Source organism: Bacillus sp. FDAARGOS_527, assembly GCF_003812125.1.
In the GTDB taxonomy this organism is placed as follows: Bacteria; Bacillota; Bacilli; order Bacillales; family Bacillaceae_G; genus Bacillus_A; species Bacillus_A paranthracis.
Genome location: NZ_CP033795.1, coordinates 849,903 through 965,245 on the forward strand (window position 1 = coordinate 849,903; position 115,343 = coordinate 965,245).

Annotated in this window: 120 protein-coding genes, 1 pseudogene and 1 riboswitch (2 of these 122 cut by a window edge); of the genes and pseudogenes, 89 read left to right on the forward strand and 32 right to left on the reverse strand. The window is 34.9% G+C overall.

The window, feature by feature from the left end; translation table 11 throughout:
* Positions 1-11,113 carry the 5' portion of a DUF7507 domain-containing protein gene (locus EGX95_RS06770; RefSeq protein ID WP_123805475.1) on the reverse strand. 3,920 nt of this gene lie to the left of the window's left edge, so 11,113 of the gene's 15,033 nt are visible here — the first part of the coding sequence; it begins with the start codon at positions 11,111-11,113; its stop codon lies beyond the left edge, outside the window.
* Positions 11,114-11,224: 111 nt separating this feature from the next.
* Between EGX95_RS06770 and EGX95_RS06775 the strand changes: the two genes are divergently transcribed.
* A complete protein-coding gene (locus EGX95_RS06775; protein WP_000570996.1) occupies positions 11,225-12,085 on the forward strand; it encodes a GNAT family N-acetyltransferase in 861 nt (286 codons plus the stop codon).
* 34 nt (positions 12,086-12,119) lie between these two features.
* On the opposite strand, the gene EGX95_RS06780 is transcribed toward EGX95_RS06775, so the two are convergent.
* On the reverse strand, positions 12,120-12,680 hold the full coding sequence (locus EGX95_RS06780) for a cysteine hydrolase family protein (RefSeq protein WP_000806353.1): 561 nt from the start codon (positions 12,678-12,680) through the stop codon (positions 12,120-12,122).
* 181 nt (positions 12,681-12,861) lie between these two features.
* Here EGX95_RS06780 and EGX95_RS06785 point away from each other — a divergent pair, with 181 nt between their 5' ends.
* Positions 12,862-13,122: a DUF6123 family protein gene (locus tag EGX95_RS06785; protein ID WP_001195212.1), complete on the forward strand. Its 261-nt coding sequence runs from the start codon at positions 12,862-12,864 to the stop codon at positions 13,120-13,122.
* A gap of 2 nt (positions 13,123-13,124) precedes the next feature.
* On the opposite strand, the gene EGX95_RS06790 is transcribed toward EGX95_RS06785, so the two are convergent.
* From EGX95_RS06790 to EGX95_RS06800, 3 genes are all read right to left on the reverse strand, one after another.
* Positions 13,125-14,030: a DMT family transporter gene (locus EGX95_RS06790; protein ID WP_000711147.1), complete on the reverse strand. Its 906-nt coding sequence runs from the start codon at positions 14,028-14,030 to the stop codon at positions 13,125-13,127.
* Between the two features lie 13 nt (positions 14,031-14,043).
* On the reverse strand, positions 14,044-14,430 hold the full coding sequence (locus EGX95_RS06795; protein ID WP_000573873.1) for a reverse transcriptase-like protein: 387 nt from the start codon (positions 14,428-14,430) through the stop codon (positions 14,044-14,046).
* A gap of 70 nt (positions 14,431-14,500) precedes the next feature.
* Positions 14,501-15,373 (reverse strand): aldose 1-epimerase family protein, encoded by an 873-nt coding sequence (locus EGX95_RS06800; RefSeq protein WP_000127427.1) that lies wholly within the window; start codon positions 15,371-15,373, stop codon positions 14,501-14,503.
* A gap of 132 nt (positions 15,374-15,505) precedes the next feature.
* Positions 15,506-15,550: riboswitch (PreQ1 riboswitch) on the forward strand.
* 6 nt (positions 15,551-15,556) lie between these two features.
* Here EGX95_RS06800 and EGX95_RS06805 point away from each other — a divergent pair.
* From EGX95_RS06805 to EGX95_RS06815, 3 genes are all read left to right on the forward strand, one after another.
* On the forward strand, positions 15,557-16,042 hold the full coding sequence (locus EGX95_RS06805) for a QueT transporter family protein (protein ID WP_063246581.1): 486 nt from the start codon (positions 15,557-15,559) through the stop codon (positions 16,040-16,042).
* A gap of 151 nt (positions 16,043-16,193) precedes the next feature.
* On the forward strand, positions 16,194-16,853 hold the full coding sequence (locus EGX95_RS06810; RefSeq protein WP_000875518.1) for a ribonuclease H family protein: 660 nt from the start codon (positions 16,194-16,196) through the stop codon (positions 16,851-16,853).
* 12 nt (positions 16,854-16,865) lie between these two features.
* Complete coding sequence (locus EGX95_RS06815; protein ID WP_000358801.1) at positions 16,866-17,042, forward strand: zinc-finger domain-containing protein; 177 nt, start codon at positions 16,866-16,868, stop codon at positions 17,040-17,042.
* Between the two features lie 33 nt (positions 17,043-17,075).
* On the opposite strand, the gene EGX95_RS06820 is transcribed toward EGX95_RS06815, so the two are convergent.
* Together EGX95_RS06820 and cspB are read right to left on the reverse strand one after the other, a co-directional pair.
* Positions 17,076-17,324, reverse strand: coding sequence for a DUF2564 family protein (locus EGX95_RS06820; protein ID WP_000534391.1), 249 nt, complete (start codon positions 17,322-17,324; stop codon positions 17,076-17,078).
* 119 nt (positions 17,325-17,443) lie between these two features.
* Positions 17,444-17,641: a cold shock-like protein CspB gene (gene cspB / locus EGX95_RS06825; RefSeq protein WP_001161727.1), complete on the reverse strand. Its 198-nt coding sequence runs from the start codon at positions 17,639-17,641 to the stop codon at positions 17,444-17,446.
* Positions 17,642-17,904: 263 nt separating this feature from the next.
* Here cspB and EGX95_RS06830 point away from each other — a divergent pair, with 263 nt between their 5' ends.
* The 8 genes from EGX95_RS06830 (at position 17,905) to EGX95_RS06865 (ending at position 24,422) form a co-directional block, all read left to right on the forward strand.
* Positions 17,905-18,633, forward strand: a complete 729-nt coding sequence (locus EGX95_RS06830; RefSeq protein WP_001005939.1) for a YqcI/YcgG family protein — start codon at positions 17,905-17,907, stop codon at positions 18,631-18,633.
* Positions 18,634-18,771: 138 nt separating this feature from the next.
* A complete protein-coding gene (locus EGX95_RS06835) occupies positions 18,772-19,404 on the forward strand; it encodes a LysE family transporter (RefSeq protein WP_000466558.1) in 633 nt (210 codons plus the stop codon).
* Positions 19,405-19,423: 19 nt separating this feature from the next.
* Positions 19,424-19,717, forward strand: coding sequence for a hypothetical protein (locus tag EGX95_RS06840; protein ID WP_000286381.1), 294 nt, complete (start codon positions 19,424-19,426; stop codon positions 19,715-19,717).
* Positions 19,718-19,796: 79 nt separating this feature from the next.
* Positions 19,797-20,426, forward strand: a complete 630-nt coding sequence (locus EGX95_RS06845) for a sterol desaturase family protein (protein WP_000832150.1) — start codon at positions 19,797-19,799, stop codon at positions 20,424-20,426.
* A gap of 223 nt (positions 20,427-20,649) precedes the next feature.
* Entirely contained in the window at positions 20,650-20,991 is a 342-nt protein-coding gene (locus EGX95_RS06850) for a DUF485 domain-containing protein (protein ID WP_000817360.1), read from the forward strand.
* Between the two features lie 2 nt (positions 20,992-20,993).
* A complete protein-coding gene (locus EGX95_RS06855; RefSeq protein WP_001098246.1) occupies positions 20,994-22,544 on the forward strand; it encodes a solute symporter family protein in 1,551 nt (516 codons plus the stop codon).
* Positions 22,545-22,734: 190 nt separating this feature from the next.
* The gene (locus EGX95_RS06860; RefSeq protein WP_000850955.1) at positions 22,735-24,084 is read left to right on the forward strand and encodes an aspartate aminotransferase family protein; all 1,350 of its coding nucleotides are present in this window, start codon (positions 22,735-22,737) and stop codon (positions 24,082-24,084) included.
* The gene (locus EGX95_RS06865) at positions 24,084-24,422 is read left to right on the forward strand and encodes a DUF3986 family protein (RefSeq protein WP_001001118.1); all 339 of its coding nucleotides are present in this window, start codon (positions 24,084-24,086) and stop codon (positions 24,420-24,422) included. Before EGX95_RS06860 ends, EGX95_RS06865 begins: the two co-directional genes overlap by 1 nt.
* 84 nt (positions 24,423-24,506) lie before the next feature.
* Here the strand turns inward: EGX95_RS06865 and EGX95_RS06870 are convergent, their stop codons facing one another.
* Entirely contained in the window at positions 24,507-25,670 is a 1,164-nt protein-coding gene (locus EGX95_RS06870) for a cation:proton antiporter (RefSeq protein WP_000393891.1), read from the reverse strand.
* 331 nt (positions 25,671-26,001) lie between these two features.
* On the opposite strand from EGX95_RS06870, the gene EGX95_RS06875 reads away from it, so the two are divergent.
* The 3 genes from EGX95_RS06875 to EGX95_RS06885 all read left to right on the forward strand — a co-directional run bounded on the left by EGX95_RS06875 (position 26,002) and on the right by EGX95_RS06885 (position 30,104).
* Complete coding sequence (locus tag EGX95_RS06875; protein WP_000838582.1) at positions 26,002-27,675, forward strand: ribonuclease J; 1,674 nt, start codon at positions 26,002-26,004, stop codon at positions 27,673-27,675.
* A gap of 96 nt (positions 27,676-27,771) precedes the next feature.
* Entirely contained in the window at positions 27,772-28,602 is an 831-nt protein-coding gene (locus EGX95_RS06880) for a MerR family transcriptional regulator (protein ID WP_000925953.1), read from the forward strand.
* A 146-nt stretch (positions 28,603-28,748) separates the two neighbouring features.
* A complete protein-coding gene (locus EGX95_RS06885; RefSeq protein ID WP_000388380.1) occupies positions 28,749-30,104 on the forward strand; it encodes an MATE family efflux transporter in 1,356 nt (451 codons plus the stop codon).
* A gap of 61 nt (positions 30,105-30,165) precedes the next feature.
* Here EGX95_RS06885 and EGX95_RS06890 read toward each other — a convergent pair.
* A protein-coding gene (locus EGX95_RS06890) for an IS3 family transposase (RefSeq protein ID WP_085962608.1) occupies positions 30,166-31,322 on the reverse strand; the annotation gives its coding sequence in 2 pieces (ribosomal slippage) (positions 30,166-31,070 and positions 31,070-31,322; 1,158 coding nt in all).
* Between the two features lie 103 nt (positions 31,323-31,425).
* Positions 31,426-32,091, reverse strand: coding sequence for a DUF421 domain-containing protein (locus EGX95_RS06895; RefSeq protein WP_000923929.1), 666 nt, complete (start codon positions 32,089-32,091; stop codon positions 31,426-31,428).
* Between the two features lie 187 nt (positions 32,092-32,278).
* Between EGX95_RS06895 and EGX95_RS06900 the strand changes: the two genes are divergently transcribed.
* From EGX95_RS06900 to EGX95_RS06925, 6 genes are all read left to right on the forward strand, one after another.
* On the forward strand, positions 32,279-32,830 hold the full coding sequence (locus EGX95_RS06900; RefSeq protein ID WP_306447215.1) for a YdcF family protein: 552 nt from the start codon (positions 32,279-32,281) through the stop codon (positions 32,828-32,830).
* Between the two features lie 146 nt (positions 32,831-32,976).
* The gene (locus EGX95_RS06905) at positions 32,977-33,294 is read left to right on the forward strand and encodes a magnetosome magnetite crystal formation protein family (protein WP_000678037.1); all 318 of its coding nucleotides are present in this window, start codon (positions 32,977-32,979) and stop codon (positions 33,292-33,294) included.
* A gap of 273 nt (positions 33,295-33,567) precedes the next feature.
* Positions 33,568-34,302 (forward strand): oxygen-insensitive NADPH nitroreductase, encoded by a 735-nt coding sequence (nfsA, locus tag EGX95_RS06910; RefSeq protein WP_001004532.1) that lies wholly within the window; start codon positions 33,568-33,570, stop codon positions 34,300-34,302.
* 96 nt (positions 34,303-34,398) lie between these two features.
* Positions 34,399-34,983: a type 1 glutamine amidotransferase family protein gene (locus EGX95_RS06915; RefSeq protein ID WP_000709449.1), complete on the forward strand. Its 585-nt coding sequence runs from the start codon at positions 34,399-34,401 to the stop codon at positions 34,981-34,983.
* A 186-nt stretch (positions 34,984-35,169) separates the two neighbouring features.
* A complete protein-coding gene (locus tag EGX95_RS06920) occupies positions 35,170-35,715 on the forward strand; it encodes a sigma-70 family RNA polymerase sigma factor (RefSeq protein ID WP_002027402.1) in 546 nt (181 codons plus the stop codon).
* 1 nt (position 35,716) lies between these two features.
* The gene (locus tag EGX95_RS06925; RefSeq protein ID WP_000361355.1) at positions 35,717-36,328 is read left to right on the forward strand and encodes a flagellar motor switch protein FliG; all 612 of its coding nucleotides are present in this window, start codon (positions 35,717-35,719) and stop codon (positions 36,326-36,328) included.
* 94 nt (positions 36,329-36,422) lie between these two features.
* Here the strand turns inward: EGX95_RS06925 and EGX95_RS06930 are convergent.
* The 6 genes and pseudogenes from EGX95_RS06930 to EGX95_RS06955 all read right to left on the reverse strand — a co-directional run bounded on the left by EGX95_RS06930 (position 36,423) and on the right by EGX95_RS06955 (position 41,066).
* Positions 36,423-37,147: pseudogene (locus tag EGX95_RS06930) on the reverse strand (sulfite exporter TauE/SafE family protein).
* Between the two features lie 126 nt (positions 37,148-37,273).
* Positions 37,274-38,494: an MFS transporter gene (locus EGX95_RS06935; protein ID WP_000791690.1), complete on the reverse strand. Its 1,221-nt coding sequence runs from the start codon at positions 38,492-38,494 to the stop codon at positions 37,274-37,276.
* Positions 38,495-38,513: 19 nt separating this feature from the next.
* On the reverse strand, positions 38,514-38,963 hold the full coding sequence (locus EGX95_RS06940; protein ID WP_000459093.1) for an ArsR/SmtB family transcription factor: 450 nt from the start codon (positions 38,961-38,963) through the stop codon (positions 38,514-38,516).
* A 128-nt stretch (positions 38,964-39,091) separates the two neighbouring features.
* Positions 39,092-40,306, reverse strand: a complete 1,215-nt coding sequence (locus EGX95_RS06945) for an MFS transporter (protein ID WP_000117070.1) — start codon at positions 40,304-40,306, stop codon at positions 39,092-39,094.
* Positions 40,307-40,312: 6 nt separating this feature from the next.
* Entirely contained in the window at positions 40,313-40,780 is a 468-nt protein-coding gene (locus EGX95_RS06950) for a VOC family protein (protein ID WP_000589707.1), read from the reverse strand.
* Positions 40,781-40,946: 166 nt separating this feature from the next.
* Entirely contained in the window at positions 40,947-41,066 is a 120-nt protein-coding gene (locus EGX95_RS06955; RefSeq protein WP_000120179.1) for a YjcZ family sporulation protein, read from the reverse strand.
* Positions 41,067-41,293: 227 nt separating this feature from the next.
* On the opposite strand from EGX95_RS06955, the gene EGX95_RS06960 reads away from it, so the two are divergent.
* Together EGX95_RS06960 and hfq are read left to right on the forward strand one after the other, a co-directional pair.
* Complete coding sequence (locus EGX95_RS06960) at positions 41,294-41,512, forward strand: aspartyl-phosphate phosphatase Spo0E family protein (protein WP_002080856.1); 219 nt, start codon at positions 41,294-41,296, stop codon at positions 41,510-41,512.
* Between the two features lie 55 nt (positions 41,513-41,567).
* The gene (gene hfq, locus EGX95_RS06965) at positions 41,568-41,756 is read left to right on the forward strand and encodes an RNA chaperone Hfq (protein WP_000400660.1); all 189 of its coding nucleotides are present in this window, start codon (positions 41,568-41,570) and stop codon (positions 41,754-41,756) included.
* 27 nt (positions 41,757-41,783) lie between these two features.
* Here hfq and EGX95_RS06970 read toward each other — a convergent pair whose 3' ends face one another.
* Positions 41,784-42,386, reverse strand: a complete 603-nt coding sequence (locus tag EGX95_RS06970) for an HD domain-containing protein (RefSeq protein WP_000400760.1) — start codon at positions 42,384-42,386, stop codon at positions 41,784-41,786.
* A gap of 172 nt (positions 42,387-42,558) precedes the next feature.
* Between EGX95_RS06970 and EGX95_RS06975 the strand changes: the two genes are divergently transcribed.
* From EGX95_RS06975 to EGX95_RS07005, 7 genes are all read left to right on the forward strand, one after another.
* Positions 42,559-43,392 carry a flagellar motor protein MotP gene (locus EGX95_RS06975; protein WP_000502135.1) on the forward strand — a complete coding sequence of 278 codons (834 nt, stop codon included), beginning with the start codon at positions 42,559-42,561 and terminating at the stop codon, positions 43,390-43,392.
* 22 nt (positions 43,393-43,414) lie between these two features.
* The gene (locus EGX95_RS06980) at positions 43,415-44,092 is read left to right on the forward strand and encodes an OmpA family protein (RefSeq protein ID WP_000596047.1); all 678 of its coding nucleotides are present in this window, start codon (positions 43,415-43,417) and stop codon (positions 44,090-44,092) included.
* A gap of 149 nt (positions 44,093-44,241) precedes the next feature.
* Positions 44,242-44,610 carry a response regulator gene (locus EGX95_RS06985; protein WP_000940577.1) on the forward strand — a complete coding sequence of 123 codons (369 nt, stop codon included), beginning with the start codon at positions 44,242-44,244 and terminating at the stop codon, positions 44,608-44,610.
* A 128-nt stretch (positions 44,611-44,738) separates the two neighbouring features.
* Positions 44,739-46,751: a chemotaxis protein CheA gene (locus EGX95_RS06990; RefSeq protein ID WP_001192578.1), complete on the forward strand. Its 2,013-nt coding sequence runs from the start codon at positions 44,739-44,741 to the stop codon at positions 46,749-46,751.
* A gap of 173 nt (positions 46,752-46,924) precedes the next feature.
* Entirely contained in the window at positions 46,925-48,565 is a 1,641-nt protein-coding gene (locus EGX95_RS06995; protein ID WP_001114996.1) for a flagellar motor switch protein, read from the forward strand.
* Positions 48,566-48,581: 16 nt separating this feature from the next.
* On the forward strand, positions 48,582-49,940 hold the full coding sequence (locus EGX95_RS07000; RefSeq protein ID WP_033669815.1) for an Ig-like domain-containing protein: 1,359 nt from the start codon (positions 48,582-48,584) through the stop codon (positions 49,938-49,940).
* Between the two features lie 27 nt (positions 49,941-49,967).
* Positions 49,968-50,684, forward strand: a complete 717-nt coding sequence (locus tag EGX95_RS07005) for a hypothetical protein (RefSeq protein ID WP_063246794.1) — start codon at positions 49,968-49,970, stop codon at positions 50,682-50,684.
* 83 nt (positions 50,685-50,767) lie between these two features.
* On the opposite strand, the gene EGX95_RS07010 is transcribed toward EGX95_RS07005, so the two are convergent.
* Positions 50,768-51,550: a CheR family methyltransferase gene (locus EGX95_RS07010; protein WP_000582906.1), complete on the reverse strand. Its 783-nt coding sequence runs from the start codon at positions 51,548-51,550 to the stop codon at positions 50,768-50,770.
* Positions 51,551-51,589: 39 nt separating this feature from the next.
* A complete protein-coding gene (locus tag EGX95_RS07015; RefSeq protein ID WP_001020115.1) occupies positions 51,590-52,087 on the reverse strand; it encodes a flagellar motor switch protein FliG in 498 nt (165 codons plus the stop codon).
* Positions 52,088-52,230: 143 nt separating this feature from the next.
* Here EGX95_RS07015 and EGX95_RS07020 point away from each other — a divergent pair, with 143 nt between their 5' ends.
* The 22 genes from EGX95_RS07020 (at position 52,231) to EGX95_RS07130 (ending at position 71,136) form a co-directional block, all read left to right on the forward strand.
* Positions 52,231-52,695 (forward strand): YaaR family protein, encoded by a 465-nt coding sequence (locus tag EGX95_RS07020; protein ID WP_000946323.1) that lies wholly within the window; start codon positions 52,231-52,233, stop codon positions 52,693-52,695.
* A gap of 16 nt (positions 52,696-52,711) precedes the next feature.
* Entirely contained in the window at positions 52,712-53,164 is a 453-nt protein-coding gene (locus EGX95_RS07025; protein WP_000275906.1) for a hypothetical protein, read from the forward strand.
* A gap of 17 nt (positions 53,165-53,181) precedes the next feature.
* Positions 53,182-54,480, forward strand: coding sequence for a flagellar hook-associated protein FlgK (gene flgK, locus EGX95_RS07030; protein WP_001239727.1), 1,299 nt, complete (start codon positions 53,182-53,184; stop codon positions 54,478-54,480).
* A 38-nt stretch (positions 54,481-54,518) separates the two neighbouring features.
* On the forward strand, positions 54,519-55,382 hold the full coding sequence (locus EGX95_RS07035; RefSeq protein WP_001266395.1) for a flagellar hook-associated protein 3: 864 nt from the start codon (positions 54,519-54,521) through the stop codon (positions 55,380-55,382).
* 19 nt (positions 55,383-55,401) lie between these two features.
* Positions 55,402-56,811, forward strand: a complete 1,410-nt coding sequence (locus EGX95_RS07040; protein WP_000929227.1) for a flagellar hook-associated protein 2 — start codon at positions 55,402-55,404, stop codon at positions 56,809-56,811.
* Between the two features lie 22 nt (positions 56,812-56,833).
* Positions 56,834-57,202 carry a flagellar export chaperone FliS gene (gene fliS, locus EGX95_RS07045; protein WP_001149522.1) on the forward strand — a complete coding sequence of 123 codons (369 nt, stop codon included), beginning with the start codon at positions 56,834-56,836 and terminating at the stop codon, positions 57,200-57,202.
* Positions 57,192-57,464 carry a hypothetical protein gene (locus EGX95_RS07050; RefSeq protein ID WP_001058068.1) on the forward strand — a complete coding sequence of 91 codons (273 nt, stop codon included), beginning with the start codon at positions 57,192-57,194 and terminating at the stop codon, positions 57,462-57,464. Before fliS ends, EGX95_RS07050 begins: the two co-directional genes overlap by 11 nt.
* 381 nt (positions 57,465-57,845) lie before the next feature.
* A complete protein-coding gene (gene flgB / locus EGX95_RS07055; protein ID WP_002027413.1) occupies positions 57,846-58,253 on the forward strand; it encodes a flagellar basal body rod protein FlgB in 408 nt (135 codons plus the stop codon).
* 20 nt (positions 58,254-58,273) lie between these two features.
* Complete coding sequence (gene flgC / locus EGX95_RS07060; RefSeq protein WP_000484679.1) at positions 58,274-58,687, forward strand: flagellar basal body rod protein FlgC; 414 nt, start codon at positions 58,274-58,276, stop codon at positions 58,685-58,687.
* A gap of 17 nt (positions 58,688-58,704) precedes the next feature.
* Positions 58,705-59,004 (forward strand): flagellar hook-basal body complex protein FliE, encoded by a 300-nt coding sequence (gene fliE, locus EGX95_RS07065; RefSeq protein ID WP_000701676.1) that lies wholly within the window; start codon positions 58,705-58,707, stop codon positions 59,002-59,004.
* 22 nt (positions 59,005-59,026) lie between these two features.
* The gene (gene fliF, locus EGX95_RS07070; protein ID WP_000413187.1) at positions 59,027-60,601 is read left to right on the forward strand and encodes a flagellar basal-body MS-ring/collar protein FliF; all 1,575 of its coding nucleotides are present in this window, start codon (positions 59,027-59,029) and stop codon (positions 60,599-60,601) included.
* 13 nt (positions 60,602-60,614) lie between these two features.
* The gene (fliG, locus tag EGX95_RS07075) at positions 60,615-61,619 is read left to right on the forward strand and encodes a flagellar motor switch protein FliG (protein WP_000883353.1); all 1,005 of its coding nucleotides are present in this window, start codon (positions 60,615-60,617) and stop codon (positions 61,617-61,619) included.
* Positions 61,606-62,289, forward strand: coding sequence for a FliH/SctL family protein (locus tag EGX95_RS07080; protein ID WP_000051729.1), 684 nt, complete (start codon positions 61,606-61,608; stop codon positions 62,287-62,289). Before fliG ends, EGX95_RS07080 begins: the two co-directional genes overlap by 14 nt.
* On the forward strand, positions 62,286-63,590 hold the full coding sequence (locus EGX95_RS07085) for a flagellar protein export ATPase FliI (RefSeq protein WP_001080959.1): 1,305 nt from the start codon (positions 62,286-62,288) through the stop codon (positions 63,588-63,590). Before EGX95_RS07080 ends, EGX95_RS07085 begins: the two co-directional genes overlap by 4 nt.
* 117 nt (positions 63,591-63,707) lie before the next feature.
* Entirely contained in the window at positions 63,708-64,118 is a 411-nt protein-coding gene (locus EGX95_RS07090; protein ID WP_000360868.1) for a hypothetical protein, read from the forward strand.
* Complete coding sequence (locus EGX95_RS07095) at positions 64,111-65,241, forward strand: flagellar hook-length control protein FliK (protein WP_000344727.1); 1,131 nt, start codon at positions 64,111-64,113, stop codon at positions 65,239-65,241. The genes EGX95_RS07090 and EGX95_RS07095 overlap by 8 nt, the downstream gene beginning before the upstream one ends.
* Positions 65,242-65,244: 3 nt before the next feature.
* Positions 65,245-65,823: a flagellar hook assembly protein FlgD gene (locus EGX95_RS07100; protein WP_001143471.1), complete on the forward strand. Its 579-nt coding sequence runs from the start codon at positions 65,245-65,247 to the stop codon at positions 65,821-65,823.
* Between the two features lie 16 nt (positions 65,824-65,839).
* Entirely contained in the window at positions 65,840-67,063 is a 1,224-nt protein-coding gene (locus EGX95_RS07105) for a flagellar hook protein FlgE (protein ID WP_000588319.1), read from the forward strand.
* A 49-nt stretch (positions 67,064-67,112) separates the two neighbouring features.
* Positions 67,113-67,448, forward strand: coding sequence for a DUF3964 family protein (locus tag EGX95_RS07110; RefSeq protein WP_000198181.1), 336 nt, complete (start codon positions 67,113-67,115; stop codon positions 67,446-67,448).
* A 352-nt stretch (positions 67,449-67,800) separates the two neighbouring features.
* Positions 67,801-68,286 (forward strand): hypothetical protein, encoded by a 486-nt coding sequence (locus EGX95_RS07115; protein WP_063263809.1) that lies wholly within the window; start codon positions 67,801-67,803, stop codon positions 68,284-68,286.
* A gap of 128 nt (positions 68,287-68,414) precedes the next feature.
* A complete protein-coding gene (locus EGX95_RS07120; RefSeq protein WP_000075951.1) occupies positions 68,415-69,323 on the forward strand; it encodes a chemotaxis protein in 909 nt (302 codons plus the stop codon).
* An 865-nt stretch (positions 69,324-70,188) separates the two neighbouring features.
* Positions 70,189-71,136, forward strand: a complete 948-nt coding sequence (locus tag EGX95_RS07130; RefSeq protein ID WP_000274730.1) for a DNA-binding domain-containing protein — start codon at positions 70,189-70,191, stop codon at positions 71,134-71,136.
* A gap of 93 nt (positions 71,137-71,229) precedes the next feature.
* Here the strand turns inward: EGX95_RS07130 and EGX95_RS07135 are convergent, their stop codons facing one another.
* Entirely contained in the window at positions 71,230-72,030 is an 801-nt protein-coding gene (locus EGX95_RS07135; protein ID WP_001219682.1) for a flagellin N-terminal helical domain-containing protein, read from the reverse strand.
* A gap of 240 nt (positions 72,031-72,270) precedes the next feature.
* The gene (locus tag EGX95_RS07140) at positions 72,271-73,392 is read right to left on the reverse strand and encodes a flagellin N-terminal helical domain-containing protein (RefSeq protein WP_001222359.1); all 1,122 of its coding nucleotides are present in this window, start codon (positions 73,390-73,392) and stop codon (positions 72,271-72,273) included.
* 257 nt (positions 73,393-73,649) lie between these two features.
* Here EGX95_RS07140 and EGX95_RS07145 point away from each other — a divergent pair, with 257 nt between their 5' ends.
* From EGX95_RS07145 to EGX95_RS07225, 17 genes are all read left to right on the forward strand, one after another.
* On the forward strand, positions 73,650-74,429 hold the full coding sequence (locus EGX95_RS07145; RefSeq protein WP_000260229.1) for a lytic transglycosylase domain-containing protein: 780 nt from the start codon (positions 73,650-73,652) through the stop codon (positions 74,427-74,429).
* Positions 74,430-74,492: 63 nt separating this feature from the next.
* Positions 74,493-74,717 (forward strand): flagellar motor switch protein FliN, encoded by a 225-nt coding sequence (locus tag EGX95_RS07150; RefSeq protein WP_000775712.1) that lies wholly within the window; start codon positions 74,493-74,495, stop codon positions 74,715-74,717.
* 14 nt (positions 74,718-74,731) lie between these two features.
* The gene (fliM, locus tag EGX95_RS07155) at positions 74,732-75,718 is read left to right on the forward strand and encodes a flagellar motor switch protein FliM (protein ID WP_000012187.1); all 987 of its coding nucleotides are present in this window, start codon (positions 74,732-74,734) and stop codon (positions 75,716-75,718) included.
* Positions 75,719-75,728: 10 nt separating this feature from the next.
* Positions 75,729-76,088 carry a flagellar motor switch protein FliN gene (fliN, locus tag EGX95_RS07160; RefSeq protein ID WP_000680025.1) on the forward strand — a complete coding sequence of 120 codons (360 nt, stop codon included), beginning with the start codon at positions 75,729-75,731 and terminating at the stop codon, positions 76,086-76,088.
* A 12-nt stretch (positions 76,089-76,100) separates the two neighbouring features.
* Complete coding sequence (locus tag EGX95_RS07165; protein WP_000121176.1) at positions 76,101-76,421, forward strand: hypothetical protein; 321 nt, start codon at positions 76,101-76,103, stop codon at positions 76,419-76,421.
* On the forward strand, positions 76,418-77,176 hold the full coding sequence (locus EGX95_RS07170; protein ID WP_001220586.1) for a flagellar type III secretion system pore protein FliP: 759 nt from the start codon (positions 76,418-76,420) through the stop codon (positions 77,174-77,176). Before EGX95_RS07165 ends, EGX95_RS07170 begins: the two co-directional genes overlap by 4 nt.
* A 33-nt stretch (positions 77,177-77,209) precedes the next feature.
* A complete protein-coding gene (locus tag EGX95_RS07175; protein ID WP_001098085.1) occupies positions 77,210-77,485 on the forward strand; it encodes a flagellar biosynthetic protein FliQ in 276 nt (91 codons plus the stop codon).
* A gap of 15 nt (positions 77,486-77,500) precedes the next feature.
* Positions 77,501-78,262 carry a flagellar biosynthetic protein FliR gene (locus tag EGX95_RS07180; RefSeq protein ID WP_001055694.1) on the forward strand — a complete coding sequence of 254 codons (762 nt, stop codon included), beginning with the start codon at positions 77,501-77,503 and terminating at the stop codon, positions 78,260-78,262.
* 10 nt (positions 78,263-78,272) lie between these two features.
* Positions 78,273-79,319 (forward strand): flagellar type III secretion system protein FlhB, encoded by a 1,047-nt coding sequence (flhB, locus tag EGX95_RS07185; protein WP_001030101.1) that lies wholly within the window; start codon positions 78,273-78,275, stop codon positions 79,317-79,319.
* A 23-nt stretch (positions 79,320-79,342) separates the two neighbouring features.
* The gene (gene flhA, locus EGX95_RS07190; RefSeq protein WP_000472546.1) at positions 79,343-81,409 is read left to right on the forward strand and encodes a flagellar biosynthesis protein FlhA; all 2,067 of its coding nucleotides are present in this window, start codon (positions 79,343-79,345) and stop codon (positions 81,407-81,409) included.
* 14 nt (positions 81,410-81,423) lie between these two features.
* Positions 81,424-82,734, forward strand: coding sequence for a flagellar biosynthesis GTPase FlhF (gene flhF / locus EGX95_RS07195; protein ID WP_000446190.1), 1,311 nt, complete (start codon positions 81,424-81,426; stop codon positions 82,732-82,734).
* 42 nt (positions 82,735-82,776) lie between these two features.
* Positions 82,777-83,550, forward strand: coding sequence for a flagellar basal-body rod protein FlgG (locus EGX95_RS07200; RefSeq protein ID WP_001013947.1), 774 nt, complete (start codon positions 82,777-82,779; stop codon positions 83,548-83,550).
* A gap of 117 nt (positions 83,551-83,667) precedes the next feature.
* Positions 83,668-84,378 carry an alanyl-tRNA editing protein gene (locus EGX95_RS07205; protein ID WP_000206094.1) on the forward strand — a complete coding sequence of 237 codons (711 nt, stop codon included), beginning with the start codon at positions 83,668-83,670 and terminating at the stop codon, positions 84,376-84,378.
* 16 nt (positions 84,379-84,394) lie between these two features.
* The gene (locus EGX95_RS07210; RefSeq protein WP_000343378.1) at positions 84,395-85,231 is read left to right on the forward strand and encodes a TrmB family transcriptional regulator; all 837 of its coding nucleotides are present in this window, start codon (positions 84,395-84,397) and stop codon (positions 85,229-85,231) included.
* The gene (locus EGX95_RS07215; RefSeq protein ID WP_000030486.1) at positions 85,224-85,949 is read left to right on the forward strand and encodes an AzlC family ABC transporter permease; all 726 of its coding nucleotides are present in this window, start codon (positions 85,224-85,226) and stop codon (positions 85,947-85,949) included. Before EGX95_RS07210 ends, EGX95_RS07215 begins: the two co-directional genes overlap by 8 nt.
* Positions 85,940-86,251, forward strand: a complete 312-nt coding sequence (locus tag EGX95_RS07220; RefSeq protein ID WP_000425951.1) for an AzlD domain-containing protein — start codon at positions 85,940-85,942, stop codon at positions 86,249-86,251. Before EGX95_RS07215 ends, EGX95_RS07220 begins: the two co-directional genes overlap by 10 nt.
* 62 nt (positions 86,252-86,313) lie before the next feature.
* Positions 86,314-86,484: a DUF3951 domain-containing protein gene (locus EGX95_RS07225; protein WP_000602230.1), complete on the forward strand. Its 171-nt coding sequence runs from the start codon at positions 86,314-86,316 to the stop codon at positions 86,482-86,484.
* A 43-nt stretch (positions 86,485-86,527) separates the two neighbouring features.
* Here EGX95_RS07225 and EGX95_RS07230 read toward each other — a convergent pair whose 3' ends face one another.
* From EGX95_RS07230 to EGX95_RS07240, 3 genes are read right to left on the reverse strand one after another with little or no spacing between them, the layout of a single operon-like run.
* A complete protein-coding gene (locus EGX95_RS07230; protein ID WP_043896954.1) occupies positions 86,528-86,869 on the reverse strand; it encodes a hypothetical protein in 342 nt (113 codons plus the stop codon).
* Entirely contained in the window at positions 86,870-87,475 is a 606-nt protein-coding gene (locus tag EGX95_RS07235; protein ID WP_000727633.1) for a dienelactone hydrolase family protein, read from the reverse strand. It abuts the gene before it with no gap.
* A 2-nt stretch (positions 87,476-87,477) separates the two neighbouring features.
* A complete protein-coding gene (locus tag EGX95_RS07240) occupies positions 87,478-87,813 on the reverse strand; it encodes an antibiotic biosynthesis monooxygenase family protein (RefSeq protein WP_000794575.1) in 336 nt (111 codons plus the stop codon).
* Between the two features lie 279 nt (positions 87,814-88,092).
* Here EGX95_RS07240 and EGX95_RS07245 point away from each other — a divergent pair, with 279 nt between their 5' ends.
* The 4 genes from EGX95_RS07245 (at position 88,093) to EGX95_RS07260 (ending at position 94,868) form a co-directional block, all read left to right on the forward strand.
* On the forward strand, positions 88,093-91,428 hold the full coding sequence (locus tag EGX95_RS07245) for an isopeptide-forming domain-containing fimbrial protein (protein ID WP_235033574.1): 3,336 nt from the start codon (positions 88,093-88,095) through the stop codon (positions 91,426-91,428).
* A 40-nt stretch (positions 91,429-91,468) separates the two neighbouring features.
* Positions 91,469-93,130: a SpaH/EbpB family LPXTG-anchored major pilin gene (locus EGX95_RS07250; RefSeq protein WP_001992696.1), complete on the forward strand. Its 1,662-nt coding sequence runs from the start codon at positions 91,469-91,471 to the stop codon at positions 93,128-93,130.
* 91 nt (positions 93,131-93,221) lie between these two features.
* A complete protein-coding gene (locus tag EGX95_RS07255) occupies positions 93,222-94,022 on the forward strand; it encodes a class C sortase (protein ID WP_000827790.1) in 801 nt (266 codons plus the stop codon).
* A gap of 21 nt (positions 94,023-94,043) precedes the next feature.
* Complete coding sequence (locus EGX95_RS07260) at positions 94,044-94,868, forward strand: class C sortase (RefSeq protein WP_033669822.1); 825 nt, start codon at positions 94,044-94,046, stop codon at positions 94,866-94,868.
* A gap of 56 nt (positions 94,869-94,924) precedes the next feature.
* Here the strand turns inward: EGX95_RS07260 and EGX95_RS07265 are convergent, their stop codons facing one another.
* Positions 94,925-95,104, reverse strand: coding sequence for an H-type small acid-soluble spore protein (locus EGX95_RS07265; protein WP_001025740.1), 180 nt, complete (start codon positions 95,102-95,104; stop codon positions 94,925-94,927).
* 66 nt (positions 95,105-95,170) lie between these two features.
* The gene (locus tag EGX95_RS07270; protein ID WP_000212359.1) at positions 95,171-96,382 is read right to left on the reverse strand and encodes a helix-turn-helix domain-containing protein; all 1,212 of its coding nucleotides are present in this window, start codon (positions 96,380-96,382) and stop codon (positions 95,171-95,173) included.
* Between the two features lie 118 nt (positions 96,383-96,500).
* Here EGX95_RS07270 and EGX95_RS07275 point away from each other — a divergent pair, with 118 nt between their 5' ends.
* Positions 96,501-97,769: an MFS transporter gene (locus tag EGX95_RS07275; protein WP_000390438.1), complete on the forward strand. Its 1,269-nt coding sequence runs from the start codon at positions 96,501-96,503 to the stop codon at positions 97,767-97,769.
* A gap of 105 nt (positions 97,770-97,874) precedes the next feature.
* Complete coding sequence (locus tag EGX95_RS07280; RefSeq protein WP_000736435.1) at positions 97,875-98,399, forward strand: COG3014 family protein; 525 nt, start codon at positions 97,875-97,877, stop codon at positions 98,397-98,399.
* Between the two features lie 40 nt (positions 98,400-98,439).
* Here the strand turns inward: EGX95_RS07280 and EGX95_RS07285 are convergent, their stop codons facing one another.
* Complete coding sequence (locus EGX95_RS07285) at positions 98,440-99,333, reverse strand: LysR family transcriptional regulator (protein ID WP_001050629.1); 894 nt, start codon at positions 99,331-99,333, stop codon at positions 98,440-98,442.
* A gap of 160 nt (positions 99,334-99,493) precedes the next feature.
* On the opposite strand from EGX95_RS07285, the gene EGX95_RS07290 reads away from it, so the two are divergent.
* From EGX95_RS07290 to EGX95_RS07310, 5 genes are read left to right on the forward strand one after another with little or no spacing between them, the layout of a single operon-like run.
* Positions 99,494-100,486 (forward strand): ABC transporter ATP-binding protein, encoded by a 993-nt coding sequence (locus EGX95_RS07290; protein ID WP_000351828.1) that lies wholly within the window; start codon positions 99,494-99,496, stop codon positions 100,484-100,486.
* Positions 100,464-101,489: an ABC transporter substrate-binding protein gene (locus EGX95_RS07295; protein WP_000714694.1), complete on the forward strand. Its 1,026-nt coding sequence runs from the start codon at positions 100,464-100,466 to the stop codon at positions 101,487-101,489. Before EGX95_RS07290 ends, EGX95_RS07295 begins: the two co-directional genes overlap by 23 nt.
* Positions 101,490-101,501: 12 nt before the next feature.
* On the forward strand, positions 101,502-103,172 hold the full coding sequence (locus tag EGX95_RS07300) for an ABC transporter permease (RefSeq protein WP_000248123.1): 1,671 nt from the start codon (positions 101,502-101,504) through the stop codon (positions 103,170-103,172).
* Positions 103,169-104,431: an MBL fold metallo-hydrolase gene (locus tag EGX95_RS07305; RefSeq protein WP_033669823.1), complete on the forward strand. Its 1,263-nt coding sequence runs from the start codon at positions 103,169-103,171 to the stop codon at positions 104,429-104,431. The genes EGX95_RS07300 and EGX95_RS07305 overlap by 4 nt, the downstream gene beginning before the upstream one ends.
* Positions 104,432-104,451: 20 nt before the next feature.
* Positions 104,452-105,285, forward strand: a complete 834-nt coding sequence (locus EGX95_RS07310) for a hypothetical protein (RefSeq protein WP_000843590.1) — start codon at positions 104,452-104,454, stop codon at positions 105,283-105,285.
* Positions 105,286-105,337: 52 nt separating this feature from the next.
* Here EGX95_RS07310 and EGX95_RS07315 read toward each other — a convergent pair whose 3' ends face one another.
* Positions 105,338-105,760, reverse strand: coding sequence for a YfmQ family protein (locus tag EGX95_RS07315; protein WP_000214597.1), 423 nt, complete (start codon positions 105,758-105,760; stop codon positions 105,338-105,340).
* 197 nt (positions 105,761-105,957) lie between these two features.
* Here EGX95_RS07315 and ucpA point away from each other — a divergent pair, with 197 nt between their 5' ends.
* From ucpA to EGX95_RS07350, 7 genes are all read left to right on the forward strand, one after another.
* Positions 105,958-106,752 (forward strand): SDR family oxidoreductase UcpA, encoded by a 795-nt coding sequence (gene ucpA, locus EGX95_RS07320; protein WP_000517019.1) that lies wholly within the window; start codon positions 105,958-105,960, stop codon positions 106,750-106,752.
* A 208-nt stretch (positions 106,753-106,960) separates the two neighbouring features.
* On the forward strand, positions 106,961-107,122 hold the full coding sequence (locus tag EGX95_RS07325) for a hypothetical protein (RefSeq protein WP_000108701.1): 162 nt from the start codon (positions 106,961-106,963) through the stop codon (positions 107,120-107,122).
* Positions 107,123-107,282: 160 nt separating this feature from the next.
* Complete coding sequence (locus EGX95_RS07330) at positions 107,283-107,918, forward strand: cupin domain-containing protein (RefSeq protein ID WP_000098970.1); 636 nt, start codon at positions 107,283-107,285, stop codon at positions 107,916-107,918.
* 99 nt (positions 107,919-108,017) lie between these two features.
* Positions 108,018-109,109: a serine hydrolase gene (locus EGX95_RS07335; RefSeq protein WP_001023303.1), complete on the forward strand. Its 1,092-nt coding sequence runs from the start codon at positions 108,018-108,020 to the stop codon at positions 109,107-109,109.
* A 50-nt stretch (positions 109,110-109,159) separates the two neighbouring features.
* Positions 109,160-109,801 (forward strand): DUF3885 domain-containing protein, encoded by a 642-nt coding sequence (locus tag EGX95_RS07340; protein ID WP_001237277.1) that lies wholly within the window; start codon positions 109,160-109,162, stop codon positions 109,799-109,801.
* A 156-nt stretch (positions 109,802-109,957) separates the two neighbouring features.
* Positions 109,958-110,527, forward strand: a complete 570-nt coding sequence (locus EGX95_RS07345) for a histidine phosphatase family protein (protein WP_000208290.1) — start codon at positions 109,958-109,960, stop codon at positions 110,525-110,527.
* 246 nt (positions 110,528-110,773) lie between these two features.
* Entirely contained in the window at positions 110,774-111,145 is a 372-nt protein-coding gene (locus EGX95_RS07350; RefSeq protein ID WP_000461771.1) for a hypothetical protein, read from the forward strand.
* A gap of 18 nt (positions 111,146-111,163) precedes the next feature.
* On the opposite strand, the gene EGX95_RS07355 is transcribed toward EGX95_RS07350, so the two are convergent.
* From EGX95_RS07355 to EGX95_RS07365, 3 genes are read right to left on the reverse strand one after another with little or no spacing between them, the layout of a single operon-like run.
* A complete protein-coding gene (locus EGX95_RS07355; protein ID WP_001992663.1) occupies positions 111,164-112,000 on the reverse strand; it encodes an alpha/beta hydrolase in 837 nt (278 codons plus the stop codon).
* Between the two features lie 60 nt (positions 112,001-112,060).
* The gene (locus EGX95_RS07360) at positions 112,061-112,390 is read right to left on the reverse strand and encodes a DUF3147 family protein (protein WP_000545631.1); all 330 of its coding nucleotides are present in this window, start codon (positions 112,388-112,390) and stop codon (positions 112,061-112,063) included.
* Positions 112,374-112,784 carry a MarR family winged helix-turn-helix transcriptional regulator gene (locus tag EGX95_RS07365; RefSeq protein ID WP_000651917.1) on the reverse strand — a complete coding sequence of 137 codons (411 nt, stop codon included), beginning with the start codon at positions 112,782-112,784 and terminating at the stop codon, positions 112,374-112,376. The genes EGX95_RS07360 and EGX95_RS07365 overlap by 17 nt, the downstream gene beginning before the upstream one ends.
* Positions 112,785-112,908: 124 nt before the next feature.
* Between EGX95_RS07365 and EGX95_RS07370 the strand changes: the two genes are divergently transcribed.
* Entirely contained in the window at positions 112,909-113,736 is an 828-nt protein-coding gene (locus EGX95_RS07370; RefSeq protein ID WP_002036130.1) for a PP2C family serine/threonine-protein phosphatase, read from the forward strand.
* 42 nt (positions 113,737-113,778) lie between these two features.
* Here the strand turns inward: EGX95_RS07370 and asnB are convergent, their stop codons facing one another.
* A protein-coding gene (gene asnB, locus EGX95_RS07375; RefSeq protein WP_046951981.1) for an asparagine synthase (glutamine-hydrolyzing) crosses the window boundary here: on the reverse strand, positions 113,779-115,343 show its 3' portion. It continues 259 nt past the right edge of the window; 1,565 of the gene's 1,824 nt are visible here — the last part of the coding sequence; its start codon lies beyond the right edge, outside the window; its stop codon occupies positions 113,779-113,781.

The window sequence follows — 115,343 nt, forward strand, 5'->3', positions numbered from 1 at the left end:
TCCCAGCTGGAATCGAATCTGTAAAAATAATATTTATTGCGTCAACATTGCCGATATTTTTCACTTCAGAAATATAAAGTATCGTTCCACCAATATCTACAGTTGTTGGATTGGATGTTTTTGTAATTGTTAATTGTGCTTGCACGAAATTTGTAATGACGATATTACTAGTCGATGTTTCCGTAATAGGCGGTTTCCCTGGATCCGGTTGAATTGTATATGTTGTATTAGATTGATTTGTAATCGATTGTTGCGAGAATGGATCGTTAATAAGAATTTGGAACGAAATAAGGTGAGTAGCGTTTGCTGCTAGGTTAGGTAAAGTAACCCCTGCGTTTGGATTTGCACCAAGTATAGCTGTTCCGTTAAGTGTAAAACTATTTTCTATGAATGTAGTCTCTTCTGAAATAGTATCTGAAAATATGAGATTCGTAGCTGGAATATTTCCGGTATTTTCTAGCGCTATCGTGTAGGTCAAAATATCACCTGTTGTTGCTTGTTGTGCATTGACTGCTTTTAAAGAAAGAACATTCGCATCCGAAATTTGTGTGACTGCTGGATTAGACGTTATTGTTCGAGAGATGATAGGAGCGGTTGGATCAGCGATAAAAGTATAGTCAATACGAGCTATATTAGAAATTGGATTCACGCTTGGAATGGATTGAACGATAACTTGGAATGTGACGGTGACGATTTCCGAAGGTGCAATGGAGTTTAATGAGATCCCTACGTTTGGATCAGTACCTGGAGCTGAAACACCATTAATGGTCACACTATCCGGAATAAATGCAGTTCCCTCTGGGACCAAATCTGTTAAAGTAACTGTATTTGCAGTTGTATTCCCGTTATTTTGAACGACTACAGTGTAAGTGATTGTACCGTCAGTAGACTGTACGAGGGAATCTGTATTTTTAATTACAGATAGTGATGCATCAACGACAGCTGTATTAACCGTATTAGATGAAGATGTTGCTGTAACTGGAGGTTGACTTGGGTCGACAATATACGTGTAACTTGTAAGTGCTTGATTTATAATCGCTCCTTGCGGTGGAATAGAACTTGCAAGAAATTGGAACGTAATCGTAGCGGAATCACCTGGTGCGATAATACCAACTGGAATACCGAGAGTTGGACTTGCATCTGGAAGTGAAATCCCGTTAAGCGTGACACTATTTGGAACAAATAATGCTCCTTCAGGAACTCCGTTAATGAGTAATACAGAATTTGCAGGGAAGTTTCCAGTATTCGTTAATGTTGCAGTGTACGTAATTATATCTCCAATAGATACGATTGTTCGATCTGCTTCTAAAAGCGTTGTAACAGTAGCGTTATTAATTTGTGTTGAAGCGCTATTAGAAGTTATTGTGCCTGTAACAGGAGGAGCGGCCGGATTAACGATGAATGCGAATTGAATAGATGCAACGTTTGTAATTGGGTTGGAAGGAGGAGTAGATGTAACTATGACTTGGAAAGTAACGGTTAAGGAACTACCCGCGCTAACGGTCCCGATAGTAACGCCGCTATTTGGATTTGCACCTGGAATGGTATTTCCATTTACAGTAAAACTATTTTCAACAAAGGTCGTTCCTGCTGGAATGAGGTCTGAGAAATTTACATTCGTAGCATTTGTATTGCCGCTATTTTGAATTAAAACGGTATAAGTGATCGTGTCGCCAATATTTGCAAAGGCTGTACTAGCAGTTTTTACAGCTGAAAGTATTGCTGAATGAATAGAAGTAACGAAGACGTTCGTTTCCACGTTGCCAGGCTGAGCCTGTAATGCATTGCCTACGTTATATTGGAAGTTCACAAATGCTAAGTTTTGGAGTTCAGGAGTGAATGTTGTCGGATTGCTTACAATTTGAACTTGGAATATGATTGTTACAGTTTGATTTGGGCTAATTGTATTTATACCAACACCGTCAATGATAGAAGCGGATGGTAACGGAGTACCATCAACAACAACTGATCCTGTAACAAATTGTGTCCATGATGGTAAAGGGTCTGAGAAAATAACGTTGTTAGCTGGAATATTTCCAGTATTCGTAATCGTAGTTGTATACGTAATCGTATCACCAATCGTTGCAAAAGTTTTATCTCCTATTTTAATCGTATTTAAAATCGCACTTTCAATTTTTGTTGTAACGTTGTTAGAAGTAATATTTTTTGAAACTGGAGGATTAGCTGGATTAACAATATGTTGAAATCTAACGCTAGCTTGATTAGTAATTGGATTTATAGCTGGAATTTCATTGGCAATAATATGAAATGCCACAATGACAGATTCGTTTGGCGCAATATCACCAATTGGAACACCTGTAATAATATTTGCATTTGGAATGGTAGTTCCGTTCAATGTAAAGCTATTCGGTTCAAAGGAAGTTCCGTCTGGAATAAGATCGGTAAAAATAACATTCGTTGCACTAACATTGCTGCTATTTGTAATTGTAACGGTGTAGGTAATATCCTGCCCGATATCTACCGTAGATACATTTGAATTTTTTTGTGCAGTAAGAATAGCACTATTAATTTGTGTGGTCGTTGTATTAGATTGATTGGACGTTGTAATAGATGGTTGGCTAGGATCAACGACATAATGATATGTGATAGAAGCAGAATTAGAAATAGGATTAAGTGTAGGAAGTGTGGTAACAGTTGCTTGGAATGTGACGATTGCTGCATTACCGCCGTTAATGGCACCAATATTTACACCAGTAGATAAATCAGCGTTTGGAATGGTTTGCCCATTAACTGTGAAACTATTTGGAACGAAACTTAAATTGCTATCAAGAATATCGATAATAGTTACATCAGTTGCAGCCGTATTCCCGGTATTAGGGAGGTTAAGTGTAAATGTTATTGTATTACCAATATCCGCGAAAGTAAGATCTGCTGTTTTTGTGCTAATAATAGTTGCGTTGTTTATTTGAAGAAGCGTTGAGTTGGAAGTAGCTGCACTTGATACTGGAGGGTTAACAGGATCAACAATAAACTCATATGTCGTTGCTGCTGTATTTGGTGCAGGATTAATAGGTGGGATGCTGTTCACCGTAACTTGAAAGACGATACTATATATTTCATTTGGTGGAAGCGTTGCAAGTAATACACCTGTATTTGGATTCGCGTTAGGTTGTAAAACACCATCGACAGTTAATGTGTTAGGAACAAATGTGAGTCCACTTGGTAATGCATCTGTGAATACAATATTAGTTGCATCGGTATTGCCTATATTGGTAATGGAAGTAGTATAAAAAGCAGTTTGCCCGATATCTGCAAAGGATACACTTTCATTTTTCGTCATAGACAATATTGCTTCGTTAATTTGGGTTGAAACAGGATTGCTAATGGAAGTTTCTGTATCAGGCGGTGAGACTAATTGATAAGATGTTGATGAGAAATTTACAATTGGGTTTTCGGTCGGTAATGAGGTCACGTTTACTTGGAAGGAAACATTTACTGTAGCCCCCGCTGTTATCGGTCCAATATTTACACCGTTTACGGGATTCGCACCACTTTGAGGAACTCCATTAATGGAAAATGTGTTTGCAATAAATGTAGTTCCGCTCGGCATAGTATCTGTGAAAATAACATTTTGTGCAGATGAATTTCCATTGTTTGTTAAAGTGACAGTATAAGTGAGTGTATCTCCGATATGGCTAAATGCTTTATCAACTTGTTTAGATGAAAGAATAGTAGCTGTATTAATTGTAGTAAATGTTGTGTTTGAAGTAACATTTCTTGAAACAATCGGTGCATTTGGATCAGCGATAAATGTGTAAGAAGCAGTAGCGGAATTGGCAATAGGATTTTGGGCTGGTGTAGAAGTAGCGGTAACTTGAAATGCTATAGATATTGAGCTGTTAGGAGCAATTGATCCAATTGTTATGCCGGTATTAGGATTGAGCCCGATTTGTGTAATGCCACCTATTGTAACGCTATCAGTAATAAACGTTGTACCATTTGGTATAAGATCAGTGAAAGTAATATTCGTAGCGTTTGTATTACCGATATTTGTCAAAAGTGTCGTATAGGTAATGGTATCACCTAGTGTTACAATTGTTTGATCTACAGATTTCACCATCGTTATCATAGCATCTAGTACCGGGTTTGTAACGATATTCGTTGAAGTAGAAGTTGTAATAGGAGTTCCGTTTGGATCGACAGTATAAGAATATAAAATTGTGTCACTACCCATAATTGAACTTGAAGGGGGAACAGAAAGAACAGTTGCTTGGAAAGTAACGGTTACTGTTTCACCAGGAGCGATATTTGGTATAGTTACTCCAAGTGCTGGTTGCGCACCAGATTGCTGAACCCCATTTATTTTGACTGAGTTTGGTATAAAGGTAGTGTTAGCTGGAATTGCGCTCGTGAACGTTATATTCGTTGCAGTCGTATTTCCTGTATTTGTAATAGTTGTTGTATACGTAATCGTATCTCCAACAGAAATGATAGATTTATCAACGCTTTTTTGGGTCGTTAATATTGCACTATTAATTGTTGTCGAAACAGAATTAGATACATTCGTTTGTGTTACGGCAGGTTGGCTAGGATCAACCACATGTGCAAATTGTACTGAACTAAAATTAGAAATTGGATTTATACTTGGAATGTTTGTAACAAGTACATTAAGAGTAATCACGGCCGTTCCATTTGGGTTTATATTTCCAATCTGAATCCCGTTAGATGGATTTCCGATTTGCTGTGTACCAGAATCGTTTGTAAGAGTGCCAGATATGAATGCCGTTCCATCAGGTAAAGTATCCGTGAAAATTATATTTTGTGAAGTGACATTTCCAGGGTTGCTTAATGTAATTGTATAAGAAATTGTATCGCCAATCGTTGCGAAAGTTTTATCTACAGATTTGATTGCCACAATTTCCCCAGAATTTATTTGTGTCGAAACAGAATTAGATGTCGTATTTCGTGAAACAAGTGGTAAATTAGGTCCTGTCATAAATTGATAATCAATAGAAGCACCGTTTACAACTGGTGAGTTTGGTCCTCCAGGTCCGATTGTAAAAATAGGATTTGGGATGCTAACTACTTGCACACGGAAGGTAACATTTATAAAATCTCCTGCAATAATATCTCCAATTGGTATCCCGTTCGCTGGATTTACTCCAGGTAATAAAACCCCACCTACTCGAACGCTATCTTCTATAAATATTGTATTATTTGGAGTCGGATCTGTAAAAATGATATTCGTAGCAGTTGTGTTCCCTATATTTTCTAATAAGACAGTATACGTTAAAAATGAATTTCCAGGTGCGATGTCAGAAAATAGTCGATCCACACTTTTCGTTGCTTGAATAATCGCTTCGTTAATTTGAACTAAAGTTGGATTACTTGTAGCTGTTTCTGTCACCGGCGGCTGGGTAGGATCAACAATGATAGAGTATGTTGTGCTAGATTGGTTCAATGTTGGATTTGTAGCTGGTATTGAGCTAACAATAGCTTGAAAGCTAATTGTTATCGTTCCTCCAACTGGAATTGAGTCTAAAGAGATTCCGCTATCTGGTCTAAATCCAAGTTGTGGGATGGAGTTAATTTGTACACTATCAGGAACGAATGAAAGTTCGGGTGGTAATATATCGATAAAAACAGGTGTGTTTGCGGTAGTATTTCCGCTATTAGTGAGGGTAGTTGTATACGTAATTGTATCTCCAACAGCAGCAAATGCGCTGCTTGCAGTTTTTGTTGCGATAACGGAAGCTGTATTTACTTGTGTAAAGGTTTTATTGGATTGAACTGTTCGTGAAACAGGCGGCTCATTTATATCAACAATAAAGCTATATTGAAGCGATGATTTGTTAGGAATTGGATTCGGGTTTGGTAGTGTTGTAATGTTTACTTGAAAACTGAGTGTAATCGATGCATTTGCATTCAAGTTACCAATATTGATACCGTTTTGTGGATTTGCATTCGGGACGGTTACACCATTTATCTTAAAGCTATTTGGGACAAAGGCAGTACCATTTGGAATGGAATCTGTAAACACAATGTTGTTCGCAGTAGTATTTCCTGTGTTTGTAACAGATGAAGTGAATGTAATCGTATCACCAATTGTAGCGAAAGTTGTACTCGCATTTTTATTTAAAACTAATGTAGCATCAATAATTGGAGTAACCGTTGTATTTGTAATTGTACTATTAACAGCAGGTGATTGGTTTGGATTCACGGTATATTCATAATTTACAAGAGCATTATTTGTTAATGTGCCACTAGGTGGTATCGCTAAAATTTGTGCTTGAAAAGTAATGAATACAGTATCTCCTGGGGGAATATCTGCTAAGTGAATACCAAGTGATGGATCTAACCCCGGCTGCGGAATATTATTGATAGTTACAGAGTTTTGGACAAATGAAGCGCCTGCGCCGAGTCCATCTGTTAAAACTGTAGCACTAGCAGGAATATTTCCTGTGTTCGTAACTGCAATCGTATAAGTAACGATATCCCCAATTGCAGCTGTCGGTGTATTTACTGACTTCGTAGCGACGATTGTAGCGTTATTAATTTGAGTTGTTATTACGTTACTTAACGCATTAGCGGATGCTGGAGGTAAGTTAGGATCTATGACATATTGGTACGCTGTATTGCTTTGGTTCGGGATTGGATTTGGACTAGGAATGGAATTTACTATTATTTGAAATGAGATTGTTGCACTTGTATTAGGGTTTATTGGATCAATTGCAATTCCACTTGCTGGATTTGTATTAGGGAGTGTATTTCCATTTACTGTTACACTATTAGGGATAAATGATGTTCCGTTTGGAATTACATCTGTAAAAATTACATTTGATGCAAGTGTGTTCCCGTTATTCGTTAAAGTAGTCGTGTACGTAATCATATCATTTACGTTAGCAAACTGTTTATCTGCCGATTTCACAGCGGCAATTGTAGCATTATTAATAGTTGTCTGTACGGTGTTAGAGGCCAACATCTGCGTTACAACTGGTTTGGATGCATCGTACGTGTATTGGAATGTAGTGCTCGATTGATTCGTAATCGGATTTGGACTAGGAATAGTTGGTACAGAAACTTGAAATGAAACAGTACGTGATGAATTCGCTCCTATCGTACCAATTAAAATGCCATTAGCCGGGTTTGCATTAGCTATAGGGACGCCGTTAATCGTTACAGTGTTAGGAAGGAAGATGGTACCAGCTGGAATGATATCTGTAAACGTTACATTAGAGGCAGGGATATTGCCGTTATTCGTTAAAATCGTTGCATAAGTTATGACATCACCAACATCAGCGAAATTTGTACTTGTTAGTTTCGTAGCGACAATATTAGCAGTATTAATTTGTGTCGTTACTATATTACTAGTAGCATTTCTCACAACAGCAGGTAAATTTGGGTCAGCAATAAAGTTATATTGCAGTGCAGCACTGTTTTGAATTGGATTTTGTGTAGGCAAACTACTTGCGCTTATTTGAAAAACAATCGTTGTAAATCCGCCAGCAGGAATTGTCCCGACTTGAAGACCGGTACTTGGGTCTGCACCTAGCTGTAAAGCACCGCCTATAAAAGTACTATTTGGTACGAGAGTTGTGCCGGAAGGGAGTATATCGGTAACAACTACATTATTCGCTGGAGTATTTCCTGGGTTAGCTAGGGCAATGGTATATGTGATTGGTTGCCCAACATCAGCAATAGTTAAATCTACCTGTTTAACAATAACTACATTTGCTACATTAATTTGTGTACTTACAGTATTACTTAAAGATGTTTCTATAGTTGGTGGATCGCCCGGATTTAAAATAAAACTATACTGTGTACTAGATGAATTTATTGTTGGATTTTGTGTTGGTAAAGAGGTGACAGTTACTTGATAAGAGACGGTAAGTGAACCGTTCGCAGGAATGGAAGGTAACGGAACACCGACATTTGGATCTGCGTTATTTTGGAGTACACCATTAATCAGGAAAGTGTTTTGGATAAAGGTAGTGCCGTCTGGATTTGTATCTACGAAAGTAGGACTATCAGCAGAAACACTTCCTGCATTCGTTAAAACGACGGTATAAGTTAATACATCCCCTACAGTAGCGAACCCTTTATCTACTGTTTTAGCTGAAATGACATTTGCATCGTTTACTTGCGTAAATGTAGTAGTTGAAGTAGTGTTCTTACTTACAGGCGAAGCGTTTGGATCAACAATAAAGTTATAAGAAATGGAGGCACTATTCGAAATAGGGTTTGGGTTTGGAATGCTAGTGATTAATACTTGGAATGAAGCTGTAATCGTAGTATTAGCATTGATGCTACCGATATTGATGCTAGCTGGTGTTGCGCCCGGCTGATTAACGCCGTTAACGATAACACTGTTCGGTACAAAGGAAGTCCCGTTCGCTATTGAATCGGATAGTAATACATTGTTTGCCGTAACATTTCCGTTGTTTGTAAGAGCGAAGGTATAGGTTAATATATCTCCAACTTCTGCAAACGTTTTATCTACAGATTTAGTAGCTTGAAGGTTTGCTAGTCTAATTGTTGATGTAACAGAATTAGAATTTGCTGTTTTTGAATTTGGTGGCAGACTAGGATTTACAGTGTATAAATAAGAAGCGAAAGCATTATTAATGATAGGATTTTGAGCGGTAATATTGATGACTGTTACTTGGAAAGAAAGTGTAAAAGTAGCTCCGCCAGGAATTGTGCCGATAGGTAAAGCAACGAGAGAATCTACATTTTGCAAAATGCCGTTGAGTGTTACAGAACCAGGGGTCAATATTGTTCCGTTTGGAAGTGGGTCTGTTAGTTGTACATTAGTTGCAGCTGTATTTCCGTTGTTTGTAATAAGAATTGTATAACTTATCGTTTCCCCAATTGTGGCAAACTGTTTATTTGTTGATTTTGTTAATGCTAAATTCGCATTGTTAATTTGAGTGGAAACGAGATTAGAAGAAATGTTTTTTGTAACGGGTGATTGGCTTGGATTGACAGTGTACTGATAAGAAGCGCTTGATCCATTAGATACGACATTTAGCGCGGGTATCGTATTTACAACTACTTGAAATGAAACATTTTTTGTTGTACCAGTTGGGATCGCTCCAATGTTCACACCGTTAGCGGGATTTGCTCCCACTTGCGTTGTGCCATCTATTGTTAAACTGTTAAGGACAAAAGTGGTTCCAGTAGGAATGGCATCTGTAAACATAACATTGTTTGCACTTGTATTACCTGTACCTGTAAAGGAAACGGTGTACGTTAGTGTATCACCAATATCGGCAAAATTTTTATCTACCGCTTTTGTCATTGTTACAGTAGCATTATTCACTTGAGTGGAGACAATATTCGTCGTATCAGTCCCGCTTACTGCCGGTTGATTTGGTACAGGAATGTATTGATAAGTTGTAGTCCCGCTATTTAATATGGGGTTTGTTTGGGGGATAGATGGAACGGATACTTGGAATGAAATAGTAGTCGTAGAATTAGCGGCAATAGACCCAATTGATATACCATTTGCGGGATTCGCTCCAGCTTGCGTAATTCCGTTAACAGTTACACTTCCTGGAACGAAAGTAGTCCCGCTAGGAATCGGATCCGTATATATAACGTTCGTTGCAGCAATATTCCCTATATTAGCTAAGGCGATACTGTAAGTTAACGTTTCACCAATATCGGTAAAAAGTTTGTTAACTGATTTTGTGCCATTAATATCTGCGAGGTTAACTTGTGTTCCAGCAGAGTTGCTTGTTGCAAGACCGTTAAAAGTCGTTCCTCCAGCGATTGGTGTATATTGAAATGTAATATTAGCAGTGTTGGAGATAGGATTTTGATTTGGAAAAGAAACGACAGTAGCTTGGAAAGTTACTGTACGAGAAGCGCTGTTATTAATGGTTCCAAGAGATATACCAGCGGCCGGATTTGCATTCGTTTGCGGGACATTATCTACTGTTACAGTTCCAGGTATAAAGGAAGTACCGTTAGGAAGAATGTCTGTAAAAATAACGTTATTGGCGGGGAGAAGCCCTGTATTAGGGATAGTAACTGTATAAGTGAGAACGTCTCCAATTGCTGCAACACTTTTATTCACGCTTTTTGTTGCTTGTATGTTAGGTGAATTTATGTTGATTTGTAAACCGACTGTATTCAACATATATGCGTCTCCGTTAGTTGTTAAACGGATTGCGGCGGACACTTGAGAATTTGTTAAATAAGGAGAAATATCAATGGAAGTAATGTCCCAGCCCTGTCTTCCAGCGGAGATGTTTGTACCTGTAGAAGCACTTTGATTTCGCGTTCCAAATGTCCCGGTTGTATCTAAGTTTCCAGCGGCATTATTAATTTGAGAACCGAAGAAATTATTTACAGCATTGTTAGGTCCAGATAAGGCATTTAATGAACTGAAATTTGGCCCGAATAGAGCCTGATCCCCAATTAAATCAGCATCTCCTTCGGTAGAACTTAAAAACAATCTCCCGCTTACAGGCCCTCCTGAAGGTGTTAAAAATCCTGAAACAGATACATCGGCACTACCAGTTTCTGCAGAAACCCGGTTGCCTGCTACATAAATGGTTAAATTTCTTGCAGGTAATGTTCCATTTTGGTAAGCGACGATAAGCGTCCACCCAGCTGAATTAATTGTTCCGTTAGAAGCATCTATAGGATCTACAAGTCCAGGGACAGAGCCGGTTGTATAAGAGCCAGATCCTCCTGCTTGAATGAGGGAGGTTACATCTGCAGAACGTGTATAGAATCCAAATGTGATAGATCCAGAAACGAATGTTTGATTGGAAGCTGTAACAGCCGATGGAGTAATCGAGTATGTTGAAACAGGTGTTGTAAAAGAAACAGGATTGCCTAATACGTTCGTAATGTTTTGATCACGAGATAAATAGTTTCCGCCCCAAACGAGTTCTGCGTAAAGAATCGTACTACCAGCAGGTATATTTAAAAGAGCGGTAGAACTATTTTGTGTATAGTTTAATGTTGTACCAGCAGGAAAAGAAGTTACTTGTAAAGCGGTATTGGTAGTTATAAATGCGCCAATTGCCCCGATTGTACCAGCACGGTTTTGATTACTGATTTTACTTAAACCGAGTGTGTTTCCTGTAATCGCAAGTGCGCCGTTAGTGGTGGTAGAAAATCGATTTGTAATGGGCATGTTGTCACCTCACTTACAATATAGTCTTGGTCAAAATAGGATATGTGTGTGACAAATAAAGGGTAACATGTACAAGTTGAATTGGGAAGATGGCTAGATAAGGGGTGGAGTATGATTGAATTGGAATTTAGCGTGGAGCGTCTTAAGGAAGAACAAATAGGCGATATTGTAGCATTATCATCTTATATTGGTTGGGATTATAACAGGGAAGAAGTTGAAACAATTTTTAACTCAGGTATTGTATACGGCGTATGGAATGAGAGAAAGGAACTTATTGCTAGCGCAGCAATAATATTATATGGGGAGGCGTTGGCATCTATCGGAATGGTAATTGTACATCCAGATTATAAGGGAAGAGGAATTGGAAAGATGATTACAAATTCATGCATGAATAGCGTATCAGCTCAAACTCCATTTATGCTTATTGCTACGGATGAAGGAAAACCTTTATATGAAAAATTAGGATTTAGAGCAGTAAGTTATGTTTCTAAATACATATGTAACTCGTACAATGCGAATGATTATTGTGTAAGAAATGAAGATTATGTAATGAACTATGAAGAGGGTGAGTTAGAAAAAATAATAAAAATAGATGAATATGCGTTTGGAACAAATAGAAAAGAGTTTTTAAAGAAAAGAATTATGCAAAGTGAACAGTGCACTGTTGTAAGGGACAAGGAACAAAAAGTATTAGGTTACGGTTTAAGCATACAAACACCAGAAAATAAAATAATAGGACCGGTTGTTGCTAAAAATGATGAGATGGCAATGAGAATTGTACATGATTTAGCAAAAGGGCATAATGGTAAATTAAGAATTGATGTACTAGAAGGAAAGAAAGATTTCATGAAAGTATTAGAGATTACTGGTTTTAAAAAGGTGAATACACCACCAATTATGATGAAAAATAGCGGTCAATTATTAAAAAGGAATAATGAGTTATATAGCATTGCAGCACAAATTTTTGGGTGAAAAAGAATCCTTCTGAACGAAGGATTCTTTTTCGCTAATCACGATATTGATCATGAGTCGGCTGAAAGAGGTCTTCCTCGATATCCCTTACCATAGAAAAATGATCAACATTATAATGACCATGGAGAATTTTATTATGGTGAGAGATAATTTGTTCTGCAGTCAATACGTCAGAATCAGTTGTGGAATGACCGTTTTTAATTAATGTAACATCAAAGCCTTGTACAGTTGCAGTCCTCACAGCAGTATCAATACAATGCTCTGTTTTACATCCACCGATAACGATATGGTTAATTTTTTCTTCTTTTAACAGTTCAAGTAAAGAAGTACCATAGAATGAATTTGTTGCGGCTTTATTAATAAGGATTGCAGATTGAGGTACTTGAATTTGATTATGTACTTCAAAGCCTTCTCCGCTACCAGAAGCAACATCGATATCTCTTACGAAAACAATAAGGGCATTGGCATCTATTGCTTTCTGCACGGCTGTATTGAGTGTAGATAATAATTCGGTTTTACGAAAAACTTCACTTTCTTGTTCATTGCCATCCATTAATTCTTGCTGCGCATCGATAATTAATAGTGCTTGTTTCATCGTGTCTCCCCTTTAATATGAAATAAGTTCCACTGTACATATTCCTCCATATTATAAGGAAATCCTCCATTGCAAGTGGAGTATAGGCTGATTTACAAAGTTGTCAAAGAAATTTCATTCTCATGGCGTATAAAAACATGTATGATAGGAAGTGGAGAATTTTTGAGTAGGTGGGAATAACATGCAAACAGTAGAAGATTATCTTTCATTCTTACATACGAAAGGATTTAAATTATCAGAGGAAGCACAAGGATTTATTATGTTCGGACAAGGATATACGGGTGCATCTGATGGCATTGTAAACGCAGCAATAGAAGCGACAATTAAGCATCAATTGCAGTTTGATGGCAGTTATTTTGTTGCGCTATTAGAACGATTGAAAGAAGAAGAGATTACAGATAAAAAAAGCGCTAAGGCTTTTATGCGGAAGTTACAAGCGTAACTTCACGCAGCCTGCGCTTCTTTTTTTGTTTTGGAAGGTAATTCAACGAAAACCATACCTAGGAAAATACATAGGCATCCGATAATAGCAGAGATAGAAAGTTGTTCGTTTGCAACGAGAACGCCTGTTAAGGCAGCAAAAACGGGCTCCATTGCGAAAATAATAGCTACTCTCGTTGGAGATGTATGTTTTTGTGCTGACGTTTGGATGAAAAAAGCAATGGAGGTCGCGAACAGGGAAGTTAGAAATAGCGCAAATAAAAAGGAAGAATTCGTCCATAGTGCTACTGAAAATAATTTTTCCCAATCTTCAAACAAAAAAGCGCAAATAGAAGAAAACATACCGACAGCTAATACTTGCGATGTGCTTAACAATAAAGGTGATATTTTTTTAGAGAAGAATCCGTTAACAAGAATATGAGCAGCGAAAGCAACTGCACAACCGAGAACGAGTATATCTCCAATGTTTAATTGAAAAGAATCACCAGCTGTTAATAAGTATAAACCTGCTGTTGCTACAGCAATGCCAATTACGATAAAAATAGTAGCTTTTTGTTTTAAAAAGATAAAAGACAAGATTGGTACCATAACGATACTAAGCCCTGTTAAGAAACCAGCTTTTGAAGAAGTTGTATAAAGTAAGCCGAATGTTTGTAATACATAGCCGACGCATAAAAAGAATCCAACGGTTAATCCAGCGAGGCTACTCTGTTTTATATGTTGTTTTGAAGTTTTTTTTGAGAAAATCAGTTGAACGAATAATAAAATGATTCCAGCGAATAAAAAACGTATACCATTAAATGTAAATGGCCCAACGAAAGACATAGCATTTTGAACGACAACAAATGTAGCTCCCCAAATAAAAGACACAAATAATAAAGCAAGAGGAGCAATCCAATCTTTTTTCACACTCATACCCCCGTTAATTTTGTAAGATAGCTTTTCTAGCTAATTCATCAGCAACTTTATTTTGACTACTTGGAATCCACTTAATAAAAAAGAGATCGAAACTTTTTATGTACTGCAGTGCTTCCTCTAATAGTGGCGCAAACATTTTATTTTTTGCGTATTCTTTTTCGACAGCTCGCTCAACAAGTTGCGAATCTGTACGAAAAGAGACAATGTTATAATTATGCTCCGTGCAATATTTTAATGCCGCAAGTAAAGCGTGGTATTCTGCTTCATGATTGGACATTGTCCCAAGGGGCAATGATAATTGTACAGCGGGTTGAACCCCTTTAATAAATACGCCTGCACCAGAAGGACCAGGATTTCCTTTTGATGCACCATCAATATATACTTCAATCAAAATGAGAAACCTCCAAATGATAAGATGATCCCCTACCTATATGTTTCTTTGAAGTAGGGGATAGAGTAACTTAGCCGATTGTAATACTATAACGACATGTAAATGTTTCATTCGCTTGTAAAGATTGAATTCCTTTTTTTTCCTTGAAATCTTTTGCTGGATTTACTTCATCAGCAATTCCGTACCAAGGTTCAATACATAAGAAAGGTGCATTCTCGCCTGGTGTCCATACGCCGACAAATGGGAATCCGTCAAATTCTACTTTTACGAATTTATTATGTTTATGAGAACGGATGGAGATTTCATCCGTATTCATATTTTCAAAAATAAGTGCATCGTTTTTAAATAGGTCGTATGTAAGTGGCAATTCATTCGTACTTTCAGCAATTAGTTGCTTCTTATTTGAAAGGTAAGGTCCTTCTAATACGCTCGTTTCTAAACGCTCTGAACCATTAAAAGATAGATGGTAATCTGTAAATGACTCGCCCTCTAATAACGGGAAATTGAAACCAGGATGTGCTCCGATTGAGAAGAACATCTCTTTTGAAGCAGGGTTATTCACTTCGTATGTTACATGAACGGTTTGTCCGTCTAGTTCATAAGAAACGAGTAATTCGAATTCATATGGGTATTTTTTTAATGTTTCTTCATTACTAGTTACAATGTAGGTGATTTTCGTTTCACTTTGTTCTTCTACAGAGAATGTAAGATCACGAGCAAAGCCGTGTTGTGTTAAAGAATAAGGTTTACCATCTACGTAGTATGTATTATCTACTAATCGGCCGACGATTGGGAATAAAATTGGTGCACGGCGTCCCCAATAAGTAGCATCACCTTGCCATAAGTATTCTGTATTGTCTTCTTTTAAGAGAACGCTTTGTAATTCTGCACCTTTGTCAGAGATGGTAACGATCACTTTTTCATTTTGAATTGTTGCAGTCATGAAGTAAAACCTCCTAAATCTTTCATATATTTCATTATACGTTGTCTAAAAGAAAAAGGGTAGTTCATGGTAGGAATCTATTGACGAAAGGGGGGATACCGCGTAAAATATAATCTTGTTGCTTAAAAAACGAATAACGTGGTTCGAAACCATCCCACGTAAAAAAACTAAGGAGATTTTGTCATGAATATTAGAACTTTAGTCGGTAATGGTATTTTAGCGGCATTATATATTGCTGTTTCTATGCTTATTCAGCCATTTGGCTTTACGAATGTACAGTTTCGTATTTCAGAGATGTTTAATCATCTCGTTGTATTTAATAAGAAAGCAATTTACGGAATTGTATTAGGTGTATTTTTAACGAATCTCTTTTTCTCACCTATGATCGCTTACGATTTAGTATTTGGAGTAGGGCAATCTATTCTTGCATTAGTTGCAACGATTATTTCTATGCGATTTATTAAAGGTGTTTGGGCTCGTATGATTTTTAATACAGTCATTTTTACAATTACAATGTTTATGATTGCAATTGAACTTCATCTTGCATTTGATTTACCATTCATGTTGACTTGGTTAACATGTGCAATCGGTGAATTTGTTGTTATGGCGATTAGTATGCCTGTAATGTACTGGATTAATAAACGAGTACAATTTGAAAGATTTATGTAATAGATGAAAGAGCTATTCCTATAGGGATAGCTCTTTTTGCATGTGATAATATTGAATATAATTCTTTGACTCTTGATAAAATATAATAAAATAAAGTGAGGCTTTCATTAGCTGGATACATATAAGAAGTCTTACATAAGGGGAATCTAGTATGAAATATAAAATTCATTGGTTGTATAAAACAAAACGCGGTTTTCAGACGGAATTAACGACAGATTATATGAACATAGAAGAAGCACTTCAATTTGCGGAGGATTTCGAGAAAACAGGAAGAGTGAAAGAATTATTATTTTACGATGAAATGGATGCAGAATGGTCATTAAAGGAAATGAAGAAGCTGAGCAAACAAGTGGAGGAAGAACCCCAAGAAATACTCGTTTATTTTGATGGCGGCTATGATGTACAGACGAAAGAAGCTGGTATAGGCATATGTGTATACTATAAAAAAGGAAATACAAAATACCGAATTCGCCGTAATGCATATATAGAAGGCATATATGATAATAATGAAGCGGAATATGCATCATTACTATATAGCATGAATATACTCGAGGAATTAGGGATTAAGTATGAAGCGGTCACGCTTCGCGGAGATTCTCAAGTTGTACTGCAGCAATTGGCTGGAGAATGGCCTTGTTATGATGAACATTTAAATCATTATTTAGACCAAATTGAGCAAAAAGCAAAGCAAATGAAATTAAAACTTGTATGTGAGCCTATATCAAGAAAACAAAATAAAGAAGCACATCAATTAGCTACGCAAGCATTAGAAGGAACAGTGATTGATAGTCATAAAGAAATAACCGAATAGAGAGGTGCAAAGGTGGATAAAAAGCAACTCATTACAGAGGTAAATGACTTATTAGAAACGTATTGTGAAGGATGTTTTTTGCGAGAACATAATCGAAAGACAAATAGTAAGTATTATGCTCATTCCTTTTGTATAAGACAATGTACAGTTGGGGAAACATTGAAAAAATATGGGGAACAGTTGTCATGAAAAAACATCCAGAGAAAACTCTCTGGATGTTTTTTAGTGCTTCGCTTCATTTAATTGATGCTCACACTCGCTTAATTTCTTTTCCTCATTTATTAAAAATGGCTCGTCTAAATCTGTTGCAACAGATTTCATAATTTCAAGCTGAGAGCGAGCTGCTTCTACAGCAGTAGTAGCATGCTCTAATGTATCTGGATCCATTGAAATTGTCGCTGATCCTACCATTTTTTGTGCTGTTTCTACACGGAATTTCACTTCTTCAAAATCATTTACTTCTGATCCCATTAATAATTCCTCCTTTGTATAGTGCGCATTTCACATAGTTTTTGCTCTGGAAAACGGAAATATACAAAGGAATAACAAAGGAGGTTACCAAGTAAGGTAACCTCCTGTCATATGTTGGATTAAAGTTTTACTACGTTAGCAGCTTGAGGTCCACGGTTTCCTTCAGTGATATCGAAAGATACTTCTTGACCTTCTTCTAAAGCTTTGTAGCCTTCGCCTTGAATAGCAGAGAAATGTACGAATACATCGTCAGCGCCTTCAATTTCGATAAATCCAAAACCTTTTTCGTTGTTAAACCATTTTACTTTTCCTTGCATGTTACAATTCCTCCTAAAAACATTTGCTTTTTTCATTTAGTGAAATTCATTTGAAAAGATAATATAAACTAAAAATGCTATAATCTTGAATATTCTGCTAAATGATTAATTTAAATATACACGAATTGGGAGAATTTAGTCAAGTAAGCGGTTTTATTTTTTTGTATTTTTAAATAATTTTTTAACCAAATTTTTAAATAGGTATAGGACAGGCCAAGTATGTAATAGTCTTAATTGAATGCTATACATAATGAGGTGAAAGAATGAATGAGTCTTATTTATTAGATAATGAAGGAATGAGAATGAGAACGGATATACCGAATTGGGTTGCAAAGGAATTTCAAAATTTTTCGAGTGTTGTGCTAGAACCAACTTTTCCGTGCTATTTCGGCTTAACAGCTTTAAAAAAGAATGAACTTCGTTATTCCTTTCTCTCTCATAATGATTGGAGTCATTTGCCACATACAATGTTATCTTTTTTAGAGCTAATGAAAGAGCGTCCAATTGTAAGAAGAGGCTTTTTTCTTTTTGTAGAACCGGAATGTGAGGAGCAATCACTGGAATATTACCGTGATTACTTTTGGAAAGTACTACAATATTTACATGAAAACGATAAGGAAACATGGCCAAAGCAAATTGCTAAAGACCCAGACCATTACTTATGGGAATTTTCATTTGGCGGGGAACCGATATTCGCATTTGGAAACGCACCAGCCTATAAACAACGAAAAACTAGGCATTTAGGAAATTCTCTCGTTATTGGATTTCAGCCACGTACTATATTTGATGGATTAGAAGGGGATCGTCCTAAAGGAGCATATTCTAGGCAAACGGTCCGTGAGCGAGTTGAAAAGTGGGATCAGCTGCCGAAACATCCTAACATTAGTCATTATGGTGACCCGAATCATCGTGAATGGAAACAATACTTTATAGGAGACGATATAGAACCGATAAAAGGAAAATGTCCTTTTCTTCATAAGATAGAAAAGTAAGAGCCATCATCTGGAGGGCTCTTTTGCATATTTTGGATAAAAAAGGGTATTTTAGTAGTACATATTTTCATGAAAGCTAGTCTATTTTTAATGATTACATCATTACTTAATAGTAAAGGAAGTAGAAAGGATAGAGTGATGTTTGGAGCAATTATACAACAAATTGTATTAGGTATTTCATTAGCTGCGCCAGTAGGTCCAATTAATATTGAAATGTTAAAACGAGGAATTGAACGAGGTTTTTGGCATGCGTGGGTTGTTGGAATTGGTGGAATGACAGCAGATATTTTGTTTATGCTTCTCATCTATTTCGGTTTATCTTCTCTGTTTATGTATACATATGTACAAGCTTTTATGTATTGCACAGGGTTTTTCTTATTATTTTATTTAGGATTTCAAAGTGTAAAACAAGGAATTTCTCAATCGAATATGGAATATAAAAAAGAAGAGGTAGGCAGCCTTAAACAATCGTTTATGGCAGGTTTTTTAATTGCGATATCCAATCCATTAAATCTTGTTTTTTGGTTTGGTATATACGGAAGTACACTTAGCTCATTGCTTACGAAGGTAACGAAACAAGAAGCCTTTTTGTATAGTCTTTGTATTATCGTTGGTATTATTTTATGGAATGTAAATATTGCTTTTTCTGTCCATTTTGGCAGAACTTTATTAAAGCAAAAAGCACTTGGCTATATAACAGCCGGAGCAGGTATTATTTTAGTAGGATATTCTATCCATTTTGCATACAAAGCTTTACAGTTGTTCACATAAGATTGAAGGGGAGATTTTTATGTATCGAACCACTATTGACGGAAAAGAAATCATTATTACGTTAGCATCAAAAATCAGAAAAGAAATTACTGATAGAAATCCACTATATGAAGCGGTATTTCAGAATGCAGCAAGATTACTACAAACAAAGCAACCAACGTTTGCTGTAAATCATGAAATATTTGGGCTTATCATTGGAGAGGTACAAAGAGGAGAAGTAACAGTGTTTGCGGTGGAACATATTATTCCGAAGCAAAATATATTTGGACCGAACAATTTTTTCTCGACAATAGAGCAACAGGCAAATTTGTAAAGCGTATAGAATAAGATATAGAAAAGAAATAGTCGTAACGATATGTTGCGACTCTTTTTTTTGAAAAGGGGGAAGGAAGATGAAGAGGGTGGGGAAAGAGTTCTTTTTACAACATGATATCGTTATTATGTATAGTATTTTATTTGTTTTTATCATTATTTTAAAAATGCAATTTTTCACATGGATCGGTTTGTTAGCTTGTTTGTTTGGTATTATTTTTTATACGCTAAACGAATATATGACACACCGTTTTTTATTTCACTTAAAACCACCTAAAAACGTATTTTTATTAAAAATGCTAAGAAGATTACATTATGACCATCACGTCTATCCAGATGATTTAAAACTGTTATTTTTACCTGTATGGTTTAGTATACCGAGTTTTACTATATATTTACTTATATCATATGCTATAACAAAAAGTGTTACTATTGCACTTTCGTTCGGAATTGGAATGATTATTATGCTTCTCGTTTATGAATGGAAACATTATATTGCACATAAGCCAATTCGTCCTGTTACTAAGTTTGGAAGATGGCTAAAAAAACAGCACATATTACACCATTATAAAAATGAAAAGTTTTGGTTTGGTGTTTCAAATCCAGTATTCGATTTCATATTTGGAACGCTTAAAGATGGAAAAGACGTTGAATTAAGCGAAACAGCTCGTAATTTAGAAAAGGAAAAAAAGAAAAAAGTAGTGCGTTAAGCACTGCTTTTGTTTTAATGAGGAAAAAATAAGTAAGGTGTCACTTTATTTTGAAAAAGTATATTAAAAACTTAGGGGAAAATGCCGAAAAATGTCTATCGAAAAATCTTTGCAGGAATGTATGGATTGTCTAAAATGAAAATAAGTTTCTGAATATTTATAAAATTTAGTCTTTAGGTATACAAGGGGGAATTGCATTTCTAGTAAGAGAGGGGATAAGAGAATGAAAAGAGATGATACGTCAGCACGTAAGTTACAAAATGAGGTGAATTATACAGAGGTTGTTCAGTCAGAAGAATTTCAATTGTTATTAAATAAGAAAAAAAAGTTTATCGTTCCAATGAGTATTTTCTTTTTAAGTTTTTTTATTGCGTTACCTATTTTAACATCGTATTCTAAGGTACTCAATACACCGGCATTTGGTGATGTTACGTGGGCGTGGGTATTTGCTTTTGCACAATTTATTATGACTTGGGCTTTATGTATGATTTATAGCAAAAAGGCGGAATCCTTTGATGAAATCTCGCAAAAAATTCTACAAAATATGCAAAAAGGGAGGGGCTGACTTTGAATACAACCGCTTTTGCACTATTTTTAATTATTGTCCTTGGTACGCTCGTCATAACCTATTTTGCATCGAAAAAAACGAAAAATGCGAGTGAGTTTTATACAGCTGGAGGGGGATTAACTGGTTGGCAAAATGGTCTGGCCATTGCGGGAGATTATATGTCTGCTGCGTCTTTTCTTGGTATAGCTGGAGCGATCGCATTAACTGGGTTTGATGGTTTCTTTTATAGTATCGGCTTTTTAGTTGCTTATTTAGTTGTTCTATACCTTGTCGCAGAACCGCTAAGGAATTTAGGGAAGTACACGTTAGCGGATATGATTGCGGCGCGTTTTGACGCGAAAAAAGTTCGCGGAGTTGCAGCGCTTAATACGATGACGATTTCAATTTTTTATATGATTGCACAATTAGTTGGGGCGGGTGCACTTATTAAGTTATTATTAGGGATCGAATATACAACATCCGTTTTAATTGTTGGTACATTAATGACAGTGTACGTTATTTTTGGCGGAATGACAGCGACGAGCTGGGTGCAAATTGTTAAGGCTGTATTACTTATGGCTGGTACATTTATTATTTCTGTTATCGTTTTCGCAAAATTTAATTTTAGTGTGACGGAAATGTTTGCTCAAATGAAAACAGCAACTCCATTAAAAGATTCGTTTTTAAATCCAGGAGTAAAGTATAAAGATGGTCTTGATACACTATCTTTAAATTTAGGACTAGTCCTTGGTACGGCAGGATTACCACACATTCTTGTTCGCTTTTTTACAGTACGTGATGCAAAAACAGCACGTCAATCTGTCGTATACGCTACGTGGTTAATTGGCGCATTTTATATTATGACAATTTTCTTAGGATTTGGGGCAGCGGCGTTTGTAGGGAATGAGGCGATTATGAAAGCAAACCCTGCTGGTAATATGGCAGCACCTTTATTAGCGAAAGCATTGGGCGGAGATTTCTTATTTGCTTTCGTATCAGCAATTGCCTTTGCAACGATTTTAGCTGTAGTGGCAGGCCTTGTATTAACAGCAGCATCCGCATTCGCACATGATTTTTATAATGAAATTATCCGCAAGGGGAAATCAACGGAAAAAGAGCAAGTATCCATGGCTCGTTATGCGTCTATTGGAGTAGCGGTATTGTCTATTATACTAGCGTTATTTGCTCAAACATTGAACGTAGCATTTTTAGTTTCGTTAGCATTTGCAGTTGCAGCGAGTGCAAACTTGCCAGTTATATTATTCACAATATATTGGAAGCGCTTCAATACAACAGGTGCCATCTCTGGTATGATTGCTGGTCTTGTATCAGCTATTGTTCTTGTAGCGTTAAGCCCAAATGTATGGAACCCTGTAGCTGGAAAAGCTATATTTGTCGGGGAAGCGATATTCCCATATACGACACCTGGAATTATTTCGATTCCGCTTGGATTTCTTGCAGCGTATTTAGGAACTGTTTTATCTAGTAAGAAAGAAGATGCAGCGAAATTTGATGAAATTCTCGTGAAATCTAATACTGGGCATGGTATTAGTGACGCGTCTTCGCATTAAAAAAGAGGAGCTTTTCGATAGATAAGAAAAGCTCCTTTTTCTTTTGTCCTTTTCTTGTAAATAATACTGCTTTGTAAGTAGGATTTGTCTTAATTTTGTGGAATGAAAATAAGCAGGGAGAAATTTAAATCATCATGGTACCAGCGCAGCTTTTGTGAAAAATAAGTTGTTATGGAAGGTGGAAGAAATGATGAAAACGAAACAGACTGATGAATTATTAGCAAAAGATGAGCAATATGTTTGGCACGGAATGCGTCCCTTTAGTCCAAATAGTACAATGGTAGGGGCAAAAGCAGAAGGGTGCTGGGTTGAAGATATACAAGGAAAAAGATATTTAGATGGTATGAGTGGTCTTTGGTGTGTGAATAGTGGATATGGCAGAAAAGAGCTTGCAGAAGCGGCATATAAGCAATTACAAACATTATCATACTTTCCGATGTCACAATCACATGAACCGGCTATAAAGCTTGCAGAAAAATTAAATGAATGGCTTGGAGGAGAGTATGTTATTTTCTTCTCTAATAGTGGTTCGGAAGCGAACGAAACAGCTTTTAAAATAGCAAGACAATACTATGCGCAAAAAGGTGAACCACATCGTTATAAATTTATGTCACGTTACCGCGGCTATCATGGGAATACAATGGCAACGATGGCAGCGACGGGACAAGCACAGCGTAGATATCAATATGAGCCATTTGCTTCAGGATTTTTACATGTAGCGCCGCCAGATTGTTATCGTATGCCTGGAATTGAAAGAGAGAACATTTATGATGTAGAATGTGTAAAAGAAGTAGATCGGGTCATGACATGGGAACTAAGTGAAACGATTGCAGCTTTTATTATGGAACCAATTATTACAGGCGGAGGCATTTTAATGCCGCCACAAGACTATATGAAAGCTGTTCATGAAACGTGTCAAAAACACGGTGCCTTGCTCATTAGCGATGAAGTGATTTGCGGTTTTGGGCGTACAGGAAAGGCATTTGGATTTATGAATTATGATGTGAAACCAGATATTATTACAATGGCAAAAGGGATTACAAGTGCATATTTACCATTATCAGCAACAGCTGTGAAAAAAGAAATATATGAAGAATTTAAAGGAAAGGGAGAATATGAATTCTTCCGTCATATTAATACATTTGGTGGAAATCCTGCAGCTTGTGCACTAGCACTTAAAAACTTAGAAATTATGGAGAATGAAAATTTAATTGAGCGCTCTGCACAAATGGGCTCGCTTTTATTAGAGCAATTAAAAGAAGAAATTGGAGAACATCCACTTGTAGGGGATATTAGAGGAAAAGGACTACTAGTTGGAATTGAACTAGTAAATGATAAAGAGACGAAAGAGCCAATTGATAACGACAAAATTGCAAGTGTTGTAAATGCTTGTAAAGAAAAAGGGTTAATTATAGGACGAAACGGTATGACAACAGCAGGATATAATAACGTTTTAACGCTAGCACCACCGCTTATTATTTCAAGTGAAGAAATTGCCTTTGTTGTTGGAACGTTGAAGACAGCGATGGAACGTATTTAATGAATGAAGCGAGCTGTAATATACAGCTCGCTTTTGTTTATGATGTGAAATATGATAAATTTTCAAAGAGAGGGGAATTTATTATGAAGAAATATGATTCTAGTCAACATTATCACATGGGATATTATGAAGACGGATATGATTTAGAAGTGACAGCGTACAAAAGAATACATGAACCAGTTTGGGATGCGTATATTCCACACTATGAGGTAGACGATTTTTATAAGAAAGTGGAGGAAATGAAGCTAGGTGAATATGTAGATGATTATGGCATTATGGTGTATTCATTTCGTAATGGTATTGATGATGATGAAGCACGAATTATTTTTGAAAAATGATTAAAAACGAACGGGATTGTTTAAAGATAAAACGAAAAAGAAGCTTACTATCTTATAAGATAGTAAGCTTCTTTTTTATTAAACTTATTTACTTGCTTTCATTGCTTTATCTTTTGCACCAAAAGTGTATTTTAACATTGGTGGTGTAATCATTGTAGTTAAAATAACGACAATAACAATTGCTGTAAAGTAATCTTGTGCTAGTAGTCCAGAAGAAAGGCCTGTACCTGCGATGATAAGTGCAACTTCACCACGAGAAACCATTCCAGAACCGATAATTGCAGAAGACTTAGCGTCAAATCCAGTCATTCGTGCACCTAAGCCACAACCGATTAGTTTCGTTAATACAGCGATTACTGTTAATGCTAAGATGAACCAAATTTGATCGCCAATACCGTCAAATGTAATATTCATACCGATACTTACGAAGAATACTGGAACGAACATAGCGTAAGCGATTGGTTCTACTTTCTTTTCTACTTCATGTTTGTAGTTCGTTTGAGAAATCGCGATACCAGCTGCGAAAGCACCGATAATACCAGCAATTCCTAATAATTCGCCGAAATATGCGAATGAGAAACAGATGATAAGAGCTGCGCTCACGATAGACTCAGATACGCGCAGTGGTGATAACCAGCGCATAATCGCAGGAACACCTTTCCATCCGATTAAAATAATAGAAGCGAAGAATACAACTTTCTTCAAGATAATCATTGTTAAGTTAACATCGTCTGTACCTAAGAAGCTCATTGCAAATGCTAATAAAATAACGACAAGAATGTCATCAAATACAGCTGCGCCTAGCATAGTTGTACTTTCACGTGTTTTCATCTTTCCTAAATCGCGAAGTGTTTGTACGGAAATACTAACACTTGTCGCACATAGAAGTAATCCTAAAAATACAGCATTTCCTTGTTCCATTCCCATAACAAGACCAGAAACGTAACCACCTACGAATGGAAGAATGATACCTCCAAGTGCAACAGCTAAAGAAGAATTACGATTTGCGTTTAATTCCTCTAAGTCTGTTTCAAGACCGGCCATAAACATTAAAAGAATAACCCCAACATTACTTAATTGTGTTAGAAGTTCTGAATTTTCAATCCAACCTAATACAGCTGGACCGATAACGATACCGACAATTAATTTACCGAGTACAGAAGGCTGCCCTAATCTAACACTAAGATCACCAGCGAGCTTTGTACTTAATAAAATAAGTGCAATTTGAAAGAAAAATTCGAATTCCATCGGATCCTCTCCTCATCATTTTTATTTTTATCATACGATTTCTCGGAATTTGCCTAATGAAAATATGTAAAACCCATTAAACAAAGGGTCTGATTACGAGTTCTTTTGAACTCGTAATTTGAACCTGTAATTAATATATAATAGATTTTACAAAAAATCAATGAAAAAATGGGAGCTTTTTTACGGAGAACTTGTGTTATTGTGGATATAGGTATAAGAGTGGCATGTGAATTTTGTATGTATGAAACAGTATGAAGTCCTTTTCTATTACAAATAATAAAGCCTAAATACGATTTCACGAATTATAACAGTGAAAGGGAGGGCTTATAATTTGAAGTCATTAAAAAACAACTTGTCTATCGTTGCTTTAGGTGGAGTAAATGAAATAGGGAAAAATATGTATGCTATTCAATATGAAAATGATATTGTCGTTATTGATTGTGGATCTAAATTTCCAGATGAAAGTTTATTAGGAATTGATTTAATCATTCCAGACGTCACATACTTACAAGAAAATAAAGAAAAAATTCGCGGATTAGTAGTAACGCATGGACATGAAGATCATATTGGTGGAATACCATATTTTTTAAAACAACTAAACGTACCAATCTATGCGACGAAGTTAACGTTAGGTTTAATTGAAATTAAATTAAAGGAACATAACCTTCAAAATGATACAGAATTAATCGTTATTCATTCAGAATCAGAAATTGATTTTGGTTCTATTAAGACGACTTTTTTTAAAACGAATCATAGCATTCCAGATTGCCTTGGTATTGCTTTCCATACACCAGAAGGTACTGTAGTACATACAGGTGATTTTAAATTTGATTTAACACCAGTAAATAACCAACAGCCTGATATTCATAAAATGGCTAAAATAGGTAGTGAAGGCGTGCTAGCTTTATTATCTGAAAGTACAAATGCAGAACGACCAGGATTTACTCCATCAGAAAGGTCGGTAGGGGAACGGGTAGAAGAAATATTTATGAAAGCAAATAGGAAAGTGATTATTTCTACTTTTGCTTCTAATGTGAATCGTGTTCAGCAAATAGTTGAAGCTTGTATAAAAACAAATCGAAAACTGGCTTTACTCGGGAGAAGTATGGTAAATGTAGTAGAAGTTGCTCTAGAGAAAGGGTATCTAAATATTCCAGATGATATGTTAATTGAAGCAAGTGAGGTAAATCGTTTAGATCCAAAGCAGGTTGCAATCCTTTGTACAGGAAGCCAAGGAGAACCAATGGCAGCTTTAGCGCGGTTAGCTAGTGGAAACTATAGGCAAGTGGATGTTTTACCAGAAGATACGGTTATTATAGCGGCAACGCCTATTCCGGGAAATGAACGTAACGTTTCACGAATTATAGATAATTTATTCGCATTAGGAGCAAAAGTAATTTACGGATCAGGTAGTTCTACTGGAGTCCATGTATCTGGTCATGCGTATCAAGAAGAATTGAAATTAATGCTTGCTTTAATGAAGCCAAAATATTTTATCCCTATTCATGGAGAATTTAGAATGCTACATCACCATAGTTTGTTAGCAGAATCAATTGGAGTTGAAAAAGAGAATATTTTTATCGTTCGTAATGGAGATGTTGTAGATATAAGTAATGAAGTGGCAATCCAATCTAGAAAAATACAGGCTGGAAATATATATGTAGATGGATTAGGAATTGGTGACGTTGGAAATGCCTTATTACGTGATCGAAAACAACTTTCAGAAGATGGAATGCTCGTTATAGTTATTACTTTTAATAAAGTGGATGGAGAAATAATTTCAGGTCCTGATATTATTTCTCGTGGATTCGTCTATGTTCGTGATTCAGAAGAGTTTTTGAAGGAATTAAATAAATTAGCTGTTATTACAATTAATAATTTGAAGAAAGAGAATGTGAATAGTTGGGGTATTTTGAAAAGAGAAGTAAGAGAGGCTTTAGGGAAGTTTATATATACTAATACGAAAAGAAAACCGATGATCCTTCCTATAATAATAGAGGTTTAAGAGTTAATAAAAAGAATTCTCGTAGGGGAATTCTTTTTTGTTTTGAAGACAGAATGAACATATAATGAAATAAATAGAAATGGAAGGAAATAAAAGATGTTATTAAATAAACGCTTTACAATTGGAGAAATGGCAAAAATGCATAATATAGCGGAATCTACTTTACGCTATTATGATGAGAAGGGAATTTTTCATCCGTCCACTGTGGACCCGCAAACAAATTATCGTTATTATACAATCGATCAATTTTCACTATTAGATACGATTAAGTTTTTACGGCAATTAAATATTCCATTAAAGGAAATTAAAAAATATATTGATGAGAGAAATCCAGCATATGCACTCAATTTACTGGAAAAACAACAAGAGATGATGTTGAAAAAACAAAGAGAAATTGAGTATGCTTTGGCGAAAATGGAGCATAGAATTCATTTAATTAAGGAAGCAACAAAAGCAAAAGCTGAACAAATGGTAATGAAAGAGATCCCGCGGCGAAAAATTACAGCAATTGCGGTTGCTCCAAATACAACGGACGATATGTTTGAGTACTACATTCATTCGTTGCAAAAAAATATGAGGCAAATGGATGATAGCTTATTTTCTGGAGATATCGGTGTAACTGTTGCGAAAAAAGGATTAATGCAAAATGAGTTTCAAGCATATAGCAGTGTTTTTATTCTTTTGGATTACATGCCTTTCCAAGTACAGAGTTCAGATGAGATTAAGGAAGGTTTATATGCTTGTTCTTATCATCATGGACCGTATGAAGAAACAGGTGCAACGTATAAGGAATTACTTGCATACATTGATCAAGAAGGATATGAAGTAAGTGGAGATGCGATTGAGATTGGATTAATCGATTGGTCTGTAACAGAAAATCCAGAGGAGCAAGTAACAGAAATTCAAATTCCTATCATGAAAAAATAAAGCAATAAGTTGTAGCACTCGTATCATTACAAATTGGCATGAAACACGATAAGTAAGTTACCTATTTTTCAAATTCTCTATTGACCTTCAAGTTACTTTAAGGTTTAAACTGAGAAAAGAGAGTTGAAAAAAAGGAGCAAAATAGTATGGAAGCAACAGAAAAGTTAAGAGAAAAACCGATAAAGAGCTTATTTATTTCGTATTTAATACCAGCCGTTCTAGGAATGGTATTAATGTCAGTTAACATTGTAATTGATGCGGTTATGATTAGTAGGGGAGTTGGAGCAAACGGATTAGCAGGAGTAAACGTGGCTATTCCAGCGTTTTCAATTTTCTTCTCTATTTCATTATGGATTGGGATGGGCGGGGCAACGTTATATTCCATTGCATTAGGTGAAAATAAAATTGAAAGAGCAAGGTCTATTTTTACTCAATCCATGACGGTAGCAGTCATTATCGTAGGCGTTTTAGCGGCGATTTGCTTATGGAGAATAGAAGACTTAGCATACTTATTCGGTGCAAACGAAGTGATTTTACCGTATGCATTAGAATATTTACACGTATTATTAACATTTGGAATGATATACGTTTTAGAAAATATTTTAAGTACATTTATACGAAATGATGGAAATCCTAATTTAGCAATGGCAGGTTTAGTTGTAACAGCTGTATTAAATATAGTGTTTGACTATATCTTTATTTTCATCTTTAAATGGGGCGTAACAGGAGCGGCTTCAGCAACTATTCTTTCGGCAGCGATTGGTTTCCTTGTATTATTAACGCACTTCTTGAGAAAAAGTAGTATTTTAAAATGGACGAAATTCCATTTTGAATGGGATACAGTAAAACAAATTATGATAATCGGTTTCCCGAGCTTTACAGCAGAAAGTACAGTAGCGATTGTAACGATTGGTTTTAATATTGCATTCGTTCAATATGCAGGAGAAGTAGGAGTCGCTTCTTATGCGATGGTGAATAGTATTCATGCAATGACATTACTATTATTCTTTGGTGTAGGTGCTGCTTTACAACCGATTGCTAGTTTCCATTATGGTGCAAATTTAGCAGAGAGACTTCGTGAAGGGTTGCAGTTTGCAGTGAAAATTGCAGTTGTACTTGGAGGCGTTGCAATAATTGTCGGATTATTCTTCGGGAAATATATTATTGGTCTATTTGATGTCCAATCTCCAGAGTTATTGGAGTTAACATTAACGGGTATTAGCCTGTTCTTTATCCAATACGTATTTTTAGGCTATAACATTGTATATGGAGAGTACTTCCAATCAGTGCGACAAACGACAAAATCAGTACTTATTATAATGAGCCGAGGGTTACTATTTATTATTCCATTATTATGGATTATGCCGAAATTATTTGGGATAAACGGAATTTGGCTCGTTATGCCAGTAGCGGAAGTATTGACAGCGATTATCGTATTTACGATGAATCGTATGAAACATCCTGTTCCATTAAACATGGCAGGCGAGAAAGAAGCGATATAATGAAGAAAATCCCCTTAAGCAAGTGAAGTGACCCCCGAAAACGGGACACCAATCAAAACACCTAAACCACTTGTTCCCTAAATTCTTTAGGGGATAGGTGGTTTAATTTTTCTTGAATTCGCACACAATTGTAGTAATGAATGTATTCTAGCACAATCTTTCGCACAGTTGTGTTGGATACTTTTGTTATCTTTTGTGAATAGAAAGCTTCACTTTTTAAATGACCAAAGAAGCTTTCCATGACGGCATTATCATGGCAATTTCCTCTCCGGGACATGCTGGTGATAATGCCGTTTTCTTTGGCATACGCTTGAAATTCTTTTGCTGTATAAATACTTCCTTGATCTGAGTGAAGAAGGACATCTTTTACTTTTCGCCCTCTCATTGCTTGTTTTAATGTCTTCATCGCTAATGTCAGTGTTTGTGATTCGCTGATGACACAACTAATAATTTCACGATTAAAGGCATCCATAATCGTTGATAAATACAAAGTACGCTCTCCAAATAAGAGATACGTCACATCCGTAAACCATTTTTCATTTGGTCTGGATGCATCGAATTGGCGCTCCAATCGATGAGGGGCTACCATTGGCTCCGCACCATTGATATATTTCTTTTTCTTTCGACGTACTTTTGAAAGAATGTGATTTTGTCTCATGATTCGTAATACTTTTTTATGATTGACACACAGTCCCATTTTTCGAAGAGTAGCGGTCACTCTTCGATATCCATACCGGAATTTATGCCTAAGACAAACGTCCTTTATTTTCTCTTCTATACCATCTTTCAAATCTTCCGTTCGTTGTAACCAACGATAAAATGTGGAACGGGGTAATTCTAATACGTTACACAATTCTTTTACCGTTATTTTTGTTTTTACATTTTCCCATAAAGTAACTACAGTTTCTGGTTTCAGCCCCTTTCGATTTCCAGATACTTTCCCCATACAAGTAATTTTGTTTTTAGATGTTTATTTTCTAAACGTAGCTGTTCTAATTCACTGAGCTCTTTTGGTCCTTTTCCATAAGAATATTGTTTTCCTACAGGTTGTTGAAAACGATACGTTTGATCTGTACGATACCATTTCATCCATGTCTTAATTTGGGAAACATTTTTAATTCCGAGTTTCTCCATAATTGTACGATTTGAATAGCCGTCTTTCTTCATTTCAATCACTTTCCACTTTGTTTCTTCTGGGTAATGAACTCTTGTCTTCAAACGAAAAACACCTCCATTGAATTTGCATACTTAGTATGCGAATTCAGGAGGTGTTTTTTTCATGTACCACTATTCGGGTTCACTTCAAAAGTAAGGGGATTTTTTATTTTTTTAAACTGATAGCAAAAGATCCATCTGTTTCTTGAACAGACGCAAAGGCAACGTTTTTAATGTTTGTAATTCCTTTTTCTTTTAATTCTTTATATAACCACTTTTCGTCCTTATGAATTAACTTTAAGTTATCGTATTGAATTTGTGAATCAACGATAAGGGCAATTGGTAATCCAGCATACTTAACATCTATATTCAAATCTTTCGGAGTTAATGGTACAAGTTCACGCTTTGGTAAAATGCTAATGGCTCCATTCGCTTCTAAAATAGCGTATTCAATTTCATGAACACTTGGGTATCCTGCGACGCGAAGATTAGAAAGTAATTCAGCAATGGGATACCTACTTTTTTGTAAGTTCTCAAAAATAATATCACCATGTTTAATTAAAATAATCGGGTGCCCGAGAATAAAATGATTTAGTTTGTTGAATAGACTTAATTTTGTAAGGATTAAATGCAAACATGTAATAACAACCATACCGAGAAAAGCTTGCAAAGCACCAGAGACTGGTATGGCTTGAAAAGCTAAATAAGATAAAAAGATAATCGCACCAAAATCATGAGGAGTTAGTTGTGCTAAAGCTGATTTACCGAGCATCTTAAGTGATAGTAAAAATAAAATAAAAAAGAACGATACGTTACATAAAAAGAGAAGCAATAGAGACACTCCTTCGTGCAAAGTTGTACTTACTGTTCCCGAAAGAAATATAAATATTACTTTCTAGAGGATAAATTAGGTTGAATTGGAATTTGTCTGTATACAAACAAATAAATGGATATTATCATGAAAGAAGCAAAGAACATAGGAGTATATAGATATGAAAAAGAAAAAAATAATGAAGTATATGATAGGAATTATAATGGTTTGCGCCGTTTATGTGGGATTTTTACAATATAACATCTATAAGCATGGGCACATGAATGCGACCTATGAAGCTGATTATATCATTGTTTTAGGCTCGAAAGTAAACGGAACGAAACCATCGTACTCATTGCAATATCGTATTGATAAAGCAGCTGAGTATTTGAAAGCACATGAGAAAGCAATTGCTATTGTGTCTGGAGGAAAAGGAAAAGGGGAAGATATTTCAGAAGCATTAGCAATGAAAAATGGATTAATGAAACTAAAAATTGCAGAAGACCGCATTATCATGGAAGATAAGTCAACGAGTACAGATGAAAATATTAAATTCTCAAAACCTTTAATTCCGGACAATATGAAAAAAGGAATGATCGTAACAAACGATTTCCACATGTTTAGAGCGAAAAAAATAGCAGCTAAGCAAGGTTTACAATTAGAAGGTCTTCCGGCCGAAACACCAAAGCGAATTGTCATTCCATCGAATATACGTGAATATTTAGCCATTACGCAATATTGGTTTATGAATCGAATATAGTGGAAGTGATTCCGCCTAGCATTCTAGGCGGGATTTTTTGAGGGGAATCTTACAAATATGTCATCTTAATGAAAGGTAAAGCGATAGTTTCTAGAATGGATTCCTGACATAATGAAGATAACAAAAACTATTTAGAGGTGAATCGGATGAAAGGAAATAATATATTATCTTCACTATGTTACTTTAGTATCTTTTTTGCCCCATTTTTATTACCAATTATCGTGTACTTCGTTGCAGAGGATGAAGTGAAATATCACGCGAAAAAAGCATTTTGGTCACATATTTTCCCATATGCAATTTTATTCGGAGGGATAGCGATATCAGGAATATACGGTTTAGGATTCAATCAATCTGATGGTGCTGGAATTGGGATCATGATCACATATGCAGTATTCATTCTTGTAGGGATTTATTACTTCATTTGGAATATCGTAAAAGGTGTTAAAGTGTTGAAAACAGCGTAATAAGATAAGGAATAATTCGGAGTGAGTTTGTCGTTATTTGTCGGTAAGTCGATATTCTTTGTCGAATCGACGATATATTTGAAAAATCGTCGATATAGTGCAGGGAATCGTTGATATATTGAAAAAATCGACGATATAATTTCATTTACCGTATTAATAGATCTTTTAAAAAGAGCAATTCAAAAAGAATTGCTCTTTTTGTGCTTATAAGTTGTGAATATTGGAAAAGATATGTTAATTTTTCATTAGGAAGAGAAAAAAGGAGTGATTTTCATGAATGAGATGATACATAAAATGGAGCAACACGTTTCAGTTCGTAAATATAAAGAAGAATCTATTCCGAAAGATGTAGTAGAAAGAATGGTGCAAGCTGCGCAGCATGCTGCTTCCTCGCATTTTGTACAGGCTTACTCTGTTATATATGTAACCGATCAAGACTTAAAGGCGAAACTAGCAGAGTTATCCGGAAATCGTCATGTGAAAGATTGCGCAGCATTCTTTGTTTGTTGTGCAGATTTAAAACGACTTGAAATGGCATGTGAAAAACATGGTACAGAGATAAAGCATGAAGGAGTAGAAGACTTTATCGTAGCAACGGTAGATGCTTCACTCTTTGCGCAAAACTTAGCGTTAGCAGCAGAATCGTTAGGATATGGTATTTGTTATATTGGTGGTATTCGTAATAATCCGGGAGAAGTGAGCGAATTGCTTCATTTACCAGATAAAGTATATCCTGTATTCGGAATGACAGTCGGTGTACCAGATGAAGATCACGGAGTGAAACCACGTTTACCGATAGCAGCAATCCTTCATGAAAATGGATATGATGAAAAGAAATATGATGAATTATTAAACGAATACGACGAAACGATGAGCGCGTATTATAAAGAAAGATCATCAAATCAAAAAAACGTAACATGGACGGAATCAATGAGTTCATTTATGTCTAAAGAAAAAAGAATGCATATGAAAGAGTTTTTAAGTGAAAAAGGATTTAATAAGAAGTGAGCAAAGAGAGCAAAGAGGCAAACCTGTGATGCAGGTTTGCCTTTTTTGGAGGAGAAATATAATTGTCTTCGAATAAGTATAGGGGGAGGAGATAATATGAAAAAAGCTTTAATCTTTTTATTTGATGGATTTGCAGAATTTGAAGTGAATATAGCGAGTTTATTTTTGATAAGTAAGCAATTTGAAATAATAACAGCAACTGTAGACGGAAAAACAGTTACAGGAGAAGGCGGTTTTTTGTGTCAACCACATGTCTCTATTGAGCAAATTAAAATAGAGGACTATGAAGTGTTTATCGTACCAGGCGGACATATTTTTGGTCATTTAGAAAATGAACAATTGTTATCTATCGTGAACAAATTACATAAGCAAAATAAATGGATAGCGGGTATTTGTGCCGGAACATCTTTATTACATGCAGCAGGGGTGCTGAATAAGAAGAAATTCTCAACATCATTAACATCAGATGAAAAACAATTAGCTCATTTACATGAATGGGAATATAAACAAAACAAAGATGTAACGGTTGATGGAAAAATAATAACAGCGGTAGGGTCTGCGTACGTTGAATTTGCTACTGAAATAATGAAGCAACTCAATTTATTTAATGAAGCTGAAGCGAAGGAGAACTTGCAATACTTTAAAAATGTAACAGAGCTTTGTGATGAAACGTTAGTATAAGTGAATAATTTAATTGTTAATACCTAAGTTCAGAATGTAGATACTACTTTCTGAACTTAGGTATTTTGTTTGTTATCATATACATAGAAATAAAAATTAATAATTTTTTACAAAAGTGATAGAAAATGAGAATGAAATGCCAATAGTAAGTAAAGGCAGCTGCTAAAGGGGAATTGAGGAAGGAAGATGCTTATGATTTTCAATTCTGAAGTGGATTTAATTATAGCTATGAAAAAACGCGATCAAGATGCTTTGAAAGAAGTGATTGATCAATATGGAAAATTAATTTTGTACATTATTCATAAATCGTTAAGTACCCCTATTGAAAAACAATATGTGGATGATTGTTATAACGATGTATTTACTGTTATTTGGTTTCATATCGACCATTTTGATACAGAAAAGGGCAACTTAAAATCTTGGATGATTGGTATTACTAAATTAAAGGCACTGGAATATAAAAAGAAAGTATGTAAAGAGAATAAAATTGATAAAAACGTAGAAATAGATACAGGTATTCATGATAGATATGAAATAGAAAAAGAAGAAGAGATTATGGAAATAGTTCAAGATTTAAATAAGAAAGATCGATATATCTTTTTAAAGAGGTATATTGATGGATATTCCATTGATGATATTGCGAAAGAATTAAAAGTAACGGTGGATTACATATACAATCGAATTTCTCGTGGGAAGAAAAAAATTCAAAAACTGTGGAAAGGGAGTGTGTAATATGGATAAAAGATTATTATCTATGTTAAATGAGCTCCAATATTCAGAGGAAGAGATTACACGTTTAGAGAAAGAAGCAAATGAGTCTATCAATATAGATAAGTATTATGTGAAAAACGGAGAATTATTGAAGAAATTAACGGTGCAAATGTTGGAAGAATCAGTTCGGAAAGAGTTACAAGAAGGAGAAGAAATTGAATGTGAAATATTAGTGGAAGAGGGGAGCCTTGTGAATTCTAAAGTTATCCCAAGTATAATAACTGCAGGTGCTACTTTTTATTATTACATTGTTTTAACAAATACAAGATTACGAATTAAATCGTTAGATTGTTATTTCAAAAAAATAAATGAGTACAATGTGCTAATAAGCTCAATTCAAGCAGTTTCGCGACATAAAAAAATGAAGAATGTATATGGAATTACTATAGATAATAACTATATACAATTAGGAAGTACCGAGCATGAGCAAGAATTGAAAACTGTAATTGAGAAGCTAAAACAACGCGGGGTGAAAGAAGAGAGATATAAAGAGTTTGAAAAAAGTTGGCTGATTGTTTTCAATGTGTTTGTAATAGCGATGGGTGGGCTTCTAGTTTTAAAATATTTAATTTGAAAATAAAAAGCGGCATAATAGCCGCTTTTTATTGTTATCACGTTTAAAAATATTGAAAACTTATCCGCCGTTATGACACATACTAAAGCACCTTCTATAACGAATGCAAACTTTCAATAAGAAGATATATGCCCGTGCAACTTAAAAGGATGTACGTAAATATTTTAAAAATCCGTTGATTAAGCCATTTGAAAATAATTTGACCTATATACAAACCTAGAAATACGATTGGAATAGCGTAAAAACTTGATTCCCAAATTGTCTTGTTTGTGCCAGTAAAGAGTATTTGCGTTAGTAGGCTAATGAAATATATAAATAGATAAAAAGCTAAAGTAGTTGCTCTCAGCTTCTCTTTTTTGTATCAGTTCCTGTAAAGTACAGTAACAGGGGTGGTCCTGGCATACCGATACTTGTCGTTAAAAGACCGGATAATCCGCCAACTATGAAATCTCTAGATTTTGTTGATTGAATCTTAAAGTTACAGATTAGCATCAAAGTTAATAGTAAGAGTAGGATGCTAATTGCTAATTTAAATGTGTTGATGTTAATAGAAGTGAAAATGATAATACCAAAAGGAACACCAACTATACTGCCGAAAATTAATCTTTTCAGTAGAATACAATCAATGTCCATTCTTATTTTCCAAATGAGTGATATGGAAATAATGAATGATAAAATGATATTTATTTGTATAGCTTCCTGTGGTAGAAATAACATGAGTAAGAAAGGTGTTGCCATAATAGAAAAGCCAAAACCTGTACTTGTTTGTAAAATAGAAGCTACTAATATAATACATATGAAAGTGAATATAATCTCCAAAATAGCCCTCCTACATAATCAGATCCAATACATATTTTAACATAAAGTGATACTTTAATCAGTGGAGGCTTACTGGCCTTTCATACGGGGAAAAAAGCGGCAAAGTAGCCGCTTTATATGTTGCAATTAATATTCCAATGATGATCCTGTAGCCTTAAAATATTTTTCACGTGAAGGAGTCATTACTCGGATTGCTAATAAACAGGAAAGGAAAAGAATGAGTAATGCGCTACTTATTACAGTCATTTGAACGGAAAGAAATTGTGCGGATGCTCCAATTGCTAAAATGAAAAAGATTTGGATAAAACTTTTTATGGAATCAAATACGCTATCGATACGTCCTATCATATGAACCGGGATGTTATTTTGATAAAATGTAAAAAAGCCAGTACCAGCAAATGATGAAGAAATGCCAAGTAAAATGAAACCGCCTGCCGCGACGATAAATGAATTTGAAAAGGCGAAAATTACATAGCCTATTGCTGTGAAAATTGTCCCTAATCCGATACAATATTGAATTGGTAAACGTTTGGAAAAGAGAGAGACAAGAAATGAACCGGAAACGTAAGCAGCGCCAGTTATACTAACAAGCATACTGTATTCTATATCGGTTAAAAACAGTACTTGTCTTGTAAAAACAACTTCTTGTGAATCAAGTGCCATAGCGACAAGCATAGTCGCTTGAAATAAAACGAATATGAGAATAATGTACGTTTCAGTTCGAGCGAATGAAAAAACTTGTTTCCAATCACTTCGTAATGTTTGTACGAAAGTATTTGCAACTTCTTCGCTTTGCTTTGTTTGTAACGTAATATTAGGTAAGAAATAAATGAGAATAGTAGAAAGTAGAAAGGAAAGTGAGTTGCAGTAAATTACAAAGGATGCTGAGTGCGTGGTGAGAAGTATTCCAGCAAGAGCTGGACCGATAATAAAAGCCCCGCTTGTACAAAAGCTACTCCAAGCGTTGAATTGAGCGCGTTCTTCAGCAGGTATAAGCATTGTTTTATAAGAAAATGAAGCTGGATCGAAAAATGATGTAGCGATACGAGTTAAAAAGATAAAAATATAAATGGCCCAAATAGAATCAAATAGTGGAACGCAGCCAATGAGAACTGCTCGAATGATATCTGTGATAAGCATAATGGACCGTTTGTTTAATCGATCTACTATGCTACCAGACCAAATTTTTGTAACAACGGTCGCAATTGGACCGACAATCCATAATCCTGCTACAGCAGCAGGGGAGTTTGTGCTATGTAAAACCATTACGTTTAGGGCGATGAGATACATAAAATCACCTAAACGAGAAATTCCTGTTCCCGACAATAATAATAATTTATTTTTCATGAGCAGCTGGACCTTTCTTTCATTGTTTTTTTATCCTGCAGGAAATAGCGTATTCCTCTTCAGAGTTTGATTGACGAGCGGTTTTGTTTTCCCAGCGTAATAAAACTTGTGTAACCTCCCAAGTAAGCTGTTGTAATTCCTCTGGAGTTAAAAATAAATGAGAAACAATATGACTACCTGTATTCGTTCCCTCTGTGCCACTTTCTTCAATATAGAAATGAGCAGATTTTGCCTTGTAATATTTTTCAATAATCCCTCGTTTTTCCTTCGTGTCTACTAATTCAAGTAACCCTCCATCATATAAAATTTGAACGTGATAATGTACGCTACCAGTAGATTTGTTTAGTTTAGTAGCTACTTGTTTTGCAGTGAGTGCTTCGTCTTTTAAAAGGTGAAGAATTTGAATACGAGTTGCGTTGGAAATGAGCTTCTGCTGTTCAGCTGAAATAGTAAGTCTATCGTCAAACATTATGGCATCCCCTTTCTTATAATCTAAATTTATTGTACATTCTAAAAAATTAGAACGTAAGGAAAATAAATCGTCTTTTTCCTTTATATTTCGACATAAATAAAAATAGCATGTACATAAACATGCTATTAAGTAATAGTAGATTCTTCATTAAGTTTCCCGCGATAATACAAGAACAGCCATATAAAACTAACAAAAATACAACATGTAGCTAGAAAACTACCAATTATTTGAGGAGAAAGGATTTCTAATAACCATCCTGTCATGAGCATAGATAACTGTATAAGTGAGCTATAAATAGAGTAATGAAAGGAGAAAACTTTACCAATCATATTTTCACGCGTGTAAGTTTGAAGTAATGTCGTATCAAGTGGAACGATGATTCCTCCTGCTATGCGCATACAGAGTAATGTAATGATACCGAAAATAAGTTGATCGGATAGAATGAATCCAAGAAAGAAAAAGCCTTGTAGGAAGTAGGCCCAACCAAATGCTTTTTTCATTTTTTCTTTATTGCTGGATATATAAAGATTAACGAGAAGGCTTCCTATCATAAGCCCAGCCCCTTGAACCATATATAAAATCCCAATGTTCGTGTGGAAAATTTTTTCGGCATAGATTGTTAGAAGTAGCTGATAAGCACCTCCAATAAGCCCCCATGAAATGCCTACAAGAATTAATATTAAAATGATTTTTGTTTGTAATATGTATGTGTAACCATCTTTTATATCAGTAAAAAATGCTTTTTTCTTCTTACAAGTATCATAAGAGGGAACACTCATATTATAAATAAAATAGGCCGAAATAAAGTATGATAGGCTATTTACTAAAAAAGCGAATTCAATATGTAAAGGTTGTGCAATAATCCCGCCTAGAGAGGCCCCCATAATAGACATAAAACCATTTATTGTACTAGAAAGAGAGTTAGCAGTTACGAAATGATTTTGATGTACGATGTTTTTTAAGGTTGCTTGTTTAGCCGGCTCAAATAAGCAAGAAAGTACAGATAAATATATATTAGTAATGAAAATAATTTCAATTTTATAGCTGGCGAATAAGTATGTAAGGACTAGAATTCCCCGTGTAATATCGGTAAAAATCATAATATTCTTTTTAGAAAAAAGGTCTACAATTCCGCCTATGAATGGACTAAGAAGGAGTTGTGGTAAACCTTTACTTATAAAGGTGAGTGCGATCATAAACGGAGATTCCGTTATGCTATAGACGAATGTTAATAAAGCTACTGTATGAAACCAATCTCCAAGCACACTTAATGTTTGCCCATAAAATAGTTTTTTGAAGTTAGTATTTGTTTTAAGAAGCGTGGAATAAGAAACTGACATAAAAGATTAATCTTTATGTAATAATGATGCTTGAACTTGTTTTTTCCACTCACTTAAATACACTTTCTCCCCTGTAGGAAGTCCAACAGGTAACTGTGCAATCAATTCTAAACTATTTCCGTCAGGGTCGTTAAAGTATACGGCGGCATGTGCTAATTCTGGAAAAACAATCGGTTCAATTGGCTCCATTCCAAAGTCTTTTCGTGCTGAAATGCCTTTTTGGTTTAGCCAATGTATCGCATGTTCTAAATCATGTAAGCTTACTTGAAAGGCGATGTGTCGTAAAGAGGGATGATAATTTACTTTGTATTCTGTACCTTCCCAAAGACCGAGCCAACTTTCATTTTCCTTAATCCAAAAGAAAGCAATATCATCTCCTCTTTTATATAATTTCAGTCCAAGTGATTCATAAAAAGATATTGATACCTCTAAGTTGCGGACGGGTAAATGTGCTTCGTAAAGACCTTTAATCATTGTAATCCTCCTAAGTAAAAATATTTCTTATTTCATAGTAAACGTTTTTTTATGAGTTGAAATCAGAAAAAGGAGGGACATAACTTCATACGAAAGTATGAAAAAACAGCTCAAATATGAGCTGTTTTCTTATAGTTTTTCGTTCATTTGTTAAGGATAGGATATATTAGTATCCGTATCCGCCGCCACCCCAACAGCTACATCCGATGATGATTAGAAGGATGAATAGTACGATAAGCAAAGCAAATCCACCGCCGAAACCAGCGCAACTTCCACCATAACTCATATGTTTTCCTCCTTTTGAGTAAGTTAATCTATATAATTCATGGACTACTGTATACAGTATGTTTTTCGTATGGAAAAGGAGCCAGTCTCTTTTGTAATTAGATAAATGCCTGTATGGTCATTTTGATTGTATATGGAGCTAGGTGTATGTGAAGAAATCGCGATTTGTTCATAAAAAAATATAAAAATTGTAAAAAAAACCATTTTTATATTTTTTTATGAGAGGATTTGTACTATAATTTTACAAGTAATATTATGGGAAAAGGGAGTTTTAGTGAAGAGATGGAGATGGGACAATTAAAAAATAAAATAGAAAACAAAAAGAAAGAGCTAATTCAACTTGTTGCTAGACATGGATTGGATCATGATAAAGTTTTGTTATTTAGCCGAGATTTAGATATACTTATTAATAAGTTTATGAATGTAAAAGATAAAGTACATAAATAAAGAATTTATAGTTTTTTATATTAAGATATTTTACAAAAAAAGGAGAGAGATGGATTTGGAACATTTACAAGAAGAGCTATATAAACAAATAAAAGAAGAAAAAGGTATTGTTACAATTTTTTTAAAGAGTGGCGTTAGAATAGTAGGAGAAGTTGTTGCAATAGACAAATTTACCGTTTTAATGTTAGTGGATGGAAAACAACAACTTATTTACAAGCAGGCTATATCAACAATAATGAAATAAGACACTCGTAATGAGTGTCTTATTTCATTATTGCTTGCAAGCTTCAACGTCAATGCCGGCAGCTAATAATTTTTTTTCACCATCTTGCTCAATGATTTTTTGTAATTTAGATAGGAAAGAATCAAAGTTTGTATGCTTTGCTACTTGGAATGTCATTTTATGCTCAATTGGCAGCCACGTATCAATATCAGCTTCGTTATGCTGAATTTTTACCTCAAGCTTATCAAGTGCGTTAGCAACTTTTGCTTCGTACGTTTCTTTCGCTTCAAACTCCATCCATAAATCATATAATTCCTCGCCGAGAGAACCTTTTAATGTTCGTTTAATATTTGAAATTGCTTCTTGTTCATTTATTTGTTTTTGTAATTGTAATTCATGACTATTCATTGTATCAAAAGCAGGAATATCACCAGCTTCTGCTTCGACTAGATCGTGAATAATAACCATTTTAAGTAATTTTTCAATATTTACTTTTTGATCTAAATAAGGTTCAACTAAAATGGCCATTAGAGACATGCGCCACGTATGTTCAGCAACGCTTTCTTGACGTCCGTTAGAAAGCCAGCTATGTCGCATTTCATATTTTAGTTTTTCTGCTAGTGCAATGACTTGTAAAATGTTATGTTCCATCGTGATCCTCCTCATATTTCCATACTATAATTCTAATATGGAAATGAAATGTGTCAATTTTATGAGTATATTGCGATAAATGGATGATGGGCGTATAATAAACATTATATGTGAAAACGCATTATTAAAATAAAAAAATGTTTTATAAAAATGAAAAGGAAAGGGCAGGAATATGGGAGACGAAAATCAAGGATTTGCTAGACCAGAAAGAAAAAAAAGGAAGTTTGACATTTCTAGCCCATTTGGCATTTTAGTAGGTTTTGCTATAGTGATAGCGGCAATTATGCTTGGTGGAGGCGGAATAAAAGCTTTTAAAAACTTTTTAGATGTTTCATCTATTTTAATTGTCATAGGGGGAACAACTGCGACAATTGTTGTGGCATATCGATTTGGAGAAATAAAAAAATATACGAAAAGTATTTTTACTGTTTTACATAGAAAAGAAGAAGATTTAGAACAGTTAACGGATTTGTTTGTTGATTTTTCAAAAAAATCTAAAAAACACGGTTTACTTTCTTTAGAGGTTGATGGAGAGCAGGTGGACAATCCTTTTATTCAAAAAGGAATTCGATTAATGTTAAGTGGTTACGATGAAGATGAATTAAAAGAAGTGTTAATGAAAGATGTTGAAACGGAAGTGTATGAATTAAGAAAAGGGGCAGTATTATTAGATAAAATTGGCGATTTCGCTCCGGCTTGGGGTATGATAGGGACTTTAATTGGTCTTATCATTATGCTTCAAAACTTGCAAGACACATCGCAAATTGGTACAGGGATGGCAGTTGCGATGTTAACGACATTGTATGGATCAGTACTTGCAAATATGATTGCAATCCCTCTTGCTGAAAAAGTGTATCGTGGTATTGAAGATTTATATACAGAGAAGAAGTTTGTTATTGAAGCAATTTCAGAATTGTATCGTGGACAAATTCCGTCTAAATTAAAGTTAAAACTCGATACGTATGTATACGAAACAAAGATAAAAAAAGTAAAACGAGCAGCCTAATATTGCAAGGAGTGGTATGGTGATGATAAAACGACCGCAAAAGGGATCGCCTCGTTGGATGACGACTTTTACAGATTTAACGATGTTATTATTAACTTTCTTTGTATTACTAGTTGCTACTTCAAAGCAGGATGCAGTAAAATTGTCAAAGATGCTTGAAAAGTTTAGTGATACGGAGCAAGTTGATGCAAAAGTAATGGAAAATACTATACCAGATATTTCACATGAAAAAAATGATGAAAAAACGGTCTCAAAAAAGCGAATGGACGACTTGTACAAAAAGTTAAAAGCATATGTAGATAATAACGGTATTAGTCAAGTGAATGTATATCGAGAAGATACAGGGGTAAGCGTTGTTATAGTAGATAATTTAATATTTGATACAGGTGATGCGAACGTTAAGCCTGAAGCAAAAGAAATTATTAGCAAATTAGTCGGATTTTTTCAATCCGTACCAAACTCAATTGTTGTGGAGGGGCATACAGATAGTAGACCGATCCATAATGAAAAGTTCCCTTCTAATTGGGAATTATCTTCAGCACGAGCAGCTAATATGATCCACCATTTAATTGAAGTGTATAATGTGGATGATAAAAGGTTAGCTGCGGTAGGATATGCAGACACAAAGCCAGTTGTACCGAATGATTCACCGCAAAATTGGGAGAAAAACCGTCGCGTTGTCATTTACATTAAAGAATAGTATTTTAGTATTTTAGTAATAAAATACTAAAATGAAGAAATTCTTTTAAAAAAATATTAAATTTTATCGTTTTATTTTGTATAATGAGTGAGAATGATAAGGTGAAATATTAAGATATATTTATACATAGAAGGAGAGAATCAAAAAGAATGGCACATAAAATTTTAGTTGTAGATGATGCGATGTTCATGCGAACAATGATTAAAAACTTATTAAAAAGTAATTCTGAATTTGAAGTAATCGGAGAAGCGGAAAATGGAGTGGAGGCAATTCAAAAATATAAAGAACTTCAACCTGATATTGTAACATTAGATATTACTATGCCAGAAATGGACGGACTTGAAGCATTAAAAGAAATTATGAAAATTGATTCAAGTGCAAAGGTTGTTATTTGTTCAGCAATGGGACAACAAGGTATGGTATTAGATGCAATTAAGGGCGGGGCAAAAGACTTTATTGTAAAGCCATTCCAAGCAGATCGCGTAATCGAAGCTTTAACAAAAGTAGCAAATAGCTAATATAAAAGGGGGGCCACAAGGAATCAAAACAGTGATAACGGATAGATGTGTGGCCTCTTTTTTCTCATTTTAAAACACTAAATTGTTATACATAAATGAAATGTTTGTTAGACAGGTAGGGGATGAAAATGCAAACAGATCTATTAAATATATTTTTTGAAGAGTCGGAAGAACATTTACAGTCGCTAAATGAAAATGTGCTAATTTTAGAGCAGAATCCTACAGATATGGATGTAGTGGGAGAAATATTCCGCTCAGCTCATACGTTCAAAGGTATGTCTGCGAGTATGGAATTTACGGAAATGGCGGATTTAACGCATAAAATGGAAAACGTTTTAGATGAAATTCGTCATGGGAATATAGTAGTACATGCGGATATTATTGATGTCATTTTTGAATGCATTGATAATTTAGAGAAAATGGTTGCAGATGTGCAGCAAGGCGGAATGGGTAATATTGATGTAGTCTCAACGAAGCAAAAATTAGAAGCGTTATTGAACGGAAATGTAGAAACTTCTATGGAACATGTAGAGCAAGAGTCTATAAACAATGATGATGCAGTTTCGCATGAAGTGCATATAACCGTTGAACAGCAAGCTATTTTAAAAGCAGTACGTGCCATTATGTGTATTGAAGCACTGCAAAATATAGGCGATATACAAAAAACGGTTCCTAGTATTGAAGAAATCGAAGCGGATGCTTTCGGTTTTGAGTTTACAGTATTTATGAATACGGATCGTAGTGAAGAAGAAGTGAAACAGGTAGTGCTTCACGTTTCTGAAATTGAGAAAGTAGTAGTGAAACAAGGAGAATCATTACAGGAAGTAGATTCGATGGTTGCTATGCAAGAAACTACGCGAGTAGAAGAAATGATACAGTCGTCTGTAGTTGCGCAGGTGGAAGCACCTATTGAGACAGCGAAGCAACCTGCAAGTGCTACGCCAACTAAAAGCACTGCAAAAACGAAAAATGCTAAAGGTGAGAATCGTTCCATTCGTGTGCAGCTAGAGAAAATTGAACGATTAATGAACATGTTTGAAGAGAGTGTAATTGAGCGTGGTCGCATAGATGAATTGGCACAAGCAATTCAAAACAAAGAATTAATTGAGCATTTAAATCGATTAGGCGATATTTCAAAAGATATTCAAAATGTACTTCTAAACATGCGTATGGTGCCGATTGAAACAGTCTTTAATCGTTTCCCGCGTATGGTGCGTATGTTAGCGAAAGATTTAGGGAAGAAAATCGATTTGCAAATTACGGGTGAAGATACAGAAGTTGATAAAATTGTTATTGATGAAATCGGTGATCCACTCGTTCATTTAATTCGTAATGCAATTGATCATGGTATTGAGACTGTTGAAAAACGTCGTGATGCAGGGAAAAATGAGACGGGTACAATTAAATTAGAAGCGTTCCATAGTGGAAATCATGTCGTAATTCAAATTACGGATGATGGAAATGGAATTCATAAAGGGAAAGTATTAGAAAAAGCGATTAAAAATGGTGTTGTAACAGAATCTGAGGCAAATAAATTAACGGATCGTGAAGTGTTTGATCTCATTTTCCAACCAGGATTTAGTACAGCAGAAGTAGTATCGGATCTTTCAGGGCGCGGGGTTGGATTAGATGTTGTAAAACATACAATCCATAGTTTAGGTGGACATTTAATTATTGATTCAGAAGAAGGAAAGGGAAGTACATTTAGAATTGAACTTCCATTAACTTTGTCCATTATTCAATCTATGCTTGTTCAAACGAATGATAAACGTTATGCTCTACCTCTTGGTAACATTGTTGAAGCGATTCGTATTAAGAGAGAAGACATCCAAACCTTACAAGGAAAAGACGTGTTAAACTATCGTGATCAAATTATTGAAGTGAAGCATTTGAGTACTGTATTTGGTGAAAAATCAGTAGATGAGGCATTTGAATCATATGAAAGTCAAATGGTTCCTGTGTTAATTATTCGTAATACACATCGTAGCTATGGACTTATTGTAAACACAATTATCGGCCAAAGAGAAATTGTCTTAAAGTCATTAGGCGATTTCTTTGCAGAGAGTTCGAACTATTTCTCTGGCGCGACGATTCTCGGCGATGGACGAGTGGTCCTCATTTTAAACCCAGAAGGTTTATAATAGGAATGAAGGAAAGCTCCCCACTTGTATACAATTGGGGAGCTTTTTGGTTAATTACATACTAATATATATAACAGGAAATAAATACATGTTCACGATTTACGTAATAAATTTGTTAAAATGTAATGAGTGTATTCATTTAATAGAAAAACAAAAATGAGGAGGCAGGGAAAATGCCTGAGCAACACACAAAAGGGGATACGAGCACAATTGTGCTAGAAAAAGAAAAGGAGCTTTTAACGCCTCAAGAATGTGATATTCTTGGCGAAATTGCAAATATATCATTTGGCTCTGCTTCGACAGTATTATCAACGATTTTAAATAGGCAAGTAAGTATAACTGCTCCTCATGTAGAGTTAGTGGATTTATACGATACAAGCGATGTTGAGGTTCCTCATGTTGTATTAAATATTCATTTTACAAAAGGATTAGATATGGAAAATCTACTTGTCCTTCAGCAAGATGTTGCTTTATCTATTGCTGATTTAATGATGATGGGGACAGGTGAAGTGGAAGAGGGAAAAGAACTTGGCGAATTAGAGCTAAGTGCTGTACAAGAAGCGATGAACCAGATGATGGGATTCGCAGCGACGTCTATGTCGGAATTCTTCCAAGATACAGTAGACATGTCACCGCCGACAATTAAAGTTGTAAAGTTATTAGAAGAGATGGAGAAAATATCTGGAATAACTGGAAATAACACGATTGTGAAAGTGTCGTTTGACCTTAAAATAGATAATCTTGTAAACTCTAAACTTGTACAAATTGTTTCAGTTGAACATGCGAAACAAATGATAAATAAATTACTACAATTATCTGGTGGCGTAGAAGAGCAAGACGAGTCAGCAGAAGTAGCGGAAGCCGAGATTGTAGAAGAACATGTTGAAAAAGAGCAGTTAACGCAAGAGGAGAAAGATGTACTTGGGGAAATTGCCAACATTTCCATCGGTTCAGCCTCAACGGTATTATCAACGCTTTTAAATCAGCCGGTTACGATTAGTACACCCAATGTAGAAGCGATTAATGTGCGTCATTATGACGGTGTACCGGTTCCCTTTGTGATTTTAAATGTCGATTTTGTTGAAGGTTTAAAGAATGAGAACGTATTCGTATTTACGAAAGATGTTGCTTTGACAATGGTAGATTTAATGATGATGGGAACAGGAGAGATTGATCCAGAGAAAGAGCTTAGTGAATTAGAGCTGAGCGGTATTAAAGAAATCATGAACCAAATGATGGGGCATGCGGCAACAGCGATGTCAGAAATGTTTAAAGAGAAGATGGACATGACGCCGCCAGATGTCAAATTTGTCACGTTAAAAGAAGAAATGGAATATTTGGGAGAGTCAATGGAAGTGGATGAACTCGTTCAAATTACGTTCAACCTTGAAATTGGCGACTTGCTTCAATCGAAAATGTATCAAATTTTACCGATTTCAGAAGCGAAAGAAATGGTAAGACGACTGCTATATCCAATGGTGGAAGCAGAAGAAGAGATTGCAGAGGAAGAAATGGAAGAAGAGGTTGTAGAACCTGTTGTACAACCTATTGAATTTAAAGAAGTGAAACAAATTGAGCCAGTGTATATGGATACATCTATTCTACAAAATGTAGAAATGAATGTGAAATTTGTATTTGGAAGTACAGTGAAAACGATTCAAGATATATTAAGTTTACAAGAAAATGAAGCCGTTGTATTAGATGAAGATATTGATGAACCAATTCGAATTTATGTAAATGATGTATTGGTGGCGTATGGTGAACTTGTAAATGTAGATGGATTTTTCGGAGTAAAAGTGACAAAATCACTATAAGGCGTTGAAATAGTAGATGAAAAGCGTAAAGTTTTTTCTAATTTGCTGGCTATGCATACATGTGTGCTTGCTCTTCCCACTGCAAAGTCAGGCGGAAGAGCAAAATGTGCCAGAACAAAATATAAATGAAGTGGATGTACAAGAAGAGAATAAGGAAGTTCAAGAACAGCCAGAACAAGTGGAAATAAAGCAAGATAAAGAGGAACAACAAGAAGTAAAGAATGAGCAAGAAACCGAAAAAAAGATAGAGACGGATCAAGGGATTATTACAATAAATAAGCGAGAATTAAAAGTTGGCGAAGAAATACGGATTATTGTAGAGCCAAAAGAGACAAATATTCAAAGTATAAAAGGTATGTTGCGTTTGCCAAAAAACAGTAATCTGTATGAGCAAGAAAGAATGATACCTTTTGACTATGAAGAAGAGACGAAGCGATGGATTGCTAACTATAAGGTCGGGATTTTTGATTTGCAAGGTGATTGGAACCTTCAGCTTATTCAAAGTTTTAAAGAAAATGAGAAAGAAGAGCTGATAGAAAATGAAGTGAAAGTCCCACTTATTCGTATAAATAATGAAACGCCAACAATAGATAAAGAGATGCCGAAGTTGCATAAAGTCACTATTGACGAGGCGAAGGAGAATGTAATCGAACGAAAACGAGGCGATTCTATACGTGTAAGAGTGAAGGCGGCAGACGTGGAATCGGTTGTGAAAGAAGTTCGTGTTACATTAAAAGGAAAAGACAATAAAGAGATTACATTTTTATTAGATTACAATAAGCGCGACATGGAATGGCAAAAAGTATTTGAAATAACGGATGCACTATCAAATGGGACATACGAGCTACTTGTAGAGGTAGTAGATGCGGCTGGAAATAAACTGGTTGAAGAAAGTGAGTATGTCGTTTCTGTTTTGGAGCAAAAAACAGAAGAGGATAAAAAGACAGAAGAACGAGAGAAAGAAGATAAATTAGAAAATAAACTAGAAGATAAGAAAGAAACTGAGAAGCAGGAAGACACGAAAGTAGAAATCCCGCTTCAGGAAGAAAAACAGCCAGTTGTTCAAATTCCGAAGCAAGACGAGAAAATAAACGATCTTATAAAAGAACCATTGAAAGAGAAAGAAAGAATTACTTATGTTATAAAAGAGCCTCTCACAGACAACAAGGAAGTAAATAAAGCGACGGCTCAAAAAGATAAAGATAATAAAAATAACAATCAAGTCATTTCGAAAAAGAAAGAGAAAAAGGAAGAGTTAGCAGATAAGAAAGAAGCTAAAAGTGAGCAAGGAATACAAGCTTCTAATGTATTTGCTATTATGTCAGGTTTATTCGTACTATTTTTAGTTTTAAAGAGCAATAAAGAATGGGGCTAATTATTTCATCATAGTGGAGGCGCTTAAATGGAAATTAAACGTACGACAATTGAAAATAAGACGCTACAACCATTAAAACAGCCTGCAGCTATTTCAGAACATGAAATCCAGAAAGAACGAAAGTATAGTAATCTAGTGTTTACTGGACAGTCTAAAATTATTTCGAAAAATAACGAAATAGGGATTTTACTTGCGAGTTTAGGTGATGGAAAGGTTATGAAGGAAATGCTTTCTAAAGAGATGGATACAGTATTACAACTCTTTAAAAAGTTACATACATTATCTGGAGAAGGAAAGCAAACAGATAAAATATTTGAACAAGTAATGAGAAGCTTACAAGGGCTTGTGAACCAGGCGCATATAAAAGAACTGCCTTTATTAGATGGATCGTATGATTTCGCTGAAGTACAACTATCATTTGGTAGAAAGGTACACATTCCGTTATTAGATGTAAGTGCACTCATCTCTAGCGTGGAGAGTGACTCGTCAGAAGGAAATATAAATTTAATGGTAACGGTTATTACTGCGTATATCACGAAATTGTCTAACGAAACCATTTTAATTAGCGTCACGGATCGCACAGCTAAAGAGCGGGATACAAGTGTATGGAGAGCACTTGCAGAAATGAATATGACACAATTATCACAGGCATTGAAACAAACGGTGCAAGAACATAAATGGTCTATGACGTTTCTTTTTCTCTTTATATGGGTTGCTTGTATTATTTTAATTCGAGTTATATAAAAAATGAACGGAATCACGCAATTCTTTGTTATGATTTTAGTAAATAAATACAAAAAAGCAGGGTGCAATAATCCTGCTTTTTTCTATATTTTTTCATAAAAGAATGTATCAAAACGCTGAAGATTGAATCGTTCAGGTGTTAAAATTTGCTCTGTGCTACCGACAAATAGCACACCGCCTTTTCGTAAAGAACGGCTAAACTTTTCATACAGCTTGACTCTTGCTTCTTCTGTGAAATAGATCATTACATTACGACAAACAATTAAATCGTAATTTGTATCGAACGATTGCATTAATAGGTCATGCTGTTTAAACGTGACGTGTTGCTTAATATTTTGATGTAATGAATATATATCATCTTCTTTTGTGAAATGACGTTCTTTCAAATCGCTAGGTAATTCTTTCAAAGAACGTTCCGTATATTGACCACGTTTTGCACTCTCTAAAATATGAAAATCAAGATCCGTTGCTAGTATTTCATAGCGAAATGGAGAGAGATGTTTCGATAAAATTAAAGAGAGTGTATATGGTTCTTCACCAGCAGCGCAAGCAGCACTCCATACTTTTAATTTTCCGTTATTTTGTTCGAGTAATTTTGGCAGTGCTTTCGATTCTAACGTTTGCCAACGTTCTTTATTTCTAAAAAACTCTGAAACGTTAATTGTAATATAGTCAATAAAACTTAAAAATAAGTTTTGATCAACACGTAAAGTACTTAAAAATGTAGTATAGTTTTCAAAGCCTTTTCTTGAAATAAAAGCATCGATTCTACGGCGCATCCTATCTTGTTTATACGAAGCGATATCCATATTGAATTGTTGTTTAAAACTCGTGATAAAATGATCATAATCTTGTTCAATTATCATATTTACAATGGGCACAATAACGATATTGTGCCGCCCCCTTTACATCATACGAATTTTTTGTTCAAAGCTTTTTTTCATTTGTTTTTCATGTAAACCTGGTAAATCATAAATGACAGCATCAATCCCAGCTTCTTTTGCAATGTCAACGGGAATGACAGATGTATGTTTGTCTCCGTTATAAAAACAGAGAACTAAATCGGTATCTTCAATAATTTGTTTCACAAAAAACATATAATCAGATCGATAAATAGAGTCGGAAGGATGATCAAAAGCAACATACTCGGCTCCGTGTGATTTTAAATAATCTACGATTTCTTGGAATTCATCTGTTACTGCTTGTAACGGTTGGAGCGTGTAAAGGCATAAATTTTGAGCGAGCCTTTCGTTTTCAACGAAAAAACGAAGTACCTCATTTTCAATAGATTTATAACATAATATGTAAATTTTATGTTTGTGAGCATAGTCAGTTAAAAATTTTTTAATTTCTTCTTGATCTAATGCTGTTAATTGATTTGAACCACAAAGAAAAATATTCATAGAATTGTGCCACCTCATGCTAAATTGTAACATATCTTCTATAAAAAATAACTGCAAAATATTAGTGTTCAGAGTATAATTATAAATAACTAGATTTTACGATTAACTTTTGGAAGAAATAAAAAAATAAATAGGTGATATATATGCTGCGTTCAATCTCGCATAATCCAATCTTATCGCATATACCGCCTGCTACTCAAATGCCGAAAGAAGCAAATGTCAGGACTGGACTTGCATTTTCGGATAATTTGCATGCAGATCCGAAAAAAGATAAGTTGTTAGAACAAATGGAAGCGTTTGTTGATAATATTGGAGAAATTAAAGAAAAAATCGAAATGGAATTAACACTTGATAACGTAATGGAATACAAAAATACAGTAAAATCATTTTTGAATTTTTACGTTGATAATGTATTGCAATATAAAGATGTCATGTCTCGTCATCCGCGTTATGGCTATTCACAGAAAATGACGATTGTAAAGCAGGCGGAAATGGGATTGAATGAGTTAGAAGATGTTATGAACTTAATTAATACAAAAACAGGACATTTAGAAATGTTAAATCAAATTGGAGAAATCCACGGTTTAATTGTAAATTTAGTCTTGTAAAAGGGAAGGAAGCTATATGTATATACAATTATATGAAAAGCTCGTTATTATTCAAAAAGCATATGAAAACATTCAAACGCTTGGAGAACAAATATATGAGAATTTAAAAAATAAAAATGTAAATGCAGTTCAAAAGTTACAAGTAGAGCAATTGCAGTACATTGAAGGTTTAAAACAATTATCGAGATCATTTGAAGAAATGGTTGTTCAGTTTTGTAAAGAACAGGGAGTGGAATCATTTCGCGTAAGTGCGTTATTTTCGTATTTTTCTCAAGAAGAAATTGAGAAAATGGAAAAAATACAAAAAAACTTAATTGGATTAGAAGAAAATGTAAAAATGCTTCTTTTGAAAAATCAATATTACTTAAACGTACTATTAAAAACTACAGAAAGTATTGTGGATTCAGTTTCTGAATATAACTTAGAACGAAACAATAATTCGCAAATCTTTATGAACGAACTATTGTAAAGGGGAAGTGAAGCATTATGAGATTATCTGATTATAATACCCCGTTATCGGGTATGTTAGCGGCCCAAATGGGATTACAAACGACGAGACAAAACTTATCAAACATTCATACACCTGGCTATGTGCGCCAAATGGTGAATTACGGATCTGTTGGAGCGAGCAATGGTCATACACCAGAACAGAGAATTGGTTATGGTGTACAAACGTTAGGTGTTGATCGAATTACAGATGAAGTGAAGACGAAACAGTTTAACGATCAATTATCTCAGCTCTCTTACTATAATTATAAGAACTCGGTTTTATCACGAGTAGAGTCTATGGTAGGAACGACAGGCAAAAACTCACTATCTAGTTTAATGGATGGATTCTTTAATGCTTTTCGAGAAGTTGCAAAAAATCCAGATCAATCAAACTATTATGATACGCTAATTTCTGAAACTGGGAAGTTTACAAGTCAGGTAAATAAACTTGCGAAAAATTTAGATTCAGTAGAAGCGCAGACGACAGAAGATATTGAAGCGCATGTCAATGAATTTAATCGTCTTGCTGACAGTTTAGCAGAAGCGAATCAAAAAATTGGACAAGCTGGTACACAAGTGCCAAATCAACTTTTAGACGAACGTGACCGTATCGTTACAGAAATGTCTAAGTATGCCAATATAGAAGTATCTTATGAATCTATGAATCCTAATATCGCAAGTGTTAGAATGAATGGCGTTTTAACAGTAAATGGACAAGATACATATCCATTGCAATTAAATAAAACGAAAGAACCTATGTCTGTTGAAATTTACGGTTCGGAAATTCCTTTAACTAGTGGGGCAATAAAATCTGCAATCGATACGAAAGGGCAGATTGCTAGTTATAAGAAAAATCTTGAAGAGTTAATGAGTTCAGTGAAAAATCAAGTAAATACAGTGATGGGAAAAGACTTCTTCGTTGGAGATTATGCGAAAGAGTTGAAATTAAATCCAGAATTTGCGAATGATTTTTCGAAAATGAAAATATCTGCTGAAACAGCAAATAAACTAGCAGGAATTACAGATGAAGTTTATAAAGATGGTCTTTCATATAAAAAAGCATTAGACCAATTCATAGTTAAAGTAGCATCTGATAAAAGTGAAGTGAATGGATATCAAAAAATTCATGGAGATTTATTAGAAGGTATTCAGCAAGAAAAGATGAGTATTGAAGGCGTAAATATGGAAGAGGAAATGGTTAATTTAATGGCTTTCCAAAAATACTTCGTAGCAAACTCTAAAGCTATTACTACGATGAATGAAGTGTTTGATAGTCTGTTTTCGATTATCCGATAAATAGTAATTGATTGAAAATAAATAAGGAGGAGATAGAAATGAGAGTATCTACATTTCAAAATGCAAACTGGGCAAAGAATCAGTTAATGGATTTAAATGTGCAACAACAATATCATCGAAATCAAGTAACTTCAGGGAAGAAAAATCTTCTTATGAGTGAAGACCCACTTGCAGCAAGTAAATCATTTGCAATTCAACATTCGTTGGCGAATATTGAACAAATGCAAAAAGATATAGCGGATTCAAAAAATGTACTAAGTCAGACGGAAAATACATTGTCAGGTATTGTGAAGTCTTTAACGAGAGCGGATCAATTAACAATACAAGCATTAAATGGACCAAATGGTGAAAAAGAATTAAAGGCAATCGGTGCAGAAATCGATCAAATTTTAAAACAAGTTGTATATTTAGCGAACACGAAAGAGCAAGGTCGTTATCTTTTTGGTGGAGATAGTGCAGAGAAACCTCCATTTGCGGATGATGGGACATACCAAGGTGGCGAAAAAGATGTAATGTGGAAGCTAAATGATGGTTATGAAATTAAAGCTTTTCGTAATGGTGAGAACTTACTAACTCCTGTTATTCAAACGTTAGTAAAGATGAAAGACGCGATGCAAAATGGTGATCAAAAGGCGTTACAACCGATTTTAACGGAAAATAAGAAAAACTTGGATAGTGTTATTAATCGTACAACAGAAGTGGGAGCAACGATGAACACTGTAGATACGTTTAAGACAATTTTAAGCGAGCAAAATTTAGCGCTTCAAGAAAATCGTAAAGAAATTGAAGATGTTGATTTAGCAGTAGCAATTTCTGACTTGGCGTATATTAATGCGACGTATGAAGCGACGCTTAAAGCGGTTAGCACGATGAGTAAAACGAGTATTTTAGACTATATGTAATGAATAAGGAGTGAGAAATATGGCAGGAACAATAACCGGTATTGGCGGTAGACAACAGATTTGGAACCTCGGAAATAATATGATCGATACTTCTAACTTCGTTGAATTAGAAATGAATGCGTTAGATATGAGAAAAACGCCGTATACAAATGAAAAGAATAGCCTTTCACAAGATAAACTTTTATATACAAGTTTAAAATCAGAATTCAGTTCTTTCACGCAAACATTTAAAAATTTAGCGGCTTTTAAAGGAAATGAGAAAAAGGTAACAACATCACAAGATGGTTATATTAATGTCAAAGCTGATGGTGGAGCTATTCCGGGAACTTTTAATATGACGATTACACAGCTTGCGCAGCGTCATCAAATAGCTTCTGATAAAATTGACGATATAGATGCAAAGTTGAATAGAGATGAAACATTAAAACTAGGTGGTAAAGAACTAAAAATAACATCTGATATGACATATAAAGATTTAATTAATAAAATTAATGATGGAGATTACGGCGTATCAGCTTATACACTTGGAAATAAAATTTTCATGACCTCAAAAAAAGAGGGGGAAGATGGAGTAATTAATTTTAAGGACAACACATCTAAACTGTTTCAAGATATAGGGTTGGCTAATGAGGATGGTACAGCACGCAATATAATAAATGAAGCACAAAATGCTGAATATACGATTAATGGTATTAAAGGTAATAGTTCTACCAATACGATTGAAGCCCTGCCTGGTGTGAAAATTGAATTATTAAAAGTAACTGAGCAAAAAGTAGAGGAAAAGCCAGTAGAAAATCCTGATGGAGAAAAAATAGAGGTTGATCCAAAGACAACAGAGGCGAAAGCAAAAGGGATAGAACTGAAGTTTACAGTAAGTGACTCAAACGTAACTGATGCAGCAAATGTTATTAAAAAAATGGTTGCAGATTATAATAAAGCTGTTTCTACAGTAGATATCTTTGCTGGTAAAGGCGGGGCTTTCCAAGGTCAAGCTATTATGCAAAGTGTACGCCAAGCGATGAATAGCGTCGTAACATTTTCTCAAGATGGTAATTACTTATTCTCATTTGGTATTCAATTAAAGCAAGACGGAACGATGGAAGTTAATGACGAAGCATTAACGAAAGCGTTAAAAGAGAAGCCGGATGCAGCGAAGCAATTTTTCTTTAGTTCTAACGGATTAGGAAAAATGATGGAAGAACCACTTGATAAATTATTTGGTGATAAAGGTGTAGTTGGAGAACGAGTAAAAAACATCGATTCACGTGTAAGTGATTTAGATAAAAAGATTAAAGATATTGAAGCACAAAACTTGCAAAAACAAGATGAAATCGTGAAGAAGTATCAAAAGCTAGAAAGTACATTAGCGGCGCTAGATAGCCAATTAAAAACAATTAAAGCAATGACAAAACAAAAAAGTGATGATTAATGAAAGTTGAGGAAGTGATCGTATGCAAGCATGGCAACGTTATATGCAAAATGATATTATGACGAGTAATCCGATTAAAAATACAATTTTTATTTATGAAAGATGTATTGTAGAGTTTCGTAATTTAGAAGAGCTTTTACATACTTTTAAACTACAAGAGGGAGATGCGCTTCTTGAGAAGTTAGAACGTATTTTTGAAGAATTAAAGCTTCAATTAAACCCTGAGATTACGAAAGATTTATATGATAGTCTTTATGGTTTATATGATTGGATTAGTGTTCAAATTCAAACGATGAAAGTAACACGTGAAGCGAAAGATATTGATGCGATTGTGAAAGTGTTACAAGATTTAATAGACGGTTATCGCGGAGCGCTTGAAAATGAACAATGATATTTATCGAGCATTTGTCGGCTGTTTTAATGAAATTGGTGAATTGCAAGTGTCAGATGAAGAGTTTACTGAGAAGAGTGCGATGTTAAATCGCTGGATGATGACATTGGATGAAGAAACGCGAGCACAAGTTGCGGCAGAAGTAAGCCCATTCATTATTAAGGCAGCACAGCATATTCGAGATAAGCAAAAGATTTTGGAAGAAATGATTATGACAAATGATGGGAGAATGAAAGCAAATTCATTTTACGGTAAATATTAATTATAAAGTGTGGAAACGGATCCTCCTTATTTTAAAAGGGGATCCATTCCTTCATGTAAATAAAGAATTCCGCTGATTGAGGTTTCATTTTATGACTGTAAAAAATAGAAGTAATCTAAATAATGTAAAAATAATATGCGGCTAGTCGTAAATATGTTGAAATAGTATATAGATTACTATGTGTATACAGTTTTTTTGTATTCTTTTTTATATTTTTGTATTTTTCTAAAGACAACAATGTAAAAATGGAATAAAATATGTAAGGGTACATAATAGTTAATATTTTAATAAATACATATAGGAAATTAAATAATGAAGTGAAACTTCCATCAGTGGATCATTATGTCAAAATGATAAGTTAAAAAAGGAAGGGTGTGGAGTATGCCAGATTTAGTGAGTGATGTAAGCCATTATATGAATTATTTAGTGACGAAACGAAATACTGTTTCTAGTAATATTGCAAATGCGAATACACCTGGCTATAAAGCACAAGACGTTACATTTGCTGAACAAATGAATAAAAGTAGTGCATTATATAAAAGCAATACTGCGGATTTAAAAACCAATGCAGATTTATATCAAACGAATGAAATGCACTTACCGACAGTAAATACAAAAAATACATATGCGAAGATTCAAACGAAGTCAATGCAAACGAATAAAGATGGAAATAGTGTGGATGTAACGACAGAAATGCTAGATTTAATGAAAGCAAACCAATTATATGGTATTTCAATTAACGCAATTAATACACAATATGCAATTAACCAAGCAGCTCGCGGACGTTAATAGTAGAAGGAGAGACAACGATGTTTCAGGCAATTAATGCAAGTGGATCAGGGCTAACAACAGCGAGAAAGTGGATGGAAGTTACTTCAAATAATATTGTAAATGCAAATACAACGGCAGCTCCGGGGGCAGATTTGTATGAGCGCCGTAGTGTAGTGCTTGAATCTAATAATAGTTTTGCAAATATGTTAGAAGGGACACCTACTAACGGGGTAAAAATAAAAAGTATTGAAGCAGACAAAACTGAAAACTTAGTGTATGATCCGACGCATCCGCATGCAAATGAAGAAGGATATGTACGTTATCCAAATGTTGATGTAACTGCTGAAATGACGAATGTAATGGTTGCTCAAAAAATGTATGAAGCAAATACAAGTGTATTAAATGCGAATAAAAAAATGCTGGATAAAGATTTAGAAATCGGCCGAGGATAGAGGAGGAATATGGGAAGATGAAAATCCAACCAATGTTACATACACAGCCATTTGGCACGATTCAGTCAATTGGTGCACCGAAAAACACGCAAACATCTGTAGTCGAGGGGAAGAAGTTTATCGATTTATTGGAAGATATGAATCAAACACAAAACAATGCGCAAACAGCGGTATATGATTTACTAACAAAAGGAGTAGGAGAAACACATGACGTTTTAATTCAGCAAAAGAAGGCTGAGTCTCAAATGAAAACGGCTGCTCTTGTACGTGATAATCTTATTGAAAATTATAAATCACTAATTAATATGCAAATTTAGGAAAATGGACGGGTGTGTTTAAATGGAAAAGTTAAAAAATGTTTTCCAATCGTTAAAAACGTGGCATAAGTTAGTCATTAGTGCTGCGCTTTTAGCAATTGTAACAGGAGCACTTTTATACTTCACCTTGCCAGATAAATATGTTGTTGTATATCAAAATTTAAATGATGCAGACAAGCAAGAGATTACAGCAGAATTATCGAAGCTAGGTGTCGATTACCAATTAGCAGCCGATGGTTCGATTCGTGTGCAAAAGAATGATGCTCCATGGGTTCGAAAAGAAATGAATGGAATGGGATTACCGTTTAATTCAAAAAGCGGTGAGGAAATTTTATTAGAAAGCTCGCTCGGTTCAAGTGAGCAAGATAAAAAAATGAAGCAAATTGTCGGTACGAAAAAGCAATTAGAGCAAGATATTGTAAGAAACTTTGCGACAGTTGAAACGGCAAATGTTCAAATTACATTGCCTGAAAAAGAGACAATTTTTGATGAAGAAAAAGCAAAAGGAACAGCGGCGATTACGGTTGGTGTAAAGCGTGGTCAATTATTAACGGCTGATCAAGTTGCGGGTATACAGCAAATGATCAGTGCAGCAGTTCCTGGTGTAAAAGCAGAAGAAGTAAGTGTTATTGATAGCAAAAAAGGTGTTATCTCAAAAGGGGCAGATGAAGCACATTCTAGTAGTTCCTCTTCTTATGAGAAAGAAGTAGAAATGCAGCACCAAATTGAAGGTAAATTAAAGCAAGATATTGATGCAACGTTAATGACGATGTTTAAGCCGAATGAATATAAAGTGAATACGAAAGTATCTGTAAACTACGATGAAGTTACACGTCAGTCTGAAAAATATGGTGATAAAGGTGTACTTCGTAGTAAACAAGAGCAGGAGGAAAGCTCTACTGCGCAAGAAGGGGCAGATACGAAGCAAGGTGCTGGTATTACAGCGAACGGTGAAGTGCCAAATTACGGTACGAACAATAATCAAAATGGAAAAATCGTCTACGATAATAAAAATGGTAACAAAATCGAAAACTATGAAATAGATAAAACAGTTGAAACGATTAAAAAACATCCAGAGTTAACGAAAACAAATGTTGTTGTATGGGTGGATAATGATACGTTAGTAAAACGAAGAATTGATATGACGACTTTCAAAGAAGCGATCGGTACAGCAGCTGGACTTCAAGCTGATCCAAATGGTAACTTTACAAATGGTCAAGTGAATGTAGTAACTGTTCAGTTTGATCAACCGAAAGAAGAAAAGCCGAAAGAGCCAGAAGAAAGTGGTATAAACTGGTGGTTATTCGGCGGAATTCCAGCTGGTCTATTAGCGATTGGTGGTCTAGTATGGTTCTTCTTAGCTAGACGTAAGAGAAAGAAAGAAGAAGAGGAATATGAAGAATACTTAGCAGAAGATGAAGTTGCGGCAAGTAGTGAAAGTATTATGGAAATTCCGGAAGAGAAAATAGTACCAGAGCCAAAACCTGAGCCAGAACAACCGAAAGAACCAACGTTAGATGAACAAGTGCAGGATGCTACGAAAGAACATGTAGAAGGTACTGCAAAAGTAATTAAAAAATGGTTAAACGGACAGTAAGGGAGGAACAACGATGTTAGATGAAATCTCCTCCAAAGAAAAAGCTGCCATTCTCATTCGTACATTAGATGAAGAGGTGGCAGCAAAAGTCATTGAATATATGACGGCTGAGGAAAAAGAAGTGTTGCTTCGTGAAATCGCGAAGTTTCGTGTATATAAACCAGAAACGTTAGAGAATGTGCTAGGGGAGTTCTTATATGAACTAAATGTAAAAGAATTGAACTTAGTCACTCCAGATAAAGAGTACATTCGTCGCATATTTAAAAATATGCCAGAAGACGAGCTTGAAAAATTATTGGAAGACCTTTGGTACAACAAAGATAATCCATTTGAATTCTTAAATTCACTTACAGATTTAGAGCCACTTCTTACAGTGCTTAATGATGAATCACCACAAACAATTGCAATTATCGCTTCTTACATTAAACCGCAACTTGCTTCTCAATTAATTGAGAGATTGCCAGATCATAAGCGAGTAGAAACGGTAATGGGTATTGCGAAACTAGAACAAGTTGACGGTGAACTCATTAATCAAATTGGTGAGCTATTAAAAGCGAAATTAAATAATATGGCGTTTAGTGCAATCAATAAAACAGACGGCTTAAAAACAATTGTGAACATTTTAAATAATGTTTCACGAGGCGTTGAAAAAACAGTCTTTCAAAAGCTGGATGAAGTTGATTATGAGTTATCTGAGAGAATTAAAGAAAATATGTTTGTTTTTGAAGACTTACTTGGTCTTGAAGATCTTGCGCTTCGCCGTGTGTTAGAGGAAATTACAGATAACGGTGTCATTGCAAAAGCGCTTAAAATTGCAAAAGAAGAAATTAAAGAGAAATTATTTACATGTATGTCTTCAAACCGTAAAGAGATGATTATGGAAGAATTAGATGGCTTAGGACCACTTAAGATGACAGATGCTGAGAAAGCGCAGCAAATGATTACAGGTACGGTGAAAAAGCTAGAGAAAGAAGGAAGAATTATCATTCAAAGAGGTGAAGATGATGTCCTTATTTAAAAACAGAATTCCGAAGAATTCTGTTTCTTTTTCTGAAGAAACGTATGAATTACAATTTCCAAAACCAATACAAGCTCACGTAGAAGAAATACAAGTAGATCAAGAAGAACTTCTTGCGCAGCAACAATCGTTACATGTTGAACTGAATCAACTAAGACAAGAAAAGCAAATGTTAGAACGAGAGCGTCAGCAGTTATTACATGATCAAGAACAATTTCAAATGCATGTTCAGCAGCAGATGAAAGAGATAGAATCGGCACATATGCAGTTTCAAAAAGAGCAACAAGAAACAGCATACGAATGGACAGAATTATTATGGGATCAATCTTTTCAACTAGCAGAAAAAATTGTGAATCAAGCAGTAGATGCTAGATTGCTTGATGTGTTACCTATTTTAACTGGCATCGTTCAAACATTGCCTACTTCTTTTGAAAAACTAGTGATTACCGTACATCCAGAAACGTTTGAACGTATTCAAGAAGAGAAGGAAAATACGAAAGAGTATTGGTTACTACAATTAGTAGAATGGAAATATGATTTCTCCTTACAGTTCGGTGAATTTGTTCTAGAAGAAGAGAAAGAGTTCTTTGAATTTAAGTTTGCACCTATATTTGCGAAACTTCGCCAGAAATGGGAAGAAGAGAAGTTATTTGAGGAGCAAAATGTATGAATCGACTATTAATGAATGAAAACCAAAAATGGAATACATTTATTGAAACACCGTTTTATACGAAAGTTGGTAAAGTTCATAGTGTGCAAGAGCAGTTTTTCGTAGCGAAGGGACCAAAGGCGAAAATAGGTGATGTTTGTCTCGTTGGAGAACATAACGTCTTATGTGAAGTAATTGCAATTGAAAAAGAAAACAATATGTTACTCCCGTTCGAACAGACAGAAAAAGTATGTTATGGAGATTCCGTTACATTAATTGCAGAAGATGTTGTTATCCCTCGTGGTAATCATTTGCTCGGAAAAGTGTTAAGCGCAAATGGTGAAGTGTTAAATGAAAACGTTGAAAACATTCCGCTGCAAAAAATAAAGTTAGATGCTCCGCCTATTCATGCATTCGAGCGTGAAGAGATTACTGATGTATTTGAAACGGGAATTAAATCTATTGATTCTATGCTAACAATTGGTATTGGTCAAAAGATTGGTATTTTCGCTGGATCAGGTGTTGGTAAATCTACTTTACTCGGCATGATTGCGAAAAATGCAAAAGCTGATATAAACGTTATTAGTTTAGTAGGAGAACGTGGCCGAGAAGTAAAAGACTTTATTCGAAAAGAATTAGGCGAGGAAGGTATGAAGAAAAGCATCGTTGTCGTGGCGACATCAGATGAAAGCCACCTTATGCAACTTCGCGCAGCTAAGCTTGCAACATCTATTGCTGAATATTTCCGAGACGAAGGCAATAACGTACTACTTATGATGGACTCTGTTACTCGTTTTGCAGATGCGCGTAGAAGTGTTGATATTGCCGTTAAAGAGTTACCAATTGGTGGTAAAACACTTTTAATGGAAAGTTATATGAAGAAGCTGTTAGAGCGATCTGGGAAAACAAAAAAGGGGTCTATAACAGGTATTTATACAGTGCTCGTTGATGGAGACGATTTAAACGGTCCTGTACCAGATTTAGCACGTGGTATTTTAGATGGACATATTGTATTAAAACGTGAACTTGCAACGCTCAGTCATTATCCTGCTATTTCAGTGTTAGACTCAGTAAGTAGGATTATGGAAGAAATCGTGTCGCCCACTCATTGGCAACTGGCAAATGAAATGAGAAAAATTTTATCTATTTATAAAGAAAATGAATTATATTTCAAATTAGGAACGATTCAAGAAAATGAAGAAAATGCTTATATTTTTGAATGTAAAAATAAAGTAGAAGGTATAAATACATTTTTAAAACAAGGTCGATCAGATCGTTTTCAATTTGATGATATTGTTCAAGCAGTGCACCATATAGTATAAGACCTTGCGCCCTGCAGGTCTTATTTTTTTGTTTTTTAATATTTCACAGATTTTTTTGGAAAAAAACTATATAATAGAAAAAGAGAGCGTTATAATAGGAAGGGGCTATGAAAACAGGTGGATAAGCAGCAGTACGACACGATAAAATTGCAAATAAATCAAGAAAAAGAACAGATCTTGAAAGAAGTGTATGAATTAACAGCTGAAAAAAGAAAAATAGAACAAAAAAAAGAATATGATTTATATGTTGTGAAATCGCGTAGTAAAGTCGTACAAACTGGGCAACGTATTATGGCTGGTATGCTTTCTTCACATACGTTTTCACCTGAAAGAATAGAAGAATGGAATCGGAAAATTAAAAAAATAGTAGATTTTATTCAAAAAAATGAAAGTCTTTTAGAACAAGTAAAAGAAAAAGAACGTGTCATTGATGAGATGTATCAAGAAGATTGTAAAAAGCTTGCAAAAGTACGAGAAAAGCAGGAAGAAAAAATGCTTCTTGATTTGAAAATGTGTATGAATGGATGAGGTGAATGTAGTGATACAGTCTGTATTACCGGTGCAACAAAGTTTACCTCCGCAAAAAGAAAAAGGGCTAGAAGTACAATCTAAAAGTGAAGATTCTTCATTCGATTGTGCGATGAGAATGGAAAATACAAAGAAGCCGAAAACGGAGAAAACGAAGCGAGAAGATGCACCAGAAGATAGAAAAGAAAACATTCTTTCTAAAAAATCGGCAACGAAAGAAGAGCCAAGTGTAAAGAAAGAGGAAAAAAAAGAGACAGAACAGTTATTGTTAGCTGTATCTGAGCAAATGGTTGCAATTGAGCAATTACGCGTGCAACCAGAATTGTTATATCAATACATACAAAAAATACAAGAGCTATATAAAGAATATGGAAATATAAAACTTAACGAATTACCCGCTAATGAATTGCAACAATTACAAGAACTCCTTTCTAATATGAATATCAAAAATGCTATATGTTTAGAAGATACAATGCAAATGACATTAGACAAAATGAAGATGCCAGAGCAAATGATGCAAATATTGAACGTTGTAGAAAAAGAAGCTTGTAATATTGCAAAGAAACAAGAAGAGTCCAAAGACTTAGAGGGAGATCTTCCGAAAGCTGAGAGCGAAGATGTCAAGGTAGAGTTGCCAGAAGGTGATGTATTCAACGATTCGAATTCTGCCGGTGCAGAGTTATTAAATAAAGCGACAAGTACTGATCAAATAGGAAAATCCAATAGTGGCGCTGAGAAAGTTTCATTGCCTGACTTAGGAAAGAAAATGGAAGCACAAGTAGAAGCTCTTCAAAAGTTTGTAGTGAAACAAGAACGTGTGTTATTTCAGTTAAATCCAGAAAAACTTGGTACATTAACAGTGTTTATGAAAAAACATGGAGATCAAATTGATGTTCACGTAGAAATGGAAAAACACGATGCGAAGAAACGCGTTGAAATCATTTTTGATGAATTGAGACTGAAGTTAAAAGAAAAAGAAATTAATATTCAAATTAGCTATTCAGATAAAGATGAAAATCGTAAAGAACAGCGAGAACAAGAGCAAAGGCAAAAGCAGCAATTAGCAAGTACGAAACATGAGAAACAAGAATCAAAAGAATTTGCGGGATTATTGGAGGAATAAAGCGTGCCAACAGTTGGATTAAATACAACGAGTACAAATCATATTCCGTTGCAAGCAGGAGCGCAGAATAGGAATGCATCTGTTAACGGTGCACAACCGGCAGTAGGGCAAATGAATGGAGTATCAGCAGGAGAGCAAAAAACTCCTGGTGTAATGGGAAAAGATGATTTTCTGAAATTGTTTTTATCGAGTTTCCAGCACCAAGATCCATTTAATGCGATGGATATGAATCAAATGATGAACCAAACAGCACAATTATCTCTTATGGAACAAGTGCAGAATATGACAAAGGCAGTTGACTCTTTAAGAACGACAATGTATTCGACAGCGCTTGATGGTGGAATGAAGTTTTTAGGGAAGTACGTAAGAGGTGTTGACGGTGATGGTAAAAAAGTGACCGGTCAAGTAGAGACAGTTCGCCTCGCAGAAAATAACGAGGTACAGCTCGTTATTGATAATAAAGTTGTATCTCTTCGTTTCGTTGAGAGAGTGTCTGATAAACCAATTGGAGAAACGAATCCAGAAGATGCGAAGAAAGATGATCAAAAAGTAACGGAAGAAGAAAAAACTACAAATTCATAAGGAGTGTCCATACATTATGATTAAAGCGTTATATACAAGTATTACAGGAATGAATGCAACACAAAATGCATTAAGTGTAACTTCAAATAATATCGCCAATGCACAAACGGTTGGTTATAAAAAACAAAAAGCTATGTTCGATGATTTACTGTACAACAATTCAATTGGTGCGAAAGGCGACGATAGATACGCAGGGACGAACCCGAAAAGTATTGGTAACGGTGTGAAAATGAGCGGAACGGTGACGGATTATACCGATGGTACAATTACGTTAACTGGTGGTAAAACACAAGCGGCAATGGAAGGTAATGGTTTCTTCGTTGTAGGTGATTCAAAAGCTGGAAATATGGAATTTACACGTAAAGGGACATTTACAATATCTTCAGATTACTATATTACGAATACAGAAGGGCAATATGTATTCGCTTATCCAGCGGATTCATCAACTGGTAATGTTGATTTATCTGGTATCCCGGGACCATTGCAAGTTCCAATGGGATCAGCAATCGGTGGTATTCGAACGTCAAAAGGAGTCGTTGGAGGGAACATTCCAGCTGATGCAAAACAGATTACGCAGGAATTGCCTGTATACGATAATGCCGGTAATACATGGACAATGCGCGTGGAGTTTAAACAAGATGGTGAACATAATTATAAATATAAAGTATATATGCGTAACGACTCGAAAAAAGAAACAGCGTTTAACGAGGTTGATGGCGCAGGTGGTGAGGTGAAATTCGATGCGGTAGGGAAGCCCAATCCGGTAAACCCTGAAGCGAATATTCCATTTAATGGTGGAACAGTAAAAATAGATTTTAGTAAATTAACAAACCACCCGACTGAGAAAACATTAGCAGTAACAGATGTAGATGGTAGAGCAGCAGCGACTGTAAAAGATTGCTTTATTGCTGACGGTGGATATGTGATGGTAAAATACTCGGATGGAAGTATGAAAGCTGCGGGGCAATTAGCTGTTGCGATGTTCCCGAACGAAGGCGGTTTAATGAAAACTGGTAATGGTAACTATACAGCGACGAATACAACTGGTATTTTAGCAATGGGTGTATCTGGTCAAAATGGTGCAGGAAAAGTACGTGGTAGTGCACAAGAAGGTGCAAACGTAGATTTATCTGTAGAATTCGTTGACTTAATGTTATACCAACGCGGTTTCCAAGGGAATGCGAAAGTAATTAAAATTTCAGATGAAGTATTAAACGAAGTTGTAAACTTAATTCGATAATATATAATCAAGAAAAATTGTAATGTAGTAGAAAGGGTTTTTTATTCGTATGACAAGACAAGAACGAATTTTACAATTGCCTTTTTTCGAAAATAAACGTGAACTTGCAGAGCAAGTGTTAAAAATGGAACGAGAAGAGCATGTATACTTACCAGATCAATTTGAAATTAAGCAAGTGCCTCCCTATTCATTTGGTGAAAAACAAGCAATCATTGGCCGTATTCACGAATTTTATTTCGTAAGTGTTGGTAGCGAAGGTGAGTGGAAGTATCAACTGTTTAAGGATGAGATGAAGTGCCGTGAGTTTTTTGTTACGTTGCCGGATATTGCGGATCAGCAGATCGCGTTTTGGTTCAATAACATTGAGTTATTGAAAAGGTCTTAAAAGATTTTAAAAGCCCTTTTTTAGATTTTGAGAGAGGACCCAGCGATATGGGATAGCGGTCGGTGCTTATGTGGGTGCTCGACCGTTGTTTAAGACCAGAGATATGTAGAGTTACTAGGTTAGTTTAGAAAGATTTAAGCGAAGTGTGGTCGCAGTCGTTGGTGCCAATAAGTGGCTCGTGTGTTGTAAGAACAGAGAGATATTGATTGGTTCTAAGGCAAATTGTTGGGTAGTGCTTCTTCGTCCTTTGACGATAGTGTCTATCTAAGTTTAGAAGCGTTAATATGAAATGAGTTTAAGTTAATTTAGTATACAATTAGACTGAATTTCTATAAAAGGAGAGGTGAGGAGGATGGCGCAGAATAAGTATCGCGTTACATTCATTTCGCCGAGTGAGGTTGAGCAGCGGACTGTAATGACGGCGAGTAGTTTGCCAGATTTAATTCGTAAAGTAGAGGGTGTTATTGCTGATCCGAATGGTTATTTTGTAAATGATAAAAAAAATAATTGCTATTTTAAAGTGATGAAAGAAAATGTTACGTTTATTCAATATGAGTTACTATTTTCAGATAAAGAGATTCATATTGAAAAATTAAAACATATAGCACCGGCAGTATTAAAACGTTTATTTGCAAAAATAAATGATCCGGAACTATATGCACTTGCGCTACTGGATGTTGATATAGCAACGAAAGAATATGTGCTAGAAGTAATGAATACCGAGTTAAGAATAAGAGTCGAAGCAAAGCTTTCAAAAAAATGGGAAGCGATGCCGACAGAAATTGTAGGAGCACAAGAAGTGTTACTAGAGGCCCTTGCTTCGTTTATAAAAGATTAATCGCCTGTTTAAATAAAGAAATGAATCGTTCGACTATCTATATTTTTTATATAGGTAGTTGACTTTTTCGTTTTAATAAAGCTTAATAATTAGATATACGGAAATAATGAAAGGGGAGCGACACCTTTATGTCACAAGCACAAAGTATTTTATTAGAAAGCGGAACAAATGAATTAGAGATTGTTACATATACTGTTGGTGAAAACCTATTTAGTATTAACGTAATGAAAGTACGTGAAATCATTAATCCATTCCCTGTTACAACTGTGCCAGAATCTCATCATGCAGTTGAAGGTGTTGTTCAAGTACGCGGTGAAATTTTACCAGTTATTAACTTAGCGACAGCTCTTAATTTAAAATCGACAAAGCCACTTGATCAAACGAAATTTATCATTTCAGAATTAAACCAAATGAAAGTTATTTTCCGCGTGGATGAAGTGCATCGTATTCAACGTATTTCATGGGAGCAAATTGATGAGCCAGCTTCATTATCTATGGGATTAGAAGAAACGACATCTGGTATTGTAAAACTAGATGGAAAAATCATCTTACTATTAGATTACGAGAAAATTGTATGTGAAATTAGCGGTACTGGTTATGATAATAAATCACTTTCAAAATTAGAACAAAAAACAGATCGCGGTGAAAAAATTATTTATATTGCGGAAGATTCAGCAATGCTTCGTCAAATATTAGAAGAAACATTATCATCAGCTGGATATACGAAAATGAACTTCTTTAGCAATGGTGCAGAAGCGTTAGCGCAAATTGAAAAGCTAGCGAAAGAGCAAGGAGAAAAAATGTTTGAACATATTCACCTGTTAATTACGGATATTGAAATGCCGAAAATGGATGGACACCATTTAACGAAAGTAATTAAAGATAGTGAAATCATGAATCGTTTACCAGTCGTTATTTTCTCTTCCTTAATTACAAATGAATTATTCCATAAAGGCGAAGCTGTGGGAGCAAATGCTCAAGTAAGTAAGCCAGATATTCAAGAGTTAATTGGTTTAGTAGATAAGTTAGTGCTTTAAAAGCTTTTTTAGCTGGAATAGAGGAACTAGCCATATGTGGAGCGGTCAGTGCTTAATAGAGCCCTATGCGATGTGAGACCAGAGATATGGAGCTAGTTTTTTAGCTAAACGGAAGAAGTGGGACATCGAGAGTGGTAGTTGGTGTACAATTTTATTCTGTTTAGATGGAATAGAGGATCTAGCCATGTGTGGTGGCGGTCGGTACCTAATAGAGTCCCATGCCATGTTCAGAACAGAGATGTCGAGCAGGCTTTAGGGGGAATGGAAGTGGATCGCCGAAAGCTTTTTAGAAGAGCTGGTGAACATTTTTCCAGGAATAGGAAACTAACTATGTATGGGAGCGGTCAGTGCTTAATAGAGCCCCGTGTGATGTGAGGTGTTAATTGAAGATTTGTAGATTCTACTTATAACTCTATTCTTTTAGTGGAGAGAAGGGAACTAACCGTGTGTACTATTGGTTAGTTCCTTTTTATTGTTTTATACTCTGTATAGGTCGAAAGATGGAGCGTTTTTGGAGTGTTTGTGGTTGTATGTATGAAAAATCTTCATTTGAAGATTTTTGATTTAAAAATATAAAAATATATCTTTGGATTTTTTTAGTAATTTTTCGTGATAACGCAAATTTTTTCGGTGAAATTACATTCTAAATACCATATAATATAATTAAAAGTGATTCATATGCAATTATGCATATGAATGAAAAAATCTTTTTCTATTTCTATACTTTCTATACATTTTTGTATGTTTATTATTTGACAGATAATTTCGAAATGTTATAATATGGATATGTAAAATTTTCTATTTTCTGAATGGACATGGGAGTCTGATGAGAATTGTGAAAGGATGAGGGGGAGTGGCACAGATTATGTATCACCACACAGCAATTAATGTATTAAGTCTCTTACAAAACATGTCAAATAATAAAATGAACGATATGCAACTAGAAGTGGAATTTAAAAAAATAGAAAAACAATTCCAAGTAAAGTATGAAGAACTAGTTGATTTATATAATAGAATGGTATTATTTCAAATAGATATAGAAAAACATGGCGGAATACGAGCATATGAAAAATCAACGATCACATGGCTCAAGTCTGAACTAGAGTTACTGTATGAAGTGTATCAATTTTGCCAACGTCACGGTTTAAACATTATTAATATTTCAAAGTATGTTAGTAAAAACGAACTAAATCTTTTCCCGAAAACAGAAAGTCAATTACAAAATACGTATTACAAATTAAAAAAACGTGAAATACCGTTTGAAAATATCGAAAAACAAAAACCTGGACGAAAGCGAAAATATACACCTGTAAAAGAAACAATCGTTGAAATGAAAAAAGAAAACAATCAAGTATTAAAAGAGGAAATCCAGCATAAAGAGAGTGAAAAAAGCCTCGTAACAGTTATATCTGGTATCGTTGATAACTTTGAAACAATTAGTCAACATAGTGAAAGAAAAGAAGATGAATTACGCCAGTTTATGGAGGGTATTTATAAGCTTTCTAACATGGCTGCAGGGCATTTTAAAGAAGAGTCTAATAGAAGTAGTCTAGAAAGTGAATTGCGTGCGCTACAATTGGAAAACGAAAGGTTAAAACGAGAAAAAGAAGAACTCGTGCAAGATGTGAAAGATATGACGCAACAGTTAGTTTATTTCATTAAAAGTTCTGACGTCGATCAAATTCGTAAATTACCAACTTTCGTACAAGATTGTAAAACAGAATTAAATAAATTAGGACTATATAACGCACAAGACGGAAAAATGAAAATAAGGATCGACCGTAGAGGACAAGTTATGACGGTAGCGCCATAAAAGTATTGGGTACAAAATAAAAGGGAAGCACATAGTTTATATGTATTTCCCTTTTGCTTTTGTATGGAATCGTTTCAAAGAGTGGAATGACAATTATGATTGCAGTAATTTAGAAACCATTTGCGGAATTTGATTTGCTTGTGAAACCATACTAAGTGCAACTTCGGTTAACAATTTAAACTTTAAAAAATCACTCATCTCCTGCGCCATATCCGCATCCTCAATTCGAGAAGCAGCATCTGTTAACGCTGTACTTTGACTATTTAAATTTTCGATATTAAACTGCAGTCGGTTGATCATAGCCCCGAGGTCAGCACGGTGAAGTGATACATTTTGTAAAGCTTCTTCAATTTTACGAATCGCCGCTCTTGCTTCTTGTTCTGTTGAAATGTTGATGTCATGTTGTGTAGGGGAAGGGGGAATATGTTTCGTTACATTTACTGTATGACCAATATCATCTAACGTAACAGTCCGGTTTTGACCGTCGAAAACGGATAAATCATTAAAATCAGTCGTCTCATCAATATAGCCAATTTGTTCTGTTAAAGATTGAAACTCTTTATTTAGTGAATCACGGTTTTTATTTGAATTTGTATCGTTCGCAGACTGAACAGCTAAATCACGCATACGCTGTAAAACATTCGTCACAGTTTGAAGTGCAGCTTCCGCTGTACGAAGCATCGATATCGCATCCTCATTATTTCGAATCGCCACGCGCATACTACTCGCCCTCGCATGCATACGAGTCACAATCGCAATATTAGCTGGATTATCAGAAGCGTTATTTAACTTCTTACCAGTCGCCAAATGCTCCATTGCAACATTCATACGCTTCTCATTCTCATACAACGACTGCCTAGCATTCAAACTCAAAACATTCGTACCAATACGCATAATAGACACTCCTTATAGATTGATATAGTCGGTATCTCTTAATCTAATAAACAGCTATGAACAGAAAAAGAGACTTATGCTTATCTTCTAGTTGTGTTTTAACATGAGAGGGGATAAAGATAGGCACTGACCGCTTCTACGCCACGCGGATGCTCTCTCCCATCAAAAAAAGGAAGGTTTTACAAAAAATAAACCTCTCCGCAAGCAGAGAGGTTTATTTAAGAAACTAACTCAAATGGCTTATTGTAATAATTTAGAAACCATTTGTGGAGTTTGGTTTGCTTGAGAAAGCATGCTGATTCCAGCTTCGTTCAAGATTTTGAACTTAGTCATTTCAGACATTTCTTTTGCCATGTCAGCATCTTCTACTTGAGAAGCTGCTGCTGCCATGCTTGATGCTTGGCTCTTCAGATTATTTACGTTAAAGTCAAGGCGATTTAATGTAGCACCTAAAGTCGCACGGTTGTCAGCAACTGTTTTAAGAGCTGCATCGATTTTTGTAATAGCACCTAGAGAATTAGCGGATCCTTGAGCGCCACCTGTTGCTGGTTTACCTACTTTATTTGCTGCTAAATCAAATGCAGCTTTGATTGCTGTAGCTGCATCAGCTTTAGCTGTTCCAGCAGTTGATGCTGTTGCATAATCTTCGAAAGCTCTTTCGATAGCTTTAACACTGTCAGAATTAGTATAGAAGCCTTTGACTTTATCAAATGCATCTTTAGCTGCTTGCACATCTACATCACGAGTTCCCGGAACTGTAGCATCAAGTCTATCCATAGTAGCATTTAACAAATCAAGGTCTTTTTGAGCAAGTTCTGTATTGCCGATTTGTAAATCTTTAATATCTAAAGCTTCTAAAGATGAACCTTGTAATTTGATTTTAATTTGTTTACTATCACTGTCAGAATCAAGAGTTTGGATAGCGATTTCTTTTGTAATCCCTTTATCAGCGTTTAGTAAGTGTTGGTCATTAAATTGTGTGTTTTCAGCAATATACTTAATTTGTTCTTTTAGCTCGCCAAATTCTTTTTGCATTGCTGCTTTGTTTTCATTTGTATTTGTCCCGTTCGCAGATTGGTTTGCAAGGTCACGCATACGAAGTAAAATGTTAGATACAGAGTTTAAAGCTGAGTCAGCTGTACGGATTAATGACATACCGTCTTGTGTGTTGTTAGATGCAACACCTAATCCGCTTTCACGTGCACGCATACGAGTTGCAATTGCAAGACCTGCTGCATCGTCAGAAGCGTTGTTGATACGTTTACCGCTTGATAAACGGTCCATAGCGTTGCTCATTTTAGCTTGGTTTTGGCGCATGTATTCTTGCGTACGCATGCTATTAATGTTTGTATTAATTCTCATGTAAAAGAACCCCCATTTTTTTATATTGACTTTTCTGCAAATTGAAAAACGGTAATATGCGAAAAAATCGATTTCGAATTTATTTTAAGCCTTGCTATATCAAGTGTCAACTGAAAATTTGAATTAATAAATATAAAAAAATAACAGTTTAACAATTTAGTCGTTTTTTTATTACAATATAATTGCAAAGGATTATTGCAAACTTTACGAAAAAACTCTAATATTAGATTATCTTTGTTTACCGAAAAGGTGATATTATGGTAGTTGGAAATATAGTAAAAGAAGTACTTGCATATAAAAAAGGACAGTTTCAGCAAAAGTTAAGTAGTCCGCAGGCATTCGTTAGTAGTAGGTTTCAAGAGAAGTTGCAAAGCGAGCCTATGAAGGAAACGAAGGCTACTACGCAGCCGGCAAAAGTAGAGGATATGAGTCAGCCGGTACAATCTACGAAAATAGAAACGCTCGTTAATAAAGGTGATTCTAGTAAAGTAGAGGAAGCGAGTAAGCCGGAAGAAAAGTCTGAAACGAAGAAAGTCGATGAAGTGCAAGTTGCGCAAAAAGAGTTTGAACGACGTTTCCCGGAAACGAAAAATGAGGCTGTTGATACGTGGGGATTAACGAAGAAGTATAATATTCAAAAAATACGTTCTTCAAATGAAGGGAAGTATGAGGATATTATAGATAGAGTAAGTCGTACATACGGAATTCCGAAAACGTTAATTCAAAAAATGATTGAAGTAGAGTCTGATTTTAATCCGAAAACGGTGTCGCATGCAGGGGCGATGGGCCTTATGCAGCTTATGCCGGCGAATGTAAAAGAGATGGGTATAAAAAATCCATTTTCACCAGCTGAAAGTATTGAAGGCGGCGTGAAAGAGTTAAGCGGTTATTTAAAGAAAAATAACGGTGACTTAGTATTGGCGCTCGCTTCTTATAATGCTGGCCCTGGTAATGTGAGAAAGTACGGAGGCGTACCTCCATTTAAAGAAACGCAAGGATATATTAAAAAAATATTAAATATCGACGTTTCAAAATAAGAGATTTCATTATATAGAGAGAACATGAAATTTTCGTGAACATGATATGGGAGTTGGCTAGATTTGAAATTACAAGATGATATTCCGTTAACAATTTATTTTGAAATCGGAAATACGAAAAAGAAAATTGAAGATCTGCTTCATATTACGAAAGGTACATTGTATCGTCTTGAAAATTCAACGAAAAATACGGTGCGTCTTATGCTTGAGAATGAAGAGATTGGAACCGGAAAGATTTTGACGAAGAATGGAAAAATGTACGTTGAAATCGTTGAATTGAAAAGGTAGGGAAGGGGATTTTCATGAGTGGCGATAAATTAAGCCAAGAGCAAATTGATGCCCTGCTGAAGGCGGTAAATGAAGGCGAGGAAATGCCAGCTTTCGCACAAGAAGCAGGGAAGCAAGATAAATTTCAAGAGTATGATTTTAATAGACCAGAGAAGTTCGGTGTTGAACATTTACGTAGCTTGCAAGCGATTGCTTCTACGTTTGGTAAACAGACGTCACAGACGTTATCTGCGCGTATGCGTATTCCGATTGACTTAGAGCCTTCGACAGTGGAGCAAGTTCCATTTACGAGTGAGTATGTGGAGAAAATGCCGAAAGATTACTATTTATATTGCGTCATTGATCTCGGACTTCCAGAGCTTGGAGAAATTGTTATTGAAATTGATTTAGCATTTGTTATTTACATTCATGAGTGCTGGCTTGGCGGGGATAGTAAGCGTAATTTTACGATGCGTAGACCACTGACGGCATTCGAGTTTTTAACGCTTGATAATATTTTTGCGCTTCTATGCAAAAATTTAGAGCAATCATTTGAAAGCGTTGTGGCGATTAAACCGACATTTGTAACGACAGAGACAGATCCGAATGCACTTAAGATTACGACAGCGAGTGATATTATTTCATTACTGAACGTAAATATGAAAACGGATTTTTGGAATACGACAGTTCGTATTGGGATTCCGTTCTTATCTGTTGAAGAAATTATGGATAAGTTAACGTCTGAAAATATTGTCGAACATTCTTCGGATAAGCGTAAAAAGTATACGTCTGAAGTAGAAGTGAAAGTAAATCAAGTGTATAAACCAGTTCATGTTGCGATTGGTGAGCAGAAGATGACGATGGGCGAGATTGAACAAATTGAAGAAGGCGATATTATTCCGCTTCATACGAAAGTTTCGGATGAGTTGCTTGGTTTTGTAGATGGAAAACATAAATTTAATTGTTTTATTGGAAAAGACGGAACGCGTAAGGCGCTCCTATTTAAAAGTTTTGTAGAGTAGGAGGATCCATATGAAGCATGAAGTATCTCCTGTGTCATTAATGGGGTTAGAAGAATTTGCAGGAAAGCGAAATGAAGCAAGTAAAGCACATATTGATACTGTTTCAGATATTTCGATTGAACTTGGTGTAAAGCTTGGGAAAACATCTATTACGCTCGGTGATGTGAAACAGTTAAAAGTGGGCGATGTTCTGGAGGTAGAGAAAAACTTAGGACATAAAGTAGATGTATATTTAAGTAATATGAAAGTCGGCATTGGGGAAGCGATCGTAATGGACGAGAAGTTCGGTATTATCATTTCTGAAATTGAAGCTGACAAGAAGCAAGCTGCGCTTATGAAAGCGCAAAGTCAAATGCAAGATAAAGAGTAGAGGAGGAGTCATATGTCGTATATGACGACCTTATTTCAAGTCGTTTTACTGTTTGGTGCGCTCGGCTACGGTGCATATTATATGACGAAAAAGACGCGCAAGCAGCAGTTTTTTAAACAAGGTGAAAATGGCCATATTCAAGTGAAGGACGGTGTTTATTTAAATCATCAAACGAGCGCCTTTTTATTTGAAGTGGATGGTAAGCAAGTGTTCACTGTTATTAGTAATAACGGTGTTCAATCTGTGCAATTAACAGGAACAGGAAATCAGTTTCAACAAGCGCTAGAAGACGCGGTGAAGAGTGAAACGAAAAAAGTAGAGGATCCATCATGAGAATAAAGAAACAGTTATCGTTATTAGCCGTTATTTTCGTATTTTCTATCGTTTTTTCAATTATTTTTGTAAATCCAGCGTATGCAGCCCAAAACGGTTTTATTAATTTCGAAAATGGAAAAGAGTTTACGAGTAACTCAAGTGTACAGTTATTTGCGCTCGTTACCCTTTTATCATTATCTTCATCTATCGTTCTATTATTTACACATTTTACTTATTTTATGATCGTTCTTGGGATTACACGTCAAGGACTCGGGGTAATGAATTTACCGCCGAACCAAGTGCTCGTTGGACTTGCCTTGTTTTTATCACTCTTTACGATGCAGCCTGTTCTTGGGCAGCTAAAGAGCGATGTGTGGGATCCGATGACAAAAGAGAAAATAACGGTAAGCCAAGCTGCGGAAACGACAGCGCCGATTATGAAAGAGTATATGTCAAAGCATACGTATAAGCATGATTTAAAAATGATGCTGAAAGTACGCGGAGAAGAGTTGCCGAAAGATTTAAAAGATCTTTCACTATTTACGCTCGTCCCATCCTTTACGTTAACGCAAATCCAAAAGGGATTATTAACGGGGATGTTCATTTATTTAGCGTTTGTATTTATAGATTTGATTATTAGTACACTGTTAATGTACCTCGGGATGATGATGGTACCGCCGATGATTTTAAGTTTACCATTTAAAATACTCGTTTTCGTATATTTAGGTGGATATACAAAAATCGTCGACATTATGTTTAAAACGGTCGCCTGAAGCGTTTGATGCTATGTGATAGGAGTCATATAAATGAATACGTCACCAATTATAGATATTTTTCAAACCTTTTTTTATAAAGGGGTTATGATTTTAATGCCGGTTGCCGGTGTTAGTATGATTGTCGTTATTATCATCGCTGTCATTATGGCGATGATGCAAATTCAAGAACAAACGCTGACGTTTTTACCGAAAATGGCGAGTATTGTACTCGTTATTATCATTTTAGGTCCGTGGATGTTTCAAGAGTTAACGACGCTTATTTTAGATTTATTTGATAAAATTCCATCGCTATTGCGTTCGTACTAAGATAGGGGAACTGAAATGAATATGGAATTATGGGCGGCGACGTTTTTTGCGTTTTGCCGCATTACTTCATTTTTATATTTTTTACCGTTTTTCTCAGGTCGATCCATTCCAGCTATGGCGAAGGTTACATTTGGACTTGCTCTTTCCATTACTGTTGCCGATCAAGTGGATGTCTCTCACATAAAGACAACTTGGGACGTAGCAGCTTATGCTGGTACGCAAATTGTAATTGGATTATCACTTTCAAAAATTGTAGAAATGCTGTGGAACATTCCAAAAATGGCCGGGCATATTTTAGACTTTGATATCGGTTTATCACAAGCAAGTTTGTTTGATGTAAATGCAGGCTCACAGTCTACTTTACTATCAACCATTTTTGATATATTTTTTCTTATTATTTTTATTTCACTTGGCGGCATTAATTATTTCGTTGCCACGATTTTAAAGTCGTTTCAATATACAGAGGCGATTTCAAAATTGCTGACGACTAGTTTTTTAGATAGTCTACTCGCAACGTTATTATTTGCGATTACATCAGCGGTTGAAATTGCTCTTCCGCTCATGGGAAGTTTATTCATCATTAACTTTGTTTTAATTTTAATCGCAAAAAACGCTCCGCAATTAAACGTTTTTATGAATGCGTATGTTATTAAAATTACGTGTGGCATTTTGTTTATTGCGATGAGTGTACCGATGCTCGGTTATGTGTTTAAAAATATGACGGATGTATTGCTTGAGGAATATACGAAACTATTTAACTTTTTCTTAACGAAGTAGGGGGACGCGCATGGCAAAGGATAATAAAACAGAAAAGGCCACCCCGCAGAAGCGTAAAAAATCGCGTGAAGAAGGGAATATTGCCCGGAGTAAAGATTTAAATAATTTATTTTCCATACTTGTATTAGCAGTTGTCGTTTACTTTTTTGGAGATTGGCTAGGGTTTGAGATTGCCAATTCCGTATCGGTGCTGTTTGATCAAATTGGAAAAAATACAGATTCGACCGAGTACTTTTATTTAATGGGGATTTTACTATTAAAAGTATCAGCTCCCATATTAATACTCGTATACGCTTTTCATTTATTCAATTATATGATTCAAGTCGGTTTCTTATTTTCTTCTAAAGTGATTAAGCCGAAAGCGTCACGTATTAACCCAAAAAACTATTTTACGAGATTGTTTAGTCGTAAAAGTTTAGTAGATATTTTGAAATCACTATTTTATATGGGATTAATCGGTTATGTTGCTTACGTTCTTTTTAAAAAGAATTTAGAGACAATCGTTAGTATGATTGGATTTAACTGGACAGCGTCACTTACTGAAATTATTAGGCAAATTAAATTTATCTTTTTAGCTATTTTAATTATATTAATCGTTCTTTCTATTATTGATTTTATTTATCAAAAATGGGAGTACGAACAAGATATTAAGATGAAAAAAGAAGAAGTAAAACAAGAGCATAAAGATAATGAAGGGGACCCGCAAGTAAAGGGGAAACGAAAAAACTTTATGCACGCCATATTGCAAGGGACAATTGCGAAGAAGATGGATGGCGCAACGTTTATTGTAAACAACCCGACTCATATTTCGGTCGTACTTAGGTACAATAAGCACGTTGATGCAGCACCAATTGTCGTTGCAAAAGGGGAAGATGAGCTCGCATTATATATACGAACGCTTGCCCGTGAACAAGAAATACCAATGGTGGAAAACCGTCCGCTTGCTCGTTCTTTATATTATCAAGTCGAGGAAGATATGGCGATTCCAGAAGATTTATACGTAGCTGTAATTGAAGTTATGCGCTATTTAATTCAAACGAATGAACTTGAAATATAATAGCGCGTTTGGAGGAGATCTCTTTGTTTAAGATAGATTCTGCAAGAACCTATTTTTCTATCTTTTTAGCAGCGTCATTCGTAGTGGCGCTCTTAATTCCACTTCCACCATTTATACTTGATATCATTATCGTTTTTCTACTAAGTATGTCAGTGCTTATTTATATGCGAGCGACAAGTATTAACGAGTGGGATGAATTAAAGTCATTTCCGACGATGTTGTTATTAATCGGAATTTTCCGCGTATCGATTAACGTATCGACGACGCGAGCGATTTTGACAAACGGAAATGCCGGTCATGTTATTGAAGAGTTCGGTCAATTCGTAATTGGCGGGAACTTATTAATTGGTATCGTTATTTTTACAGTATTAATCATATTCCAGTTTATCGTTGCAAACGGTGCATCTCGTACAGCTGAAGTTGCAGCTCGTTTTACACTTGATTCTTTACCAGGGAAACAAATGTCAATCGATGCTGATTTAAACCAGCGTATTATTTCAGAAAAAGATGCACAAGCAAAACGAAAAAAATTAAATATGGAAACAGAGTTTTACGGAGCGATGGATGGTGCCGGAAAGTTCATTAAAGGGGACGTTATTTTTGGGATCGTCATTTTATTCGTAAACATTATTTTCGGTTTAATTGTCGGCATGATGCAGCAAGGAATGAGCTTTGGTGAAGCAGCTCTTCATTATACACAGCTAACTGTCGGTGACGGAATTGTAAACCAAATTGGTTCGTTAATGCTTGCGATTTCAACTGGTATTATCGTAACGCGTGTATTTGACGGCTCACCGGATACGGTAACGGAAGGTATCTTTAAAGAGTTATTAGCGCATGAAGTCGTTGTATATGCGCTTGGCGGTTTATTTATCGCAATGGGTATTTTTACTCCGCTACCATTTCTACCATTCGCACTCGTTGGTGGAACAATTATCTTCTTAGGAATTCGAAATAAAAACCGAATGAAGAAAGAAAAAGAAGATGAGCTTCAAAAAGAATTAGAAATGATTCAAGGCGAAGATGAGCAACTGCAACAAGTGGAAGATTCATTTGGCGTATTTACAGATAAATATCCAATTATTGTAGAACTCGGCTTAGATTTAGCAGCACTTGTAAAGCAGAAAATTAACGGGGAAACAGCTCGTGATAAAGTTGTTCTTATGAGGAAATCAATTATTACCGACCTTGGTATTAACGTTCCTGGAATTAACTTTAAAGATAATACGAGTTTTAGACCACGTGGACGTTACATTATTCGTATTAAAGGTGCGAAGGCAGCTGAAGGTGTTTTAAAATCAGGTTACTTATTAGCACTGAAAACACCGAACGTAATGGCCGATTTAGATGCAGAACCAGCGAAAGATCCAATTTTCGGCGAGGATGGATATTGGATTTTAGAACATATGGTACAAGATGCACAAATGAAAGGCTATCAAGTATTAGAGCCACTTAGCATATTAATTACACATTTAGATGTTGTCGTTAGACGTAACCTGCATGAGTTAATTCAGCGTCAACATGTAAAAGACTTAATTAATTCGCTTGAAAATGATAACGGCGTTTTATTAGAAGAGATTAAGAAGAAAGAAATTGACTTATCACTCGTTCAAAATGTTATTAAACAACTACTAAAAGAAGGTATTTCTATTCGTGATTTACCAACCATTATTGAAGGTATTATTGACGGAAAAGAAATTTATCAAAATCATGTTGACGGTGTAACGTCATTCGTCCGTGAATGTATTTCAAAAGTTATTTGTGAAAATGCGAAAAATCCTGACGGTAAAATATATGCGGCGCTCTTCTCAGATACAATTGAGTTAGACGCAGACGTTGTGAACAATTCTTATCAAGGTTATTTATTAAACTGGGATTTAGATTTAGAAACGCGAGTCGTTGAGCAAGTACAACGCGTATTGAAACAAGCGAGGTTAATGGGAAGAGAACCAGTATTATTAACGCGTAGAAAAGATTTCAGATTTGCGATTGTAAGACTTCTTGAGCGCTACCAAGTAGAAGCGCAAGTACTTTGTATTAGCGAATTAGCACCAGAAATTGTTGTAGATCAAATTGCCTATATTGAATAGTAGGGGGTGAAGTAATGGAAAGTACAGAAAAGAAAGAAGCGTTAATGCGAATAAAAGCAGCTTCGAAAAATGAATTGTATCGAAAGTTATTTGACCAATATGGTACAGATTATTATTACGTTGTCGATGAAAGTGTAAAACGCAATATCCCGTTTTTTTGGAAAAAGAATTATGAAATGTTAGTTGCTTTTCCAGAGGATAAACAGGAAGAAGTGAACGAAGGTACAGCTGAATTTCATGAACAATTAATGGATGTTGTAAATGACCCTTCAGAACAAATTGTGAAGGCGAACGGAATTCAATCGGTACTGCACAATTTAGAAAACGTGACGACTCCTATGTCGTACGCGGCAATGCAAACAGGAAATAGTGAAGAATGGGCAAGAAAGAAAGAGAAACTATTAAAGCTGTTTGAAAAAGGTATCGTCGTTGTGAAACAGACGGAAGAAACGAAAGTAACGAAAAAGCAAAAAACCGTGAAGAAAGTCGTTCCTGTCAAGAAAGAAGAAGTAGTTGTAAAAAAAGAAAAGCAAGAATCTGTACCATTTATTATTCAAAAAGTAATTCGCATGCTAGAACAAAACGATGTAGAACAATACTTCATTCATGCATATGCTGAAAAGTTAAAAGTGAAGTTTGAGAATGCAACGATGATTACAGAAGAAGAAGTAATCAAATATATATTGGAAGATATGAGCTCTCATTTCAATACGGAAAATGTATTTGAAAAAGAAGTACAAACAATTGCATTAATTGGTCCAACTGGTGTTGGAAAAACGACGACACTTGCGAAAATGGCGTGGCAGTTTCACGGTAAGAACAAAACGGTCGGTTTTATTACAACAGACCATTCTCGTATTGGGACAGTTCAGCAACTGCAAGATTACGTAAAGACAATTGGATTTGAAGTAATCGCTGTGCGTGATGAAGCTGCAATGACAAGAGCGCTTACGTACTTTAAAGAAGAAGCGCGCGTCGATTATATTTTAATTGATACAGCTGGAAAAAATTATCGTGCGTCAGAAACAGTGGAAGAAATGATTGAAACGATGGGACAAGTAGAGCCAGATTATATTTGTTTAACGTTATCAGCTTCGATGAAAAGTAAAGATATGATTGAAATCATTACGAATTTTAAAGATATTCATATTGATGGTATCGTATTTACGAAATTTGATGAAACAGCAAGTAGTGGTGAATTGTTGAAAATTCCAGCAGTATCATCAGCTCCCATTGTATTAATGACAGACGGACAAGACGTGAAGAAAAACATACATATCGCTACAGCGGAACATTTAGCGAAACAAATGTTACAAACATCATAGAAAAGAGGTGAAGGATAAGGCGATTGCCTTATTCAAACGAGTATGAACGGTCTTTATATAGGTTCTATGGGTATGATGAATTATATGCAGCGCATTAATGTTCATTCAAATAACGTTGCAAATGCTCAAACGACAGGATTTAAAGCAGAAAATATGACTTCTAAAGTATTTGATGTACAAGATACATATCGCCGAGGAGATGGTGCTGTAACAAATATCGGTTCGGTCGATTACGCTGTAGTACCAGCCGCAACGCATGTGAATTTAGTACAAGGAAATATACAAATGACAAATAGTGCTACAGATTTCTTTTTAGATGACGGTGCAAACGGTACAACATCATTTTTCGTTACATCTAAAAACGATGAAACGTTTTTAACGAGAGATGGTAGTTTTACAATAAATAGTGATCGTTACTTGCAAACATCTTCAGGTGCTTATGTTATGGGAGAGAATAATGAACGTATTCGTATTCCTGAAGGAGCAAAGGTAGCTGTACAACCAGATGGTACATTATATGATGAGGGAACACAAAATAATATTGCTCGCCTGCAAACAAAAACAGTAGATGCAGAAGCGAATTCTCGTCTAATGCAAAGAGAAAACAAAAGCTTTACACTAGCAGAAGGAAACATTGCTGATTTACCGAACGGAACAGGATTAGTGAAAAATCATATGCTAGAAAATTCAAATGTAGATATGACGAAAGAGATGGCAGATCTTATGACGGATCAAAGAATGATTTCAGCATCACAACGCGTTATGACTTCGTTTGATAAAATTTATGAAAAAGAAGCGAATGAAATATTGAGATAGTGGACTCCTAATATAGGAGTCTTTTATTAAATTTAAATTTCAGAATTATCAATTGACTTTGCAGAGCTTCTTTTTTATATTAGTGGGTATAACTATAACTACTAAAGAGGTGAGAGTATGACAACGGAATTATATTTAGAAGATGCATACAAAACGAGTTGCGAAACAGAAGTGATAAAAGTAGAAGAAAATAAAGTATTTGTAAAAGAAACAGTTTTTTATCCAACTGGTGGAGGGCAGGAATGTGATACGGGTGTCATTGTACAAGATGGGTCTGTATTTGAAGTTCAAAAAGTAAAGAAGGAGCAGGGAGAAATAGTTCACTATATAAAAGATGGAGCTCAAGTAAAATTAGGTCCCGTTAAATTAGAGATTAATTGGGAAAGACGTCATAATTTAATGCGGCATCATTCTTTACTGCATCTTATCGGAGCTGTTGTTTATGAAAAGTATGGAGCTCTATGCACTGGAAATCAAATTTATCCTGACAAAGCACGTATCGATTTTAATGAGTTACAAGAGTTATCGAGCGTGGAAGTAGAAGAAATTGTTAAGGAAGTGAATAAACTTATTAAACAAAATAAAGAAATTTCTACTCGTTATATGAGCCGCGAAGAAGCAGAAAATGCTGTAGGAATGATTAAGACCGCAATAAACCTCCTACCAACTACTATACAAGAAATCCGCATTGTTACAATTGAAAATTTAGACGAACAAGCTTGTGGAGGCACACATGTGAAAAATACGAGTGAAATAGGAACACTTGTTATTGATAAAGTAAAAAGTAAAGGTAAGCAAAATCGTCGCTTTGAGGTTAGAGCGATTTAGATTGTGAGGAGTACTGATGGATGAAATTATAAAAGAATTACAAAAGTTGGGTTTTTCCCAGTACGAATGTAAAGCGTATATTGGACTACTAAAACATTCCCCAGTAACTGGGTATGAAGTGAGTAAACAAACAGGAGTACCTCGTTCTATGATTTACGAGGTACTCGGTAAGTTAATGGATAAAGGAGCGGTACATATTGTACCTTCTGAACCAGTTAAATATGTACCAGTACCAGCTACCGAATTAATGAATCGAATGCGAAAAGACTTTGAAAAGTCCTTTGAATTTTTAGATGAGAAATTAAATAGTTTAGAACAAGAGCGACAAATAGATGTAATTTCGCATATTCGCTCAAATGATCGGGTTTTGAAGGAAATATGCAATATAATTAATAGAGCGAAGGAAGAGTTATGGATTTCTGTATGGGAAGATCAAGTGCATGAAATTGAGCCATACATTCATCAAAAGGAAGAGGAAGGTGTACATATATTTTCAATCTTATTTGGCGCTCCAGAAACAAAAATAGGAGCGACGTTTCACCATAATTATATGACGCCTCACGTTGTTGAAAAGAGAATGGGTGGTCATTTAACTGTAATTGCTCGTGACGGAGAAGAAGTATTAATTGCGAACTTCTCAAATGATAGCACTTCATGGGCTGTTACAACGTATGACCCAGCTCTAGTTCTCGTTGCTACAGAGTATGTGCGGCACGATATTATGGTTGAAGAAATTACGAAGGAATTTGGAGCTGATAAGTTAGATACGTTGTGGCGTGAAAATATAGATTTAGTTCATGTCGTGACAGGAAAACGAACTTTGAAAGGAATGGAGGATGATAGAGATGAGTAAAGCTCAGGCACATGTAGCTTTGCAGAGCGATGATACATTTCAGCAAGGAGTAAAAGATTGTTTACCAACTGTATTTGGCTATTTAAGCATCGGTATAGCAGCCGGTGTAATTGCAAAAACAGCAGGTTTCTCCATTATTGAAATTGCGTTTATGTCCACTTTAATTTATGCAGGTTCTGCCCAATTTATATTAGCTGGTATGTATGCAGCTGGTGCACCTGCTTCAGCAATTATTTTTACTGTATTTTTTGTTAACTTGCGCCACCTTCTTATGAGTGCTGCGCTCGCGCCGTACTTTACGAAACTGCCTCTATTTAAAAACTTACTAATTGGTTCTCAAATTACAGATGAAACGTTCGGCGTTGCAGTACAGCATGCAGCGCAAAAAGGATATTTAGGTGAAAGATGGATGATTGGGCTAAATGTAACGGCTTATTTAAATTGGATCCTTGCTACTATTATCGGCGGGCTATTTGGTGAATGGATACCAGATCCGCATACGTACGGTATGGATTATGCATTACCAGCAATGTTTATCGGATTATTTGTACTTCAGCTCATAAGTAGTAAACCGAAACTGGCAACTCATCTTACTGTTGCAATTGTAGCGATTATAATTGCGTACGTTTCACACTTATTTATGCCAGATAGTATAGCGGTTATTATCGCAACATTATTAGCTGCGACGATTGGAGTGGTGATTGAAAAATGGAAATGAGATTAGATGTATTATTACTTTTACTAGCAGCAGGAGCTGTTACACTCGTGCCACGTATTTTACCTCTACTCGTATTTAGCAAACTACAAATTCCTGAATGGGGTTTAAAATGGTTAAATTACATACCAATCGCGATATTAGCAGCACTTTTAGCGCAAGTTTTATTTATGCATGACACGATGCAGTGGGATTACTTGATTGCAGCAATTCCAACATTTCTTGTAGCGATATATACTCGTAGTTTATTAGGTACAGTATTAACTGGTGTGATTGTGATTATTTTGTTACGTTTCTTTTTCTAAAAAGGATTACGCTCATATAATAGCGAAAAGTGTAATAACATGAAAAATATAGGGGTGGTGTTATGATACTTTTAACGATAGGAGCAATTTTGTTAACGTTGTTTATTTTCTTTATTATCGGCTTTATTACGTTTATGATGTTTGTTGATAAGGCGACACCTCAAATATATTATACACCTTGTGAATCAGTGACAGTGAAAGCTAAAGGTAAACATAAAAGGAAGAAAAGTTGAATGCTGGCTTTTCTTCCTTTTTCTATCACATCCCCGAAAGAACTCACAACAATACCCCAAATAAAAAACTAATAAAGGAAAGAAAACCGATACATATGGAGAACACACGGTTGTTTCTCCATTCGCGCCAGAAAGTGACAAGACCTAAAATACAAAGGAAAAACCAAATGGGCAGGAATAGGAACCCGTTAATTTTCTCAGGGAATAACGTATAAAAAGATGTTAAATATAAAATCCAATTTGTAAAAAATAAAATGCAAACGATAATAGATTGTAAGTAGGGGCGTTTGGAAAACGCCCCCTTTTTTACAGTTGCTAAAATAATAGTTAGTACTGAGAAAAAGGCAATGAATATGAAAATAAGTAAGAGTAATGTAAGTGTCATTTACATCTCCTTTATAAGAGTGTTTTTTACAAGAAATGACTCTATTAAATTATATGCTTGATTTGTAGAGTGCCTGTTATATTTTTCAGTGTACGGATTTAGAAAACCATGTTCACCAGGTAGTTGCTGTATTTCTAATAAAGGATTCTTTTGTTGCTGCAACGATTGAATGAAAGAGGGTACTGAAAAACTAGCTTCTTTTTCAGGGAAAATAAGTAAGGTAGCACATGATGGTTTCATATGAATATAGTCACGTATACGAGAACCGTAACATCCGATAATAAAATCTATTTTCGGATTGTTACTACATAGCCATGAGATGGTAGCACCAACACTAAAGCCGATAAGTCCAATATGCGTGTAACGACTAGAAAGATGAGTAATGAATGTTTCAATTTGCTTTTTTCCATCTTCAAATCCAATATGATTCATAAAAAAATGATATGCTTTTTCTTCATCACTATAAGGAAATGCAGGTTGCGATTGTAGCAGATTAGGACAAAATACATCTATATGAGATGAAGTGAAGTGGTCGGTAACGTGATGCATATGGTCGTTCACACCATATATCTCATGAACAACAACGAGAGCTAATTTTTTCTTCATCGTTATAAAGTACCTCTATGAAATTTAAATTCTTTCTCAACAAGGCAGATACGAAGGTGGAAGTTTTCATACCATTGCTCACGGCCCCTTTCTTTCGCTTCTTTATGTAAGGCATTCTGTTTCCAATTTTCAATCGCCTCAAGTGATTCCCAATAAGAAATTGTGATTCCGAGCCCTGAATGATTTCGTGCACTTTCTACACCTAGAAATCCAGGTTGCTGCTTTGCAAGTTCCTCCATTTTGTCAGAAGTGGCATTATAGTCTGTTGTATCATTTGATAAATTAGAAGTGAATATAACTGCATAATAATGACTTGTTTTTTGTAAATTATTTTTCATATAGATTCCCCCTTTTCATCTAGTTTAGCATGTAATAAATAGAAAAGAAGTTATGGCTTCTTATTAATATTTCGTTTTTTTTTATTGTCACTTGAATGAAGTAAGATGGTTTCTATATTGATATTCGAAATTTTTTATCTCTGAATATAAATATCTTTATATATAAATGTTTAAAATAGGAAAAAATCACATATTTTGTTAACAAAATATGTGATTTATATTAGAATAATACATATAAAGTATATATATATAATATGTTAGTAAAATTTATTGAAGGAGGTGACCTCTTTGCACAGTAGGATAAAAGAAAATAAAAAAGTATTAAATGCATTTGTAGTTGTTATGAGTTTACTCTTTCTATTATCCCAATTACAGTTTTTAAGTCCGATTGATACGGCAATGGCAGCAGTTACAGATGAAGAAGGGTTTGACACACCAACTTATCAATCCATTCATAAAGGTGATATGTATTCTACTGGTAATGTCAATTTAGGTATTAAAGCCACTGAAGCTCAAAAGAAAACGGCGTTGTATTCTGATATAACGAATACTGCGTATACAGCACCGAATGGCTATACCCGTGAACTCATTGATGTAGATGATGACCCAACAACTACAAATTCATCTAAGGCATATATTCCTGTTCCAGAAGATGCTGAAATTGAATGGGCTGGATTATATTGGAGTTCAACACGTTATGAATTAACGCAGCAACAGTATGTAGCACCAGTTAAGTTCACGACTCCGGCGGGGAAGAGCTTTCAAGTAAAACCAAGTAATACGTATTACGGAAGTGGCTTGCTTTATGGTTTCGGTATTGATGGTACTTATTATTCTAACTATGCAGATGTTACAAAGCTTTTACAGTCCTCTAATTCAAAAGGAGGAAGCTATACTTTAGCAAATATTCCTTATCCAAATACAAAGCTTGCGTATAATTATGGATATTATTCTTTTGCCGGATGGTACATGCTAGTGATCACGAAAGATAAGTCAAAAACAAGAAAAGCATTTACTGTTTATGATGGTGGATTGAAAAGAGCTACTGGATCTGGTGAAAAAGAATTCACTGTGAAAAACTTTCTTGCTTCAAAAACTGGAGATTTAGATCCAAAAGTTTCTGTTTTTGCTGTCCAAGGTGATAGATATTGGAAAGGTGATAAACTCTTTGTTCATACAGATAATACTTGGAAGGAAGTTACTGATAAGCTGAATCCAACAGGTAATATATTCAATTCCACTATTTCTGAATATGAGGAACATATGCGAGATAAGTATCCAGGTACATTTAATCCAGATTATAAAAATAATTTGGGAGTTGATGCAGATTTAATCAAGTTACCAGCAGGATATATTAAACCAGAGCAAAAGGAAATACGCCTAAAAGCTGCGACAGCTGGTGATGACTACGTCTTAAACACATTAGCTTTTGCAGTAAATGCAACAGCGCCAGAGCTTGTCATCGATAAGGAAGTAGTAGATGCAAAAGAAAAGTATGAGCCAGGTGATGAGGTTACATATCGTTTACGGGTGAAAAACATTGAACCGAATTCGAGTTCTGTTGATACAAAAATTGAAGATGTTTTAGATTCGCGTCTAGAATTTGTACCAAATTCGGCGAAAATCATTTCTGGTCCGAATGCTGGAAATGAAATAGAACAAGTTGACTATGATGCAAAGACAAGAAAGTTAACAATAAGAATTGGTGAAGGAGCAATTGCTACAAAAGGTGGAATCTATACGGATAAAACACCTGAGACAATCATTGAATTTAAAGCGAAACTAAGGGGAGAAAAGGTAGAAACAGAAGTTCCTAATATCGCTGTCGTTCAAGGGATTGATGAGTTAACAGGAAGTCAGGTTGAAGCTAACGATTCTAATAAAGTAGTGGTTAAAGTATTACCCGAACGAGAAGAGAAGCCTGGGAAGTTAGTAGCCACTAAACTAGCTAAAGATATAAACGGCGGTACGCTGAAAGTTGGCGACAAACTAGAATATACAATTCATACTAAAAATAGTGTGCCAGATTCTATCTTAAAGGCAGTTAAAATTACGGATAACCTTCCTGAAGGAGTAGAGTATGTTCCGAACACGTTAAAGATAAACGGAAAGGAACAAACGGATGTTGAAGATGAAGATTATGCACATATAAAAGATGGAACGATTTATGCTCATTTCGGCGATCTTAAAGGTGAGCAAGAGAAAGCAATCACGTTTGAAGTTGTTGTAAAGCCGGAGATGGCAAATAAGAAAATAAAAAATATAGCAATAGTTGAGACTGATAGTTCGAAAGATAAGGAGAAACCAGAAGTTGAAACGCCGGTTGATCCGTTGTCTGGACAACTAGAATCGAAGAAAGAGATTATTGGTATAAAGCAAGAAAAATTTCATGTCAATGATGAATTTGAGTATCAAATTAAAGCTCGAAATAAGGTGGAAAATGGGCTTATTAAAGATATGCGTCTAATAGATAAACTTCCTGAAGGTATAGAATATATAGCTGGTAGTATGAAATTGAATGGGAATCTATTGACAGATGCAGTTGACGAAGATGAAGGATCGTATGAGGATAATACGGTTAAAGTAAACTTTGGCGACGTACTTGATACAGAAGAACGAACAGTAACTTTTAAAGTGAAAGTTACGCAAGATGCATTAAAAACGAAGGAAATTGAGAACATAGCAGTTGTTGAGGGAAAAACACCAGATAATGAAGATTTACCTCCACAAAAACCGAATGTAAAAACGAATGTGGAAGCAAAGGAACCTAAAGTAAGAAAGATGGTTTCGGATGCAGATGAAAAAGAAGTGGAAAAAGCGACATTACAAAGTATAGATGAAGAGTTTACATGGCATGTAAACTATAATTTTGGTAATGACGTTATGAACCTTGAAAAAGTAGTATTGCAGGATGACTTAGAGGATATTTTAACTATCTTACAAGTAAAACTTGTAAACAGCGATGGAGAAGAAATAGAAGTTATACCGCAAATTGATAAACAATTAAAGAAAGTAAGTATTGAGTTACCGAAGCAGGACGGAAATTATACTTATCTTGCGAATCAATCGTATACAATGCATATTAAGTCAAGACTAAGCGCTAATGTGAATGCAGACACACAAACGAAATACAATGCGAATGATGGTATTCCAAATAAAGCGGAATTACTGTTTGATCAGAAAAAATTTGTGTCAAATGAAGTATTCATAGTACCACCAATATTAGGGAAGTTTGAAATTGAAAAAGTAGATGCGAACGATGAAAATCTCAAATTGGAAGGCGCAGTATTTGATGTGATTAGTAAAGATGGAACCATAGTATGTAAATTAACAACCAATAAAGATGGTTTGGCAACTTCTATTCCATTAATGGTTGGCAAATATACATTAAAAGAAGTACAAGCACCAAATGGATATATGTTAATGAGAGAACCAGTAGAAATTGAAGTGAAATCTGGAATGGATTCACAAAAAATAAGAGTAGTAAATAAAAAGAGTGAATTTGTTATTCCAGAGACTGGTGGAATAGGGACAATTATTTATTATGTAATTGGTGGAATATTGATGTTTGTTACATTGTTCCTCTTTGTTAGAAAGAGAAATAATGAGAGATAGAAATAACAAAGGCAATGCAAATGATAGGGAGTGGACAACAATGAAAAAGATTTTTAGTTTATTTTTAATCTGTACGTTAGCTTTTTCGACGTTATCTAACATGATTGTTAGTGCGGAATCAAAAAGTACAGGTACTTTAACGATTCACAAGTTTGAACAAAGTAAAGAATTAAAAACAACTACAGAAGGTAATGGAAAAGAAGGACAAACTGTTCCAGAAGATGCAAAACCTTTAGAAGGTGTAACTTTTGAAATTAAACGAATTGAGTCATTTGAAAAAATTTCAAATGATGGAACTGTTATAAAAGAAGATGCAAAACCAGTAAAAGACGCTGCAATAACAAAGGTAACAAACGCAAAAGGGGAAGCTGTTTTTTCAAATCTTCCGCTAGGACGTTATGAAGTAAAAGCAATTGAGGGTCCAAAACATATTGCGTTGGATAAGACTACTTTTATTGTCGATATTCCAATGACAAGTGCAGACGGTAAAGATTTAAATTACGATGTTCATATTTACCCTAAAAATGAAACAAAACGTGGTTCAGTAGAATTCGTAAAAAAAGGTGAAGCCGGTAAAGTATTAAAAGATGCAGAATTCCATTTATTTAAAAAGAATAAAGATGGAACAAGCACACAAGTTAAGACACCGAGTTCATTAGTAACAGGGGAAGATGGTAAAGTTCGTGTAGATTCTCTAGAATATGGGGATTATTATTATTTTATTGAGCATAAGGCTCCAACAGGTTATTTAACTAGTAAAGAGGAGCGTCCTTTCTCTATTAAGGAATCTGGTGAAGTCGTTAAGCTGGATGATATAAAGAACTATAAAGAACCTACCATTACTAAAAGTATAAATAACGGTTCAAAAGTAGCTGGAATTAATAAAGAGACAGATTATACGTATGATATTAAAACACTACTTCCTGAAGATATTCAATCATATAAAAAATATGTTGTAAAAGATATTTTAGATGATCGTTTGGAAATAAAAGGCCTACCAATTGTTATGGTTGACGGAAAGAAAGTTGAAGATGGTAGTGTAAAAGTAGTTGTAGAAGGTCAAAAAGTAACCGCTACAATTGAAGATTTTTCAAAAATTAATGGGAAAGAACTTCATTTGCAAATTACTGCAAAAATTAAAAGTGATGTTGAATCTGGAGTGAAAATTCCAAACAAAGCAGTACTTGATTTTGTAAACAAAGATGATGTTTCATCAGAAAAAGATGGAAAGCCATCTAATGAAGTGGTGGTCACACCGACAGCGGGAAATATTAAAATTGAAAAAGTTGATGGTAAGGATAAGACGCTTAAATTAGAAGGTGCGAAGTTCCAATTACAAGATAAAAAAGGTAATGTTATAAAAGTTAATGGGAAAGAAATGAATGATATAACAGATGCAAATGGTATTATTACATGGAATGAGATCCCGTACGGTGAATATCAAATTGTTGAGACGGAAGCACCAAAGTATAAAGATAAAGACGGTGCAGTCGAACACTATCAAAAGTTAAGAGATCCGATTAATATTACACTTGATGAAAAACACCAAAAAATAGAGCTACAAGTTGAGAATAATAAGAGCGGTTGGATTATTCCAGCAACAGGTGGTATGGGTACAATTCTCTTCACAGTAGTGGGCCTTATACTAATGGCGGTAGCGACATTTATTTTCTTTAGAAAAAAACCTGTAAAAAATTCTTAATTTATATGTTTATAATAATTGAGTTTAGAAAAGAGGAAAGGCATATTGCTTTCCTCTTTTCCATATTTTATCCGTAGTGAAAGAGGCTATTATGAAACGAAATATAATTTTTGGAAGTATTTTTTTACTAGGATTAAGTATATTTCTCTATCCAACTGTAAGTAATTGGTTTGCAACAAGAACACATTATTCAGAAGTAAGTACATATGATGAAGCGATAAAGAGGCTGGAGCAGGAAGAGATTGATCGTAAAGAAATGGAAGCACGAGAGTATAATAAGAAGGTCCAAAATACAACGCAAACATTTGCAGATCCTTTTCGGGAAAAGGATGGTGAACGTAAAAGTTCTACTGTGGATATGTTAAATGTTGGTGATGTTATGGGGTATATTGAAATTCCAAAAATTGATGTGAACCTTCCAATTTATCAAGGGACAACAGAAGAAGTGTTAAGCCGTGGGATTGGTCAGTTGAATGAAACCTCATTACCAGTAGGAGGAGAAAATACGCATACAGTTTTAACGGGACATCGCGGTTTACCTTCAGCGCTAATGTTTACTCATTTAGACAAAATTGAAAAGAAAGATATATTTTATATTCATACATTAGATAAAGTACTTGCCTATCAGGTAGATCAAATAAAAGTTGTGTTACCAAATGAGACAGAAGATTTATTAGTAGTACAAGGACAAGATTACGCAACATTAATTACGTGTACCCCTTATGGAGTGAACACGCACAGGTTACTAGTGAGAGGACACCGTGTTCCATATGATGTTAGAGAAAAAGAAATGATTACAAAACCTTTCATTTTAGAAGATTGGATGATCGTTTTTCCTATTGGTATTATTTGCATGATCCTTCTAATAATCTATTTAAAAAAACGAAAATAGTATGTATTGTGTGGTGAGTGTGTGAGAAGGGGAGTTATAAGCGTAATATTGTTTCTTACAGGATTATCCCTATTTTTATATCCAATAATTGCTAATTATATAAACAAGTATGTATATAAGACAGAAGTGATACGTTATGAAAAAATGGTTGATGATTTAAAAATAGAAGATGTAAATGAGAAGTTTCGAAAGATGGAAACATATAATAAATCGTTAGGGAAAACTATTTTCAAAATGAGTGACCCATTTGTACAGGATGATGAAATAAGTACGGAACCGTTAAATTTTATAAACAAAGATGAAATATTTGGTACGATTTCTATTCCGAAAATAAATGAGGAATTGCCAATTTACTTAGGAGCAAGTCAAGAAAACTTAAGTAAAGGAGTAGGGCAAATTGAAGGGACTTCTTTACCGATTGGCGGGAAAGATACACATGCTGTATTGGCAGGACATCGTGGATATCACGGAGCAACGATGTTTCGTCATCTGGATCGGTTAAGGGAAGGAGACGTATTCTATGTAAAGGTATTTGGAAAGAAGCACGTGTATAAAATAATTGGACGTGAAATCATTAATCCAAATCAAGTGGATAAATTAAATGTAGTAAAAGGAAAAGACAAAGTTACACTGCTTACATGTGAGCCATATACATCAAGTAAATATCGTTTGTTAGTATATGGGGAGCGAGTAGAAAGTGAGCAAAAGGAAATGAAACGTCTGAAAAAGAGTGTAGTCGAAGTTAGAAGCTATGAAACAAGAGACATATTTATAAAACTAGCTTGTGGAATAGTAGGCTTCATTGTAATTTGTATTGGTTTGTATGGATTACTAAAGAGAAAATAGGAATGACATTTATATAGAAAAAGAAAAATGCCACTTCAAAAATGAAGTGGCATTTCTTATATTTCCTCTAAGCTATTAACTGGAACTGTTAATTCGCGTCCTGGGTTTTTTACTTCATATATGCGGGCGGTTTCATTGCTCTCGTCGACGTGTTGAATCATAACAGGCATGCCTTGAAAACTAACATTCGCTTGCTCCGCTGACACAGAAAGCTCTTTTGCACGTTGAATATTCATTTATATTCCTCCCATCATTATTATCTTTGCTAAAAAAGAGGAATAATATACCATTTCGAGACATTCTTAAAGTTTTTGTATTATTTGTAATGTTTCTTTAATAAATGAAGTGAAGATCGAATCAGGATAGCTATCTATTGCTTGAACAGCTTCTTTTGCCTCTGTTAAGGCAGATTTTTTATCTTGAAGTTCTATATAGCAAAGGGCACGATAAGACCCAGCTGTTAATACCCACGATTGATCAAGTGGATGATTCATATAATCTGGTATGGTAGCGTGTTTTAATGTTTCCAAAGCTTCCTTATAACGTTTTAAACCATACAAAGATTTTCCTTTTTCAAGATAATACAGCCCATCGTCTTGGAAAATTGGATCATTTTTTAGTTTTTCTCGAAATTGTTCTAGATGTTCCAATGCGATTGTATATTCATTCGTAACAGTGTTGTAGTAATAAGCTTTTAATATATCTACATTTGCAGCGGATAAAGTATCTTCTGTAAAAATGGCAAATTGCTCCGATTTTTTTATGTAATATAAATATCGTTCTTTATCAGCTACAATGATTTTTTGATAAGATAAAATACGGTAAAATTCATCTGTTTTATAATACACTTGATGTTTTTTTGAAAATGCAAGTGCATCTAAAATGACTTTTTCACATTTTTCATAATTGCCGTATGCGAGTAAAATAATTGCCTCTTTTAAGTATAGTTGTATATGTGTAATAAGATCCATTTCTAAATTCTTCGCCTTATATTCATCACGAATTGTGGCGATCAACTGTAAACATTCTTTATATTTTTTACGTTTGAAGAGCATATAGTAAAACAGTAGTTTCGTTTCAGTACTTTCGCGATACAAAGTATATTTTTCAAATATAGAAACAGCTGTTTCAACGTAATATGCAATATTATAATCGTTCATAATAGCCGCTCCAGTTATGAACTGTTTATATAAACGTGCTGTATTTAAAGTTGGAGGTAAATCTGTTTGAACGATAGGTAGTAAAGTTTTGTATACTTCATCGCCATTTGCCTTTATTAGTGGCTCCATTTTTTGAATGAGTTCTACAATTTTTCCTTCATCTTCTTCTAATAAAAAGCTCGGTTCACATTCAAGTTTTTCTGCAATATATTGTAATGTTTTCATAGAAGGTGTAGCTTTTCCATTTTCAATTTGACTAAGCATACTTTTTGTCAATTCTGAACCTGCTAGTTCAGTTTGTGTAAGTTTTTTTTCTTTACGTAATGCTTTAATTTTTTCTCCGAGAGTTGCCATATTGTAGCTCCTTTATAATTAAAAAGTTAAATACAATTAAACTTTTTGTTGTAATAATTGGAAAGTTGATTATATAATAAGTTTAACACAATTTAACTTTTAAAGGGAGAGTGTCATAATGGAAGATGTAAGTATAGATCAAAATGATTCAAGAATGAAGATTGCAACGAGAAATATCATTTTAATGATGATTGGAAAAATGACGTCTTTATTAGGCGCAGGTATTTATACGTTCGCAATGGGGTTATATGTATTAAAGACAACGGGTTCTGGGATGGGCTTTGCTACTACACTCGTTTGCGGGTCACTTCCACGGATGATTTGTGGACCAATTGCTGGTGCTGTAGCTGACCGTGTGAGTCGAAGATGGCTTGTCATTGGTACGGATTTATTAAGTAGTTTAACGATGCTTATCATGTTTATCCTTGCTACTATATTTGGACCATCACTTCTTTTTATTTATGTTTCAGCAGCATTATTATCAATTTGTGCAAGTTTTTATTCTGTTGCATTAACTTCGTCTATTCCTAATTTAGTAGATGAGGGGCGTATTCAAAAAGCGAGTGCTTTAAATCAAACGGCAGCTTCTTTATCAAATATTTTAGGACCAATTATTGGCGGAGTAGTATTTGGTTTCTTTTCAATTCAGTCGTTCTTTTTGTTAAATAGTATTACGTTCTTTTTAGCGGTTATTTTGCAATTATTTATTGTATTTGATTTATATAAAAAAGTAGTGGCTGAGAGTAAAGAACAATTCTTGACGAGTATAAAAGAAGGTTTTTCATATGTAAAACGACAACATGAAATATATGGTTTAATGAAAATAGCATTGTGGGTAAACTTTTTTGCTTGTGGGCTAACCGTTGCACTGCCATACATTATCATACGTACATTGCATTTATCTTCAAAGCAACTCGGAACTGTAGAGGGAATGTTAGCAGTCGGAATGCTAATGGGTGCGATTACTTTATCAGTGCGTAAAGAAGTGAATAATCCGTTTCGTTCTATTTATACTGGACTGTTTTTGTTTGCAGGTTTAAGTTTATGTACAGTCTTCCCGTTGTTAGTTACCATTCCAAAAGTAGCAAGTTTTATTTACTATATTGCTTTCATGATGTTAACTGGTATAGCAATTATGATTGTAAATATTCCGATGCAAGTACATATGCAAAAAACGACAGATCCGAGCTACTTAGGGCGTGTATTTGGCTTACTTGAAACAATTGCGACTGCAATTGCACCGCTCGGTATGATTGTATATGGATTATTGTTAGATATGTTGCCAACTAGCATTGTTATGATGACAATAGGCGGAGGTTTATTGTTAGTTGTATTAGTTGGAGTAAGGCAACATATGGCGAAAAAACAAGTGGATGTGTCGGCTTAAAAACGAGAAAATAATAAAAATGACCAAATCAGTATTTTAGTTTTTGAAACTCTTTTTCATGTATGTTAAAGTAAAGTGAGTAGGCAAAGAAAAGGAGACAACAGCATGAAAAAATTAAGTTTTGTTATGCTTTTTCTGTTAGTCGTAATGGCTGGATGTAGTAATTATGACACATATATTGAAACAGGTATGCAATCATTGAAAGATGAAAAATATAGTGATGCAACAATGTGGTTTGAAAAAGCAGAAAAAGAGAAATCGGGAAATGAAGCGAAATCATATAAAGAAATGGCCGAGAAAATGGATAATGGAGCAACGGCATTAAAAGACGGTAAGTATTTAGAAGCGAAAGACATTGCAAATGAAGTGTTACAAATGAAAAAAGACGATGCACTTGAAACAGCTGTAACATCAAATGCAGAGAATATGCTTCAAAAAGCAAAAGATGTAGAAGAGAAAGTAAATGAAAGAGTAGCAAAACGTAGAAAAGTAGAAGAAGAAGGAATTGATAAACTCATTAAAGCTGTAGATAGTATAGATGATGTGAAAGAAAAAGAGAAAAAAGTTTCAGAAGCATTAGATAAGGCTGAAGAGGCGCAAGCAAAAATTGAAGCGAAGAAAAATAAATAGAGTTATAGCTTAAAAGACTGTCGTGTAAAGCGACAGTCTTTTAATTCTTTGTTGCATAAGAAGTGATGTTATGTAGTAAAAAAGAAATAATTTTAGAATTCCACCTGTCCTCATGATGAATCGTATAAATGTTACGTTGAAATTCAAATTCAGGGATGGGTATGTAGCGTAGTTCATTTCGTTGTACTTCTTGTTCAATAGCAAGTTTAGAAATAAAGGCAACCCCATTACCGTATTTTAAAATTTGTTTCATCGTTTCTAATGAATCTAATTCAATTTCTGATTGGAATGTAATGTTATGAGCTAACATCCATTTTGTAAGTAAATCTCTCGTTGTAGATGGATTACGATGTAGTAATATCCGTTCCTTTTCGATATCTTGTAATGATACATTTTCTTTTTTTGAAAAATGATGTTCTTTGGAGAAAGCAAGAACAAGTGTATCAGGCATTACATTCGTCTGTTTTAAAAGTGATTCATCAAACGGTGCTGCTGAAATTACACCGAGATCAATTTCATGATTTTGTAGCATCGTTCGAATTTCAGGAGCTGTTTTTACCATGAGTGTTATTTTTATATTTGGAAATTCACATTGAAATTGATGAACAATTTCTGGTAAAAGATATGTCGCTGGTACATAACTAGCGCCAATTGTTATAGCTCCTTTATGAAAATCTTTAAACTCTTGCGTGACTCGCCTAGCTTCTTTCATAAGCGCATCTATTTTACAAGCATAATGATGCAATGCCTCGCCAGCCTCTGTTAAGAAATATCTTCCAGAACGTAATTCAAATAAAGGTACACCGAGCTCCTCTTCTAAGCTTTTTATATGGAATGTAATAGTAGGTTGTTTAACACCAAGCTGTTCTGCAACAATCGTGAGCTTTTTGTATTTCTTAATAAGCACTACAATTTCTAATTTTAAGAGATTCATGGCAAGTTGCCCCTTTTTCTTCTAACTATAGAAAAAATCTATAGAAATAAATAGTTTATTAGAAGTTTTTTAATTTAATCTTTACAGTACATTAACATTCAGTATAAATCTCCCATATAGAATGAAAGCAGGTTAAGAGTGAGGGGAGAGAGGTGAAACGATGGATATTAAAATTAGTGGATTAGAAAAATCATTTGGAAAAGTACAAGCGTTAAAGCCGTTACAAATTGTGATGAAACAAGGTGAATTCACCACACTTTTAGGACCTTCGGGATGCGGGAAAACGACATTACTCAGAATGATTGCAGGACTGGAAGAGCCAGATAAAGGTGAAATATATTTTGGAGATACGTGCATGTATTCTTCTTCTAAAAAAATAAAAACATCTCCTCATGAACGTAATATCGGTATGGTATTTCAAGATTTTGCTTTATGGCCACACATGACTGTATTTGAAAATGTTGCATTTGGTTTAAGAGCTACAAAGCAAACGAATCAATTACGGGAAAAAGTAGAAGAGGCAATAAAGCGAGTTCGCTTGCAAGGGATGGAGAAAAGATATCCGCATGAACTCTCTGGCGGACAGCAACAACGTGTCGCATTTGCGAGAGCAATTGTAACGAAGCCACATTTCATTTTGTTTGATGAACCGCTCAGTGCACTCGATGCAATTTTGCGAGAAGAAATGCGGTTAGAGCTTATGGATATCGTTCATTCCATTGGTTTAACGGCATTGTATGTAACGCACGATCAAACAGAAGCTATGTCAATGTCAGACCAAATTATTGTCATGAAACAAGGAGAAGTATTACAAAAAGGAACACCAGAAGATATTTATGTGAAGCCATCTCATGAATTTGTTGCAAAATTTGTTGGTAAGGCAAATTGGCTTGTAGAGGGTAAACAAATGGTTCGTCCAGAGCATGTGAGCTGGACAAAAAATGAAGTGTGTGAAATGTATACAGGTGAAGTCCAGCACGTTACATATGTAGGAGAGCGTTATGAAGTGAAAGTAAATATGGGGACACTCGGAATATGGACAGCTTATCACAATAGTAAGATAAGCATCGGAAAGCCAGTATCGTTATATGTACCGAAAAAATGTATTCATCATATAGGGGGAGAATCGTATGAAGAAATTCAGTTCGCTTAAGTCGTTATTTGTATGTACTTTATTATTTTCTGCCGTAGTAACAGGGTGTAGTTCAAAGACAGGTAATGCAGATGCAAAAAGTAAAACTACGAATGAAAAGAAGATTGTTGTATATAGTGCAGGACCAAAAGGATTAGCAGAAAAAATTCAAAAGGACTTTGAAAAGAAAACGGGTATAAAAGTGGAAATGTTTCAAGGAACAACAGGTAAAATTTTAGCGAGAATGGAAGCCGAAAAGAAAAATCCAGTCGTTGACGTAGTCGTACTTGCATCTTTACCAGCGATGGAAGGATTAAAAAAAGATGGACAAACGTTAGCTTATAAAGAAGCGAAACAAGCTGATAAGCTTCGTTCTGAATGGTCGGATGATAAAGGACATTATTTTGGATATAGTGCTTCAGCGTTAGGAATTGTGTATAACACAAAAAATGTGAAGACAGCGCCTGAAGATTGGAGCGATATAACAAAAGGAGAATGGAAAGGGAAAGTGAATCTTCCAGATCCAGCACTTTCAGGTTCAGCTTTAGACTTTGTGACAGGATATGTGAAAAAGAATGGAAAAGATGGATGGAATTTATTTGAACAGCTTAAAAAAAATGAAGTTACAGTAGCAGGGGCAAACCAAGAAGCGTTAGATCCAGTTGTAACAGGAGCAAAAGATATGGTCATTGCGGGTGTTGATTATATGACGTACAGTGCAAAAGCAAAGGGTGAACCAGTTGATATTGTTTATCCAAAAAGCGGAACAGTTATTAGCCCACGTGCAGCAGGCATTATGAAGGATAGTAAAAATGTAGAAGGTGCAAAAGAGTTTATTGATTATTTATTATCAGATGATGTACAAAAACAAATTTCTAAAGCGTATTTATTACCCGGTAGAACAGATATAAAAGCGGAAAATAGACCAAATGTGGAAGAGATTCCAGTATTACATATTGATTGGAAAACAGTTGAGAAAGAACAAGATGAAATAGGAAAACAATTTAAGAAAGTATTTCAATAAGATGGTGATTACATGGTAAATCGATTTGGATCAGTAAGGCAAGTTGGGATGACGGTAGCGTTGTTACTTGTGGCGATGTTAATCGTCATTCCGCTTTTTCTCATTTTACTTTCTAGTGTATATGAAAATAGTAGTTGGAATTTTTTTAAGCCGTTTGAAGTGATGCAGAGTGGTGGATTAGCTGGGATTTTTCTAAATTCGATGCTTCTAGGTGTACTCGTAGTAATAGGAGCAACCATCTTTGCATTTCCACTGGCTTTCATTATGAGCAAAACAGATGTTGGAAAGCATAGCAAGTTAGATATTGTTTTTATGATTCCATTTATGACTCCGCCGTATATTGGATCGATGGGCTGGATTTTGTTCATGCAACCGAACGGCTATTTCGAACAGTTTTTTCCGATGCTAAAGACGATTTCATCTTCGTTTTTTAGCTTAGGAGGTATGGTTTTAATTATGAGTCTGCATTTATTCCCATTTCTATACTTTATGTTGAAAAACACGTTACTTCAAATTGGGAGTAGTAAAGAAGAGGCGGCAGCAGTTCATGGTGGAAGCTTTTTCTATCGTTTAAGAAAAATCATATTGCCGTTATTAGTATCAAGTTATGTAATGGGTGCTTTACTCATTTTCGTAAAGACGATTGCTGAATTTGGAACACCGGCTACATTTGGACGAAGAATCGGATTTCATGTGTTAACATCAGAGATTCATAAATTCATTTCGAGTTGGCCAATTGATTTTAGTAGTGCAACAGCATTATCTTCTTTATTACTTAGTGCATGTATGCTCATTTGGTATATGCAAAACGTATTAAATCGAAAGTATTCATATGCAATGGTTAGTGGAAAAGGTGTGAAATCTAAAAGGTACACTTTGTCTATATATGTGCGCGTTGTAGCATGGATTTATGTAATTGGTTTATTAATCGTATCAATTGGAATCCCGTATTTTTCTATACTGATTGCTTCTTTGTCAAAATTAAGAGGCGGAGGCTTACAGTTACATAACTTTACAACGAGTCATTATGAAGCATTATTTACAATCGGATCTCCAGGATTAGAAGCTCTATGGAACAGTTTTCTTTTTTCACTTATAACAGCGATTATTGCTGTTATGATTGGCGTCTTTTTAGCACTTATGATTCGAAAGGGGAAAAAGTCCTCTGAAAAATGGCTGGATATGTGCGGTATGTTACCGAACATGGTACCAGGAATCGTAATGGTTGTAGGGCTTATTTTATTTTGGAATTCCCCCTATATACCCCTGTCCATTTACAATACACCAGTCATGGTAATCGTAACGTACGTTGTTCTTTTTTTACCTTATACAGTGCAGTATGTAAAAGCATCGCTCGGGCAAATTGATGATTCTCTCGTGCAGGCAGGAAGTATTTTTTCTGGGAATTATATGTATATTTTTAGAAAAATAATATTCCCTCTTATTATCCCGGGTATTCTTGCCGGATGGGCGATGACATTTACAATCTCGATAAGGGAGTTAGTAGCATCGCTTCTCGTACTACCTCCATCGGTAGAAACGTCAGCAACATTTATTTTTGCTCAATTTGAACAAGGAGAAGTATCTATTGGAATGGCGATGGCTGTCGTTTCAGTTGGACTTACAACACTATGTTTATTACTTCTGCAGCATATGGAGCACAAACGAAAAGGGGTAGCATGATGAGGGTAGAAGTATGGGGAGGAGCGGGAGAATACGGTCGCTCCTGCTACTTCGTAAAAAATAAAGAGACAAAAATATTATTTGATTGTGGTATTAATCGGTCATATAAGGATAGTTATCCAAAAATAGAACGAGAAGTTGTACCGTTTTTAGATGCAGTATTTTTGTCACATATTCATGAAGATCATACGATGGGCTTACCTTTATTAGCGAAGTATGGATATAAGAAAAAAATATGGACAACTCGTTATACGAAGGAGCAACTCCCAGCTTACTATGAAAAATGGAGAAACTACAATTTGGCGCAAGGATGGCATGTACCTTATACCGACCAAAATGTGAAAGATTTAAATTATGTATATATTGATGAGATTAGCAATCCGAATGAATGGGTACAGATTACTCCTACATTGCGTTTTCAATGGGGGTATAGTGGGCATGTATTAGGAGCTGTTTGGTTTTTAGTGGATATGAGTCATACATATGTATTCTATTCTGGCGATTACTCAGCAGAGTCTAACATATTGCGAGCTAATTTACCTGAGAAGTTGCACGGCGATATAAAAGTCGCAATCGTAGATGCCGCTTATCATACTGATGATGTTTCGCAACATGAACGAATAAACGAACTATGTACAGAAATTGAACGCGCCGTCGGGAATAAAGGGATAACATTACTACCTTTGCCCCCCCTTGGTAGGGCGCAAGATATCGTATTGTATTTATATAAAAAATATAAAGAACTCCCTATTATAGTAGATCAAGAAATTTTGGATGGATTTCAACAGATGTTCGCATATAAAGATTGGATCAAAAATAATGAAGAACTTGAAGAGCTAATGGAGAGTTTAAAAAGAAACATAATAGTTATGGATGATGACAGCGGTACGCAACATAGTTATGGAATAGTTGTAATGAGTGATGCGAATATGCAAACGAAGCGAGCGCAGTTATATTATGAACAACTTCGACATGACGAACGAAATTCTATTATCTTTACTGGACATATTGCGAAAGGGAGTTTTGCAGAAAAAGTTTTGAAGGAACGTGTAGGTAAAGAATGTAGGGTGAAGCGAGTTCCATATAAAGTTCACCAAAGTATAAGAGATGTGAAAGAGATGTTAAATACATTATCACCAGAACATACGGTGTTAGTACACGCTTTGAAAGAGGATACGGATCGATTACAGAAAAAGCTTAGCACCGCAGGGTATGAAAATGTATATTCACTTACTATGGAACGAATAGAAGTCATTTGAAATGTAAAGGGGATAGGTATATGAAAAGCGTATTTGTATTCGTAAGTATTTTCTTTTGTTGTTTCCTTTATAACGTTAAGGAAGGATTTGCCGCTAGTCCAATGACACCTAGTTTTGAAGTGAAGTTATTATTAAAGCCAGAACAAGTACTAGGTCCTAACGAAGAGATGAAGCAAGATGTACTAGAGCATTTCCAGGCTGGTACAAATTATGAAAGAATACAAGTACAGTTTTTAGATACTGCAAATAAAAATTTAAGTAATGAAGGCTGGTTTGCCAGAATACGAAAGAAAGAATTTAGTAAAGATTTTGAGCTAACATATAAAAAAAGATATCCTATTCCAAATGGTGTAATTCAAGATGCACTAGAAGTAGCTAAAAAAGAGGGATTCGATAGTAATACGGATAGTTATGAGGCGGAAATAGACTGGGGATTTGAAAAGAAAACGTTAAGTATTTCAAATAAGAAAAGTTACAGTGCAAAAGGATATGGAGTACTTGATTTACCAAACGAAAAAGCTGCTCAAAACATGTTAGTAGAAAAGTTACCGGGGAAAATGAACAAATGGTTGTATACGAATTGGGGAGAAGAGATGTTAAGGGATTCCCGTATTTACGGTCCGGTATTAATGAAAAGGTATACAGGGGAGTTTGAAAATAGTAAAACGAATATTGAAGTTTGGTCACTAAGTAATACAGGGAAAATAGAAGATGATTTCGTAATAGAAGTGTCGTTTAAAACAAATGAGGAAAGTATAGCAAAAGAAAAAAGAGAATTATTAATGAAGAGTTTAGACCAAAAAGGATGGTTGTTACCGAAAGATAGTTTGAAAACAGAGCTTATTTTTCAGTGAATAGTAAAAAGGAATCCAGATGCCATGGATTCCTTTTTTTAATATATGAGTATTAAGCTAAATCAGCTGACACGAACATATCACTATTTTGAAGATTTTTAGAGCGTAAACTATAAGCAACGACCTTCTTTTTATATTGCTTTACAACATCAACATGCTCTTCATGGCTATAAATATAAAATGTAAAATCTTTTTTGCCGCGTTTTGCATTAATAATTAGAGGCGTACCCTCATTATGTGGTGGTGCATAATAGCGATCTAAAAATAAACCTTCGTTAAAATCATGAATAATTTTGGATTTTTGTTCGCCTTCTAAGTTATTTCCATTGATTGTAACAGTCGCATTCTCTTCTTCCAGTTGTGGATGTGTTTCGTACTTGCTAATAATGGATTCAATAACAGTGTTAGGAAGGCTCGAAACGATAATTTTAAATGCCCCAAATACAACTAACATAACAATAAACCAAGTCGTCATAGTATATCATCCCCTTTTTCCTATTAAATAATATAACTCATATGATAATAGTACATATGGTGAACTTTTGTATAATTTGTGAAAAATTTTCTTTTTTTGAACGTTTTTTAACAAATGGAGCTTTGTAAAGAATGAGAGGGAATATTTGGTATGATAAAAATGTAAAGACGTTATATATTTTATAAGGGGGTTATAAAATGGGAAAATTAGATGGTAAGGTCGCTTTTGTTACAGGAGCTGCGATGGGGAACGGAGCTGGAATTGCACATGTATTTGCAGAGCTAGGGGCGAAAGTATTACTTGTTGATATTTCAGAGACAGTTCATGAAACTGCCAAAAATATCGTAAGTAAAGGGTTAGATGCTGCGAGTTATGTCGTCGATGTAGCTGATATGAATGCTGTTAAAGAAGTAGTGAAAGATGCATATGAGAAGTACGGAAAGATTGATGTGTTAGTAAATAACGCTGGTGTTATTCGACTTGCAAATTTTTTAGATATGTCAGATGAAATGCGTGATTTTCAATTTCAAGTAAATATTAATGGGGTATGGAATTTTTCTAAAGCAGTATTGCCATATATGATTGAGAAAAGTTACGGAAAGATTGTGAATATGTCTTCTGTAACAGGAACATTGGTTGCTGATGAAGGTGAAACTGCATATGCAACGACGAAAGCAGCAATTTGGGGTTTTACAAAAGCGTTAGCACGAGAAATGGCAAAACATCATATTACTGTAAATGCAATTTGTCCAGGTTACATTATGACACCAATGGCAGAGCAAATAGCAAATGAATCTGATCCAAATGAGCCGAGTAATGTAATCGATGGAATTGCTTCAGGTGTTCCTTTAGGACGTTTAGGGAAAATTGAAGAAGTAGGTCAGTTAGCAGGTTTTTTAGCATCCGATGAATCAAGCTACATAACAGGTACACACATTGTCATTGATGGTGGTAGCACATTGCCAGAAACAGTTTCAGTCGGTGTAAAGTAAAAGGACTATGAATGAGAGTTTTATTTCTTTCAATTATAACGCTAGAAGGAATCAGAAAGAGATTTCTTCTAGCATTATAATGTTATGTACTATTATTAGAAAAATCAATTTTGTTACAAAAAGTTGAAATCGAAGTATTTTAAAAGAAAAAGGTTTATAATAAAAATATAACTAATAACCACATTACTAATTATAAGGAAGTGTAACTATGAGTACTGTAGCAATCGTATATGGTATTATTCTTTCCACAATTATTGTTTTGTTTTTTGTTGGGGTTTCACGTTATATTCATAAATGGAAAGAAGGCGTTGCGAAATTAAATCACATTGAAGAAGAACTTAGTGATTTAATGTTACATCATGGTAAGTAAAAAGTTTATTTTTAGCTAAATAATGTGAAGGATATCACAAAACATGCTCTCCTTATGAAGGCATGTTTTTTTGTTATGTGAATGATAGGCACATTCATACATTTTTTCCATACGATACAGTGTGAAAGCCGAAATGTTCGGAGTGGAAAAGAGGGATAAAATGAGTAGTTCAGGTTATGTTCCAGATAATAAAAATTTAAAGAAAAGTTCAGGAACTCCAAATCTTTTCTTTGATTCACGAAAAAATATCTTTTTTAAGAGGAATGAGAAAAACGTTGCATATGAAGTTACGTCAACGCAGTTACCAGCAATGATAGGTGGTGCGTTTGTTGATTTATTTATGACAAAAGGGCATATGCGGGAACCACATTGGCATCCGAATGCGTGGGAATTGGATGTTGTAGTATCAGGAGAAGCAGTTACATCCATCTTAAATCCCGAAACGAATCAATTGCAAAATTATCATGTGAAAGCGGGGCAAACTGTCTTTATTCCAATGGGATGGTGGCATTGGATCACAGCGGTAACAGAAGAAGTGCAATTACATTTGTTCTTTAATAACGATCAGTTTGAAACAGCAGAAGGGTCAGACATACTTAGATTAACACCGCCAGAAGTATTTCAAGCTGCATATGGTGTAAGTGCAGAAAAATTAGAGAAGGACCTTTCGCCAATTAAGGAATCAGTTGTAATTGGTCCTCCTAACTCAAATCGAATAAATAGTGTGAAAAAAAGTGACGAATCAAATATAGTCGTTACGTTAAATGGACAAATAACATCATGTGAAATAGAGTAACTCTTTCCTTTTAGGAAGAGTTACTCTATTTTGTATAATTTTGTAATTTGGTTTGTTATAATTATGATGTTGAAGGGAATGTATTAGAGGGGGTATATTGTGAACATATTAAAGATTATAGGAATAATTGCAGGGGTCATTATAGTAGCTGTTATAGCTTTCTTTGTTATTATGAATTACTATTTGTCAAAAGAAGATCCTGATTACGTATTAAAGTACATAAAAGAACATAAAGAAGATGAAACATGTTCATTACTTATTAAAAGAAATGGAGAAGTATTAACTTCTATAAATGAAAATAAAAAATTGCCATTAGCAAGTATGGCAAAAATCGTAATAGCAGTTGAATTTGCTAAGCAAGTGTCAGAAGGAAAAGTAAGTCGTGATGAACAAATTTCATTGCAGGAGCTAGAAAAATATTACGTTAAAAACACTGATGGTGGAGCGCATCCTAACTGGTTAGAAGATGCCAAAGCGAGAGAATTAGTGAAAAATGGACAAATCGCTTTGGAAGAAGTCGCTAAAGGAATGATTCATTATAGTTCTAATGCAAATACAACATATTTGCTAGATAAGCTTGGAATAGAAAGGGTAAATGACAGTTTAAAAGAATTAGAACTTACTAGTCATGACAAGTTCACTTCATATACTGCTTCACTATATATGAGAGGGTATGTAGAAAAAGAGCTTCATGAGCCAGAGAATCAATCTTTAGAAATGATACGTAACATGTCACAGGATGAGTATAATAAACATGTGTTACAAATTCATGAATGGATGAAAGACGAAGAAGAATGGAAAAAACGGGATATCCCATTAAAAGTAGATATGGAATTTCAGCGAATTTGGTCAGATCGATTAGTGGGTGCAAACGCTAAAGATTATATGAGTATAATGGAAAAGATAAATAGTAGAAAGTATTTTCCAAAATCAATGCAAGAAGAAATCGAGAACATTTTCAAAGGAACAGTTAAAAATAGTAAGTTCGAATATGCTGGTCAAAAAGGTGGTTCTACCGCATTCGTATTGACAAAAAGCTTGTATACTACAGATAAGAAAGGGAATAAAGTAGAAGTTGTCATTATGTTTAACGATATAGAAGATCAAGTTGCATATCAAAAGTTGAGAAATAATGTAGACTATTTTATTCGAGATATTATAACAAGTGAGGAATTTAGAAATAAATTATAATAGAATAATTTTATTATGTAAACAAGATGCTATTAAAGGTAGGTGTTGAGATGAGATTGAAGGAGTATATGCTTGAAACGTTTCCAAATTTAGAACTTAGACCACCTCTATTTTATAATGGGGATATTGGTATTCGCTTTAAATTAGGTGTGAACTATGATTGCACTAATATTTATGAAAACTGCCCATATTTAGAAGGCGTTTATAATAGAGCCATTACTTTATTTCAGTCTTTACATTCCAAAACAGATGATATGTATATTGTAGTGGATGTAAATGACTATGCAGATGGTGAAACTTTCAAACACAAATTGAATATCTTTTCTAAGTATGTAAAAGAGAAGTCTGATTTGTTTAAGTTACAGAAAAATACAATCCCTTATGTTTTTCCAGAAGACGATGAAGACGGGGTATATAAAACACATAGATATACTTTGAAATGTAAAGTTTCAGACTTGAAATACATTCCTATGATAAAAGCAATTTGTAATCAAGATATGGGGATAAAACCGCGTATTTTTCATATGGTGTATTTCATAAATATTAACAAGAATACTATATTTCACATTTATGATGATAGATGTTGTGATGTGTTAGCTACCTCTCCTAATACAATTAGGAATATGTATCATACATATAATGATTGGGTATTAGAATACGACAGAAATAAAATTGATAAAGTATTTAATTGAATGTAGTCTATTTTAAATGGGGGAAATACCATAGAGGTGTTTCCTTTTATTAATATGAAAATCAACATTTAAATTTGGCGGCACTTATTGTAAAAGTAAAGGGATTTGATGGTAATGTATTGAATTTGGGTAGAGAGGGAAAAAGGAGATGAATAAATGACAACAATATATTTCGTTCGCCATGCCCATTCTACATATACAAAAGAAGAACGGGAGCGACCTTTATCTGAAAAAGGGCACTTAGATGCAGAGAATGTAACACGCTTATTAAAAGATAAACATATTGATGTTGTGATTTCTAGCCCCTACAAAAGAGCAATTCAAACTGTACAAGGAATTGCGAATACATATCATGTATCAATAGAAATAGAAGAAAATTTACGGGAAAGATTATTAAGTAAAGAGCCAGTAACAGATTTTAATAATGCGGTCCAAAAGGTGTGGGAAGATTGGGATTTTGCATACGAGGGCGGAGAATCGAATGAAGTAGCGCAAAGGCGTGCTGTAATATGTATGCAAAATATATTAAAAAAATATGAAGATCAGAATATTGTAATAGGAACTCATGGAAATATTATGGTATTACTCATGAATTATTTTGATTCAAAATATGATTTTCGATTTTGGAAAACACTTCGTATGCCCGATATATTTAAGTTGAATTTTCATAATGAAGATTTAATTTCTGCCGAAAGGATAGAGAATACGGGTCATCAAATAAAGTGAAACTTTAATCAGTGGGGGTTTTCTTCATCCCCCACTGATTATTAGCCTTCACCAATCGGACTTTTATGGGCAGCCCGACCCCCACCTAACTTCTTTGCTTCCGCTGAATTTTGAGGTGGGGGTCTTACTGCCCATTAAAGCGGGATAAATAATTTGTAAAAGTTTATCAAAAAAAGAGGAAAGAGAGATATTATTGTAGAAGTATGACTTTGTAACATAAAAAATATGTTAAAGGAGGCTGTTTACATGTTTGAGAAAGAGAAAGAAGGGCTTATTGAAGTTCACAACGTATATGAAATTGCACCAGCAGATGGAACAATTATAGGTATGGCAACGGAAGAAGAAATGGAAATTGCTGCTGAACTAGAGCTGCAGTACTATGCCCATTCTCGTTTGTTAGAAACAAATATTCAGTTAGACGGTTCCTCCTACAAAGAGTTACTTCAGGAGTTCCAGGAGTACGAAAGAAAATCAATGAGCTTTTGGCGAGCAATACATAAGCGTTTAGCTGTGCCATGGGCATGGGTATTACGTATTGACGTTGCGAATGGTCCTATATATGTAAGTAATGGGAATTCGTATTACGAAGAAATCGATGATGAAGAAGATTATGAATAGATAAGTAAGGAAGCAGCTTTAGTTGCTTCCTTTTTTTATTTTTAGGGAGTGAACAGCTTCAATGATAATATCTGGTCGGTCATTTTCTATTCCGTGACCAGCATGTTCAGCAAGTATATATTGGCTATGTATTGAGAGTTGTAATTGTTCATGAATCAGTTTTTGCCACATTGTTTCAAGTTGTATGGCTTCCTCTTTTGGCATGCTGCCCTCAGTCAACTGAGTAATAGAATATTGAGGGTCTCTACCGATAACGATTAATGGTATTTCTAATGTTTTATATAGCTCTTTTAGTGAAAGGGCACAGTTTTTCCACTCCGATAGTTCAGAAGCTGTCGCTTTATATAATGAAGGAGAGGTAGAAAATTCAATTTGCTGTCTTGATTGACCGGCTAGCATAGGTTTTAGTTCATTAGAAAGCAGGTCTACATCCATCTTGGAATATGTATTATATTTTTGAAGCCACATATCATCAGAATCAGTCTGATCAGAAATTGGTAAATGAAGTTCATCTAATCGGTGTAAGTTCATAGAAGTAGAATCAACTAAAATAAGTGATTGTAGCTTATTTTCATATAACATCGCAAAATGTTGTGCACATAAACCTCCATAGGAATGACCGATTAGAATGATTGGTTCGTGAATATCTAGTTTTTGTAGTAACATATGAAGTTCTTTTGTTGTTTGTAATGTAGTACGTGAATGATTCCTTAGTTCACTTTTTCCGTAACCTGGGCGATGGTAGGAAACGACTGTAAAGTGCTGTGAAAGCTTTTCGATAATAGGAAGCCAATCATAAAATGAGCAAGTCATTCCGGTTTGAATGACTACCGTTTGTTTACTACTTCCTTTCATATATACTTCTATAGTTTGCCCCAATACCTCTACAAATTTATAAATAGTAAACCCTCCTAACTAAGATTGAAGTAATTTTTGACAAGCGAAAACAATACACCAGACACCTATACCGAATAGGACAGATGTACTAAGTGCAAATGAGTTTTTTAAACCGATATAAACGATAAATAATAGTAGTGCGGATGCAGGGAATCCATATAATACGCCTATAGCAAATTGACTTAATTCTTGTTTGTTCCCGCCTTCGAAAGAAATCCAAAACAGGCTCAGTAAACTAACGAGAGGAAGGGCAGCGATAAACCCGCCAATCGTACTATAATGTTTAGCTACTTCAGTAATAACACCGATAATAAGTGCCGAAACGATTACTTTAACGAGGAAATGCATACTTTGCCTCCTTCGCTAATAATGAAAAAGCTTTTTCAATGAATTGTTGTTCTTCTTTCGATAACTGCGATTCTAATATTTTTATCTTTTCTTTATCTAGTAAAGTATGCTTTTCTAATACTTCAATGCCTTCTTTCGTTAAAGTAAGGTTCACAACTCTTTCATCTTGTTTGTTTCTTTCTTTCATGATAAATCCTTTTTGAATAAGGCGCTTTACGTGTTCAGATGCTGTGTTATGAGAGAGAGTAAGCTCAGTAGCGACTTTTCCAATTGTTATTTCTTTCTCACGAGAAACGATTTGTAAAATACGAATAGCTTGGTGAGAAAGATTGTCTTCATATTCATATCGTAAGTGATAATAAATGTTCTCCCAATGCTGATTGATGTCTTTCATAATAATAAATCCTCCTGTTTTTATATCGTATATTAAGATATATTCGTTAGTGTAGAAATAAAATCCTTTTATTTGGATAAAAAATGTTGAAAAAGTTTATTTTTATTGAAATATAAGGTAATCTATGTGTAAAGGTATACATTTAGCAAGAGAGAGGATGATAGCTGTGAATACATTCAAATGGATGAGTCATGAACAGATGTATGTAGATGAAATACATGTTGAAAAATGTGGTCCTCTTTCAGTCGGCGTATATGGGGGAAATCAAGAGAGTGATGCATATGAACGAGGAGATGCGGTGCTTGCTTGGTGGGATCCTGAATTACAATTTGAATTTGTTATGATTTTTGATACACATCACAAAACAAAAAATATAGATTATATAGTAGAAGCAATTTCGGAAAGAAAAGAGAAACTAAAAGAGTTATTTTCCTACCCGATACATTTAGCTTTTCATCATACACATATGTACTTATTAGCGTTATTTACAGATGAGCTGTTTATTGAAAAATGTGATCAAGATGATGAGGAACTCGCATGTTTAATATGTTTGCGAAAAGGCGAATTTTTATATTGGTTATCAGTTGGTAATTGTTTCGCATATTTATTCCATTCTGAGAAAACGAAGAATGGGAAAGGGCGATTAAATAAACGGAAGAATTACGAATATATCGGTAGGAAAAATATTTTTGCAGCAAATACACCTTGCTTTACGTCAGGTGTAAGAGGGTTAGAAAAAGGAATGAATCACATCGTAATGGCAACGGACGGTATTTTAGAGTGTGATAAACGAAGGTTTGATGATGATCAATCTTTAGTAGAAATATTGCACGACGGAAGTTGCTTACAGATTGAACCAGTATTAACAAATGTACTGCAGTGGAAAGGTAGAGATTGTGCCACAATTATTGGATGGTCCATTGACACTGAAAATAAACGATGTGCTAATTAATATAAAAGGAGTTCAAGGTTTTTATCCTTGAACTCCTTTTTGTTAAGCAATATGAATATGATATGTTTTTAACCATTCGTTTACTTGTAGCATGTATTCCATAGCACTTCTTGCTTCGAAATTGTTAATTTCTTTATTACTTCCATCGGCAATAGCAAGTAATGTGGAATGATTAATAAGTGAGAAAATAGGATTGTTTTTATTACTGCACATGTCGAGTGATAAATGACGAATTGTTTTTAAATAATGTGGGTCTTGTGAAGTTGGATAAGCACTTTTTCTTCTATTGCGTACATCGTCAGGTAAAGCAGGTTTCAGTGCTCTACGTAAAATGCCTTTTTCAATATTATCAATGCTTTTTATGTTGAAAGGAACGTTCCATAAATATTCAACTAATCTATAATCGCAAAACGGTACACGAACTTCAAATCCTACAGCCATACTCATACGGTCTTTACGGTCAAGTAAGAACGGAAGAAATCTCGTTAAAAATAAATAAAACATTTGACGTTGTTTCGCGGATTTTTTACTTTCACCTTCAAGAGTAGGTACTTCAAGTATCGCTTCTTGGAATCGTGTATCAATATAGTTTTCTAGATTACATTGGTTACTTATTTCATGTAGTAGAAGAGGAGATGTATTCTTCCAATTTGTTAGCCAAGGAAACTTATCGACATATAGTAATTCTTCTTGATGAAACCAAGGGTATCCACCGAATACTTCATCAGCAGATTCGCCGGATAAAGCTACGGTCGCATCTTTTTTCATTTCGCAAAATAGTAAATATAGTGAAGTTTCCATTTCGCCAGCACTCGGTAAATCTTTTGCACGGAGGGGAACGAATAAGTGATTAGCTAATTCTTCAGCATTCACAATAATATCATGATGAGATGTCCCTACATGTTCAGAAACGCGTTTTACCCAAGGAGCGTCTAAACCAGTGCGAGCAAATGTCAGCTCGAAATCTTTTGCGCTATTTACAAAGTCAACGGAATACGTATGAAGTGTTTTATTTTCAGCAGCAAATTCTTTTCCTGCTAGTGCAGTAATACCGCTAGAATCTAATCCTCCTGATAACATGCAGACGAGAGGGACATCGGCAATTAATTGTCTTTTTACTGTATCTTGTAAAATAGATAAAATATGTGATGATGTATCTTCTATAGAATCTGTATGGACCTTACTTTCTAAATTCCAATACTTCGTAACTACTTTTTTATCACGTGTAAACGTTATAGAATGTCCAGCACGCACTTCTTGAATATGTTTAAAGACGCCACATCCTGGAGTTCGAAATAACCCTAATCCAAATATTTCATTTATGCCATCCGTATCAATTTCAGCAGGGACAGATGGATGAGCTAATAATGCTTTAATTTCAGATCCGAAAATAATACTGTCATTTCTTTCTGTATAAAAGAGTGGTTTTACGCCTAAATGATCACGTGCTAAAAACAGTTGTTGCTTCTGATCATCCCATAAGGCGAAAGCGAAAATGCCGTTTAAATGTTGTACGCAGTCTTCTTTCCATTCTAAATAAGCATGTAGTAACACTTCTGTATCTGAATGCGTTTCAAATGTATGACCACATTTCCTAAGTTGTTCTC

Bases quoted from the DNA above. Each gene is read 5' to 3' on its own strand.
- EGX95_RS07105 (WP_000588319.1), top strand. From the start codon at position 65,840: ATGATTAAAGCGTTATATACAAGTATTACAGGAATGAATGCAACACAA.
- EGX95_RS07210 (WP_000343378.1), top strand. From the start codon at position 84,395: ATGGATGAAATTATAAAAGAATTACAAAAGTTGGGTTTTTCCCAGTAC.
- EGX95_RS06915 (WP_000709449.1), top strand. From the start codon at position 34,399: ATGAAAAAAGCTTTAATCTTTTTATTTGATGGATTTGCAGAATTTGAA.
- EGX95_RS07230 (WP_043896954.1), bottom strand. From the start codon at position 86,869: ATGACACTTACATTACTCTTACTTATTTTCATATTCATTGCCTTTTTC.
- EGX95_RS07015 (WP_001020115.1), bottom strand. From the start codon at position 52,087: ATGAATATTTTTCTTTGTGGTTCAAATCAATTAACAGCATTAGATCAA.
- EGX95_RS06780 (WP_000806353.1), bottom strand. From the start codon at position 12,680: ATGAAACAAGCACTATTAATTATCGATGCGCAGCAAGAATTAATGGAT.
- EGX95_RS07330 (WP_000098970.1), top strand. From the start codon at position 107,283: ATGAGTAGTTCAGGTTATGTTCCAGATAATAAAAATTTAAAGAAAAGT.
- EGX95_RS07340 (WP_001237277.1), top strand. From the start codon at position 109,160: ATGAGATTGAAGGAGTATATGCTTGAAACGTTTCCAAATTTAGAACTT.
- EGX95_RS06835 (WP_000466558.1), top strand. From the start codon at position 18,772: ATGTTTGGAGCAATTATACAACAAATTGTATTAGGTATTTCATTAGCT.
- EGX95_RS07300 (WP_000248123.1), top strand. From the start codon at position 101,502: ATGGTAAATCGATTTGGATCAGTAAGGCAAGTTGGGATGACGGTAGCG.
- ucpA (WP_000517019.1), top strand. From the start codon at position 105,958: ATGGGAAAATTAGATGGTAAGGTCGCTTTTGTTACAGGAGCTGCGATG.
- EGX95_RS07020 (WP_000946323.1), top strand. From the start codon at position 52,231: ATGCTGCGTTCAATCTCGCATAATCCAATCTTATCGCATATACCGCCT.
- EGX95_RS07295 (WP_000714694.1), top strand. From the start codon at position 100,464: ATGAAGAAATTCAGTTCGCTTAAGTCGTTATTTGTATGTACTTTATTA.
- EGX95_RS07315 (WP_000214597.1), bottom strand. From the start codon at position 105,760: ATGACGACTTGGTTTATTGTTATGTTAGTTGTATTTGGGGCATTTAAA.
- flgC (WP_000484679.1), top strand. From the start codon at position 58,274: ATGTTTCAGGCAATTAATGCAAGTGGATCAGGGCTAACAACAGCGAGA.
- EGX95_RS06995 (WP_001114996.1), top strand. From the start codon at position 46,925: ATGCCTGAGCAACACACAAAAGGGGATACGAGCACAATTGTGCTAGAA.
- EGX95_RS06830 (WP_001005939.1), top strand. From the start codon at position 17,905: ATGAATGAGTCTTATTTATTAGATAATGAAGGAATGAGAATGAGAACG.
- fliS (WP_001149522.1), top strand. From the start codon at position 56,834: ATGCAAGCATGGCAACGTTATATGCAAAATGATATTATGACGAGTAAT.
- EGX95_RS07035 (WP_001266395.1), top strand. From the start codon at position 54,519: ATGAGAGTATCTACATTTCAAAATGCAAACTGGGCAAAGAATCAGTTA.
- EGX95_RS07255 (WP_000827790.1), top strand. From the start codon at position 93,222: ATGAAACGAAATATAATTTTTGGAAGTATTTTTTTACTAGGATTAAGT.
- EGX95_RS07305 (WP_033669823.1), top strand. From the start codon at position 103,169: ATGATGAGGGTAGAAGTATGGGGAGGAGCGGGAGAATACGGTCGCTCC.
- EGX95_RS07140 (WP_001222359.1), bottom strand. From the start codon at position 73,392: ATGAGAATTAATACAAACATTAATAGCATGCGTACGCAAGAATACATG.
- EGX95_RS06990 (WP_001192578.1), top strand. From the start codon at position 44,739: ATGCAAACAGATCTATTAAATATATTTTTTGAAGAGTCGGAAGAACAT.
- EGX95_RS07040 (WP_000929227.1), top strand. From the start codon at position 55,402: ATGGCAGGAACAATAACCGGTATTGGCGGTAGACAACAGATTTGGAAC.
- EGX95_RS07080 (WP_000051729.1), top strand. From the start codon at position 61,606: ATGTCCTTATTTAAAAACAGAATTCCGAAGAATTCTGTTTCTTTTTCT.
- EGX95_RS07220 (WP_000425951.1), top strand. From the start codon at position 85,940: ATGGAAATGAGATTAGATGTATTATTACTTTTACTAGCAGCAGGAGCT.
- EGX95_RS07265 (WP_001025740.1), bottom strand. From the start codon at position 95,104: ATGAATATTCAACGTGCAAAAGAGCTTTCTGTGTCAGCGGAGCAAGCG.
- EGX95_RS06955 (WP_000120179.1), bottom strand. From the start codon at position 41,066: ATGAGTTATGGTGGAAGTTGCGCTGGTTTCGGCGGTGGATTTGCTTTG.
- fliF (WP_000413187.1), top strand. From the start codon at position 59,027: ATGGAAAAGTTAAAAAATGTTTTCCAATCGTTAAAAACGTGGCATAAG.
- flhB (WP_001030101.1), top strand. From the start codon at position 78,273: ATGGCAAAGGATAATAAAACAGAAAAGGCCACCCCGCAGAAGCGTAAA.
- EGX95_RS07170 (WP_001220586.1), top strand. From the start codon at position 76,418: ATGAGAATAAAGAAACAGTTATCGTTATTAGCCGTTATTTTCGTATTT.
- EGX95_RS07135 (WP_001219682.1), bottom strand. From the start codon at position 72,030: ATGCGTATTGGTACGAATGTTTTGAGTTTGAATGCTAGGCAGTCGTTG.
- EGX95_RS07290 (WP_000351828.1), top strand. From the start codon at position 99,494: ATGGATATTAAAATTAGTGGATTAGAAAAATCATTTGGAAAAGTACAA.
- EGX95_RS07120 (WP_000075951.1), top strand. From the start codon at position 68,415: ATGTCACAAGCACAAAGTATTTTATTAGAAAGCGGAACAAATGAATTA.
- EGX95_RS07205 (WP_000206094.1), top strand. From the start codon at position 83,668: ATGACAACGGAATTATATTTAGAAGATGCATACAAAACGAGTTGCGAA.
- EGX95_RS06845 (WP_000832150.1), top strand. From the start codon at position 19,797: ATGAAGAGGGTGGGGAAAGAGTTCTTTTTACAACATGATATCGTTATT.
- EGX95_RS07355 (WP_001992663.1), bottom strand. From the start codon at position 112,000: ATGAAAGGAAGTAGTAAACAAACGGTAGTCATTCAAACCGGAATGACT.
- EGX95_RS06975 (WP_000502135.1), top strand. From the start codon at position 42,559: ATGGGAGACGAAAATCAAGGATTTGCTAGACCAGAAAGAAAAAAAAGG.
- EGX95_RS06800 (WP_000127427.1), bottom strand. From the start codon at position 15,373: ATGACTGCAACAATTCAAAATGAAAAAGTGATCGTTACCATCTCTGAC.
- fliN (WP_000680025.1), top strand. From the start codon at position 75,729: ATGAAGCATGAAGTATCTCCTGTGTCATTAATGGGGTTAGAAGAATTT.
- EGX95_RS07115 (WP_063263809.1), top strand. From the start codon at position 67,801: ATGGCGCAGAATAAGTATCGCGTTACATTCATTTCGCCGAGTGAGGTT.
- EGX95_RS07250 (WP_001992696.1), top strand. From the start codon at position 91,469: ATGAAAAAGATTTTTAGTTTATTTTTAATCTGTACGTTAGCTTTTTCG.
- EGX95_RS06905 (WP_000678037.1), top strand. From the start codon at position 32,977: ATGAAAGGAAATAATATATTATCTTCACTATGTTACTTTAGTATCTTT.
- EGX95_RS07005 (WP_063246794.1), top strand. From the start codon at position 49,968: ATGGAAATTAAACGTACGACAATTGAAAATAAGACGCTACAACCATTA.
- EGX95_RS07130 (WP_000274730.1), top strand. From the start codon at position 70,189: ATGTATCACCACACAGCAATTAATGTATTAAGTCTCTTACAAAACATG.
- EGX95_RS07360 (WP_000545631.1), bottom strand. From the start codon at position 112,390: ATGCATTTCCTCGTTAAAGTAATCGTTTCGGCACTTATTATCGGTGTT.
- EGX95_RS06945 (WP_000117070.1), bottom strand. From the start codon at position 40,306: ATGTCAGTTTCTTATTCCACGCTTCTTAAAACAAATACTAACTTCAAA.
- EGX95_RS07165 (WP_000121176.1), top strand. From the start codon at position 76,101: ATGTCGTATATGACGACCTTATTTCAAGTCGTTTTACTGTTTGGTGCG.
- EGX95_RS06880 (WP_000925953.1), top strand. From the start codon at position 27,772: ATGTTATTAAATAAACGCTTTACAATTGGAGAAATGGCAAAAATGCAT.
- EGX95_RS07285 (WP_001050629.1), bottom strand. From the start codon at position 99,333: ATGAATCTCTTAAAATTAGAAATTGTAGTGCTTATTAAGAAATACAAA.
- EGX95_RS06810 (WP_000875518.1), top strand. From the start codon at position 16,194: ATGAAATATAAAATTCATTGGTTGTATAAAACAAAACGCGGTTTTCAG.
- EGX95_RS07270 (WP_000212359.1), bottom strand. From the start codon at position 96,382: ATGGCAACTCTCGGAGAAAAAATTAAAGCATTACGTAAAGAAAAAAAA.
- EGX95_RS06865 (WP_001001118.1), top strand. From the start codon at position 24,084: ATGAATGAAGCGAGCTGTAATATACAGCTCGCTTTTGTTTATGATGTG.
- EGX95_RS07370 (WP_002036130.1), top strand. From the start codon at position 112,909: ATGTGTAAAGGTATACATTTAGCAAGAGAGAGGATGATAGCTGTGAAT.
- EGX95_RS06940 (WP_000459093.1), bottom strand. From the start codon at position 38,963: ATGTTTGACGATAGACTTACTATTTCAGCTGAACAGCAGAAGCTCATT.
- EGX95_RS06935 (WP_000791690.1), bottom strand. From the start codon at position 38,494: ATGAAAAATAAATTATTATTATTGTCGGGAACAGGAATTTCTCGTTTA.
- EGX95_RS07050 (WP_001058068.1), top strand. From the start codon at position 57,192: ATGAACAATGATATTTATCGAGCATTTGTCGGCTGTTTTAATGAAATT.
- EGX95_RS07345 (WP_000208290.1), top strand. From the start codon at position 109,958: ATGACAACAATATATTTCGTTCGCCATGCCCATTCTACATATACAAAA.
- fliE (WP_000701676.1), top strand. From the start codon at position 58,705: ATGAAAATCCAACCAATGTTACATACACAGCCATTTGGCACGATTCAG.
- EGX95_RS07215 (WP_000030486.1), top strand. From the start codon at position 85,224: ATGAGTAAAGCTCAGGCACATGTAGCTTTGCAGAGCGATGATACATTT.
- EGX95_RS07275 (WP_000390438.1), top strand. From the start codon at position 96,501: ATGGAAGATGTAAGTATAGATCAAAATGATTCAAGAATGAAGATTGCA.
- EGX95_RS06860 (WP_000850955.1), top strand. From the start codon at position 22,735: ATGAAAACGAAACAGACTGATGAATTATTAGCAAAAGATGAGCAATAT.
- fliG (WP_000883353.1), top strand. From the start codon at position 60,615: ATGTTAGATGAAATCTCCTCCAAAGAAAAAGCTGCCATTCTCATTCGT.
- EGX95_RS06870 (WP_000393891.1), bottom strand. From the start codon at position 25,670: ATGGAATTCGAATTTTTCTTTCAAATTGCACTTATTTTATTAAGTACA.
- EGX95_RS06900 (WP_306447215.1), top strand. From the start codon at position 32,279: ATGATAGGAATTATAATGGTTTGCGCCGTTTATGTGGGATTTTTACAA.
- EGX95_RS07225 (WP_000602230.1), top strand. From the start codon at position 86,314: ATGATACTTTTAACGATAGGAGCAATTTTGTTAACGTTGTTTATTTTC.
- EGX95_RS06785 (WP_001195212.1), top strand. From the start codon at position 12,862: ATGCAAACAGTAGAAGATTATCTTTCATTCTTACATACGAAAGGATTT.
- EGX95_RS07000 (WP_033669815.1), top strand. From the start codon at position 48,582: ATGAAAAGCGTAAAGTTTTTTCTAATTTGCTGGCTATGCATACATGTG.
- EGX95_RS07235 (WP_000727633.1), bottom strand. From the start codon at position 87,475: ATGAAGAAAAAATTAGCTCTCGTTGTTGTTCATGAGATATATGGTGTG.
- EGX95_RS07085 (WP_001080959.1), top strand. From the start codon at position 62,286: ATGAATCGACTATTAATGAATGAAAACCAAAAATGGAATACATTTATT.
- cspB (WP_001161727.1), bottom strand. From the start codon at position 17,641: ATGCAAGGAAAAGTAAAATGGTTTAACAACGAAAAAGGTTTTGGATTT.
- EGX95_RS07095 (WP_000344727.1), top strand. From the start codon at position 64,111: ATGGATGAGGTGAATGTAGTGATACAGTCTGTATTACCGGTGCAACAA.
- flgB (WP_002027413.1), top strand. From the start codon at position 57,846: ATGCCAGATTTAGTGAGTGATGTAAGCCATTATATGAATTATTTAGTG.
- EGX95_RS07200 (WP_001013947.1), top strand. From the start codon at position 82,777: ATGAACGGTCTTTATATAGGTTCTATGGGTATGATGAATTATATGCAG.
- EGX95_RS07010 (WP_000582906.1), bottom strand. From the start codon at position 51,550: ATGATAATTGAACAAGATTATGATCATTTTATCACGAGTTTTAAACAA.
- EGX95_RS06950 (WP_000589707.1), bottom strand. From the start codon at position 40,780: ATGATTAAAGGTCTTTACGAAGCACATTTACCCGTCCGCAACTTAGAG.
- EGX95_RS06820 (WP_000534391.1), bottom strand. From the start codon at position 17,324: ATGGGATCAGAAGTAAATGATTTTGAAGAAGTGAAATTCCGTGTAGAA.
- EGX95_RS07350 (WP_000461771.1), top strand. From the start codon at position 110,774: ATGTTTGAGAAAGAGAAAGAAGGGCTTATTGAAGTTCACAACGTATAT.
- EGX95_RS06805 (WP_063246581.1), top strand. From the start codon at position 15,557: ATGAATATTAGAACTTTAGTCGGTAATGGTATTTTAGCGGCATTATAT.
- EGX95_RS07280 (WP_000736435.1), top strand. From the start codon at position 97,875: ATGAAAAAATTAAGTTTTGTTATGCTTTTTCTGTTAGTCGTAATGGCT.
- EGX95_RS07180 (WP_001055694.1), top strand. From the start codon at position 77,501: ATGAATATGGAATTATGGGCGGCGACGTTTTTTGCGTTTTGCCGCATT.
- EGX95_RS07110 (WP_000198181.1), top strand. From the start codon at position 67,113: ATGACAAGACAAGAACGAATTTTACAATTGCCTTTTTTCGAAAATAAA.
- EGX95_RS07240 (WP_000794575.1), bottom strand. From the start codon at position 87,813: ATGAAAAATAATTTACAAAAAACAAGTCATTATTATGCAGTTATATTC.
- EGX95_RS07325 (WP_000108701.1), top strand. From the start codon at position 106,961: ATGAGTACTGTAGCAATCGTATATGGTATTATTCTTTCCACAATTATT.
- EGX95_RS06980 (WP_000596047.1), top strand. From the start codon at position 43,415: ATGATAAAACGACCGCAAAAGGGATCGCCTCGTTGGATGACGACTTTT.
- EGX95_RS06925 (WP_000361355.1), top strand. From the start codon at position 35,717: ATGGATAAAAGATTATTATCTATGTTAAATGAGCTCCAATATTCAGAG.
- EGX95_RS06885 (WP_000388380.1), top strand. From the start codon at position 28,749: ATGGAAGCAACAGAAAAGTTAAGAGAAAAACCGATAAAGAGCTTATTT.
- EGX95_RS06775 (WP_000570996.1), top strand. From the start codon at position 11,225: ATGATTGAATTGGAATTTAGCGTGGAGCGTCTTAAGGAAGAACAAATA.
- fliM (WP_000012187.1), top strand. From the start codon at position 74,732: ATGAGTGGCGATAAATTAAGCCAAGAGCAAATTGATGCCCTGCTGAAG.
- EGX95_RS06920 (WP_002027402.1), top strand. From the start codon at position 35,170: ATGCTTATGATTTTCAATTCTGAAGTGGATTTAATTATAGCTATGAAA.
- EGX95_RS06985 (WP_000940577.1), top strand. From the start codon at position 44,242: ATGGCACATAAAATTTTAGTTGTAGATGATGCGATGTTCATGCGAACA.
- EGX95_RS07025 (WP_000275906.1), top strand. From the start codon at position 52,712: ATGTATATACAATTATATGAAAAGCTCGTTATTATTCAAAAAGCATAT.
- flhF (WP_000446190.1), top strand. From the start codon at position 81,424: ATGGAAAGTACAGAAAAGAAAGAAGCGTTAATGCGAATAAAAGCAGCT.
- EGX95_RS06970 (WP_000400760.1), bottom strand. From the start codon at position 42,386: ATGGAACATAACATTTTACAAGTCATTGCACTAGCAGAAAAACTAAAA.
- nfsA (WP_001004532.1), top strand. From the start codon at position 33,568: ATGAATGAGATGATACATAAAATGGAGCAACACGTTTCAGTTCGTAAA.
- EGX95_RS07365 (WP_000651917.1), bottom strand. From the start codon at position 112,784: ATGAAAGACATCAATCAGCATTGGGAGAACATTTATTATCACTTACGA.
- EGX95_RS07175 (WP_001098085.1), top strand. From the start codon at position 77,210: ATGAATACGTCACCAATTATAGATATTTTTCAAACCTTTTTTTATAAA.
- EGX95_RS07310 (WP_000843590.1), top strand. From the start codon at position 104,452: ATGAAAAGCGTATTTGTATTCGTAAGTATTTTCTTTTGTTGTTTCCTT.
- EGX95_RS07145 (WP_000260229.1), top strand. From the start codon at position 73,650: ATGGTAGTTGGAAATATAGTAAAAGAAGTACTTGCATATAAAAAAGGA.
- EGX95_RS06840 (WP_000286381.1), top strand. From the start codon at position 19,424: ATGTATCGAACCACTATTGACGGAAAAGAAATCATTATTACGTTAGCA.
- EGX95_RS06850 (WP_000817360.1), top strand. From the start codon at position 20,650: ATGAAAAGAGATGATACGTCAGCACGTAAGTTACAAAATGAGGTGAAT.
- flgK (WP_001239727.1), top strand. From the start codon at position 53,182: ATGAGATTATCTGATTATAATACCCCGTTATCGGGTATGTTAGCGGCC.